Here is a 107,957-nt window from a genome sequence, read left to right on the forward strand (position 1 = left end):
GGCCTTACCGCCCTCGGCAACCCCGGCCCGGCCGCCCTCGAGGAACTGGGCCTTCCACCGCGACACCGACTGCTCCGAGACCTTGTTCCGCCGAGCGGCCTCGGCGATCGTCATCTCCCCGGACAGCACGCTCAGCACGATCCGGATCTTGTCCTCCACCGGGAACACCGGGGGACGGCTCATCGTCATACCTCCTGCTCAGGAACCTACATAACCCCTGAGCCACAAAGTCTGACGCGCGACAGATGGAACACCAGGCCACCCACGTGCAGGCAGGGAGCCAACCGAAACCCAACCCAAAGGATGGCAAACGTCACCAAACAACGGCGCGCCAAACCCGCTCGCGAGCGACATCCATGCAGGTAGCAGCAACAGTCAACAAACATTGCGCGACATCGCAAAAGACCGCCCGCTAATCTCTAGGTCGCAGGTTCGAGTCCTGCCGGGGGCGCTACCAGCGGAAACGCTGTTTTTGGCGGCAGCGCACGGCTTGAAGACCAAGAGACTTTTGATTTGGTACCTTGGTCATCAGGAACGGCCGCCTCCCAGTCGACGACCTCCGCGCGCCGTTGCCGGGCTGGCATCGGCGGCTCAAGGCTTTCAACCGCGCGGCGCCATCGACGGATGTCCGCGGGTGGGCGAGAAGTTCGGGGCCTGTCTGGCGAGCAGGAACAGCCCGCCGGGGCGCCGGAGATTGAGGCCGCAGCCCTGACAGTTACGGTCGATGTCTAGATCTGCTTCCTTGTCAGGTGCGGAATGAAAGAAATCCCCGGCCTCTCTTTGGTGGAGGAGTGGGGGCTTTTTTGCGTTCTCAGCCCTGCCAAGACCGGTAGAACGCGAGGAACTCTTCGTCTTCGTCCGTCGTGAGGTGCCACGCTTCCGGCACGACGCTGCAGCGCTGCTTCTTCAGGCCGCCCCTCGACACCGCGATGAAGGCGTCGGCAGCGCTCTCGGAGAGCACCCGCTTCATCCCGTCGGCGGTGCAGTGTGGTGCTTCGCCTGGGTGCATTCCTCGCATCATCCAATCCCGGTGCCACCACATGCGCTACATGGCTCCTGGTGGGGGTCCCTGCTGCCGGTCTTCCGGTTGACCACGGTACCCCAGACCTTACCGCTGCCGCCGCACACCCTGCACGGCTTGGAGTGCCGCCCGCCCTCGTTGCGGCGGGGGTTGCCGGAGTAGTGCCCGCTCAGCTTCTCGCCCCTCTTCCAGCTCATGCTCCTAGCCTTCCTGAGTCGGCGCCTCGGGTGGACCGCCAACAGAGTGGACCTCGATCGCGGACTCGTTGGCCAGCTGGTCGGCGTAACCGATGATCGCCGCACCCAGCCGACAGATGTGCTGCCCGTAGGCTTGCAGGACCTCCGGCGGGGGCAGCGGGCCGTTACGGAGGTGCCCGTCAAGGACCGACAGGGTGGACACCAACCCCGGGTTCACCCGCGCCACTTCGGCGAACAGGACCGGGTTGTACTCGATCACGACTGGTACAGCCCCCGCTCGACGGGTGGAAAGCCCACACCCTCGTCCAGCGCAACGCGCTCTCGTTCGTCCTGCCGCACCTCGTCGTCGCCAATGCGAACCACCTCAGGGCAGGCGTCGGTGACGATGTAGGCGGCTCCTCCGGTTAAGTACGTGCAAGGTCCCGAGTTCCAGGTCATGGGTTCATCTTGTGTCGAAGCGATTACTCTGAGACGCAGACCACGCCCGCATGGCGGTTGTGTGCGGGTACATGACGAGCTAGTGCGAGTGAGGTGTGAGCCGGGTGTCAGGACTGTTCGCGAGCGAGATGCGGCTAGCCAGAGAGCGGGCCGGGCTCACCCGGGAACAGCTGGCCGAGCGGGTTGCCTTCTCCGTCAGCCTCATCGAGAAGGTCGAGACCGGCAAGAAGGCGCCCAGCCAGGAGTTCGCCGACACTCTCGACGAAGCGCTCCAAACGGGCGGGCTGCTGGCTCGGATCCGTCGGCACGCGCTCACCCACGACGCAACTCCCGAGTGGCTGCGGGACTGGTTCGACGTCGAACAGCAGGCCACCCGCATCATGTGGTTCGAGCTGTCGGTGGTGCCCGGTCTCCTACAGACTAAGGAGTACGCACGCGAGCTTCTCAGTGGCGACGAGGCTCGACTAACCGCGCGGCTGGAGCGCCAATCGGTGCTGGACCGAGGAGTGGTCTATGTCGCCTTGATTGACGAGCGCGCGCTGCGGTACCCGGTGGGCGGCCCAGATGTGATGGCGAAGCAGCTGGAGCACCTGATTGACCTGGCTGACAAACTGGTCATGCAAGTCGTTCCCGCCAACTGTGGTACGTATGTGCACCTCGACGGGTCGTTCATCATCGCCACGGTTGACGGGCGCGAGTACGTGTACGTCGATACCCCGACCAAGGGGATATTGCTGAATGACCAGAATGTAGTCTCGCAGACCAAGGAGCGGTGGGACTTGATCCGAGCCGAGGCGCTGTCGAGGCGGCAGACGGTCGAATTCATGCGGGAGGTAGCGGAGGAATGGAACCGCAGAAGCTGAGCTGGCGTAAGTCGTCCAGGTCGAACACACACGGTGCGTGTGTCGAGGTCGCCTTCCAGGGTGACAACGTCTACGTGCGTGACTCCAAGGACAAGGGTGAAGGCCCGATCCTGCGCTTCACCCAAACCGAGTGGGAGGCTTTCAAGGACGGCGTCGTCAAGGGCGAGTTCTGAACTCACCACAAGCGAAAGACCCCTGGTATCCAGCTCCGGCTGCCAGGGGTCTTTCCTTTTGCCCCGACGGTCACTTCGCGAAGATATCTATCCCGGACTCGATGACTACGTCCGGTTGATGGGCCTGGGCGAACTTGTTGAACTCTTCGATCCGGTGTGGGCAGAAGTGCTTGGTGAACATCCCAGCCATGTTCAAGATGTCCGCCTCATACAGCGTTATCATGGCTTGCTGGTAGCGCGTCGGCTTGTAAGAGCAGATGGTCCGTGCGTCGTCCTCCATCTCTGCCCATCCTGGCAAGTCCGGTGGCGCGTACCCGGCTTTGGTGATGTCGGTACTGGAATTGCTCTTGGTTCACTTCATGCTCGTCGTTGCCCGAGCACCCAGCCAACAAGCCCACCGGGCGGTGAACGCGGCAAGCACGGCGATCTTCCTCATGACCCATCCAGCCCCGTGCGCTGGTCTTCTCGTGTTTGATCTTGTGGTTGTTACTGTGTCCACTGTGGACAGTCTTTATGACTAAGATACTTTGGCCCGGACGCTCCCGGACCAGGCGCGTTTTCGCAGGTGAGCACACCGCTAGCTCGAATCAGCCTTCTAATCTCTAGGTCGCAGGTTCGAGTCCTGCCGGGGGCACCACAAGGATGGGACAGGTCGCGCTCCTGCCCTCCCTTTCTCGTCGGGTTCGCTTCGCCGCTGCTCTCTGCACCGTTGTCGCCGTGGGCTCAGGGCGTCGGCGGTGGTGGTCAGTCCGTCACGGTGATGTCGGCCAGGTTGCCTCTTGGTGTCGTCCGACGTTCTCGTGCTCGACCTTGACACGTGTTCCCGAGCTTGACCTGTTGACAGAGTCAACGGGAAATCATCTGGTTGGTGAAGCTTCTTCTGTGTACTCTGTCATGAACGCCGCTCTTCTACCGATGTACAAGGGTAGGTTGGGCGCAGATCATGGGAGGGCGCAGTGTCGGTGAACCGCGAGGTCGTGGCAAATCGGTTCCGGCTCCTTGGCCCTATCGGCAAGGGAAACATGGGTGAGGTGCACCGGGCGGAGGACCTCGAGGCGGACGAAGGCTCGGCGGATCGGCTGGTCGCGATCAAGGTCATCCTGCGCAGTCGCGCCGGCGTGCTCCTCGGCTCCGCCCCTGAGCCCAAGGCGATCCAGCGATTTGAACGCGAGGTGCGGATCATGCGGCACCTCGACCACCCGAACTTGCCACGCCTGGTCGACGGTGGGGTGGATGAGAGCGGCCTGCCCTACCTGGCGATGGAGCTTCTCGACGGCCGGACCCTGCGCGAGCTGGTCTCGGAGTGTCCGCAGGCGCCGGTCTCCTGGGTGGCGGCCCTCGGAGCGCAGATCGCCGACGGGCTGGCCGCGGCCCACGCCGAAAAAGTGGTTCACCGCGACGTCAAGCCGTCCAATGTGATGGTGACGCGCACCGGCGTGGTCAAGGTTCTCGACTTCGGCATGGGCCGGATTGCAGACGACGTGGTGGGCCCGCAGATCACGAGCTCCGGGGTCACAGTGGGAACGGCCCGCTACATGGCTCCCGAGCAGTTCCAGGACTCGACGGTGGGGCCGGCCGCGGACCTGTACTCCCTCGGTTGCGTGCTGTTCGAGCTTCTCACCGGAGTCCCGCCGTTCTCCAGTCCCTCCGCTCACGAGCTCGGGCAGAAGCACCTCCACGAATCCGTCCCGCCGGTGCGGCAGGTGCGGTCCGATGTGCCTGCCGACCTGGCTCGCCTTATCGAGCGCCTGCTCTGCAAGGACCCGGCTGAGCGCCCGGAGGACGCCGTCGCCGTGCGCGAAGCACTGCTGCCGTTCGCTGTCGGCGAGGAGGGCGTCCCGGGCTGGGACGAGTGGAATCCGTTGCGTGGCCTTTCCTCGACGGCCACCACCAAGCCGGCACTGACGGACGCGCCGCCGAAGCCACCCGCCGACGGGATGGACGTCTTCGACGTGCACCAGCGGCTCATCTCGGACTACCGGGCCTTCACCCAGGGCGGAACGATCATCCGCGACGAGGCGATCGCCGAATACGTCGAGAAGGACCTGACCGCCAAATCCCAGTGGCCGGACCCTTGGCTGTCGCTGAACCCGTTTTTCGCCTCCGGCGGCACGGTCCTGGAGCTGGCGAACACCGGTGTGCTGCACAAGGAGTGCCAACGGATCTTCCAGGCGGGCAAGACCGAGGGTGGCACCGTGTGCGACGGACGGCCGTTGACGCTGCACCGGCACCAGCGCGAAGCGATCGACATCGCGCGGTCGGGGCAGTCCTATGTACTGACCACCGGTACCGGTTCCGGTAAGTCCCTGTCCTACATCGTGCCGATCGTCGACAAGATCCTGCGGGAACGCGAGGCGGAGGGTCCTCAAGCCGCCAAACGGGTCCGCGCAATCATCGTCTATCCGATGAACGCGCTGGCGAACAGCCAGCTCAAAGAGCTCGACAAGTACCTGCTCGACGGTTACGGCAAGGGCAGGGAGCCGGTCACCTACGCGCGCTACACCGGACAGGAGGGCGACGAGCGCCGCAAGGAGATCCGGGACAACCCGCCAGACATCCTGCTGACCAACTACGTGATGCTGGAGCTGATGCTCACCCGACCGGACGATCGGCGCTCGCTCATCAAGATGGCGGGTGGGCTGGAGTTCCTTGTCTTCGACGAACTGCACACCTACCGCGGTCGTCAGGGCGCGGACGTCGCGCTGCTCATCCGCCGGGTCCGGGAAGCGTGCCGGGCCGAGAAGCTGCAGTGTGTAGGGACCTCGGCCACGATGGCCAGCGAGGGCAGTTTCGCCGAGCAGCGCCAGGTCGTCGCGCGGGCGGCCACGACCCTGTTCGGCACCGAGGTGAGGCCAGAGAACGTCATCGGGGAAACCCTGGTGCGGGCCACAGCGGAGGCGCCTGCCACTGTGCCCGCTGAGCGCCTTATGGCGCCGGATGCGCCGCACGCTTATGCGGACTTGGTTTCCGACCCGTTGGCGTGCTGGATCGAGACTCGCTTCGGCCTTCGCTTGGAGCAGGAAACCGACAGCCTGGTCCGGCAGCGACCGGCCCGAATCGAGGATGCCGCTGCCGAGCTGGCTCGGGACAGCGGGCTGAGCAAGGACGTGTGTGCGGAAGCGATCCGCAAGACGCTCCGCGCGGGCTCACAGGCGCGGCATCCGGTTACGGAGCGGCCGCTGTTTGCCTTCCGGCTCCATCAGTTCCTGTCCAAAGGGGACACGGTCTACGTCACGATCGAGGATAAGGGCAGTCGCTACCTGACGCGCGACTACCAGCGGGTGCAGCCGGGGTCGGACGGAAAGATCCTGGTGCCCCTCGCCTTCTGCCGGGAATGCGGACAGGAGTACCTGAGCGTCTGGCGCACGGCGCAGGGTGGCGGGTATGTCTACGAGCCGCGACAGAACACCGCCGCCAGCGGCGGCCGGACCGGCGACGGATATCTCTACATCGACTCCGAGCGTGCCTGGCCGGCGGACGAGAACGAGGCGATCGCAGACCGGCGGCTGCCGGAGTCGTGGCTCGAGATCGACGATCTGGGCACCGAGTCGGTGCGGGAGAGCTATCGCAAGTACTTGCCAAGGGCGGTCACCGTCGACCCCTACGGCAACGAGAGTCAGGGTGAATTGGCGGCGGCGTTCATCCCGGCTCCGTTCCGGTTCTGCCTGCATTGCGGAGTGAGCTATGAGCAGGTGCGTGGTAAGGACTTCGCAAAGCTGGCCACCCTCGACCAGGAGGGCCGCTCGTCGGCGACCTCGCTGGTGTCCGCCTCCATCGTGCGGTCCCTGAAGAACATTCCTGCAGAGGCGCTCGACAAGCGAGCCCGCAAGCTGCTCACGTTCGTCGACAACCGGCAGGATGCCTCGCTGCAGGCGGGACACTTCAATGACTTCGTGCAGATTACGCAGCTGCGGGCGGCCCTGTACCGGGCGACGGTCGAGGCCGGGGAGGGGGGTATCCGCCACGAGGAGCTCGCCTCCCGGGTAGTGGATGCGCTGGGCGTGGGGCCAGCCGACTACGCCGGTTCGGCGGATCTGCCGCCGTCGCTGGCGCGCAATGCCGCGAGAACGCTGCGGGACGTCGTCGCCTTCCGGCTTTACCTGGATCTGCGTCGGGGGTGGCGGGTCACCATGCCGAACCTGGAGCAGACTGGTCTTCTCAGGATCGGTTACGAGGACCTGGACTGGCTTGCGGAGCGGGACGAGCAGTGGCACGGCACGTACCTTGAGGGCGCCGCGTCGGGACGCCGCCTGGAGATTATGCGCACGCTGCTCGACGAGATGCGTCGAAACCTCGCCATCGATGTCCAATACTTCCGGGACGACTTCGATACGCTGCAGCGCGCAAGCGAGGAACGCCTGACCGGTCCATGGGTTCTGTCCAAGGACGACCGTCCAGAGGTCGGCACTGCTTATGCGCAGGGTTCCCGTCCGGGCATCGACCGTGCGGGATTGTTCCTTTCCGGGCGGGCGAAGTTCGGCAAGTACCTGCGCCGCCAGCATTTCCCGGAGTTGTCGGTCGACGACACCCAGCAGGTCATTGTGGACCTGATGCGGGTGCTGACGAGGAACGAACTCCTGCGGGAGGTCGAAGCCCCGGTTCAGCGTGCGGGGCGGTTCCGGCGATCAACGGGAGTGGTCCCGGCCACCGGCTACCGGATCGCCGCCCGCGCGTTGATCTGGCAGGCCGGCACGGGTGAGCAGGGCACGCACGACCCGCTCACCCGCACCTACGCCAGCGGTGACGGGCCGCGGGTCAACACGTTCTTCCGCGACCTCTATCGCGAGACGGCGGGCACGCTGGGCGGCATGGTCGCCAAGGAACACACTGCCCAGGTCGACCCGAAGCAGCGGGAAGAACGTGAAGAGGAGTTCCGCAAGGGCGAGCTGAAGGTGCTCTACTGCTCGCCGACGATGGAGCTCGGGGTCGACATCTCGGAGCTGAACGCCGTGATGATGCGCAACGTGCCACCGACCCCGGCGAACTACGCCCAGCGCAGTGGCCGGGCGGGCCGGTCCGGACAGCCGGCACTCGTGACCACCTACTGCGCCACTGGCAACAGCCATGACCAGTACTACTTCCGGCGCTCCGACCGGATGGTGGCCGGTGCCGTCGCCCGGCCCCGGCTCGACCTGGCGAACGAGGATCTGGTGCGGTCGCACGTGCAGGCCATCTGGTTGGCCGAGTCGGCGCTCAAGCTGGGCAACGCCATCCCAGGGATCATCGACATCAGCTATCCCGAAGACGCCCGTCGCCCCGATCCCAAGCTGCGCCTGCACGAGCACGTCGAATCGGCCGTGCACGACTCCGAGGTGCAGCGGCGCGCCGTCGCGGCGGCCCGCGAGGTGTTCGCCCAGTTGCTGACCGAGTTCGCGGACACGGCCTGGTGGCACGACCAGTGGCTCGAGGACACGGTGCGGCGCGCTCCGGAGGAGTTCGACCGAAGTTTCGACCGGTGGCGGGGTCTGTTCCGCGCCGCATTGGTCGATCAGGCGGAGCAGAACCGGCGGGTCCTGGACCACACGTTGTCCGAACGCGATCGCAACAGCGCCGTGAGCCGGCGCCGGGAAGCCGAGACCCAGCTCAACCTGCTGAAGAACGAAAGCGTGGACAGCAGCTCGGTGCTGGCCGACTTCAACCCCTACCGTTACCTCGCGAGCGAGGGTTTCCTGCCTGGATACTCGTTCCCACGGCTGCCGCTGGCTGCCTACATTCCGATGTCGGGTCGTCGGTTCGCCGACGGCGACTATCTGCAGCGACCACGCTTCCTGGCGATTCGCGAATTCGGTCCGGGGGCGCTCATCTACCATGAGGGCTCTCGCTACCAGGTCACCCGGATCCAGTTACCCCCCGACGCTTCTGGCGACGTCGTCACGACTGAAGCCAAGCGCTGTGCGGCCTGCGGCTACCACCATGACGTTGACGACAGCCGGTGCGAGATGTGTGACGCGCCGTTGACGGAAAAGACGGTCGGCCTGCTGCACCTGCACACCGTCTACACCCGCAGGCGGGAGCGCATTTCCTCCGATGAGGAGGAACGCCGGCGGGCGGGTTTCCGCCTGGTGACCTCGTACCGTTTTCACGAACACGGCGCCCGGCCAGGCCGTCGAGACGCCACCGTGTCCGACGCGGGCGGGGAGATCGCCACTCTCGCTTATGGCGACTCGGCGACGGTGCGGATCAGCAATATCGGCCGGCTGCGGGCCGCCGAAGACGAGCCGCCCGGCTTCTGGCTCGACCCTGTCGACGGTCGGTGGCTGACCGAACGCGAGGCCAAGGAGGCCTCCGGTGATTCCAGTGAGATGCCGGCCGTCGATGCCGACGGCAACGAGAAGCGACCCCGCAAACGCGTGATCCCTTACGTCCAGGACAGCCGTAACATCCTGGTGCTGAAGCTCGCCGTTCCGCTGCCGGAGGCGGTCGCACTGTCGCTGATGTACGCCCTCGAACGAGGCATCGAGGCGGCCTTCGAGCTGGAGGATTCGGAGCTGACCAGCGAGCTGCTGCCGCCGGACGGGGGTGACCGGGACCGGATGCTGTTCACCGAGGCGGCCGAGGGCGGCGCCGGTGTGCTGAGGCGATTGCAGTCCGATCCGGAAGCGTTGCCGACCGCGGTGCGGACCGCGCTGGACATCTGCCACTTCGAGCCGGACGGCACCGACCGCGGCGGCCAGCACCCGGACCGGCCCTGCGCACGTGGTTGCTACGAATGCCTGCTCACTTACGGGAACCAGCTGCACCACGCCGCAATCGACCGGCACAGCATCCGGGACCTGCTGCTTCGCTTGGCCGACGCGCGGGTGCTCGCCACTGGCCGCGGCGAGTCTCGCTCTGAGCAGCTGGCCCGGTTGACGAACCAGACGGAAACCAGCTTGGAGAAAAAGCTCCTGAGCTGGTTGAAGGAGCAGGGCCTGCGCCTGCCCGACGAGACACAGACCTTCATCCCGGAAGCTCTGGCCCGCCCCGACCTCGTCTACCGGATGAAGGGCGCCAACGTAGCCGTCTTCGTCGACGGCCCCGTGCACGATCACGAGTTCGTCGCGCAACGGGACGCCGAGGCAGAGGACAGGTTGCTCGACCGGGGCTGGGACGTGGTGCGGTTCCGGTATGACGAGGACTGGTCGGCCGTCGCCGAGCGGTTCAAGCAGTACTTCGGCCCCGCCGTGGGCGCCTGACCAGACGAAAGACAGGACATGACGAGTACTTTCACGGCCGGCTCATTGGTCTCCGCCCGCGGCCGGGACTGGGTGGTGCTGCCGGAAAGCGCAGACGACATGCTCGTGCTGCGCCCGCTGGGCGGGGCCGACGACGACATCGCGGCCGTCTTCCCCGCGTTCGAGGATGTCCGTCACGCCGAGTTCGAGCGACCGTCGCCGGACGACCTGGGTGACGAGCTCGCCGCCGGGCTGTTGCGGTCGGCGCTGCGGATCGGGTTCCGCTCCGGCGCCGGGCCCTTCCGGTCACTTGCCCGCATCGCGGTCGAACCGCGGGCCTACCAGTTGGTGCCGTTGATGATGGCCCTGCGTCAGCAGACCGTGCGCATGCTGATCTCCGACGATGTCGGCATCGGCAAGACCGTCGAGGCCGGGCTCATCGCGAGCGAGCTGCTGGCGCAGGGCAGCGCCCGAGGACTGGCAGTGTTGTGTTCGCCCGCGTTGGCCGAGCAGTGGCAGGAGGAGCTGCGCACCAAGTTCGGCATCGACGCCGAACTGGTGCTTGCCTCTACGGTGTCCAAACTCGAGCGTGGGCTGGACCTTGGGCAGTCGTTGTTCGACCGGCACCCGCACGTGGTGGTCTCGACGGACTTCATCAAGTCCACCCGGCACCGCGACGACTTCGTCCGGCACTGTCCGGACCTTGTCATCGTGGACGAGGCGCACACCTGTGTGGCCGCGGAGGACACGGCATCGGCGCAGAGTCAGTTGCGGTACGAGCTACTGCAGCGGATCGCCGCCGACGAGCAACGTCACCTGATACTGGTGACCGCTACCCCGCACAGCGGTAAAGAGAGCGCTTTCCGTGCGCTGCTCGGGCTGGTCCGGCCTGACCTGGTATCCGTCGACCTGGACAGTGATGCGGGCCGAGCGTTGCTCGCCGCACATTTCGTGCACCGTAAGCGAGCCGACGTGCGGCAGTTCTTGACCACCGAGGACGGCTTGGCCGACGACAGCCTGCGGGAGGACACGAAGTTCCCGTCGGACCGCTACTTCAAGGACCGGACCTACAAGCTGTCTCCCGCCTACCGGGACCTCCTCGAAGACGCCATCGCCTACGCGAGTGAGCGGGTGAGTGCCGCAGGCAACCAGGGCAAGCGGGAGGCCCGGGTCGCCTGGTGGTCGGCCATCGCGTTGCTGCGGTCCCTGGTGTCCTCGCCGCGAGCCGCCGCCCAGACCTTGCGCACGCGGTCCGCCACAGCGAAGGCCGAGACCGTCGAGGAAGCCGACCGTCTCGGAACCCCGCTGGTGCGGGACACGGGCGATGGCGACGCGCTCGAAGGGTTCGACGTGGCGCCCGGCGCGGAGACCGAGGGGGCGAGCGCGCGGCTGGCCGCCTTGGCCGACCGTGCGGAGCGGCTGGAGGGACCGGAGGAAGACGCCAAGCTTGCGGTGCTGACGAAGGAAGTCAAGGCGCTGCTCGCTGAGGGCTACCACCCGATCATCTTCTGCCGGTACATCCCCACCGCCGAGTACGTGGCTGAGCAGCTGGCCGGCAAGTTGGGCAGAAAGGTCGTGGTCCGGGCGGTGACCGGCACTCTGTCGCCGCAGCAACGCCTGCAGCGGATCGAGGAACTGGCCGAGGAGGCGGGCGACGATCCGGCCGCGCGCCGCGTGCTGGTCGCCACCGATTGCCTGTCAGAGGGCGTCAACCTGCAGCACCACTTCGACGCGGTGATCCACTACGACCTGGCGTGGAACCCGACCCGACACGACCAGCGGGAGGGCCGGGTCGACCGGTACGGGCAGCGGCGGGACACCGTCCGGGTGGTCACGCTTTATGGAAGTGACAACGGGATCGACGGCAAGGTTCTGGAGGTGCTCATCAAGAAGCACCGGCAGATCCAGAAGGACCTGGGCATCTCGGTTTCGGTGCCGGATGCGGCGTCCGCCGCGGTGACCGACGCGATCGTCGAATGGCTGCTGATGCGCGACCAGCAGCCCGAGCAGGCAGAGCTGTTCGAGCTGGAGACCCTGGAACACAAGGCGCAGGTATTGGAGGCGGACTGGAAGTCGGCGGCGGAGCGGGAAAAGACGTCCCGGTCGCGGTTCGCCCAGCGCGCCATTCACCCGCAGGACGTCGCCCGCGAGGTCGCCGCCGTCCGGGAGACATTGGGGCGGGCCGGTGAGGTGCGCGGGTTCGTCCGGCAGGCTTTGCGGTCGCTGGAGGCCGTGCTGCGGGAAGACGGCGAGGGCGGCTTCACCGCCGACCTGAGCGGTACTCATGTCGGCCTGCGTGACGCCGTCGCGCCGGTGCTCGGCGGGGACTCCGTCGAGACGGGACGGCCGGTGCCGTTCCGGTCCACGGCCGCGGTGGCGCGGGGCGAAGTGGCGCTGGTGCGCACCGACCCGGTGGTAGGCGCGCTGGCCGGGTATGTGCTCAACGCGGCGCTCGACCCCAAGGCCGGCGGTCCGCGTCCGGCGCGGCGCTGCGGTGTCATCCGCACTAAGGGGGTGGACATCCGTACGACCCTGCTGTTGGTGCGTTACCGCTTCCACCTCACCCTGCCGTCCCGGACGGGGGAGCGGCAGCTGGTCGCCGAGGACGCGCGCATGCTTGCGTTCCAGGGCTCGCCGACGAATGCGACCTGGCTGCCCGCCGAGGAGGCGCTGCGGCTGGCCGACCTGACCGCCGACGCCAATACCGACCCCGCGTTCGGCGAGCGCACGATGCAGCGGGTGCTGGACCAGTTGTCTGAGACCAACACCCACCTCGAGTCCTATGGGGACGAGCTCGCTGCGGAGCTGCTCGCATCGCACCGCAGGGTGCGTACCGCCTCCGGTGAGATCGTCCGAGGAGTGCGGGTCACCGCCCAGAAACCCGCCGACATCCTTGGCGCCTATGTCTATCTGCCGGTCTCGGGAGGGGCCGCCTGATGTCCGCCATCGCTCGTAACCAGGTTTTCACCGCCGTGCACACCGTCGGCGGTCTGTTGCCCGCAGACATGCTGGTACGGATCTCGGAGGGCAAGGACGTCAGCGGGTGCCTGCCCGGCGACTACCGGGTCGTCGGCTCCCGCTCGGTCCGGGACGACGCGGAACGGCGGTGGGACTACCTACGCTCGGTGTGGGCCGAGCTGCGGGAAAAACTGCCCGTCGCCCCCGAGGCCGATCCGCCGGTCGACCACACCGGCCAGGCGCGGACGCAGTGGCTCGTGCCGTTGTTCGACGAACTCGGTTTCGGCGAGTTGACATCGCTCGGCGCGACGGGCATCACCACCGACGACGGCACCAAGACCTTCCCCGTCAGCCACCGGTGGAACCATGTGCCGATCCACTTGGCTTCCTGGCACCATTCGCTGGACAAGCGGCCTGGCGGGCCGGGCAGCGTGCCGCCGCAATCGCTGGTGCAGGAGTGCCTCAACCGGTCGGAGGCGCACCTGTGGGGCATCATCACCAACGGCAGGCAGCTCCGGCTGCTGCGCGACTCCAGCGCACTGGCCACTGCCGCCTACGTCGAGTTCGACCTGGAAGCCATCTTCGACGGCGAGCTGTTCAGCGAATTCGTCCTGCTGTACCGGCTGCTGCACGTCTCCCGCTTCGCGATCGCCGAAGGCGCGGCGCCGGCTTCGTGCTGGCTGGAGAAGTGGCGCCTGGAAGCGATCAAATCCGGCACCCGAGCCCTGGACCAGTTGCGAGACGGCGTTCGTGACGCGATCACCACGCTTGGCACCGGTTTCCTGCGCCATCCGGACAACACGGAGCTGCGCGAGAACCTGGACGTCCACGAACTGCACGCGGCGCTGTTGCGGCTGGTCTACCGGTTGCTGTTCATCTTCGTCGCCGAAGACCGTGGCGCGCTGCCGCCGCCTCAGGCCGATGAGCTGGCGCGCGAGCGCTATGCCCGGTATTTCTCAACTGCCAGGCTGCGGGAGCATGCCCGGCGGCGCCGTGGCACAGCGCATGACGACCTGTATCAGGCGTTGCGCATCGTTCTCGACGCGCTGGGTGATGAGAACGGGCGGCCGGAGCTCGGCCTGCCGGGCCTCGGCGGCATCTTCGACCGGAAGGACGCCGACAAGCCGCTGGACGGCCTGTCCCTATCGAACGAATACTTGCTAGCGGCCGTGCGGTACCTGTGCCAGGTCCGCGATGCCGGGTCGGGTCGCCTGCGCGCGGTCGACTACCGGCACCTGGACGCCGAAGAACTCGGGTCGATCTACGAGTCGCTGCTGGAACTCGTGCCCAAGCACAGTGCCGTGGAGCGGACGTTCGAGCTGGTCGAACTGGCGGGCAACGCGCGCAAGACCACCGGTTCGTACTACACGCCGTCCTCTCTCATTGAGTGCCTGCTGAACTCCACGCTCGATCCTGTGATCGACGATGCGGTCAAGCGGGGCGAGCAGGCCGCCTCCGCTGCGGGTCGGGCCGACGCGACCGAGTCCATCGTGGATGAGTTGTTGTCGCTGACGGTGTGCGACCCCGCATGTGGATCGGGACACTTCCTGGTCGCCGCCGCACGGCGCATCGCCAAGCGGGTGGCAGCCGTGCGGGAAGGTAACCCGGAACCGACGCGGGATGAGGTGCAGCGTGCGCTGCACGAGGTCATCGCCCGTTGCATCTACGGTGTGGACCTCAACCCGATGGCCGTCGAGCTCGCGAAGGTCTCGCTGTGGCTGGAGGCGCTCGACCCGGGCAAGCCCCTGAGCTTCCTGGATGCCCACGTCAAGTGCGGCAACGCCCTGCTCGGCGCGACGCCGAAACTGCTGCAGAAAGGTATTCCGGACGAGGCATTCAAGCCCATTGAGGGCGACGACAAGAAGATCGCGAAGTCCCTCGCGCAGCGAAACCGGAGTGAACGTGTGGGACAGCAGGAGTTGTTCGACGTCGACATCGAGGTGAAGGTGTCGAACAAGACGTTCGCTGCGGCGGTGCGCAGCATCGCGAGCTTGCCCGCGGACGAGCTTCCCCAGGTACGTCGGCAAGAGTCTGCCTACGCGCAGTTCATGAGGTCAACGGAGTACCAGGTTGCCAAGGGCGTGGCCGACGCCTGGTGCGCCGCGTTCCTGTGGCCCAAGACGGCGGACGCCCCATTGGCGATCACCGACAAGGTCTTCCGCAACCTGCAAGACCCGGAGGCCGATGCCGCCCCGCAGCGGACCCATGAGGAGGTCATCCGGCTTCGCGAGCAGTACCGATTTTTCCACTGGCACCTTGAGTTCCCCGAGGTGTTCACCGTCCCTGAGTCGGATGCCGGTGCGGCCGAGGCAACCGGCTGGGCCGGCGGTTTTGACTGCGTGCTGGGCAACCCGCCGTGGGAACGGATCAAACTGCAGGAGCAGGAGTTCTTCGCGCAACGCGACGCAGAAATCGCGACGGCCAAGAACGCGGCGGCGCGCAAGAAGCTGATCGAGGCGCTCAAGAACGATCCCGACCGGTCCGCGTTGTACCAGGACTTCGGAACGGCGAAGCGGAAGGCAGAAGGGGAGAGCCACTTCCTCCGCATGGGCGGCCGCTACCCGTTGACTGGCCGCGGGGACATCAATACGTATGCTGTCTTCGCGGAGGTCGACCGGATCCTGACCGGCCCGCGTGGCCGGATGGGTGTCATTGTGCCGACCGGTATCGCCACGGACGCCACGACGCAGTACTTCTTCAAAGACCTCGTGACGCATGGTTCCCTCGCAGCCCTCTACGACTTCGAGAACGCATCACCGTTGTTTCCGGGCGTTCATCGATCGTTCAAGTTCTGCATCCTGTCCCTCGTCGGCGGGGCGCTGCGTGAGCCGGCGGCGAGCTTCGCGTTCTTCCTGCATGACCCGACTGAGCTGGACGACGCGAACAAGGCCTTCGCTCTCACCCCGGAGGAGATCACCCTTCTCAACCCCAACACCGGCACCTGCCCGGTCTTCCGCAGTCGGCGCGATGCCGAGATCACGCTCGGCATTTACCGGCGTGTCCCGGTCCTGGTCAAGGAGCCCGATGAGACTGGTCGCGGCGGCAGTAACCCGTGGAACGTGTCGTTCATGCGGATGTTCGACATGTCCAACGACTCGCACCTATTCCACTCGCGAGAGGAGCTCGAAGCCGAAGGCTGGACCCTCTCCGGCAACGTCTTCACCCGCGGCGCGCAACGAATGCTGCCGCTGTACGAGGCGAAGATGCTCCACCACTACGACCACCGTTGGGCTACCTACGACGAGGACGGCTCAACCCACGAGCTCGCCCTGGAGGAAAAGCAGGATCCCAACGTTGTCGTCCTGCCCCGCTACTGGGTGCCCGGACACGACGTACCGAGCGGCCGAGTCGACAAGGACGGCAAGGAGATCATGGAGGCAGGCGTGACAACGCGCCTCGCCGCCAGGGCCTGGGACCGCGACTGGAGTGTCGGGTTCCGAAAGATCTGTCGGGCTACGGACGAGCGCACCGTCATCGGCTTTGCCTTCCCTAAGAGTGGCCTAGGAGATTCGGGAAACCTCATCCTACCGTCCCCGGAGAGCCCGGCTGATCTTCTATATGCTAACATGGTGTCAATTAGCTCGGATTATGTCTTACGGCAGAAGCTTGGCGGAACTAATCTAAACTTTTTTCAATTTGCACAGTTGCCGCTCGTTGAACCTGAAAAATTGCAAATCCACGGTTGTTCTGTCCGCTTGCGCATCCTCGAATTGGTTTACACCGCACACGACATGGCCCCCTTCGCGCAAGACCTTGGTGACTCCGGTGCTCCGTTCATCTGGGACGAGCACCGCCGCGCCGTCATCCGCGCCGAGCTGGATGCGCTCTTCTTCCACCTCTACGGCATCTCCCGCGACGACGCCGACTACATCCTCGACACCTTCCCGATCGTCAAGCGCAAGGATGAGGCTAAATACGGCACCTACCGCACCAAGGAGCTGATCCTCGCCGAGTATGACCGGATGGCCGAGGCCGGCGTGAGCCTGACCACGCCACTCGTCGACGGGGAGAACTACACCTCCACCCTCACCCCGCCACCGGGACACGGGCCCCGCCATCCTGCGGCGGCTAGTAGCGAGGCACGTTGATGGACAGCCCCTACCCGGAGTTCCAGCTCCGGCTTCCCTACAACGGCCCCGTCGCCCGCGGACAGCTGCTCACCGAGAAGGGCACAAACGGCAGCCAGAAGTTCAGGGTCAGTGCGGGGTCTCCGGTGCGTCCGGAGGAGGTGCCGTCGTTCCCCGCGACGATGAAGTCCTCACACAGACTGCGTGAGAGCCTCCGGGCGGACGGCCTGATCAGGGAATCCACAACGTGGCCGGGGTATCTGGAGACGACCGAGGACATCACCTGCAACTCGCCCTCGGCGGGGGCCGAGATTCTGCTCGGCCGGGCCGCCAATGGCTACACCGAGTGGAAGACGGCCGACGGGCGTCCGCTCGCGGACTTCCTCAAGGCCTCCTGGTACGGGCCGAACCGCACCTGGCTGGTCCGCGGCTCCAACGTCGCCGGCCTGGACCTGGTGCAACGGTTGTGGTTGCCGCGCGGCCTCGTCAGCCTCGCCGCCAACCACCTGCGCGAAGGCGTCGAGCAGGGCGTGAGCAAGGACGAGCTGCGCACGCTGGTGGAAGAGGACTATGAATCGGTCCTCACCTACAGTCAGCGCACCCATTTGATCGAGGCGCTGCACACCTTTCTGTCCAGGATGAAGCCGGGAGACACGGTGTGCACGATCTCCAACGGCGACCTTTACGTCGGCGAGATCACCGGCGATGTCGAGCAGGTGGCCTCTGAGGGGGGCCGATCGAACCTGCGGCGACCCGTCGAGTGGCGCAACGTCGGCTACCCCTACTTGGACCTGCCTGAGGCGCTGCAACAGAAACTGTCCATCCAGCACGACGTGGTTGACCTCACCAGCGTAGAGGGCATGGTCGCTGGTCTAGGGCGCAGCGACGAGGAACTGGCCGAAGAAGTCGAGGAGGCCGACGGCGAGTCCAGCGCAGAACTTGCCGCGCTGATGGCTCGGCGCGAGCTGAAACTGCCCGAAGCGACGGACGATCTCGCCAAGGAACTGCTGGTACACGAAGTTGGGTGGTTGCAGGAGCTGCGGGACCTGCTCTGGGAAGACCGGCAGATCATCCTCTACGGACCGCCCGGCACCGGCAAAACCTACTTGGCCCTGCGGCTGGCCGAGTATTTCGGCGGCGGCCCGGAGCAGGTCAAGCTCGTGCAGTTCCACCCGTCCTATTCCTATGAGGACTTCTTCGAGGGCTTCCGGCCCCAGGAGGACCCACGAACCAGGGACGTCGCCTTCCGCATCACCGACGGCCCACTTCGTGAGATCGCCAACGCGGCCGCCCAAGAGGGAAACCGGCACATCCCGCACTTCCTGGTGATCGACGAGATCAACCGAGCCAACCTGGCGAAGGTGTTCGGGGAGCTGTACTTCCTACTGGAGTATCGAAGCAGGTCCGTTCGCCTGACCTACTCCGGAGACGACTTTGCGTTGCCGCCCAACCTGTTCGTCATCGGTACGATGAACACCGCCGACCGGTCCATTGCCCTCGTTGATGCGGCGATGCGCCGACGGTTCTCGTTCCTCGAGCTGTCCCCTCGCACCGAACCGACCCGTGGCCTGCTCCGCCGCTGGTTGGATCGTGAGGGTCACGGCCCCGAATCAGCCGACCTGCTCGATGAGCTGAACTCCCGCATCGGAGACCCGGACTTCCAGGTCGGACCCTCGTACCTGATGAAACCGGGCGTCCACCGTGGGGACGGCCTGGCCCGCGCCTGGCGCACGAAGATCCTCCCGTTGCTGGAGGAACATCACTACGGCGAAGGCATCGACGTCGAGCACCGCTACGGCCTCGCTTCCCTTCGCGCCGCCATATCGTCTGCGGACACGAACGCCCCGGCATGACCACGCTCGCCCTGGTCGAACACGCCGCGCCTCGGTCTGTGCCGCTCGACGACGCGGCCGGCCGTGCCCTGGCGCGCTCAGGGCTGGTCGAGGCTTCGCCGGACCCGGAAACCAGCGGACGATGGCGGGTCCGGGCCAAGGGCGTGGTCGGAGTGGCGACCGTACCGGTGCCCGACGGCCGGGCGGTCACCGTGCGGATCCAGCCCAAGCTGCCCGTGGCCCGGCTGCTGTTCCTGCTCGGCTACACCCGCAGCCCGAAGGGCTGGCGGGACGAGCAGGTGGATGTGGCCGAGGAACACGAGCTGTTGCCGGCCTTTGCGCGACTGTTCACGCGCCAAGCGGAACATGCGCTGCGGCAGGGGCTGCTCAAGGGCTATGTCGCGATCGAGGAGACCGCGCTCGTCATGCGCGGCCGACTGCGCTTCGCAGAGCAAGTCCGTCGGTACCACGGCAGGCTGGTGCCGGTGGAGATCGCCCATGACGAGTACACCACCGACATCGCCGAGAACCGGCTCCTGCGCTCGGCCTGTGAAACGCTTCTCCGCCTGACCGTACCCAATGACGTGCGCGGGCGGCTGCTTCGGCTGCGGGCGGACTTGATCGATGTCAGCCCGATTCCCCGCGGTGCCGTCCTGCCTTCCTGGCGCCCGAGCCGGCTCAACGTCCGCTACCACCACGCGCTGCGCCTGGCCGAACTCGTCCTGCGCAACGCGTCCGTCGAGCATCGCTACGGGGACGTCGCGGTGCAAGGGTTCACGTTCGACATGGCCCGGGTCTTCGAGGACTTCCTCACCGTAGCTCTCCGCGAAGCCTTGACCGACCACACTGGACATTGCGTTCTGCAGGCCGGCCACCATCTCGACGAGGACAGGGCGATCCGGATGATCCCCGACTTCGTCCACTACGCCGACGACGGCACGCCGCTCGCCGTGGCCGACGCCAAGTACAAGACCGAAAAGCCGCAGGGCTTCCCGGATGCCGACCTCTACCAGATGCTGGCCTACTGCACAGCGCTGAACCTGCCGGAGGGGCACCTCGTCTATGCCCAAGGCAAGGTTCCGCACACCCGGCACCGGATTCGCAACGCGGGAGTCGTCATCCACCAGCACGCTCTCGACCTCGACCAGCCACCCGGTGACCTGCTGAGCAGCGTCGCACTCCTGGCCCGCCGACTCATCGGGAAGTGAAGGACCACCATGCCGCAACTCGCCTTCGCCCACAGCTTCTGGGAGACGTACGACCTGCTGGAGAAGCAAATCAAGGCTGGGGTCCGCAAAGCGATGGGCAAATTTCAGCAGCTGTCCATCGCCGAGCTGTACGCGGACAAGGGCCTGCACCTGGAGTCGGTGGACAACGCACGCGACCCGCGCATGCGGACCATCCGCATCACCGATTTCTGGCGCGGCGTCGTCCTCGCCCCGGACGACGGAAGTGACATCTTCCTGCTGCTCAACGTCGTCCCGCACGACGACGCCTACTCCTGGGCGGCCAAGCGGCTCTACACCGTCAACACCGCGACCCGTGGGCTGGAGGTCCGCAACGTGGTCGCGATCGAACAGCTGACGCCCTCTCTGGAGGAGGTGGCCGCGAAGGCACCGGACCTGCTGTTCGCCCGCCACTCCGACACGGTCCTGCGAGAGCTCGGCATCGACGACCAGGTCCTGCGCGCGGCGCGAGCCATCGTCGACGAGGCCCAGCTGGAGGCCTTCGCCGGCGTGTTGCCCGAGGATCAGTTCGAGGTCCTGCAGTTCCTCGCCGAGGGCTTCACCCCCGAGGAGGTCTACCGGGACGTCGTCGCGGAGCGCTTGGCGGCCACCAGCGGTGACGGCACGAGCGACAGTCTGGCGATCGCGATCGTCAACACGCCGAACCGGATCAAGCTCGTCACCGGCCCGGACGAACTTGCCGAGGCGCTGGACAAGCCGTTCGCCGCGTGGCGGGTGTTCCTGCACCGGTCTCAGCGGCGCGTTGCCTACCGCACCTCCTACAGTGGGCCGGCGCAGGTAACCGGTGGGCCGGGGACCGGAAAGACGGTCGTCGCCCTGCACCGAGTCAAGCACCTGCTGTCCCGTGCGTCCGACAGCCGTGTGCTGCTCACCACCTACACCAATGCGCTGGCCGGGATGCTGCGGGAGAACCTGGCGCTGTTGCTGGAGGACGAGGAGCAGTTGGCCCGGGTAGACGTCACGACGGTTGACTCGTTCGCGAACCGGGTGGTGCGGGATATTGCCGGGCGAGTGCCGTCGCCGATCGGGGATGCGGACGAGCGGCAGATCTGGCGGCGCCTTGCCCGTCGCCTCGACTTGCCGTGGACCGAGCAGTTTCTGTTGCAGGAGTTCCGGCACGTGGTGTTGGCTCAAGGTATCGAGGACAAGGCTGGCTACCTCCGGGCCGAGCGACGCGGTCGCGGGTCTGCGCTGCGCACGTCGCAGCGGGAGCGCCTGTGGCAGGCAATGGGTGCGTTCTTCACCGAACTCGCGGGGCGGACCACGCATCTGCTGGTCTGCGCGGAAGCCGCGAAGCTCTTGTCGGGCCGGGAAGTTACTCGACACCGGTACGACCACGTGGTGGTCGACGAAGCGCAGGACCTGCACCCGGCGCAATGGCGGGTGCTGCGGGCGGCCGTTCCCGAAGGACCGGACGACCTGTTCATCACCGGCGATCCTCATCAGCGGATCTACGACTCGCGGGTGTCGCTGCGGACACTGGGAATCACGGTCACTGGACGGAGTAGCAGGCTGCGTGTCAACTACCGTAGCACTGCCGAGATCCTCGGCTGGTCCACCGGCGTGATGGCCGACGTCCGGATCGACCAGCTCAGCGGGGAGGGCGACGACAGCCTGATCGGCTACCGTTCGTTGCTGCACGGCACCCGGCCGCACATCGCGGGATACCCCGACGAGAACTCGGAGATCGACGCGCTCGTCGAATGCGTGCGGGAATGGCTGGGGCAAGGCGTGCTGCCCCACGAGATCGCGGTGTGCACTCGGTTCAACATCCTCCTGGACAAGGTGCGTGACCGGCTGCGGGCCGACGACATCCCGGCGGTTCTGGTCAAGGATCGTCCGGCGGCCGGGACCGAGGGCGTGCGGCTGGCGACCATGCACGCGATGAAGGGGCTCGAGTTCCGCTGTGTCGCGGTCGTGGGCGTCACAGCCCGCGCGGTCCCTTTCGCCAAGGAGGTCACGCCCGTGGAAGTGGACCCGCAGCAGCATGCGAGCGACCTGCTCAAGGAGCGTTGCCTGTTGTTCGTCGCTTGCACCCGGGCCCGCGAACGCCTGTCCGTGTCGTGGAGTGGCGCGCCCAGCCCTTTCCTGCCCGCTTAATTCCCTGGTTCTGGGCGCAGCGCACCGAGGGTGAGACCGTCCCGGCCCAGAGATGTAGCGCGCTGCCCCAGTTTCGCCAGTTCCGCGAGCAACCGATCGAACTCCTCGAACGCGCGGAACGCCGCGCCGTAACGACGTTGTTCGTCGACGCTCAGCTGGGGGATCCGGGAGCCGGTGACGTCGGTGCGGAAACTGCCGCTGCCACTGGTCGCGCGCTTGACGTTCGCGGCGCTGCTCAGAAAGCCGCGCAGGAAGTCGGTGTCCAGCCGGTCACTCGTCGAGGTCGCTCCGTCATCGGTCAGCGAGACCAGTCCGGCGCGCACGAGATCCGCCACCTTGATCGACGGGCCGTCGAGGGTACCCAGGCCCTTGCCGAGTTCGGGGAGCAGCTCACGCAGCTCGTGCAGCGTGGTCGCCACCGCCGCGCAGGCGGCGGCGTACTCGGCCAGGTGGTCGACATGTTGTGCGGCGACGTAGCGAGCCGGTGTGAGGTCGACGTCCTCGTCCAGCAGGTCGATCAGTGGTACGTCCGTGATCTGGCTTGCGATGGGCTCGAGCGTCTCGTCCGGGTCGTTCGCCGAAAGATCCACCATCCGCACCGTGTCGCGCCCTGACTCGGCGTGGACCGGCCTGTCCAGCAGCCACAGCTGCACTGGCTGTGCATGAAGCGCCGCCATCCCCGGTGGCAAGGCGATGACCTCGGAAAGCGCGCCACGGCGTATGAGCTCCGCTCGGATTCGACGGCCGGCCTTGCGATAAGCGACCGAGGGTGGCATCACCACCACTGCCCGGCCGCCTGGGGCAACGTGGGAATAGCAGTGCTGGAGCCAGGCCAGCTCGCCCTCGGCACGGGTGGGAACGCCGAATTCCCAGCGGGCGTCCAGGAGCAGATCTTCGCGGCCCCAGTCCGCAGCGTTGACCGGCGGGTCGCAGACGACCAGTTCGGCGCGCAGCCGATCCCATTGGTCGTGCCGCAGTGAGTCACCGACTCGCACGGCGGCGTCCGGGTCGACGAGCTTCAGGCGCGCTCCGGCCAGGCGTGCTGCGGCCTTGTGGCATTCCTGCCCCGCTAGGGACGTGCCGGGAGTCGCGAACGCCAGGAGGAGCGAACCGATGCCACAGGCCGGATCGTAGACGGTTCCGGTCACCGGGCCGGCGAAGTGGCTGATTGCGCGCACCAGGCGAGGTGTCGAGGTGTACTCGCCCGCGGACATCCGCTCGACGAGGGCTGTGAGGACTTCAGCCGGTGCGCGTTCTTCGAGCAGATCGTGGATGAGCGGGATGAGGTCCGGTTCGAGATCCTGGGCTGATCCGGTGGTCAGCAGTCTCGAAACGTCTGCCAAGCCACGGACCATCTCACTGCCGTACCGGGTGCGCAGCGCGTGCCAGAGCACCACTTCCGGCGAGGGATCGTCGCCCTTCCGGTGCCGGTCCAGCCAGGATCGGACCTCGGCAAGGTCGAACAGGGCGGTGCGGCCGGTACCACGCACAGGAGCCGGGAAGTCCTCGTATCGTTTGCGCCAGTTGGACACCGCAGCCCGCGTCACCTTCGCCAGCCGCGCGATCTCGGCAGGAGTGACCAGCGAAGCGGCGCTGGCCCGGGCGGCACTCATAAGCCGACAGTACACGCTCCAGTTCTTCAATGAGCGAACCTGCATGTTGACGGTGCAAACGAACGCTCAGTCTGCGAAGCAGAACTGATGCGCGGCGCACGCCCGCTCGCGGCGCAAGGGTGCCTACGACGAGTGGCGGGTGGTGACGCCGGCCAGCACAAGATCGATTCCGGCGAGGAACTGTTCCCGGTCGTCGTGGTTGCGCAACTGCCTCGCGACGCGGCGGGTGAACGGGTAGGCCTCCGGGTCGAGGTCCTCCCAACTACTCGCCACCGTGTCGAGGAAGGCCTCTCGCGTCGTGCTGACTTCGGCTGTCGCGGTTTGGCCCGCGGTGCCGAGGATGTAGTGCACCAGCACCGACGTCGCGGTGAACCAGCTGCGCTCGGGCACCCCGAGCGCGCCGATGTGGCGTCCGATGGCCTCGAAGATCCGCGGCGCCACCGGGCCCCCGGGGTTGCGGGTCAGCTGCATCAACAGCTGTGTCGCCAGCCACGGGTGTCGCTCGATCGCGTCGAACAAACCGAGCGCGACGGCGCGGATCTCCTCCTGGGGCGAACCCGCGGACGCGGCGGGGAGCGCCTGGGCGACGACCGCGTCCGTCGCCGTGGTCAGCAGCTCGTCCTTGTTCGCCACGTGCCAGTAGATCGCGCCGGCGCCGGTGGCGAGCCGTTCGGTCAGCGTCCGGAACGTCAGCCCGGCTTCGCCCGCCGCGTCCAGCAGCTCGACGGCCGCTTCGACGATTCGCTCCCGGGAGAGCGCCTCCGTGCGCCGGGTCCGTGGTGGCATGCCCCCATCTTGACACATCTGGAATGCCGTTCCAATATGGAATGGCATTCCACGAAGAAGGAGGGGCAATGCACGTCACGATCATTGGGGCCGGGCTGGGCGGTCTCACGCTCGCTCGCGTCCTGCACGTCCACGGCATCCCGGCGACGGTCTACGAAGCGGAGGCGTCCGCGGGCGCACGCGCCCAGGGCGGGATGCTCGACATCCACGAGCACGACGGCCAGCAGGCCCTCCGTGCGGCGAACCTGTTCGACGAGTTCCGCGGCATCATCCTGGAGGGCCGCGAGGCGACCAGGGTCCTCGCGCCGGACGGTGCGGTCCTGCTCGACCAGCCCGAGGACGGCACGGCCGGGCGCCCGGAGGTCCAGCGCGGCGAGCTGCGGCGGATCCTGCTCGACTCGCTCCCGGAAGGCACCGTCCGGTGGGGGCACAAGGTCACCGGCGTCCGCGCTCTCGGCGACGGCCGCCACGAAGTGGCTTTCGCCAACGGCGGGACCGTCGTCACGAGCCTGCTGGTCGGCGCGGACGGCGCGTGGTCACGCGTGCGGCCGCTGGTCTCCGGCGCGGTGCCGCGGTACGTGGGCCGGTCGTTCGTCGAGACCTACCTGTTCGACGCTGACAGCCGGCACCCCGCCGCCGCGCGAGCCGTCGGCGGTGGGGCGCTGATGGCGCTCGTGCCGGGCAAGGGGATCATGGCGCATCGCGAGAGCGGCGGGACGCTGCACACCTACGTGGCGCTCACCAAACCACTGGAGTGGTTCGCGGAGATCGATTTCAGCGACTCCGCCGCCCTCGCGCGGGTCGCGCGAGAGTTCGACGGCTGGGCGCCGGAACTCACCGCGCTGATCACCGACAGCGACACCGCGCCGGTCCTGCGTCCGCTCAACACCCTGCCGATCGGGCACAAGTGGGACCGGGTGCCGGGCGTGACGCTGCTCGGCGACGCGGCGCACCTGTTCGCCCCGTCCGGCGATGGCGCGAACCTGGCCATGTTCGACGGCGCCGAGCTCGGCAAGGCCATCGCCGCCCATCCCGGCGACCCCGAGGCCGCCCTGGCGGAATACGAGCAGGCCCTGTTCCCGCGCAGCACCGCGGCGGCCGTCGAGGGCAGCCACACGCACGAAATGCTGTTCGACGAGAACGCGCCGCACAGCGTGATCAGCTTCCTGACGGCCTGAGTTCAGGGGCGCTTTTTCTGCTGCGCGTCGTACTCGGCGCGGGCCTGTTCGACCTTCTCCAGGTTCGGCGACCACTCCGCGAGGGTCGCGAACAGCGGGGCGAGGCTGCGGCCGAGGTCGCTGATCTCGTACTCCACCCGCGGCGGCACCTCGGCGTGGTAGGTGCGCACCACGAGCCCGTCGCGCTCCAGTTGGCGCAGCCGCTGCGTCAGGACCTTCGGCGTGATCGTCGTGATGCGGCGGGACAGCTCCACGAAACGTTGCCTGCCGTACTCGTTCAGCGTCCACAGGATTGGCGTGGTCCACCGGCTGAACACGAGATCGACCACGGGCGCGATCGGGCAGGCCAGCTCGGGACTGACTGTGGTTTCGGTCACCGGATCCACGTCGGGCCGGGCGCAGCACGTCCGCAGAGGCACCGGCGAGCGCGAGGTGTCGCGTCCCCAACAAGAGGCCGAGGATCGAAAGATCGACTGCGGGCGCGACAAGCGGCGCAACCCAGACCGGCACGCCCAGACGAAGGGCGAGGTTGAGAACATTGCCGAAGCCGAAGAGGAACGTCAGTCCAACTACCATTCCCATGATCACAGTGATGGTTCGAATGATGACCGAGTGCTCTGTCGGCGTCTGCGGCACGGACGTGTCGTCGTGAGTGCCCATCAGGCATCACCACCAGGGTTGTCGACCTGGAAGCTGCTCTCGATCACCAGCATTCCGCTGGAAAACCGCTGGTCAGGAGCGGGACCGTCTGCGTGTAGCCCCGCCGGGGGCGCAGCTTGACGATCGGACGCCGCGCCGGATGTGTCCCGTGGGCCGCGAGCGTCGGTTGACATTTCTTTGTGTCGTCCGCGGTGTGGTTCGCGCGCAATCGCTGTGTCGGTCGCGCCGGTCCGACGGAGATACCCACTCAGCGGCGCGCCAGGCAGAGACGGGGAGCCTGCCGCAACGGACGGGGCTCCCCGTCTTCGCCCGATTCACCGGGCCGGTTGCTCGGACTGGAGCGCGGCCGCTACGAGTTCCTGCACATCGCCGACGGTTCGGGCGGCGAAGACCTCTTCATCGGTGACCGGGATGCCGAATTCCTTGCGCAGTGCCAGCACGAATTCCAGCCGGGACAACGAGTCGATGTCGAGGCCGGACTCGAGGTCGCTGTCCGGGGTGATGGATTCCGGGGCGGCCGTCGACCACTCGGCCAGGATGGTCACCAGTCGTTCGTGGATGGTGCTCATGCTTCGGTGTGCCTTTCGGAGTGCGGGTTGCTGGATCCCGAGGGTTGAACGGTCACCTGCGGCCACGTCAACATCGCCGATCCCCATGCGAGCCCGCCGCCGAACGCGGTGAGCAGCAGGCGTTGGCCCGCCCGGATCTCGCCCGCCACGGCCGCGTCGACGAGCGCGAGCGGGATCGAGGCCGCCGAGGTGTTCCCGACCCGGTCGACGTTGGTGACCAGACGCTCCTTCGGCAGATCAAGCTGTCGGGCGATGGCGTGCAGGATGCGGACGTTCGCCTGGTGTCCGACGACGCGGTCGACGTCGGTGATCGCATACCCGGTCCGGCCCAACAGCGCCGCGCACGACTCGGACATCCTGGTCACGGCCTCGGTGAACACCTTCTTGCCGTTCATGCGCATGGTCGTCGCGGACGGTTCGAACACGCCACGATATGGCTGCCGGGAGCCGCCGACCTCGACGCGGATCAGCTCGGCCTGCGCGCCGTCGCTGCCGAGGTCGAAGCCTTCCACCCGGCCCGCCTCGTCCGCGCCACCCGCCCGGAGCACCAGGGCGCCCGCGCCGTCCCCGAACAGCGGCCCGGTGTTGGGGTCGTCCGGGTCGACCACGGCGGACATCACCTCGGCGCCCGCGACGAGCACGCTGCCTGCCAATCCGGACTCGATCAGGCTGGCACCCACGGCCAGCGCATAGACGTAGCCCGCGCACACGGCACCGATGTCGAATGCCGGAACCGGCCCGAGGCCGAGTTCTGCGGCAACGGCAGGTGCTGTCGCCGGAATCGGGTGGTCCGGCGTGGCGGTCGCGACGATCAAGGCGTCGACGGTGTTCATGTCTGCGGAGGCGAGAGCGCGTCGTCCGGACTCGACCGCGAGCGCAGTGGTGCCGACCCCGGGCTCGGCGTAATGACGGCGCTCGATGCCGGTTCGGCTCTGGACCCACCCGTCGGCCAGGCCGAGTCGGCGACTGAGGGTGTCGCTGTCGACATGGTCGGCCGGGACGAATCCGCCGACGCCCGCCACGACTGCATGACTCATGCCGATACTCCTTCGAGCCAGTAGCGTTCGGTGCGCCACGGGTAGGAGGGGAGCGGGACATACCGGGCTCCGGGGTCGAGAATCGCCGTCCAGTCCACATCCCTTCCGTCGAGGAAGGCCGCCGCAGCGTCGCCCACGGCGGACTCCCGCGCGACGACGTTGCGGTCCCGAAGCGCGCTCACCAACTCGGCGTGCGTGCGACCGGCGACGGCGAGGCGGTGCTCGAACTGCTGACGACGGCGCGCAGCGCTGAAGCAGATATCACGCAGACTCAGCTCGTGGCCGTCGCCGCCGGGGCCGAGATAGTTGACGTAGGACCCCACGAGATCCTCCAACGCTTCCGGGCTGCGTGCGGACAGCACCAACAAGTGCGTCCGCCCGGTATCGGGTTCCGCTCGCTGGGGCGCTGGTAGCGCCTGGCCCACGACGAGGTGGGTGTTGACGGACGAGATGCCCTGGCCGCTCACGCCCGCGATCACCGGCCGGTCGAGCACGGGCAGCTTCGTCGGGGCAGTGGGCACCACCAGTGGCAGGTCGTCCCATGCGACGTTCGGGTTCGGGGTGTTGAAGTGCAGGCTCGGCACGACCTCGTGGTGCTCGAGACACAGCACGGTCTTGATCAGAGCCGTGACGCCGGCGGCACCTTCGGTGTGCCCGACGTTCGTCTTGACGGACCCCACGAAACACGGCCGCTCGGGCTCTCTGCCCGCGCCGAGCACCTCGCCGAGACCGGCGAACTCCACCGGGTCGATCAGCGGAGTGCCGGTGCCGTGGGCCTCCACGAAATCCACGTCCGCAGGGTCGACACCGGCGTCTTCGTAGGCCCACCGCAACATCTGCGTGTGACCCTCGACGGACGGTGCGAGCAACGATCCGCTGCTGGCACCGTCGTTGCTGATGGCGCTGCCTAGGATCACGGCACGCACGCGGTCGCCGTCGGCCAGGGCTCGGCTCAGTGGCTTGAGGATGACGACGCCGACTCCGTCGGACGGGGCGAACCCGTTGGCGGACGCGTCGCCGAACTTGCAGCGACCGTCGGGTGCGAGCATCCGGACCTGGGACAACAGCACGTCTTCGTCCGGCGTGAGCTTGAGGTTGACGCCCGCGGCGACGGCCAGCTGCGACTCTCCGGCACGCAGACTCTGGCACGCGAGGTGAACGGCCACCAGCGACGACGAGCACGCCGTGTCCAGCGCGATGCTCGGGCCGCGCAGGTCGAACACGTACGACAGCTGTCCGGACAGGACGCAGCGGTAGTTGTAGATGGCGCTCGGGCCGAGGTTTTCCAGGCCCCGGCGGGCCTGCAGGTCCCAGTAGTCCAGATGCATCGACCCGACGTAGACACCGGTGCGACTGCCCGCTACGTCTGCGGGTGGGATGCCGGCGTCCTCGAAGGCCTCCCAGGTCGTCATCAACAGCAGGCGTTGCTGCGGATCGAGGTTCTTGGCCTCGCGAGCCGACATACCGAAGAAGGCGGCGTCGAACTGGCTGGGGTCGTCCAGATAGCCGGACCTGCGGCTGATCACCTTGCCCGGTGTGGGCTCCGGAGCGTACAGCTCGTCGACGTCGTACCGGTCGGAGGGCGTGCGGCTCGTGGCGTCACGTCCGGCGCGCAGCAGCTCCCACAGTGCGGACACGGAGTCTGCTCCCGGAAGCCGGCACGCCATCCCGACGACGGCGATCGGCTCGTGGCGGCCGTCGGCGGGGTAGGTGAAGGGTTGGTGGGATACGGTCTGCATCTTCTCCCTCAGCGGTCGGCGGGGTGAAAGGGTCGCTGGTCCAGGCCCGACACGGCGGCGTAGTCGTCGGCGACGGCCGCGAGCTCGTCGGGAGAGATCACGTCGTGGATGTCGTCGAACCCGGTGGGTGCGCGTTGGTGAGCCAGCGCGATGACGCGTTCGGGACCGTGCGCACGATTGCTGGCTTGTAGCCGCGTTGTCGCTGGTCGTCGTGCGCGTTCGTACTCGGCGAGGGCGGACTCGACGGCGTCGCCTGCGGCCAGCACACGGGCGAGTTCCGCGGCGTCGAGGATCGCCTGGGTAGCTCCGTTGGAGCCCATCGGGTACATCGCGTGCGCGGCATCCCCGAGCAAGGTGGTTCGGCCGAAGCTCCACCGGGGCAGCGGCTCGCGGTCCACCATCGGGTACATCCGGACGTCGTCGGCTGCGTCGAGGATCGCCGGGATGTCCAACCACTCGAAGGTCCAGTCGCCGAAGTACCGCAGAGCGTCCTCGGGAACCGCGGTCTCCAGGTCGGCCGGCCGTGCCGCGACCCAGTTGACGAGCACCTTGCCGTCCGGGAAGCGCCGCACCGGGTATGTCACCACCCGGTGCACGTCATCGCCGGAGACGACCATGGAGCGTCCGGTCAGGAACGGTTCGGCGACACTCGTACCGCGCCACATGACCAGGCCGTTGCCGGACGGCTGCCCCTCGTCCGGGTACAGCTGGGCTCGGACAGCGGAACGGATGCCGTCGGCTCCGACCACGACGTCGGCGTCGGTCTCGGTGGTCCGGCCGCCGCGGTGCGACAGGTGAACGTGTCCGGTGTCCGTGTCGACGTGGACGACGCGCGAATCCAACCGGATGGCCTCGTCGCCCAGCCGCTCCCGCACCGCCTGCGCCAGGACAGCCACCAGGTCGGCGCGGTGAACCGACAGCTGAGGCCAGTCGTGCCCGGCGTATTTGCCGCGAGGCTCCCGCCAGATCAGGTCACCGAACCTGTTGCACAACAGCAGCTCCCGGGTCTGCACGCACGACGCGGTGAGTCGATCGAGCAGGTGCAGTTCACCGAGTACTCCAGCGGCATGCGGAAGGATGTTCAGGCCGACACCGAGTTGCCGCAGGTCTGTCGCCGCCTCTGCCAGCGTGACGTCTCGGATCCCCGCCGCGTGCAGGCCCAGCGCCGTCGTCAGGCCGCCGATGCCGGCGCCCGCGATCACGACTCGCACAGAACCCTCCGCTTCCCCGCTCGGCGCGGCTGGTCGAGCCACCGGCGCACCTGCGTCGCGTTCTGTTTCGTCACGTCGACGATCTCGGCCAGCAGGTCGATGCTGCCGCCGCCGCTGCCCAGCGGATACAAGCGCAGCTCGTGCGCGTAGGACTTGCGGGCCATGGTGAGGTGTTTGCCACGGAATGCCACGAGCGCTCGCAGGCCTCGGGCCACTGCCTCCGCGCCGGCTCGCAAGTGCGGAGGGGTAGCACCGTTCGCCTGCGCGATCGCGGTCTTCAGCCGGGACACCACCGACGGCCCCGCGACCCACTCGTCGAACAGGTCGCGCCAGCCCGGAAGGCCGTACCACGCCGACTCGGCGGCGAACTTCGTGTACTCGGGCGAGCCGTGATCGCTGGCCCACAGGGCCATGTCGACCAGTGCGAGCGGGACATGGGCCGCCGCCGGACCGAGAAATCGTCGATCTCCTACCCGAATGTCTTCGAAGAACGGGCGCATCGTCCGGGCGAAGAATTCGGGTGTGACGTTGGCGACAGCGATGTCGATGGCATCTTCCATCGAGCGCAGGAGGGCAACCAGTTCTTGCGCCACAACCGCGAATGACAAATCGTTGGGCGAGATGTCCCACAATTGGCGGCACAAATCAACCGCAGCGCTCATTCGCGGCAGGCTGACCCGGACCGACGACATGAGCAGGCGCTCCATGCGGTGGCCGGTGTACATGCGTTCCCGCGGCCCGGTGGGATTCCACCGGATGTAATGGTGCACGGTGTCCCGCGGCACCATTCCGGTCCGGTCGCCGAGGATGATCAGCACTTTTTCCAGGTCGGGAACGGCGTCGAGCGGTTCCATACCGTGCCGCTTGACGGAGCCGATGACCATCCCAAGGTCCCGCATCGCCGCCAGACATTCGGCGGTCCCGAGATCGGCGACGTCGGTTGCGGCCGGAGTCACGTCGCGTAGCACCGTGACGAGCCACTTGGCGTCGGCATCGGCGTTCATGCGCCACAGGTCGCCGACGCGTCGGTCGAAGTCGAGAGGGTCGAGTGCGGCGACGTGCTCGTCGCGAAGAACGTGCAGGTCAGCTGACAACATGAAGTAACCCGATGGTGAGAACCGACAGACCGAAGATCCCCGCGGGCACCGCTCTGCCAGGCGGGTCCTGCGCGCGCACGTGCGTAAGGACGGCTCCAGCCATCAGCAGGGCCAGTCCGGCCGCGGCGGCCACGCCGAGGAGCGAGAGCCACGGACCGGCGGCGAGTCCGATACCGCCGGCCACTTCGGCGACGCCGATGAGGCGGTACTTGGAGTACGGGATCTTGAACCGCTCGGCGTCGGCGCGCATGACGCCGACACCGCCCAGTTTTGCCAGTCCGCCGCCGATATAGCAGATACCGAGGAGTAACGACAAGATAGTCAGAGTTGACAAGGTCCAGCCTTTCTTGTGCCGCGGCATTACGGGGTCGCGAGATCAGCGCTTGCTCACACGTCCGGGATCGTGTCAGGAGTTCACAAAACTGCGCATCAACCGGGCCTGATCACTGGGGTGGATCATTGTGCAGTGGAGTTGAAAAAGATTCGAACACGGAGCGTGCTGGGATTCGGCCGACCTGGTGTGACGCGTCTATCAGTGCACAGAAGTGCAAGTCCTGATCGCATTCTTGTCGCGAAATCAACTCGTGGCGTGCAGTTTCAACGCCCTCGTGACACGGATGTCGTGAGGTATTCACCTGGCGCGCCGGTCATCGCCGCTTCCGGCAGGTCGTACAGGTCGACTTTCGCCGATCCGATGGCAGCCGCATGAGTCCACAGTGAGGTGCCCGTGCGTGGCAGCTACCGCGCACGAATGCCGTGTCGCCGATCGGGTCGAAACGCTGCACGACGGGAATACCCCGTGGGGGTATCATGTTGAGGCGAGGGCCGATCGAGGGGAGCTGTCATGGACCACGCGCACCGCGGCCCGCGCCGGCACGACTCGCACCCGGCTGATGCCGAGTCCGCGGATGAGCACGAGGTGGCGGCCCAGCGCGCGGCGCGCGGAGAGCGCACCAGTCATCACCAGCACGCGGGGCGTCATGAGCCCGCGACGCACCGACAGCACGCCGGGCATGCCGAGTCCGCAACGCACCGACAGGACGCCACGCATCCTGAGCACGGCATGCGTGACCAGCACGCCGCGCACACCGAGCACGCCACACACGACCAGCATGCGGCGCACGCCGGGCACGCCACACACGCCGGCCACGACGAGCACGCGGGCCACGACAAGCACGCGGGCCACTCGCCGCAGATGTTCCGCAACCGTTTCTGGCTGTCCCTGGCGCTGACCATCCCGGTCGTGTTCTACGCCGACATGATCCAGATGTGGCTGGGCTACACGGCTCCGGACTTTCCCGGTTCGGCGCTCGTCGCCCCGGTTGTCGGCACGGTCATTTTTCTCTACGGCGGTGAGCCGTTCCTGCGCGGCGCGATCCACGAACTGCGGGACCGCCAACCCGGGATGATGCTGCTGATCGGCATGGCGATCAGCGTCGCGTTCGTGGCGAGCATGGCCGCCAGTCTCGGCCTGTTCCAGGTCGAGGTGTGGTGGGAGCTCTCGCTGTTGATCGTGATCATGCTGCTCGGCCACTGGATGGAGATGCGCGCGATCGGTCAGGCCCGCGGTGCCCTTGCCGCGCTCGCCGAACTCCTCCCGGACGAAGTCGAACGCCTTACACACGACGGGCGCATCGAAACGGTACGGATCACAGACCTTGCCGTCGGTGACGTCGTCCTCGTGCGACCGGGCGGACGGATTCCTGCGGACGGCACGATCGTCAGCGGTCAAGCGGACGTCGACGAGTCGATGATCACCGGCGAATCGCGGCCGGTCGCCCGCGCCGCTGGCGACCGGGTCATCGCAGCCGGCGTGTCCACGGACAGCCCGATTCGCGTGCGGGTCGACGCCGTCGGAGACGACACCGCGCTTGCCGGCATCCAACGGCTCGTGGCGCAGGCGCAAGCGTCGCAATCGCGTACCCAGGTACTCGCCGACCGGGCGGCCGCGCTCCTCTTTTATGTCGCCCTCGCCGTCGCGGTGATCACGGTGGTGGTGTGGGCCCTGCTCGGTGACGCCGACGCCGCCGTCGTGCGCTCGGTGACCGTGCTCATCATCGCCTGCCCGCATGCCCTCGGTCTGGCGATCCCGCTGGTCATCTCGATCTCCACGGCGAAGTCCGCGCGGAACGGCATCCTGGTGAAAGACCGGCTTGCGCTCGAGCGCATGCGTTCGGTGGACGCCGTTCTGTTCGACAAGACCGGCACCCTGACCAAGGGCGAGCACGCAGTCATCGGGGTCGCTGCCGCGGGCGGCGTCACGGACGAGGAGTTGCTGGCCCTGGCAGCCGGGGTCGAAGCGGAAAGCGAACACCCGCTGGCCCGCGCCATCGTCACGGCCGCCCGTGAGCGGGACATCGCACCACGACACGTCGCCGATGCGCGATCGATGACTGGTCGGGGCGTAGTGGCCACAATCGACGGCCGAAGGGTCGTCGTCGGCGGGCCAACCCTGCTGCGGGAACGCGGCTGGGAGATTCCCGGTGACCTCGAGCCTGCGGTCGAGAGTTGGAAACAGCGTGGGGCCGCGGTCCTCTACGTCGTTCGCGACGACGATGTGCTCGGCGCGCTGGCGTTGGAGGACCAGGTTCGGCCCGAGTCCCGCGCGGCGATCGACGCTCTCCACCGGCTCGACGTGAAGGTCGCGCTGATCACCGGTGACGCGCGGCAAGTTGCCGACGCCGTCGCCGACCAGCTGGGCATCGACGAAGTGTTCGCCGAGGTCTTGCCGGAAGAGAAGGATCAAGCCGTCAGCGAGCTGCAACGCCGAGGTCACACGGTCGCCATGGTCGGCGACGGTGTCAACGATGCGCCCGCGCTCGCGCGCGCCGACGTGGGTATCGCCATCGGTGCGGGTACCGATGTCGCCATCGAATCGGCCGACATCGTGCTGGCCGCCAACGACCCGCGTTCTGTCGTGTCCGTCCGGCAGTTGTCCGCGGCCGGCTACCGCAAGATGCTGCAGAACCTCTGGTGGGCGGCCGGCTACAACCTCGCCGCCATCCCACTGGCCGCAGGCGTGCTCGCGTGGGCCGGGTTCGTGCTGCCCATGGCCGTCGGCGCCGTGCTCATGAGCGTGTCCACCATCGTGGTCGCACTCAATGCCCAGCTGTTGCGACGCATCAACCTGCGGCCGGAGGCGATCACGGCGTCGTGACGGACCGTCCTGGAGCTCACGTCGAGCGTCGGGGATGGTGCTCGTTCGTCAAGGCCGATCGCCCGCAAGGGCATCAGCCGCGGGCGAGGCGGACCGGGCGGTTCCGGGCGAGTTGGCTGCCGCCTGCGTGCGGAACGCAGCGCTTGCCCATGCCGCGGTGAGCGCCACCGTTCCCGCCACGGGAATCCACAGCGGGCCAGGGCCGTCGGCGATGAACCCGCCCGCAGCGGCGCCCGCCGCGGTCCCGAGATACAACCCGGCGATGTTCAGCGAGATGGCCGTCATGGCTGCCTCCGGCGCGGCTTCGATGACGCCGGCCTGCATCGGAGGATTGAGGGCCCATGCGAACACGGCCCAGACCCCGATACCGAGCAGAACGACGAAGAACGGCGCCCGGAGCGCGAAAAGCGTGGCGTTGAGGGCAAGCGCAATGGCGTGACCGCCGATCACCGTCAGCCGGCTGACGCGGCTACCGTGACGGTCCGCAAGCGTGCCGCCGAAAAAGACCGAGGGCACGCCGATGATCCCGACGATCAAGAGCACCCAGGGCAGGGCCTTGGTATCGCCTTGGTGCTGGTGGAGCAGCGCGGAGAGGTAGCTGTAGAACATCAATCCGCCCACACCGGACAGGAACACCGCGACCACGAGACGAAGCACCGGCCGGTTACGCAGCGGGGACAACCGTTCCCGCAAGCTGATCGCCGGGGCGCCGGTGAGCTGCGGAAGCCCGACGGCCAGCAACGTCATCGCGCCGGCCGCGACCACCGCGATGAGGACGAACGTCGCGCGCCATCCCAGCAAGCCGCCCAGCCACGTGCCGACAGGCACACCGGTGAACAAGGCAACGGTCAGGCCCGCGGTGACGGCGGAGAGGTAGCGACCTTGCTGATCGCGCGGCGCTGCTTCGGACGCGATGGCAAACGCGAGGGAAGAAACGACCGCAGCGGCCAGACCTGCGACGGCACGGAGCGCGACCAGGACTGCGAACGTCGGCGCCACTGCCGCCAACACGTTGGCAACCGTGAACACGGCCAGCGCAATCAAGATCACGCGACGCCGAGGGTACGGATTCAACAGCATCGCCATCGCAGGCGCGCTCAGCGCGAACACGAGGGCGAACACGGTGACCAGCTGGCCTGCGGTGCCGGTCGAGATGCGCAGATCTGTGGACAGTTCGAAAAGCAGCCCGGCGATCACGAACTCGTCGGTGCCCAGCGCCAGGGAGGCGATGAACAGCCCGATGAGCCAGCCAGGGGGGTGGGGTCGAGTCATGCCGGCATCTTATTCGATGTTCGACGAACATCGAATAAGATGTCCGCGGAACGATGGGATACTGGACTTGTGGCGAAGGACGCGCAGCATCCCGACCTCGAGGACATCGAGCTGACCACGGTGCTGAGCGCCTTGGCCGACCCGGTGCGCCTTGGTCTGGTCCGGCTGCTGTCCGACGGGGTCGAGCGCCAGTGGGGTGAGCTCGACGCCCCGGTTGCGAAGTCCACGCTCAGTCATCATCTGAAAGTGTTGAGGTCGGCGGGGGTCACCCGGACGCGCGAAGAGGGCACGCGATGCTACGTGCGCCTTCGCTCCGACGAGCTCGATGATCGGTTTCCCGGCCTCCTGTCGAGCCTGCTGGCGGTCGACGGTCATGGTGCAACGCCGATAGGCATCAAAGGCGCGTAACGCTCGCCGGCGAACCGTGGCGCCTGCCCGTGCCGGCTCTTGTTCTTGTCCTGCATCCGATCTGCAGCGCGGGTGGTGCGCTGCTCGCGTTGCGCGCAGTATTTCGCTCAGGAACTACCCATGATTCACTTTTCCGCGTAGTCCAGCTTGACAAGCTGGTGCTTACCGTCCATCTTGAGCAGATCATTGACTTTCCGGCATTCACAGAGCGGTGAGGATGGGCGGACGGATGTACCTGACGCAAGGACTGCATCGGTCGGTGCAACAGACTCCTGAGGCACCTTCGACCGTTTTCGGGCAGCGAACTCGCACCTTCGTGGAGACCGCGGACCGGGTAGCCAGGTTCGCGGGTGCGCTGCGGGCCCTGGGCGTCGGCAGCGGGGACCGAGTGGCGATCCTGGGTATGAACTCGGACCGATATTCCGAGGCCCTGCTGGCGATCGCCTGGGCGGATGCGGTCTTCGTGCCTGCGAACATCCGCTGGGCCGCGGCCGAGATCAGCTACTCGCTGGTCGAGTGCGACGCCAAGGTGCTGATCGTCGACGATGCGTTCCAAGGAATGGTTCCCGCGCTACGCGAAGCGCACAGCGGGCTCGCCACGGTGATCTACTTCGGTGAGGGCGAACCGCCGGACGGCATGCTGGGGTTCGAGGACCTCGTTGCGCAGACCGATCCGGTCGACGATGCCCGCCGCGGTGGCGACCAACTAGCCGGCATTTACTACACGGGCGGCACGACGGGTAACCCCAAGGGCGTCATGCTCAGTCACGCCAACCTGTTGACCTCAGCCCTCGGGTCGGCGGCCACCGGCCACTTCTGTGAACCGGGCGGACGGCTGCTGCACGCCGCTCCCATGTTCCATCTCGCCGACGGTGCGGCCTGGGCTGCGCAGACCGCGCTGGGCGGTACGCACGTCATGGTGCCCGCGTTCGACCCGGTCGCCGTGCTCAGCGCGTTCAGCGAACACCAGATCACCACCACACTGCTGGTACCCACGATGATCGGCATGCTCGTCAACCACCCCGACGCGGGCTCGTACGACCTGTCCAGCCTGCGGCACATGATCTACGGTGCCTCGCCGATCTCCGAACCGGTGTTGGAGAAGGCGATGAAGCTGTTCCCCAACGCCGGATTCGTCCAGGCCTACGGGATGACCGAGCTGTCGCCCGTCGCCACGCTGCTGCTGCCGGAGGACCACCACGACCCGGCGCATCGCCGCGCCGCGGGCAAGGCCGCGCCGCACGCCGAGGTGCGCATCGTGGACGAGCACGACAACGAAGTGCCCCGGGGAACCGTCGGCGAAGTCGTCTGCCGCGGCGGGCACGTCATGCTGGGCTACTGGAACCAGCCGGAGGCCACCGCCGCCGCGGTCCGGGACGGCTGGATGCACACCGGCGACGGCGGCTACATGGACGATGACGGCTACGTCTACATCGTCGACCGGATCAAAGACATGATCGTCAGCGGGGGAGAGAACGTCTACAGCGTCGAGGTCGAGAAGGTCGTCGCACAGCACCCGGCCGTCGAGTCCTGCGCGGTCATCGGCGTACCCGACGACGACCTCGGCGAACGCGTTCACGCCGTGGTCGTGCTGCGTCCCGGCGAGCAGACCACGGCGGAAGAACTGCGGGAGTTCTGCAAGCAACACATCGCCGGGTACAAGGCCCCCCGCAGTGCCGAATTCGTCGATGCGCTCCCGCTGTCCGGTGCCGGCAAGATCCTCAAAAGGGAGCTTCGTCGCAGGCACTGGGATCAGCATCACCGTGCCGTGCACTGACCCCAGCTAGCGGCCCGTCGGCGGAGCTGGGCTCCGCTCCCTTCGCGCCGGCCACCTGATGTGGCAGCCGTCCCAGCGGGGACGGCTGCTCGGTGACTCCTGCGCGCATTTTTTTGTCATCCAGTCATCACGAGGAAGCAGCATGCGCAGAAAAGGCAAACTGACCCTTGCCGTCGCGGTCGCGCTGGCCGCGATCGGCGTCGCGGTGCCGGCCGTCGGCGAACCGGCGGCGGCACCGGCGACGCAGTGCAAGAACGTCGAAGTTCCCGTCAAGGTCGGCACGCAGTCCGGCGCGATCTCCGGCACTCTGTGCGTCCCGGACGGCGCCACGACGGTTCAGCTACTGGTACCGGGCTACACCTACGACCGCACCTACTGGCAAATGCCGTACAAGCCGGACACCTACTCCTACGTGCGTGCCGCCAACAAGGCCGGGTACGCCACGCTGGCCATCGACCCGATGGGGTCGGGTGCGTCCATCAAACCCGTCAGCGTCTTCTCCACGTTTCAGGCCAGCGTGAAGACGGTGCACAAGGTCGTGCGGGCGCTGCGCTCCGGACAGCTCGGGCACAAGTTCAGCAAAGTCGTCGGCGTCGGGCACAGCTTGGGTTCGCTCACCATTTCGTCGGCAGCCGGGCAGTTCAAGGACATCGACGCTCTCGTCACCACCGGTTTCACGCACACCATCGAGGTCGCGGGCGGGCCGATCAAGGTGATCGGACGCAACTACTCCGCGATCTTCGATCCCAAGTTCGCCGGCTCCGGACTCGACCCGCTGTACGTCACGAGCATTCCCGGTTCGCGGAAGAACTTCTACAACGCCGCGAACGTCGACCCCGAGATCATCGCGCTGGACGAGAAGCACAAGACCACCAAAACGCTGGTCGACCTGGTCACTGGCGCGTCGATGTACAACACCAACAACGTCGACCGGACCCTCGACATCCCGGTCTTCGTGGTCACCGGCCAACGTGACGACCTCTTCTGCGGATTCGGCAGTACCGACTGCGCGTCCGACGCTCAGCTGGCCGCCTACGAGCGGGGCTGGTACGGTCCGAAGGCCACCGTCGAGGCGTACGCACCCGCGAACACCGGGCACGACATCACCCTGGAGCTGGGTGCGGCCACCACCAACGCGAAGATCATGGAATTCGTCGACCGGCACGTCGGCGGAGCCGGGACGAAGAACACCCGGCCGGGCGTGATCCCCGAGGTGCCTGCGCCGAAGCCGACGCCGCTGGACCCGATCGCGAAGGCGGCCAACGCGGCGTTCGTGCGCGCGGTGTTGCCGGCCAGTGACGCCGCCGTCGGTGTCGCCGACCAGGTGCCGGGGATCGGGACGCAGCAGAATCCCGTCCCGATCACCGCCGAGCTGCTGCGCCGGATCGGCAATGCGAACAACGCCGTGCTCGGCACGCTGCCCAACGAAATCCTCGCCACCTTGTAGCGGCAGGCGGCCCGTGGCGCCACCCGGTGCCACGGGCCGCTGTGTGCCCGGCGCGGGCTGGGTAAGCGGGGCCGCCACGACGCGGGTCGGGCAGGCCGGGGCCGCTGTGTGCGTGGCAGGGCCTGGGTAAGTGGGGCCGCTGTGCGTGTGGCAGGGCCCGGGTAAGCGGGGCCGCTATGCGCGCAGCACGGCCTGGGCAAGCCTGGTCGTGTTGCCGACGTGGCCGGGTTTCGTCCGCAGGTGGGGGATACGGGCCAGGCTGTTGATCAACGTGATGGCGGCCCGGACCAGAACGGCCGCGTCGTCCTCGCTGACCTCGGGGCGGGCACCGCGAAGCAGCGTGACCCACTCGGTGAGGTAGTCACGCTGGGCCCGGCGGAAAACCGACATGCGGTCCTCGGGCAAGTTGATCGTCTGGGCGATCAGGATGGTGACGATGTCGCTGTTGGCCACGGTGAACTCGGTGTAGTGCCGGGCCAGGCCGTCGAGCGCCTCGGCGGGTGTCGATGCCGCGGAGAGAACCTGGTGCAGCCCGAGCCACAGCGTCTCGTTGCCTCGGTTCAGTGCCGCGGACAGCACATCGACCTTCGTGGTGAAGTGGTTGTACACGCTGGGACCGGCGATGCCTGCCGCGGCGCCGATGTCGTCCAAGCCCACCGACGGATAGCCGCGCTCCGCGAACAACTTCACCGCCACGGCCAGCAGATGCTCCCGGCGCGATGCCGGCCGGATGCCGCCGGCACGCTCCACCAGCACGCGCTCGTCCGGCGGAAGCGGGGTCGTCGAAATCGCCGAGACCGCCCGGGTGAGCACGTCCTTGACGTGCGCCAGATCCAGCGGCCCGTGGTAGTAGGACTGGCTTTCCAGAACCGACAGGATCGCCCACGACCGCACGTCGGCGGTGGACCGGTCCTCGATGTCGGCACCCGCCCGCTCCGCGAGGACGCGGATCCGGTGCCGCAATCGGTCCCGTTCGTCGTCCGGGAGGTGGCCGGACTCGCGCTCCCACAGCACGCCGAATTCCCGCTGCCGCAGGCAGACATCGATGAACTCGGCCGCGAAATCATCGGCGCGTGCCGGGTCGACCTCCTCGATGGCGCGCAGCTGCTCGTCCAGCACCGCGAGGAGGAGATCCTGCTTGCCGCGGAAATGCCGGTACAGGGCACTGGCCGTGATGTCCACGTCGGCGGCGATGTCCGCCATGGAGACCTGGTGGTAGCCGAGCGTCCAGAACCGCTGCGCCGCTGCCGCGAGGATGCGGTTCTTCCGATCGCGTGGCCGCTGCCGCGGACGGTTGGTCGCCTTCTCGCCCGTGGTGTCCGTGACGGCTTTCGTCACGTCGATGTCCCCCCTTGGCCGTTCCGGTGCGCACCTACTGTAGGGCGCCCGCCGAAGCGCGGTCGGCGACGCTCGAGAAACGCGGCAACGCCCTCCAGGCAATCGGGTTCGTGAGCGAGGTCGGCGATGGTCGAGCTTTCCGCCGCCGACGCACCGGCGCGCGTGCCAGGTGCGGATCGAAGCAGGGTGCGAGTACGCGCCACCGCGGTCGCGGAAGTGCGTGCAGCGAGTTGCTCGCACCACTCGCGCGCCGCGGGAAGAAGCTCGTCAGCACCTACGACGCGGTTGACCAGTCCGCAGGCGTGCGCTTCTGCGCTGTCGACCGGGCGACCGGACAACAGCCAGTCTGCCGCGACAGCCGGTCCGACGAGGCGAGGCAGGTAGTACGTCGACGCACCCTCCGGGCACACGCCGAGACGCGTGAAGGGAAAGACGAACCGTGCGCCCTCGGCCGCGAACCGGAGATCGGCGGCGAGCGGGATCGTGGCGCCGCCACCTGCCGCATCGCCGTTGATCGCGGCCACCACGGGAACGGGCAGCTGGTCGATCACCGCAGTGACGCGGCCGGCAGGCTCGAGGTAACCCGGGCGATCCCCGCCGTCGTCGTCGACCAACGTGCGAATCGACGCTGCCCCGTCGAGCAGATCGACGCCCGCGCAGAACATGTCGCCCGCCCCGGTGAGGATCACCGCGCGCACCTCGGGGTCGCGCCCGCACTGCCGCAACGCCGCCACGAGCTGATCGATCAACGCCAGGCTGAGCGCGTTGCGCGGCGGACGGTCGAGCGTCACTGTGGCGATTCCGCCGTCAAGCTCGAGCCGCACGAACCGCTCCGCCATCGCTAACCCTCCGGTGACTTATCATCGTTCACGTCATTCGACGTATGCAGTCACCAGAAGGCTACCCGAGGTGCTACTGAATTAGCTGTGACCTAACCGTCATTCACGCAGAGAGGTTCAGGCGCGCGCATTGCCGGCGAGATACCGCGCCAGATAGGGCACCAGGCCGCCGCTGTCGACGACCTCGAGCATGGCCGGAGCGAACGGCTTGACCGCGAACACCGTGCCGTTGACCGTCACCCGCCCGGCGGCCAGATCGACCTCCAGCACGTCGCCCTCGTTCGCCGCGTCCGTGATGCCCGGGCAGGTCACCACCGGTAGCCCCGCGTTCAACGAGCGGCGGATGAACGCGGTGTCGGTCGACTCCACGACGGCCGCCGCGATGCCGGCCGCCCGCAGCGCCATCGGCGCCGGGGGATGGCTGGGAATCCCGAAGCCGCGCCCGGCCACCACGATGTCGCCGGGGGTCACGCGCTCGGCGAAGTTGGGCACCAATCCGGCGAAGCAGTGCCTGGCCAGCTCCGCCGGATCGTGGTCGTCGGCGAAATTGCGCAGTTCGGAGAACCGCACGATCCCGTCGTCGCCGCTGACCCAGTCGCCGAACTTCCACACCCGGCCGCGCAGCACCGTGGAACTAGCTGTGGACATGCGGTTTCCCTTCCCGGGCCAGAAGCGGCCGCGGATCGGTGATCTCCCCGGCCACGGCCGACGCTGCGACCACGTACGGACTGGACAGGTAGATGTCGGCCTTCCTGCTCCCCGCGCGCCCCGGGTAGTGCTCCTGATTGGTCGAGATGGTGACGTCACCGTCGCCCAGCGCGCCCAGGTAGCCCCAGCACGTGGTGCAGCCGGGGGAGAGGACGGTCGCGCCGCGCTCGGTGAACAACTCGATGAGACCCTCCCGCGCCGCCTGCGAGTACACCGCGGGGCTGCCCGGCGTGATGTACATGGTCACGCCGGGGGCGACCGGATGATCACGCAGCACCTCGGCCGCCGCACGCAGGTCGTCGAGCCGATTGCTTGCGCACGACCCGATCGTCGCCTGAGTGATACGGCGACCGCTGACGTCCGACACCGGGACGACGTCGGCGTGCTTCGGCGGCGCGGTGACGAACGGTTCGAGCGCGCTGAGGTCCCACGTCCTGACCTCGTCGTACTCGGCATCCGCGTCGGCCGTGAAGACCTCGTACGGCCGCCCGTCCGCCCGCTCCTGCACGTACGCCAACGCCACGTCGTCCACGTCGGCGAGGGCGGTGTCCGCGCCTGCGTGATACATCCCGGCCAGCAGTCCCTGCCTGCTGTCGAGACTCAACGTCGACAGCGCCGGCCCGCCGAACTCGACGCACCGCTGGATCAGCCCGTCGCCGCCGCCGTAGTCGTGGCAGATCGCCTGCACGAGGTCCCGGACCCACACGCCCGGTGGCAGCGACCCCACCAGCTCGAAGCGGACGCTGGCGGGCACCCGCACCCAGTTGGAGTCGCGCACCATCGACACGATCACCTCGGTGCTGATCGGTACGTTCAGCGCGCCGACCGCCCCGATGCTGGAGATGTTCGGCTCGTCGGAGAACACCAGCAGCCCCGGCCGGGCGAAGCCCTGCTCGACCATGATCAGGTGGCGCAACCCGGCCCGGCCGACGTCGAAGAAGTTGTCGAACCCGGTCCGGCGGGCGAACTCCCGGCTCTCCCGGTTGCGGTCCACGTAGATGGACCCGTGCGCGGCCTGCGGGGTGTGGTCCAGCACCGCGATGACCTTGTCGGGGTAGGCGATCTCGTGGACGCCCAGCTTCTCCAAGATCTTGATGTTCTTGTAGAAGTAGATGTCCTGCATCACCGTGTAGTCGGGCGTGACCGTCACATAGTCGCCGACCTCGACCGTCTCCGTCCCCGCGGCGCGCGCGATGATCTTCTGCGCGACGGTCTGTCTCATGACTTGGCCGCCTTCTTGATCTTCTCCGGGTCGAAGTCGTTGAACTTCTCGACCAGCTCGTTGGTGTAGACCTGGTCCGGCTTGATGCCCGGCCCGACGAGCTTGTGCTCGGTGGCGAAGTCGATCCACTTCTGCACCGATTCCTCCGAGTACTCGCCCCATGTCTGCTCGGCGGGCGGCTCGCCGCCGCCGTACAGCGACTGCTGCCGGATGGTGAACTGCGCCATGGCCGCCTTCATCGCGGCGTCGTCGTCCGCGCCGACCTTGCTGTTCGGGTAGCGCTGGAACATCATCTCGATGCTCGCTTCCGGGTTGGCTTCCGCGTAAACCGACGCCTTGGCCCACGCGCGGCCGAACGCCGCGGCGACGTCGGAGTTCTCGTCGAGCCATTCCTTCTGCGCGGTCAGGCTGGAGGCGAACAGATCCTTGATGTACTCCGGCTGGAACAGGCGAAGCTCCTCGCCGGTGCCGGACGTCATCGCCGCGAACAAGGTGTCGTAGGCGACCAGCACGTCGACCCGGTGCCGCTTCAGCGCATCCAGCGCGGGCGCGCCGGAGCCCACCGCGACGAACTTCAGGTCGCGGTTCGGGTCCAGGCCCGCCTTGACCGCGGCCGCCTTGGCCACTTGGGTCGGGCCGGAGGAGAGATCTTGCACGCCGACGGTCTTGCCCTTCAGGTCGGCGATCGACTTGACCGGGCTGTCCGGCAACACGGCGAACTGGGTGACGTTGGTGAACGTCCAGTTGTAGAACATCCGGATGTCCTGGCCCTTTTCCGTGGCCTGCAGCACCAGGTCCGGCGTTGCCGTGCCGATCTGCACCTTGTCGGACGCCAGTGCCTGCACCACCTTGCCGCCCGCGCCGAGGAAGACCGGCCGGACCGTGATGCCTTCTTCTTCGAAGTAGCCTTGTGCCTGCGCGACGGCGAGCTGCAGCATGTTGCCGCCTGGCGCGGTGGCGGAGACACCGAAGGTCACGGTCTTGCCGTCACCGCCGGGGCCGCTGTCGTCGGCGCACGCGCCGAGAGCGGCTGTTGCCACGCATGTCAGGACCGCCAGCGAGAGTCGGGCGGCGGACCTCATTGTCCGCAGAATGCTCACGACGATTCCTCTCCTTTCACCGGTCACCAGAAGACAAGCCGCTTGCGCAGCTGCACGGCGATTTGGTTGAGCACGACGCCGATGGCGGCCAGCACCATCAAGGTGGCGAACACGCCCGCGGTGTCGTAGTTGGTTTGTTGTTGCAGCAGCAGGACGCCGAGTCCTTCTTGCGCGGAGACGAACTCACCCAGCACCGCACCGAGCAGGGCGAGCACGGTGGCGACCTCGAACCCCGCCAGCACCGACGGCAGGGCGGACGGCAGCAGGAGTTTGGTCCAGGTCTGTCGTCGTGATGCGGACAGCGAACGGAACAGTTGCGCCCGGGCCCGGTCGACGCTGAGCACACCGCTCATCGTGTTGACCAGCAGCGGGAAGAACGTCAGTGTCGCCGCGACCAGCACCTTCGGCGTGGTGCCGAAGCCGAACCAGATCACGAACAGCGGAGCGAGCGCGATCTTGGGCAACGACTGCAACGCGACCAGGTAGGGGTAGAACGTGGCCCTGGCGATCGCCGACTCGCCGAGCACGAGCCCGCCGACGATGCCGACCACCGAGCCGAGCAGCAGGCCGAGCAGGGTCTCCTGCAACGTCACCAAGCCGTTGGTCCACATCTGGTCGAGCAGGAACGCGGAGCCGAACTGGGCGAGCACGTCGGACAACGGCGGCAGGATGAACTTCTCCAGGCCGAGGATCCCCGGCAGGAACTCCCAGCCTGCCGCCACCACGACGGCCAGCAGCACCGGCGGCGCCACCTTGCGCAGCGTGCGCCCGCCCATCACGCACGCCGTCGAGCAGAGCCGCTGCCGCTTCGGTGTCCAGTCGTTCGGTGTGCTCCGGTTCCGTGTCGGGTTTGCGCTGCTCAGACACCTGCATGGCGGTCCTCCCGGATGAAGTAGGAGCGGATGTGTCCACACGTCTGCGCGAATTCCGGCGACTGGATGAGCGACACGTCCCGGTCCTTGGGCAGCGGGACGTCGATGATTTCCAGGATTCGTCCCGGCCGCGGCGAGAGCACCACGACACGTCCGGCCAGGTAAACGGCTTCGGAGATGTCGTGTGTGATCAGGACCGTGGTGACACCGCTGGCGGCCCACATGCGCCGCAGGTCGACGTTCATCTGTTCGCGGGTCATGGCGTCCAGCGCGCCGAACGGTTCGTCGAGCAGCAACACCGACGGGTTGGCCATCAGCGCGCGGCAGATCGCCACCCGCTGCTGCATCCCGCCGGACAGCTCGTGCGGTCTGCGGTCGGTGAAGTCGCCCAGACCTGCCCAGGTGAGCAGTTCTCTGGCTCGCTTGCGGTCGTCCTCGTCGATGCGGTGCTCGAGCTCGCGGGGCAACAAGCAGTTGCCGAGCACGGTCTTCCAGGGCAGCAGGGTCGGCGCCTGGAACATCATCGACACGTCCCGCCGCGGCGACTTGAGCTGCTGCCCGCCGACCCGGATCTCGCCCGCGGTGGGCTTGATCAGGCCGGCGAACGCGTGCAGCAACGTCGTCTTCCCGCACCCGCTCGGCCCGACGATGGCCACCAGCTCCCCGGGCTCGACGTCCAGGGAGAAGTTCTCCAGCGCCACCACGGGTTGCTTGCCGCGGCCGCCGAAGACCTGCGTGACGTTCTGTGCGGTCAGCCGCAGCGGTGACGGCATGGACAGCTGCGGGAAGCCGCCGCCTGGTTCGGATGTCTCGGTGGGTTGGTCGGCAAGGGCGGTGGTCTGACTACGTTTGCGGAACATGGCTTCCCTCCCGAACGAGTGGGCCTGGGTCAGGGAAGGCCCCGACCGGAACCTCGACGAGCGTCGGACGATCAGCGGTCGCCGCCTCTTTCAGCAGCTGGGTGAGGTGGCGCGGCGACGTTGCCGTGAAGCTGTCCAGCCCGAACACCCGACCGAGGTCGGCGAAATTCGGGTTGTGCAAGGTGGTCCCGAGCGTTCGGCCGTCGAACTGCTCGAGCTGGGTGCGCAGCACGTTGCCGTACGCGCCGTCGTTGAAGACCACGAACGTGGCCGGGATGCGGTAGGCGACCGCGGTCAGCAGTTCCGCCATGCCGTAGGCGAAGCCGCCGTCGCCGGAGATCGACACCGCGCGCACGTCGGGGCGAGCCACCTGCGCGCCGATCGCCGTCGCCAGGCCGTAGCCGAGGGCGCCCTGGTAGCCGGCGGAGAGGTAGGTGCGCGGCTGGTACACCGGGAACGCCACCCGGGACAGATAACTGACCTGGGTCAGCTCGCCGACCAGGATGTCGTCGTCGGCCATGCCGTCGCGCAGCGCGCCGACCCACTCGGAGATCTCGCCGAGTTCGGCGATCTGCGCCGCACACCGGGTGCGGATCCGGTTGACGTCCTCGGTGATCCACATCGAGCGGGTCTCGCCGAGCTCCGCCGCCAGCGCCTCCAGGCCGAGACGGGCGTCGCTGTGCAGCGCGACGGTGGGCCGGTGCGGTGCGCCCAAGTACGCCGGGTCGGCGTTGACCAGGATCGTCGGGGTGTCGGTGACCAGCGGTGAACCGTCCATCCGGACACCGCGGCTGCCCACGATCAGCACGAGGTCGGAGGCGGGGATGACTTCGCGCCCGCCGAGACTGGTGAGCGTCCACGGGTGGCGGTCGGACAGCGCGCCACGGCCGTTGGCCGTCGTCACCACGGGTGCGCGAAGCTTCGAAGCGAGTGCGCCGAGTGCGTCGCTGGCGTCCGCTGCGGCGACGCCACCGCCGACGAGGATGACCGGACGCTCCGCGGAGGCCAGCAGCTCGGCGGCGCGAGCCACGGACTTCGGGTCCGGCACGACGCGGCGGGGGCTGCCGGGGACCGCGACGGAGGAACCCGTGAGCTCCTCCTTGAACAGGTTCTCCGGGATGGAGATGGCGACCGGTTGGGGGCGCTCGCTGCGCACCGCGACCAGCCCGTCGCACACGGCCGCGGTCAGATCGCCGACCGAGCGGACCGCCCGGACCGATTTGGTCACCGAACGCAACACGGTCTCCTGCGCGCGGATCTCGTGCAGCAGGCCGCGGCCGCCGTCGATGGCCCAGGTCGGCAAGTTCACCGCGAGGGCGAGCACCGGCGACGAGCAGGAGAACGCCGTGGCCAGGCCGGTCATCGTGTTCAGCACGCCCGGGCCGGGGACGGCCGCGAGCACGCCCGGCCGGCCGCTCGCCCTGGCGTAGCCGTCGGCCATGTGGGCCGCGCCCTGCTCGTGCCGGCACGAGATGAACGTCAGCAGCTCCTGCCGCCTGGCCAGCGCGTCGACGAAGAAGTCGAGCTGGACGCCGGGCACGCCGAACAACGTCGACACTCCGCCCGCGACGAGCTGGTCGGCGACACCGTCCGCGCCGATGTTGCTGGTGACAGCGGACGCGTCGACCGCCTCGCTGCCCACCCCCGAAGCGAGATCAGACACGCTGGGCCACCGCCTTCGTCTCGAGGAAACCGTCGATTCCTTCCAAACCGCCCTCGCGGCCGATGCCGCTGTTCTTCATGCCGCCGAACGGCAACTGCGGTGCCAGCGGGAACGGGTCGTTGATGCCGATGACGCCGAAGTCGAGCCGCTCGGCCAGCGACCACAGGTGGCCGGTGTCGGCGCCGTAGAGGTAGGCGGCCAGCCCGTAGCTGGTGGCATTGGCCTTGGCGATCACGTCCTGCTCGTCGGCGTAGGAGTACACCGGCAGCACCGGACCGAAGATCTCTTGCTGGGCCAGCACGGCCGAGTCGCTGACGTCGGTCAGCACGGTGGGGCTGAAGAACGCGCCGTTGCCCAGTTCGCCGTCGGTGAGCCGCGAGCCCCCGGTCAGCACCTTCGCGCCCAGTCGGACCGCGTCGGCCACCTGCTCCTCGAGTTTGCGCAGGGCGGACTCGTCGATCAGCGGCCCGAGGTCGACGCCGTCGCTGGTGCCCGGGCCGACCCGTAGCCGGGAGACACGCTCGACCAGCGCCGCGCAGAACCTCTCGTAGAGCGATTCGTGGACGTAGAGGCGATTCGTGGCGATGCAGCTCTGACCACTGGTGCGGAACTTGGAGGCCACCACGCCGGCGACGGTCTCGTCGACGTCCGCGTCGGGCAGCACGATCGCCGGCGCGTGGCCGCCGAGTTCGAGCGCCACTCGCTTCAGCAGGCCCTCGCCGTGCCGCTGCAGCATCAACCCGACCTCGGTCGACCCGGTGAAGCTGATCTTCGCCACCCGGGGGTCGGCCAGCAGTGCCTTCACCAGCGGATCGGGCTGCGACGTGGTCAGCAGGTTGAGCACGCCGGCAGGCAGGCCGGCCTCGACGAGGTGGCCGACCAAGGCCTTGGCGATGAGGGGAGTTTGTTCGGCGGGCTTGGCGATCACCGTGCAGCCCGCGGCCAGGGCCAGCGCGATCTTGCGCAGGAACATGCTGGCCGGGAAGTTCCACGGCGAGATCGCCACGGTGATGCCGACCGGCTGCTTGAGCACCGCGCCGCGCCTGCTGCCGCCGAGGTCGATCACCCGGCCGTCGGCCCTGCGGGCTTGCTCGGCCGCCCAGGTCATCGCCCCGGTGGTACTCCCCAGCTCACCCCGCGCTTCTGCGAGCGGCTTGCCGTTTTCCCTGGTCAACAGCAGGCTGAGCCGGTCGGCGTCGGCCGTGATGGCGGCCGCGGCGTCGCGCAGTACTCGGGCGCGCTCGTCCGGTGCGGTCGCTCGCCACGCGGCCGCAGCGGCAGCCGCAGCGTCGACCGCGGCCGCCGCGTCGTCGACTCCCGCGTCGTCGGCCGAACCGATTCGCTCGCCGGTGGCCGGGTCGTGGACGTCGAACCGTGCCGGCGCGCTGCGCCACGCACCGTTGATCAACAATGTCGGCTCGCTCGCCAACGCGGTGTCGCTGGTCATGAATTGTTCTCCGCTTTCGCCGATTCCTGTGCTTTGCGTTGGCGCTGCTGCTCCTCGACGGTGCCGTCGAGCATCTTGATGCGGGCCTGTCGCGCCCGCGCCGTGTGATGCTGCGCCAGTTCTTCGGCGCGCTTCGCGTCGCCGGACTCGATCGCCTGGAGGATCTCGTCGTGCTCCTCGATCGACTTCGCGGCTTCCTCCGGCAATGAGAAGGTCGAGCCGGGGTAGCGGTGGTGCGTGTCGTGGGCCTTCCGCAACATCTCCAGCAGGAACGCGTTGCGGGAGGCGACGCAGATGGCGTCGTGGAAGTCGAAATTGAGGCTGGCCATCCGCGCGATGTCGCCGTCGTCGAATGCCCACTTCATTTCCCGGTGCAGCCTGCGGAGCCGGATCAGGTCGGTGGTCGACGCGTTCTCCGCGGCCAGTCGTGCGGCCAGCCCGTTGAGCACTTCCCGCACGGCGTAGACGTCCAGCACTTCTTCCGGGGTCACGCTGGCCACCACCAGCCTGCGGCCGGTGGTCCGCTCGAGGAAACCCTCGGTTTCCAGGCGCAGCAGCGCTTCGCGGATCGGTGTGCGGCTGATGCCGAACAGCTCACCGAGTACCGGCTCCCGCAGGTACTCGCCGGGCTTGATGGACCCGGCCGCTATCGCGTCGCGCAGCGCGAGATAGACGGCTTCGCTCGCGTTCGCCGCGGTCCGGTGGGACCGCCAGAGCTCGGCGAGCGTGGGGGTGTCGTAGCCGTCGGAAGCGCCGGAATCGTCGCGATCGTCTGCCAAAGTATTCAATGCTGATCCTCCTGTCGACGTAAATATACAGTTGTATTTTCTCCGGTCAAGGGGCCAAAGGGACGCCGGGGGTGACCGGGAGATGTCGGGCACGTTGCGCCGCGTCCGGTTGCGGAAGCTGATGTGCCGCCGTGGTTGCCGCTCGGGGTCGGCTTCGGATTGCCCCGAGAGCGTGTCGAACCGCGAAAAGATCACTTGGTCTGGCTCGCCGTGAACAGCGCGCTTGCCGTCGTAGCAGCTCTTGCATCGATCGCCGGTGCCGTTGCGAGGTGTCAGGGGCTCGCTTCGAACGCCGCCGGCAGCGCGAACAGCGCCAGTGGGAACGGCACGACCGGACCGGCCGGTACAGCGGGTCGTTGCTGACGGCCGCGTCGTCGTTGTCCAGCAGGCTTTGCAACGCCGTCGACACCGACCAGATCGCGGAGTCCACCGGTGGGGACGGGCGGTCCGGCTCGCCGCAGCCGGGCTCCCACCAGGTGCGTGCGGTAGAGCGCGTGGAACTCCAGGCCCTCGACGACGAATCCGCCGAGCAGCCCCCCAGATGCCGGCGACCCACCTGCACTGCGCAAACGTGGCGCTGACGGGCCGCCGTGAGATCAACTTCGGGCGGTTCGTCCGGTCATCGCCCGAGTGGCGCCATGACCGCCGCTCCGTTTCGGACGACGAGTACCCCAACCAAATCCACGCCTCTCCGGTCGCTGCATGTGGACCGAGCCGAGAGAGGACGGGAAGGAATGACGACCATCGACATCACGCCACAACCAGAGCAGGTCGAGCTGACGCGCACCCGGGGCGCCCTCGCCGCGGTGTCCGTCGTGTTCGTGGCGATTCTGAACTTGATCTTGACGCTGACCATGCCCACCGTGTCGGACGAGGTGCTTGCCCAGCTCGACGACCTGGCGGCCGGGCGCGACCCGGACTACACCCCGGATTTCTCCGAACTGCCCGACGACGTCCCGTCGGAGGTCACGGAGGTCTCCGCGCCGGTCGACGTCGCGAACGACTACGCCGCCTGGGAGTTGTTCAACGACCTGACCACGGTGATGTGGTTCGGGGCCGTCGTGGCGTTCCTGGTGTGGCTGTGGCGGGCACGCACGGTTGCCGGCGCCGTCGCCGACTGGCAGTTGGACCACTCACGGCCGAAGGCGATCTGGTCGTGGTTCGTGCCCGGCGTGAACCTGTTGCTGCCCTACCTCGTGGTCGCGGAGATCTGGCAGGCAAGCAAGCCGGACGACGACAACAGTGGTCGTGGTTTGCTGGTCGGCTGGTGGACGTGCTGGATCGTGTCGTTGTTCGCTTCGTTGTTCTCGGTGTACGACCTGGCGACCACGTTGACCTCGCCCCAGCCGAGCGCGACGTTCTCCAACGGGGTGGCGGCGGCGTACGTGTCAGCGTTGGCAGTTGTCGGGGCCGCGGTGTTCCTGGTGCCGATCATCCAGCGCATCGACAGCTGGCAGATGGCTGCCGCCCAGCGTCGGTAAGCACACCTGCGCACGACCGAGCTGACTCACGTTGTCAGCTCGGTCGAGCGCTGTTCGGGGAACGCTTCGGCGGAATCTCGCGTCCAACATTCGCGCAGACGCCCGACAGTGGGCGCGATTGCGGAAAGCCGCCCGCAAGCGTGCACCACGCCATAGACTTCCCAGGCAGACAGCATGCGCCTGCGATGACTGTGGCGAGTGCGGAGAAAGAGGGGACGTTCATGAGCCGCCGTTACGACCCGGAGGCGATTGCCTCGTTGGCCAAGAAGGTTGCTGGGCTGACCGACGGCTACAACAAGACCAGCGACGATCTGGGTGACGGTGATCCTGGCACGGCGTTCGGGCATCTGAACAACGCCGCGTCGGCGGGCTCGACGGTCAAAGGCTTCTACAGCAATGTCAACAGCGAACTGAGGGCCGCGAGCAAGCTGGTGCAGGCGGCCGCGGACGCCCTGTCCGATGCCGCCGAGAGGTTGCGCAACGACGAAGACGAAACCGCACACACCTTCGGTGGCTCCAGGCGGGCGTGACCGGGACGAAGAGGGGAACCAGGGGTAGCCGATGACGACCGCGGAAGAGAGAACGAGCACGCTCGATGACCCGTCGCGCGACCGTCCGCCTGCGATGGATGCCATCGACAAACACGCCAAGCAGTCGGAGAAGCTCGATCCGTCCGCGGTCAACGAGCAGGCCCGCAAGGTCAGCACCGCGGCGACCAGCACCAATGACCTGGGCGACGACCTGAAGGTGTTCCGCGAGGACGTCCTGCGCAACTGGGACGGCAAGGACGCGGAAGCCGTCGCCGAGCACCTGGAGAAGCTGAGCAAGGCCAGCTACAACGTGAGCGACCGCGCCGAGGCGGCGAAGAAGATCCTCGAGCGCGTCGCCGAGATCCTGGAGAACGTCAAGAAGAAGGTCGCCCAGTTGGCCAAGGAGGCCAACGACAACGACGCGGAGAACCGCAAGCTCATCGCCGCCGCCCGCAGCAGGAAGAACAGCTCGGACGACGAGAACGAGATCGCCGCCGCGGCGTCGGAGATCGAGCGGCTGCGCACCCTCAACGAGAAGGACGCCAACGGCAAGAAGGAGGAGATCGAGCGCGCGCTGGACGAGGCGGAGAAGGAGATCGACGACCTGCTCAAGCCGCTCGGTCTGGAGATCGAGGACGGCTTCGTCGAGCTGGTGCCCGCCAAGTCGACCGAGACCAAGACGTCCAGCAGCTCGCAGCCGGTGCACGAACCCACCAGCTCGGGTCCGGTCACCGGCAGCGGCGGCGGTGGTGGCGGCGGTGGTGGTGGCGGCGCCGTCGGAGTGCCCGGGGACGGCCGCCCGGCCAAACCGATCGACGCGCGCGGCGACAACCCGGCCAAGATCGCTGAGCGGTTCCTCGGCCGCAACGCCGGCGACCTGAAGATGAGCGGCGAGCTGCCTGCGATGCAGTCGTGGGTGCCGAACAACGTCAACTGCGCCAACTTCGTCTCCGGCTGTCTGGAAGCCGCCGGTCTCATCGACAAGGAGCAGGCGAGCGCCTCGGTCGCCCAGCTACGCGCCAACCTGAAGGCGGACGGCTGGCGTTCGATTCCGCTGTCCGAGGCCAAGCCGGGCGACGTGGTGATCTCCAACAACGGCGGGCACGTGGTGCTCTACGCGGGCGACGGCCGGTTCATCGGCTCGAACAACGTGAACCCGGACGGCTCGCAGCGCATCAGCTGGGGAGGTGGCGGTGGCCTCGTGGAGGTCCTGACTCCGCCGACGTAAACCGTAGGGACGGAGAAAGCGGCCGCCCCCGCCACGTGGTGGGGGCGGCCGCCTTTCGTCGGGGCTTGCCAGGTGGTCAGACTCCGATGACCGAGCGCGGGGCCTGGTGCTCGTCCGGCCAGGTCAGCCAGGCGACGTCGGTCGGGCCGATGGCGTACTCGAGCAGCCGCCACGACCGCACGTCGGCGTCCGCGACCGCATTCTCGTCCTTCTTCAGCAGCGCCGCGTAGGTGTCGGACAGGGTGCCGTCAGCGGCCGCCGCCTGGTAGGAAGTGCCTGCGTAGTTCGGGCGCCCGCCGTCCGAGCCGCGCATCGTGCCCTGCACGAACACCCACGGTCCGAGCCGGTTCACCCGCTCGACGTCCAGCCGTATCCGCACGCCGAACGCTTCGCGCAACGGTGCGGCTGCCGCCTGGACGATCGCCTCACGTGCCGGCTCGTCTTCACCCAGCACGCGTGGAACGGATTCGGACGGGCTGTGCATCGAGCTTCCTCCCGACAGCAGGGCAGCGATTGATGGTGATGACGTCTCACGGTAGCGCGCCGGTGGCCTCGACGTTGGCGTTTCCGCCGAGTTCACGCCCGTTCGCGAGTCTCGCACCTGGCGTTTTCGCGCCGGGCCGCCGCGGGTAGCCGTGGGCGCGGTATCGGCGGCCGTCGGGAGTGGCTCGGATGCACCAGACGCGGATCCTTCCAGGGCGTTCGACGGGTGTCCTCGCGTTGATCGGCGCCGCGCTGATAGCGGCGATCGACGAGATCGTGTTCCACCAGATCCTGGCCTGGCACCACTTCTACGACCGATCCACCACCGAGCTCGGGTTGGTGTCGGACGGTTTGCTGCACACCGCCGAGGTTGTCGGGCTGGCTGCCGGACTCGTGCTGTACGCGGACCTGCGTCGGCGCAATGCGTTGTCGGTGCCACATGCGTGGGCGGGCTTGTTCCTCGGCCTGGGTGGATTCCAGCTCTTCGACGGGTTGGTCAACCACAAGGTTCTGCGCGTTCACCAGGTGCGCTACGGCGTGGACACGCTTCCGTATGACTTCGTCTGGAGCGGGGTCGGGGTCGCGCTGTCGGCCGTCGGCGTGGGGTTGGCCGTGCGCGCGAAACGGGCGCGGACATGACCGCACCAGGGTTCGTGGACTGGTTGCTCGGCACGACGGTGGTGCTCGCAGCGGCCGCATATCTGCGCGCGGCGGCGTCGTTGCGCAGACGCGGGGACACCTGGCCGCGTCGCCGAGATGTCGCGTTCGCGGCCGGTGGGTTCGCGTTCCTTGCCGCGCTGCTGGTCCCCGTGCCCGGTGGTCCGTTCACCGCGCACATGGCGCAGCACGTTGTTCTCGCGATGGCTGCCCCGTTGCTGCTCGTGCTCGGGCGGCCGGTCACCCTGATGCTGCGGGTTGCGCCGTCGTCGGTGCGTCGAGGCGTGCTGGCGGTCGCTCATTCGCGAGCGGCCGTCGTGCTGCTGTTCCCACCGCTGGCTGCGGTGCTGGACGTCGGTGGGTTGTGGCTGCTGTATCGCACATCGTTGGCTTCGGCGACCCATCACGACGAGTGGCTGCGCTCCGCCGTGCAGCTGCACGTCGTGCTCGCCGGGTTGCTCTTCACGTTCGTGGTGTGCCAGCTCGACCCGGTCCGGCGCCGGTGGAACGTGGTCTGGCGGGGGCTGACCTTGTTGGGTGCAGGCGCGGCACACGCCATCCTGGCCAAAACGCTCCACGCCTGGCCGCCGCCCGGCACGAACTTCACCGCTGCGGACGTGCAGGGTGGCGCGCAGATCATGTACTACGGCGGCGATCTGGTCGAGCTGGCGCTGGCTGCGGCGCTTGCCCGGCAGTGGTACGTCCGTAGCGGCCGCGCGCGAAGGTTCGCTTCCCGAGGCTTCGGGTAGGCCGGAGCATGGCAGGCAAGAACGTACGGACAAGCCGGGACGCCGTCGCTGATCCATGGGGGAGCCGCACCCCCTACGGCCAAGGGGAGACCTGGCCGGTCCGGGTCGACATGCGTCTCGATGACGGCATCTCCGTCGACGACGTCGACGTCTGGGTGCAGACCGCCTCGGTGCTGCACTCCAACGGCGACGCGATGGACATCGCGGTGGCCGGCGGGCGCATGGTCGGGGTGCGCGGGCGCGCGGTCGACCGGATCAACCACGGTCGGCTCGACGTGAAGGACCTGTTCGGTTGGCAGGCCAATGCCTCGACCGATCGCCTGACCCGTCCGCTGGTACGAAAGGACGGACGCCTTGTCGAGACCGATTGGGACACCGCGCTCGACCGCGTCGTGGCGGTCAGCCGCGAACTGCTCGATTCGCACGGCCCGACCGCGCTCGCGTTCTACACCAGCGGCCAGCTGTTCCTCGAGGAGTACTACACGCTCGCGGCGATAGCCCGTGGCGGCATCGGCACCCCACACCTGGACGGCAACACCCGGCTGTGCACGGCGACCGCGGGCGAGGCGCTGAAGGAAAGCTTCGGCTGTGACGGCCAGCCGGGCTCCTACACCGACTTCGACCACGCCGACGTCATCGCCGCGTACGGCCACAACATCGCGGAGACGCAGAGCGTGCTGTGGTCACGGATCCTCGACCGCCGCGCCGGGCCGAATCCGCCGACGCTGCTGTGCGTCGACCCGCGCCCGACCCGGGTCGCCCGCGAAGCGGACATCCACTTGGCGCCGCTGCCGGGAACCAACATGGCGCTGATGAACGGGCTGCTGCACGAAATCGTGGTCAACGGCTGGGTCGACGAGGACTGGATCGACCGCGCCACGGTCGGCTACGACGATCTGGTCTCGGTGGTGGCGGACTACCCGCCGGAGCGCGTCGCCGAGATCACCGGGCTGGATCCCGGCCAACTGCGCGAAGCCGCCCGCGTGCTCGGCACGGCCGAGCGCCTGGTGTCCACCGTCCTGCAAGGCTTCTACCAGTCACATCAGGCCACCGCGGCGTCGGTCGCGGTCAACAACGTGCACCTCGTTCGCGCCATGCTCGGGCGACCGGGATGTGGCGTGTTCCAGATGAACGGCCAGCCCACCGCGCAGAACACCAGGGAATGCGGTGCCGACGGCGACATGCCCGGATTCCGTAACTGGGCGAACGAACGCCACATGGCCGAGCTCGCCGAGCTGTGGAACGTCGACCTGGCGGACATCCCGCACTCGGGCCCGCCGACCCCGGCGATGGACATCATCGCGGGCATCGAGGACGGCTCGATCCGTCAGTTGTGGGTCAGCGGGACGAACCCCGCGGTGTCGCTGCCGGAACTGGACCGGATTCGCCGGCTGCTCGGTGGCGAGGATCTGCACCTTGTCGTGCAGGACCTGTATCTGACCGAAACCGCCGCACTGGCCGACGTCGTCCTCCCGGCAGCGGCGTGGGGCGAGAAGCTGGGCGCGTTCACCAACGCCGACCGCACGGTGCACCTGTCCGACAAGGCCGTCGAGCCTCCCGGCGAGGCGCGACCCGACCTGGAGATCTTCCTCGACTTCGCGCGCAAGATGCGGCTGGTCGACCGCGAAGGCGCGCCGTTCCCACCGTGGCACGACGCCCCGTCCGCGTTTGCCGCGTGGCAGCGGGCCAGCGCCGGCCGTCCGTGCGACTACACCGGACTGTCCTACGAGAAGCTGCGAGGCGGTAGTGGGATTCCCTGGCCGTGCGACGCCGAACATCCCGACGGAGCGGAACGCCTGCACGCCGACGGCTTCCCCGCGCATCCCGACTACTGCGAGCAGTTCGGCAAGGATCTGGTGACGGGTGAGCCGGTCAGTGAGGAGGAGTACCGGCGCTGGAACCCGCAGGGGCGGGCGATGATCAAAGCCGCGCCGTACGTCCCGCTCGAGGAGAGGCCCGACGACGTCTACCCCTTCTACCTGATCACCGGTCGCACGCTGACCCAATTCCACACGCGCACCAAGACCGGCCGAGTACGACAGCTGTCGGATTCCGCGCCGCAGGTGTGGGTGGAGATCAACGTCTCGGACGCCGTCGACCTCGACCTGACCGAGGGTGATCTGGTGCGCGTCGAGACACGCAGGGGAGAGGTACTAGCCCGGGTGCGGCCCACCGACATCCGGCGTGGGGTGCTGTTCCTGCCGTTCCACTACGGCTATTGGGATGCCGAGGCCGACGACCGGCAACGAGCCGCCAACGAGCTGACTCCGACGACGTGGGATCCCGTCTCGAAGCAGCCCTTGTTCAAAACGGGCGCGGCCGCGCTCGCGATCGTCGCGCAGGCGGAGGGATCCGTCGCCCCGGCGCCGACGCACACCGCATCCGCGCCCGCAGCGGGTTCCGTCGCGCCGACCACCGGTGGCGATCAAGCACTCGTGGTGGAGAACCCCGTCGGGTGACTTACTCGCCGGGGGCCAGTTCCTGCGCCTTGGCGCGGATGCCTTCCATGAGCATGCGCCACGCGCCGCGATCGCCCTTGCCGAGAGCCTCCGCGGTCGCCTTGAGCTGATCCAGTCCGACGTGCGGCGGAATCGGCGGCACCTCGGGGTCGCAGACCACGTCGAGCACGACCGGGCGGTCGGCCGCCAGCGCGCGGTCCCACGCGGGTCCGAGGGCTTCCGGGGTTTCCACCCGAATGCCGTCCAACCCCATGGCGGTGGCGACGTCGGCATAGGAGACATCCGGCAGCGCCTGCGACGGCTCGAACCTCGGTTCCGCGCTGAGCGCCCGCTGCTCCCAGGTCACCTGGTTCAAGTCGTTGTTGTGCAGCACGCAGACCGCGAACCGCCGATCCGGCCACAAGTGGTGGTAGTGCCGCACGGTCAGCAGCTCCGCCATGCCGTTCATCTGCATGGCGCCGTCGCCGACCAGCGCGACCACGGGTCGGTGCGGGTCGGCGAACTTCGCGCCGATGGCGTACGGCACGCCGCAACCCATCGAGGCCAGCGTGCCGGACAGCGAACAGCGCACCTGGCCGCGGATCTGCAGCTGCCGGGCGTACCAGTTGGCCACCGATCCGGAATCCGCGGTGACGACGGCATTGTCCGGCAGGCGAACGGACAGCTCCCACACGATCCGCATCGGGTTGACCGGGTTGGCGTCCAGCATCGCCTGCTGCTCGGCCACCGTGTGCCAATCCGCCACGATCTCGCGTACCCACTCGCCCCACGACGGGTCACCGGCGGAATCCAGCAGGGGAAGGAGCGCGCGCAATGTGGCGGTCGCGTCGCCGACCAGGGGCACTTCGACGGGGTACCGCATGCCGATGGAGCCGCCGTCGATGTCGATCTGCACCGCGCGCGCCTGGCCGTACTCCGGCAAGAACTGCGAGTACGGGAAGTTCGAGCCGACGATGAGCAGCGTGTCGCACTCGGTCATCAGCTGCCAGCTGGCGCGCGTGCCGAGCAGGCCGATCGAGCCGGTCACGTACGGCAGGTCGTCCGGAAGCACGTCCTTGCCGAGCAGCGCCTTGCTCACCCCGGCACCCAGCAGCTCGGCCACTCGGCGGATCTCGTCGCCCGCGCCGCGGGCACCCTGCCCGACGAGGATCGCCGGGCGGGATCCGGCGTTGAGAACCTCGGCGGCCGCGGCGAGCTGTGCTCGGTCGGGGATCGACGTCGTCCGGAGCGGTGCGGGCGGACTGGACGGTACGTGCTTGAACTCGTGCGCCGGCGCGCGGTACGGCAGGTCCTGGACGTCCGCGGGAATGATCAACGCGGTGACCGTGCGCCGGGTTTGCGCGGTGCGCATGGCCCGGTCGAGCGCGTTCGGCAGCTGCTCGGCGGCGTTGACCTCGACCAGGTACTCGTGCGCGACGTCCTTGAACAGCGCCTGCAAGTCGATCTCTTGTTGGTAGCTGCCGCCCATCGCGGTCCTGGCCGTCTGGCCGACGATCGCGACGACCGGGACGTGGTCGAGCTTGGCGTCGTACAGGCCGTTGAGCAGGTGCACCGCGCCCGGGCCGGATGTCGCCAGGCACACCGCGGGCTGTCCGCTGAACTTCGCCCGCCCGACCGCTGCCAGTGCGGCGGTCTCCTCGTGGCGGGTCTGCACGAACCGCGGGCGGTTACCCGCGCGACCCAGTGCGGCGAGGATGCCGTTGATGCCGTCGCCGGAATAGCCGAAAAGCTGGGCGACCCCCCATTCCTGCAGGCGCGCTACCAGGTGATCAGCGACCGTGATGCTCATGTCCTGCGACGGACCGGGTTACGCCGGACGCCGGTGGATGGTGTTCTTGCTCAGAATCGCTTCCAGCGTGTGTGGTGTGCACTTGTGGGCCTGCACCGGCCGGAGCTGGGCATCGGGTCGGGACGCCATCAGCGCGGCTTTCTTGGCGCGCGTCCGGATCTTCGCCGCGGTGAGCCGCTGGCTGGCTTTCCGACCAAAGTGCTTGAGCATCACTACCTCCTCGACCCCGACCTGACAAACGGCTACCCAGCCAAGACGCCGAGCTAACCCTGGCTGTGTGAGCGCGGGACGCGCGCGATTCACCGCGGTGGTCTCCGGGTAGACGCCCTCATGTCATCGATCGACGCACGTTGGCGCGCGCTGGGCGGGGACATGGGGCACATCGCGGAGCTGACCGACCTCGTCCGGATTCTCGACCTCGGCGTGCCGGCCTACTTGCGGTATTCGGCCGGCCCTGAGTCCGATGCCGAGCACCCCAGCCAGGACCACGAGAGCGGTCTGCTCATGCGGGGGTGTCCGCGAACTCGCTGCGGCCACCCAAGTGGCGGACGCTGCCACCGATCGACTGGGTGGCCAGGCGGATCTGTCAGTACTTGCGGGAACTGCGAGAAGGAGCGCATCCGTGGATCCTCACCGGGAAACAGATCGACTTCGGGCCGGACGACGACCCGTTGCTGGTCGAGATCCAGCCGATCGCCTGGCTGGACTCCAGCGTGCTGGCGCAAGCCCACGAGCACTGTCGACGCGAACTCGACGCCGGCCGGCAAACGCATCGATGACGCACACCGTCGGAGTGGAGGAAGAATTCCTCGTCGTCGACCCCTTCTCCGGGCACCCGGTTCCGCGCGCCGCGGACCTCATCGGTGACGCCGAGGAGAACCAGGATGGCTCGAGCCTGGAGTACGAACTGTCCACCGCGCAGGTGGAGACCGCCACCGGCGTATGCACGTCACTTGCGGATGTCAGAACGCAGCTGATGAACCTGCGGGGGGATCTGGCGGCTCGGGCAGACGCGGTCGGTGTGGGGTTGCAGTCGGCGGGTGTGCCGGTGGTGGACGCTGCCGCGCCGTTGACGCCAGGGGAGCGGTTCGAGCGCATGGGACTGACCTACGGGCTGGTGCTCGGTGAGTACCGGTGTTGCGCGTGCCAGGTCCATGTCGGCGTGCCGGACAAGCAGGCGGCCGTCGCGGTGGTCGATCGGGTGCGGCGGTGGCTTCCGACGCTGCTGGCGATCTCGGTGAATTCGCCGCTGGCCGACGGCCAGGACACCGGGTACGGCAGCTGGCGCATGGTGCTGCAGAGCAGGCTGCCAGGCAGCGGTGTGCCACCGAAGTTCGGCTCGGTCGACAACTACGACCGGGTGCTGGCCACGCTGGTCGACGCCGGAGTGTTGATCGACGAGCGGATGACCTTCTGGGTGGTGCGCCCGTCACCGACCCAGCCGACCGTCGAGTTCCGGGTGGCCGACGCCGCCCCGGACGTCGAGGGATCCTTGCTGCAAGCCGCGTTGTCGCGAGCGCTGGTCCGCCAGGAGCTGGACGACATGGCCGCAGGCATACCGGCCGCCGACTGTTCCGACACCGTGGCGGCGGCCGCGTTGTGGGCTGCTTCGCGCTACGGCCTGACCGGGCCCGCCATCGACCCGGTCAGCGGCAAGCAGACGCTGGGGATCGTGCTGCTCGCCGACCTGCTCGATCACGTCCGGCCTGCGCTGGCCGCGGCCGGCGATCTCGAACAGGTTCGGCTGCTGGTCGATCGTCTGTTAGCCATGGGCACCGGCGCCGAGCGCCAGCGTCGGGCGGCGGAGCACGGCATGTCGGCGGTGCTGGACACGGTCGCGATTACCGCGGCCGTCCAGCGGGAAGCCCCGGCATGACATCTGCTGGAGGTGCGATGCAACCGACTGTGCCCGCTGCGCGTGGAGAGGTCTCCGCGGCACTCATCGAGGCGCTCACGTCCGACGGTCACCTGCCGGTGGTCCTCGCGGATATGGATCCGTACGGCGAGGACCTGCACCTTGCGCTGCACGTGTGCTACGAGCTGCACTACCGCGGCTTCGCCGGGGTCAGCGACGACTGGGAGTGGGACCCCGGACTGCTGTCCGTTCGGCGTGATCTCGAGCGTCAGTTCCTCGAGGCATTGCGCCGCGACGTGGGCGGCGGAACCGATGTGGCCGGGGAATTCGACGAGCTGCTCGTGCTGCCCGCCGACGGCGAAGGGCTGTCCGGGTACTTGGCTCAGGAAGCGGAGAGATGGCAGCTCGAGGAGTACTTCGCGCTGCGCTCGATCTACCACCTGAAGGAAGCCGACCCGCACGTGTGGGTCATCCCGCGGCTGCAGGGACAGCCGAAGGCCGCACTGGTCGCGGTGGAGTACGACGAGTTCGGCGGGGGCCGGGCGGAGAACCTGCACGCCAAGCTGTACGCGGATCTGCTCGACGGAGCGGGCCTGAGTTCGGAGTATCTGCACTACCAGGACCAAGCGCCCGCGGCCATGCTCGCCGTGGTCAACCTGATGTCGATGTTCGGACTGCATCGCTCGCTGCGGGGAGCGTTGGTGGGCCATTTCGCCGCGGCGGAGATCAGCACGGCGCCCTCGGCGAAGAACATCGTCACCGCTCTGCAGCGTTTCGACGCCGACGAGCGGTGCGTGCGCTTCTACACCGAGCACATCGAGGCTGACGCGGTGCACGAGCAGGTCATGCGCCACGACGTGGTCGATGCGTTGCTGAAGGACGAGCCGGACCTGGCCGCCGACGTCGTGCTCGGTATTCAGGCAACGGAGCTTGTCGAGGCCCGCTTCGGCGAGCACGTCCTGCAAGCCTGGCGAGCGGGCGAGTCCGCGCTGTTGCCGACGTGACTTGCTGATCGGGGCGGCACTGCTGGCCCTCTGTCCAGGATGGTCAGCGGTGCTGCTCGCCGACTTCGGGGCCGGAGCGGCGTTGCTGGACCCGGCGTGGCCTACTGCTTTCGGGTGTGGCGACGTTTGCGCCGGTGGCTGGTGTCGCACAGCGGATAGGTCTTGCTGCGGCCACAGCCACAGATCGCGACGACGAAGCGGTCCGAGCGGACCACCTCGCCCTCGTGATCTTCGATCTCGACCGGCCCCTCGACCAGCATCGGCCCGCCCCTGCTGACTCTGATCCGGCGTCGCAGCTCATCGTTGCGCACGGATGACCACCAATTCTTCGCTCCGCTGACCAGGTTCGATCAAGTCCCGGCGTTCCAGCCATTTGGCCCGGCCACGCAGCACGGGGCCGAACGGCAGGGTGCGTCGCTCCACGATGTCGGCGTCGAGGCCGGCTTCGCGCAGCATCCGGACACTCACTTCGGGGTGGCTCAGCACCGACTGCACCAGGAGCAGAAAGCCTTGCGGGCGGAGCAGTCGATTCACCGACGAACACAACGGGTCCAATATTTCCCGGCCGTCGACGCCCGCATCCCACGCGCGCGCCGCGCCGGAGGCCTGCGCGAGCATGCTCGGTACGTACGGGGGATTGGACAGCACCACGTTGTACTGCTGATTGCGCAGATTCCGGATGTCGCCGCGGCGCACGCGCAGTGGCACGCGGTGCCTGCGGGCGTTCAACCAGGCCGCTGCGATGGCTTTGGCCGAGACGTCGAGCCCGGTCGCGGACCGGGCCCCGGATTGCAGCGCCGCGATGGCCAGCGCTCCGGTGCCGGTGCCGACGTCCAGTACGTCCGCATCCCGCACCCCGGCGGTGGCCACCGCTTCGGCAAGCATCCAGGTGTCGTTCTGTGGTCGATAAACCCCCGGCGGGGCGATGAGCTCCATGCGGCTGAATACCTCGCGGCGACAGATCGAAAACCGTTCACCGGCATTCGGAACCGGCTCGGTGTGGAATTCAGAACTCGCCGGCCAGCTGCTCGGTCCAGAACTCGAAGAATTGCTCCTGGTCAGGACCGATCTGTTGGATGTACAGCTCGTCGACACCCGCGTCCAGGTAGGACCGGACGGTGTCGAAATACCGCTGCTTGTCCGGGCCGCACGCCATCGCGCCGGCCACGGCGTCGACGGTGACCTGTGTGGTCGCCTGCTCGAAATCGCTCGGATTGGGCAGGATCTGGCCGAGCTGTCCGGGAACGAGCTGATTGCCCCACAGACGATGCGCAGTCTTTGCCGCAGCCTCGGCGTCCGGGCCGTAACACACCTTCATTCCGGCCTGTACGGGTTTGTCGCCGCCGCCTTCGGCGCGGAAGAGGTCGATCAGTTCTTTGTTGGGTGTCACCGTGCAGTACCCGTCGCCGAGGCGCGCGGCCAAGCGGGTGGCTTGCGGGCCGAATCCGGAGACGTATACCGGTACGGGTTGGTCGGGAGTGGTGTAAAGCTGGGCTTCTTCGACCGTGTAGTACTTGCCGCGGTGCGTCGTCTGCTCGCCGGTGTGCAGCGCGCGGATGATCGCGACAGCTTCTTCGAGCATCTCCAGCCGCACGCCGATCGGGGGCCAACGGTCACCGAGGACGTGTTCGTTCAACGCCTCGCCGGTGCCGACGCCGAGCCGGAACGTGCCGTGGGTCTGCACCGACGCGGTGGCGGCGGCTTGGGCGATCACCGCGGGGTGAATCCGCATGATCGGACAGGTCACCGCGGTGGTGACGGGAAGATCCGTCGCTTGTGACAAGGCGCCGATCACCGACCAGACGAACGGGCTGTTGCCCTGTTCGGAATTCCACGGGTGGTAGTGATCGGAAATCCACAGCCGTTCGAAACCCGCCTGCTCGGCGAGTTTCGCTTGCCGCACCAGTTCGTCCGGCCCGTATTCCTCGGAGGCCAGGAAGTAGCCGAAAGACACCATGCGCCCGGCTACCCGCAGGGCGTCGGCGGACAAACCGGAGCAATGATGCCGCTGGTGGTCAGGTCAGGCGGATGTTCCCGGGGCCATGGTGCGGTGATCAGCCGCGGCGGATTCCGTCGCGGCGGAGCTTGCGCATGAGCCGCGGTGGTGTCCGTGGCGACGGAGCTTCCGCATCAGCCGCCGTGGTTTTCCAGCGCGACGAAGCTTCCCGCAGCGGTGGTCAGCTGCCGCCGGCCTTGCTGCCTGCAGGGACGCGCTCAGGCCCGTCCGGCGTGCGGTGCTGCTCGATCAAGTCCGCCGCCATGATCTTGGCGCGGCGCGCGGCCTCCCCGTCGCCCTCGTAGGCGGCGATGATCGACCCCTTCATCAGGATGTGCCAGGAAAGGGCGAACTCTTCCGTGCGGTGCAAGCCTGCTTTCTCGGCGCGCTCCTTGACGATGCCGCGCAGCTCTTCCAGGCAGTCGATGGCCGCCCGGCTGACCGGGTGATCCGGACCCATCTCCAACAGCACGTTGATGAATGTGCAGCGGTCGAAGTCATCGCTGTGTATCCACTCGTCGAGCACGTCGAACATGGCGAGCAGCTGTTCGTCCGGGGTGCTGCCGCGACGTTCCGACTCGTCGCGGACCATGTCCCGCGTCCATACCTGTTGCCTGCGCTCGAGGAACGCGATGACGAGATCGTTCTTGGTGCGGAAGTGCCGGTAGAGCGTCGCCTTCGCCACCGACGAGCGTTCGATGACCTCGTCGACGCCGACCGCGCGGATCCCTCTGCGCGAGAACAACTCGTACGCGGTGCGCAGGATCCGTTCCCGCGCGACATAAGGATTGCGGTGGTCCTCGGGATCAGCCGTCATGAGCGTCTACCGTACGCCTTCCTTCGCATCGCTAACGACCACCGGGGGTGGTGTCGTCCTGGCCTGCTGCGTGCCTGCTGCCACTGCGGGTGCGACGAGCATCGGGAGCGCCTTCGTCGGGGAAGCGCCGCAAGAACTCGTGCTCGAGTTCCAGCATGCGTTCTGTGTGGGTCCGCAAGGCTGCGGCCGTGCCGCCGAGCACCGTTCCGTGCCGGGTGTCGTGCAGGTGCCGCATCTCGCGGCGCAGGTCTTCGTCGGTCAGTTGTCCTGGTGGGATCCCATGTGCGGTCATGCTTTCACTGGTACCCCTTGCATTGATGATCATGCCGCGTCATGACCGGCACGGTCGAGCGGCACGGGTTGGCTCAGCACCTCGCGCAACAGGCGCAGCGATTGCGCCAACAGGCGGGAGACGTGCATCTGCGACAGCCCGACCACGCGGGCGATTTCCGACTGGGTCATCTCCCGGTAGAAGCGAAGGATGAGGATGTGGCGCTCGCGGTCCGGCAGCTGGGCCAGAGCGGGTTCGAGGTCGACCACGTCGAGCACGTTGTCGAAGCCGGCATCGGCGCCGCCCAGGAAGTCACCGACCTCGCTGCCCGGGTCGTCCGCGGAGCCGGCCGGGCGGTTCAGCGAACCGGGGTGGTAGGCCGCTGCGGCGGACAGGCCCTCGTGTACCTGCTCGATCGGGATGTTCAGGTGGCCGGCCAGCTCGCTGGGTCGCGGAGCGCGGCCGAGCTTCTCGATCAGCTCGTCGTTGGCTCGCTGCAGCGCGATGTGCAGTTCCTTGAGGCGGCGCGGGACGCGGAGCGCCCACGTGCTGTCCCGGAAGTGGCGTCGCAGCTCGCCCCGGATGGTGGGGATGGCGTACGGCAGGAAGCCACGGCCGACCGACGGCTCGTACCGGTCGACGGCCTTGATCAGGCCGATGATGGCGACCTGGATCAGGTCGGCGGTGGGCTCGCCGCGGTGCTGATAACCGCGGGCGAGCCGGTGTGCCAGCGGGAGGTGGGCGTCGATGATCTGCTCGCGCAGCACGGCCCGCCTGGGGTCGCCCGGTGGCAGCTCGAAGTGCTCGACGAGCAGCGGCTCGAGGCTGTCGAACTCGCCGTGCGACTGTCTGCGGGACGGCGGTGGGGGAGTAGTGGGCCGTTCCGGGGTGAGGACGGCGGCTGTGGTCGAGGTCAAAACAGCTCCCGTGGTGTTGCTGCACGGGGCGGTCAGCCGCGCGCGAAGGGTGATTCAGGTTTTCCGGCTGTCAGCTCAACCGCGAACCTTCACCCTGCCATAGAACAGACAAGTCTGTCTACTCTCGCGGGGTGTGGCGTACGGCGCACGGATCGTGCGGCTGGACGAGGCCGACCTGATACCCGGCTGCGGAACGACGCCGGGACCTCCGGGCGGCCGATCAGCTCGCCGTCGCGTCGGGAGCATCCGGGCGCCGGTACAACAGTGAGTAGCGCCAGAACAGGTGGCGTCGGATCACGACTCCAGGAAGCAGGGTTGCGGCCAATTCCCGGATCTCGGCCAGCGTCATCGACGGTGGGGCAACGGGCGCGCGGACGCGTTCACGGGCTTGGCCGCGTTGGCGCCGGAACGGTGTCTGTGCCAGGCCGGCCACCGCGAATGTGGCGGTGCCCAACCAGTTCAGCGGCACCGCTACCAGGCTGACGGCGTAGTCGGTGGCAGTGCGTTCCCGGTACAGGCCGAGCACCGCGAGTACCCCACCGGGCCGCAGAGCTTCCCGCAGCCGCGGCACGATCGTCGCGAACGGCATGTGATGCACCACCGCCAGACAGCTGATGAAGTCGTAGCGTTCCGTGCCCAGATCCTCGGTGAGCACGTCCGCGACGCGGTAGTGGACGTTGGACGGTTGTGGGTTGCGCGCCTTCGCGGCGGCGATCACTTCGGGTGCCCGGTCGACGCCTTCCACCACCCGGGCTTTCCGCGCCACCGCCCTGGCGAAGGTCCCCGTCCCACACCCCACGTCCAAGGCCCGGTCACAGTGCGGAGGCACGTGACGCAGTAGCTTCCGGTGGTAGAGATCGTTGTGATCCCACGCCCGCATGGATTCTCCTCGCGACACCCGAGGCAACCCTAGCGACACCGCAACTGCCGGCCGAGGAATTGGTGACTCCGCCGCCGCGTGTCCTGGCCCTGTCGGCTTCTGCTCAAGCAACGGTGTCCGAGCGCCACGGCAGGCGCAGAGCGGCCGCGTCGCGGTTGTCAGGAGAACAGTGCGCTGTAGCCGTTGATGGCCGGCTGGCCACCGAGGTGGGCGTAGAGCACGTTCTCGCTGCGGCCGATCTCGCCCCGGTCGATCAGGTCGATCAACCCGGCCATCGACTTCCCCTCGTACACCGGGTCGGTGATCATGCCCTCGGTGCGAGCGGCCAGCCGCATGGCTTCCATCGTGGTGTCGTCGGGAATGCCGTAGACCCCGGCGTGGTAGCGCTCGTCGAGCACGATCTCGTCGTCGCGGAGTTCGCGTTGCACACCGATGAGCTTGGCGGTGTTGCGGGCGATGCGGCTGATTTGCTCGCGCGTCTCCGCAGGCTTGGCCGACGCGTCGATGCCGATGATGCGTCGCTGTGGGCCGCCCGCGTCGGTGAGCTGGGCGAATCCGGCGATCATGCCTGCTTGGGTGCTGCCCGTGACCGAGCAGACGATGATCGTGTCGAAGAAGACGCCGAGTTCGCGTTCCTGGGTGGCCACTTCGTGGGCCCAGTTGGCGAAACCGAGACCGCCGAGCGGGTGGTCGGAGGCGCCCGCCGGAATGGCGTACGGCGTGCCGCCGGATTCCTCGACGTCGCGGATGGCTTGCTCCCAGCTTTCCTTGAAGCCGATGCCGAACTCGGCGCGGACGAGCCGGACGTCCGCGCCGGTCAGTCGGCTGAGCAGGATGTTGCCGACCCGGTCGTAGACGGCATCCGGCCAGTCGACCCAACTTTCCTGGACCAGGACGCATTTCATCCCGGCGCGGGCGGCCACTGCGGCGACCTGGCGCGTGTGATTGGACTGCACGCCGCCGATGGAGACGAGGGTGTCGCAGCCCTGCGCCAGGGCGTCGGCGACCAGGTACTCGAGCTTGCGGGTCTTGTTGCCACCGAAGGCGATGCCGGAGTTGCAGTCTTCCCGCTTGGCCCAGATCGTCGCGCCGCCGAGGTGCTGGGTGAGCCGGTCGAGCCGGTGGACCGGGGAGGGGCCGAACAGCAGGGGATAGCGCTCGAAGGAGGAGATGGACATGGCGGCCTCCACTCAGTTGACGTCGGTAGTAGCGAGGTCTTCCAGCTGGCGCCAGGTACGCGTGGTGACTTCGGTAGCTTTGGCCGCGTCGCGTGCCTGGCAGGCGCGGAGCAGTTCGTCGTGCAGTGCGATGGAGCGTTCGGCGCTGGCCTTGCGGAATTGCAGGCGCTCGAGTCTGCGGATGAGCGGCGTGTAGCGCTCGATCGTGGCAGCCACCGCACGATTGCCGCACACCCGCACGAGCACTCCGTGGAATTCGTCGTCCGCTCGTAGTGCTGCGTCGATGTCTTCCGAACGCGTCGCCGCGGCGAACTGTTCGTTGGCGGCTCGCATCGTGGCGAGGTCGTCGTCGGTCAGCGCCGGGGTGGCAGTGCGGGCTGCGAGTTCGTGCATCGCGCGCACGACGGCAGCCGCGTCCTGGGCGTCGCGCAGCGCCAGGGGAGTGACGCGCGTGAAGCTTTGCGGCTTGGTCTCCACCAGGCCTTCGTCGGCCAGCCGGGCCAGGGCGTCCCGGACCGGTGCGCGAGACAGGCCCAGTCGTTCGGCCAGCTCGGCATTACTGAGTGTGGATCCCGGAGGGAGCTCACCGCGCACGATGGCGTCGCGGATGGCTTGGTAAGCCGTGTCGCGGAGCAGCGTGCGCCGGACCGGACGGAGCGTCTCCATAAACTGACATGTTAGATACCAATCCAGGGAGTCGGTAGGGCCGAAAGTGCTCCGCTCACAGGTTTCAGCTCATGTCGACGATGCAGAACGGGTTGTCGTCCGGATCGGCGAGCACGACGAAATCCGAATCGGGCGGGTAGCGGTCCCAGTCCAGCCTGCGGGCACCGAGCTGCACAAGGCGGTCGATCTCGGCTTCTTGTTCGGCCGCGTCGTCGACGAAGAGATCGATGTGCACGCGGGGATAGGGCTCGACCGGGGACTCGCTGAGCTGCAATCCCACGACTTCGGTGCCGTCGGCGCGTTGCAGACTGCACCAACGTTCGGTGGTCGTACCGGGTTTGGGGTGGAGATCGAGCGCGGCCGACCAGAAGTCGATGGCGCGCTGCATGTCGACCACCCCGATGACGGGATATCCGAGTCTGAGCATGGTCGCGGGTGCCCGACGGGGCGGAAAGCGAACCACCGGCGTGCTCGGCTTCGGTGATCCGGAAGCCGCGTCAGCAGATCACCTGGCTGGGACGCGCCGCACCGTCGGAGTTGCGCCGCGGCGGCGTCGTCCGTCACGTGAGCCAGCGAATCACTCGGCGCGGACCTCGTCCAGCACCCCGCCTGCCAACTCGTCCAGTACCGCGTGATCACCGGCGAACGGCGGCTCCGGACGCGGCCAGTGCACCACCAGGTCGGTGAAACCCAGCTCCTTCGTGCGCTCGGCGGTCTCCCGGAAAGTGGCCACGCTCGTCAAGGAATAGGCAGGGCCGGCATCGGCGTAGAGGTACCGGCGAACGTCCCCAGGGTCGCGCCCCGCCTTGTCCAGCGCGTTGTCGAAGGCCGACGCGAGCTCGGTGACGCCCCGCCACCATTCCTCCGCGTCCGCGCCGCCGCGACCCGTGGTGATCCAGCCGTCACCCAAGCTTGCTGCCAGGCGCATCGTGCGGGGACCGTTGGCCGCGATGAGCAAGGGAATGCCAGGCTGACGCGTCGGACCGGGCAGATTGCGCGCCTCGACGGCGGTGAAGTACTCGCCCTCGTAGCTGAACTTGTCCGTGTGCACCAGCCCGGCGAGCGCTTCGGCGAATTCGATGAAGCGATCGGCCTTCTGTTTCGGCGTCGGTGGATCCTCGCCGCGGACCGCATAGTCGTAGGCGCCCATCGACCCGGCGCCGAGGCCGAGCAGGAGCCGCCCGCCGGAGACGTCATCGACATGGACCACCTCGCGGGCGAACGGGACCGGGTGCCGGAAAGCGGCCGAGGCGACCATCGTGCCGAGTTCGATGCGCTCGGTGACGAGCGCGGCGCCGGTGAGAGTCGGCATCGCGCTGAACCACGGGCTGTCCACGAAGCTACGCCAGCCGATGTGGTCGTAGGTCCAGGCATGATCGAATCCGTACCGCTCGGCGGCACGCCACTGGGGCGCCGCCTGTGCCCAGCGGTGTTCAGGGATGAGCATGATGCCGACTCGCATGCCGGAAGGCTAGCGGTGCCCACCGACAATGTGCGGTGTCCGAACTCCGTGCTCGCTCAGGCGCGGCGGCCGATCACGGAGGCGCGGCCCGATGTTCGGCGCTAGCCGCGGCCGTGCGGAGTCAACCACACCTCCGGGTCCGGTCCCTTCGGCACGATCTGTGTCGGGTTGATCATGGTGTGAACGATGTAGTAGTGCTGCTTGATCTGCTCGAAGTCGACGGTCTCCCCGAAGCCCGGCGTCTGGTACAGGTCGCGCGCGTAGGCCCACAGCGCGGGCATCTCGGTCAGCTTGTTCCGATTGCACTTGAAGTGGCCGTGATACACCGCGTCGAACCGCACGAGCGTGGTGAACAGTCGCACGTCGGCTTCGGTGATCGCATCGCCCATCAGATACCGGCGATCCGTCAACCGCTTCTCCAGCCAATCCATGGTTTCCCACAGCAGGTCGTAGGCCTCGTTGTAGGCCGCCTGCGACCCGGCGAACCCGCAGCGGTACACGCCGTTGTTGACGCCGTGGAAAATGCGCTCCATCACCTCTTCCATTTCTTCCCGAACGTCCGCGGGCCACAAGTTGGGCGCGTCCGACTTGTGGTAGTCGGACCATTCGAAGAAGAAGTCGTGCGTGATCCAGGGAAAGTCGTTGGTGACGACCTGACCCGTCGGAATGTCCACGATGGCGGGCACGGTGATGCCGCGCGGGTAGTTCGGGATGCGTCGGAAATAGGCCTCCTGCAGGCGTTCGATGCCCAGCACCGGATCACGGCCGCCCGGGTCGAGGTCGAACGTCCAGCTGCGCTCGTCGTGCGTCGGCCCCGGCATGCCGACGGAGATGACGTCCTCGAGCCCGAGGAGTTTGCGCACGATCAGGGTGCGGTTCGCCCACGGGCACGCCGCCGCCGCGATGAGCCGGTACCGCCCCGGCTCCACCGGCCACAGCTCACCGTTGACCGGTCCGTGTTCCGGGACGCGGGCGTCTTTGGTGATGCGGTCGGGGATGTAGTTCATGTCGCGCTTGAACTCTTTGTCGGCCATGCACTCAGCCTACGGGCGGAAGGCGACGTAAGGCCTTGATTGCGTCCGACTGCGCGACGGTCCGGCGGGTTGTTCCCACCCTTTTCCGAATTGGCGTCGGTGTGGGACGGCCGGATTGTCGAGGCTCGGTCCCCCGCCGACCGTCCGGTGACCGCTCCTCTTCCGGCCACCCGCCGCCTACCACCGGTGGCCGAGGCGGCGCGCGGCTGAGGCTATTCGCGGTGTTCGACGTTCAGCTCGTACAGCACGACCTCGCCGTAATTGCTCTCGTCGCACGGGTCGGACTTCTCGCAGTTCGCCTGGGTATAGGCGCCGGTCTTGAAGTAGGCCTCCGACGCGTCGGATTCCACCGTCGTCTGCAGTTCGCCGTTGTAGTAGGCCTCGATCTTTCCGTCCGAGGCGACGAACTTGGCCTCGAAGACCGTGCCGAGCTGGTAGTTGTCGGTGATCAAGTGGTGGTGCGGTTCGTCGCCGTCGGTGATCCACAGCTCGGTGCCCTCCAACCGGAACACCGTGACGTCGTCGTCCCCACCGTGCACCTGGGCCCCGACGACGTGCGGCTTGTCATTCGGCGTCGCGGTGAACGCGAGCTTGGCGGTCAGCGTATGCGTGCCTTCGGTGGTCGACCAGCCGGCTTCGTCGCTTCCGTCCGACACCATCTCGCGCAATTCCGACCTCGGGTACGCCGAGTTGCCGGTGGTGGCGCCGTTGACCGCCGAGCGGAATCGGATGCCGTCACAGTTCTCCGTCGCCACGAACCACGGGTCCGCGGCGAAGGTCGCCAGCTCGGGCTGTTTGATCTCCTCGGCGTCGTCACCACCGGTCGGCAGGGTCACCTTCCAGCTCTGCAGGTCGAGCACGTCGGCCGGGCACTGGCACTCTCCGGAATTGCCGGATGTCGGTCGTGACGGCGCCGACGACGAAGCGTCCTCATTGGTCGTGGTGGACGTCGCGAGCGCGCCGGCGGCAAGCAGGGCGACCGCGGCAAGCTGGAACAACTGAGACTTCATCAATACCTCCCGGCGATGAATGAGCGGCACCAGTTTCCGCATGTCTCAGCCGCCAGCCAGGGGAGTTGACCGGTACCTGACATTCCTGGGCAGGGCGACGACAGGCGACTGAATACCGCGCGGACCCGAATCCGAAGTCGGCACCTGGACGGCGAACAAGGTCGGCAGCTCGAGACGCTCCAGGGAAACCGGCGCAATCGGCGAGATCGCTCACTGCGGTGAACGATGGGTATCAGGCATGCGTTCGTGGTATTCACCCGCGACGACCGCGCCAAGGGAGTGACCAGTGAACGAAAGTCCGGAATCGTCAACTCGCGCGGACTCCGTACGAGCTTTCGCGGTGTTGGCCGCGGCCGTGCTGCAAATTGCCGGCGGTATCGTCGGCGGGCCCGGATTGCTGGGCGAGTCGGTGAGTTCTGTGGCGAACGCCTATCCGACTCTGCTGCAACCCGGAGGCGCCGCGTTCTCCATCTGGTCGCTGATCTACGCGGCGTTCTTGATTCTGGCCGTGCGGCAAGTACTTCCCGGACAGCGTGCCCGCGTGGTGCACCGCCGCTCGGGATGGTGGCTGGTCGCCGCCGGGGTGTTGAACGCGACCTGGATCGTGCTGTTCACGCAACGATCGTTCATCCCGGCGCAAGTCGCCATCGTGGCTCTGCTGGTGGTCCTGGCCTGCGCGGCCAACCGCATGCGATCGCCGGGCGGCGGATGGGCGGACCGGTTGCTGTTGCGCCTGCCGATCACCGTCTACCTCGGCTGGGTGGCTATCGCGACCGTGGCGGGTGCAGGCACGACTCTCGCTGCGGTCGCGAGTGCGCCCTCCGCGTGGTTGTCGGTGGCTGCCCTTGTCGTGACCGCAGTGTTGGTCGTCGCCGCGATCTGGTGGCTACCTGCGATAGCGGGCTTCGTCCTGGCGGTCTGCTGGGCGTTCGCGTGGATCGCCGTTGCCACCACCGCGCCCGAGGTTGCCGCTGCCAGCCTTGCCGCCCTCGCCGCCGCAGCCCTTGCTGGTGCGGTTCGCGCGGCACGGTCTCGGCAGAAGTCGACCGTGCTGTTCGGCTGATCCTCAGCGCGTCTTGGCACCGGGCGTGCGGTACGCCAGCAGCACAACGGCCGGCAGCAACAGCAGTGCGATTGCGGCGACGCCCAAACCGTTGCCGTGGAACTCGGCGACCGCACCCCACAGCGCATAAGAACCGAGAGCGCCGATCCCCGCACCAAGACCTGCGACCGATGTGACTGTGGCCCGCGCGGGGCCTTCCACGGACGCTTGGAGCTTGGCGTCGGCAAGGACGATTCCGTACTGCAGCCCGCCGTAGCCGAGCGCGATGGGCACGAAACCCCACACGCTGCCGGCCAACGCCCCGGCCACGATCATGCCCGTCGCCGCCAGCAGGACACCCGCGAGCGGTCGATCGGCCATGCGGCGACCGCCCAGCGCCGAGCCGCCGAGCTGCCCGAGCACGGTCGCCCCGATGACCAACGGGACGAGTGCGGTGGCCACGCCAACTTCCACCGCGAGCAGGGGGAAGGCTTCGTCCAACGCCGTACCGGCCACAAGCACCGCGTAGACCAGGACGCGGCGACGCACCAGCGGTGACCGGCCGGCTTCCACGCTGCCGGACCGCAGCATGGACAGCCAGTGACGCCAGCCGCCGTCGACCTTCTCGACGCGTGGTCGCTCCGGCATCGAGGCCACCAACGCCACGCCGACGAGTCCCGCGCCGACGCTGACGGCGGCGATCAACGGATAGCCGCCCCAGGCGAACAGGGGAGCGGCCGACAAGGTCGCGGTGAGCTGGGCGGCCAGTGCCGCGGTATAGGTACGGGACGCCCAGCGCTGGTAGTTCTGTTCCACGCCGAGGGCGGCGAGTTCGTCATACAGCAGGGCCTCTGACGTCCCGGAATTCAGCGACTCCTCCAGCGCCCACAACACGAACCCGATCGTGAAGCCGAGCATGGTCGGCCACACCACCCACAACGTGAAACCGGTGGCCCGTGCCAGCGTGCCGAACATCAGCAGCTTGCGGCGCGACAGGGTGTCGGCCAACGCGCCGGACGGCACCTCCAGAACCAGTCCGGCCACCATCCACAGGCTCAGCAGCACGGCGATGTCGGCTTCGGACAGGCCACTGTCGGCGAACAGCACCGCGTACAGGGGATAGAACGGCACCAGGTCGTTCGATGCCTGATACGCCACGTACCGCCAGCCGAAGGCAGCTTCCGTCATGTCGTGGAACGCTCCTTCGCCGGTCGGTCCACCGCTGCGACTACCATCGGCGGCTGTGGAATTCATGATCTTCACCGAGCCGCAGCAAGGTGCCACGTACAGCGATCTGCTTCGCGTTGCTCAAGCTACCGAAGCGGCAGGCCTGAACGGGTTTTTCCGCTCGGATCACTACCTGAGCATGGGTGGCTCCGGCCTGCCTGGACCGACGGACGCCTGGACGACGCTGTCCGCGCTGGCGGTGCAGACCAAGGGGATCGCGCTGGGCACGCTGGTCACCTCGGCGACATTCCGGCTGCCCGGGCCGCTTGCGATCGCGGTGGCTCAGGCCGACGTCATGTCCGGTGGTCGCATCGAACTCGGGCTCGGCGCGGGCTGGTTCGAGGCCGAGCACACCGGTTACGGCATCCCATTCCCACCGGTTCGCGAGCGGTTCGAGCGCTTGGCCGAGCAACTGGAGATCATCACCGGCCTCTGGGCGACCCCGGAGGGCGAGACGTTCTCGTTCGACGGCGCCCACTACACCGTGGTGAACTCGCCCGGGCTGCCCAAGCCGACGCGCAAGATCCCGGTCATCATCGGCGGGAACGGGCGACGGCGGACGCCCGCTCTGGCGGCCCGCTACGCCACCGAGTTCAACATGCCGTTCAGTGACCCGGACACCGCTGTCGCCCAGTTCGACCGGGTCGCACGGGCCTGTGACGACATCGGCCGTGACCCGTCGGAGATCAAGCGATCGCTCGTGCACACCTTGGTGATCGGCAGGACGAGTGCGGAGGTGGCTCGTCGTGCCGAGCAGCTGAGCCGCTCACCCGAGGATCTGGCCGACAACCCGTTGGCAGGCACGCCTGCCGAGATCGTCGACCGGCTCGGGCGTTGGCGCGAGAAGACCGGAATCTCCCGTGTCTACCTCCAGGTGCTGGACCTGGACGATCTCGACCAGATCGACCTCGTGGTCAACGAGATCGTGCCGCACCTGGGGTGACCCTGGCGGCTGGTGCTGCACGCCCGGCCCGATGTGTGTCGTGGCGCCGACCGGTACCTGAGTGCTTCGATGTGCTCATGAACCCCGACGCCGACGAGCCACGCATCGTTCGTGTCACCCGGGACGTTGCCGCCAGCGCGGAGACGCTGTTCAGCCTGATCGCCGATCCGGCTCAGCAACCGCGCTGGGACGGCAACGACAACCTCGCCCGCGCCGACGAAGGTCAGCGCGTCACCGCCGTTGGCGATGTCTTTCGCATGCACCTGACCAACGGCGGTGTGCGGGACAACCACGTCGTCGAATTCGAGGAGAATCGCCGCATCGCCTGGCGGCCCGCCGACAGCGGTAAGCAGCCGCCGGGCCACCTCTGGCGGTGGGAGCTCGAGCCGCTCGGAGAGTCACGCACCAGGGTCACGCACACCTACGACTGGACCCAGCTCGATGACCCGACCCGGCTGGAGCGCGCGCGATCCACTACGGAGGACAACCTGCTTGCGTCGGTGAACAACCTGGCCGCAGCCGCGGAAGGGAACTAGGCGGCAAGCGCCCACCCGCCACCGACGAGCCGGGCGGAGCCACGCACGGCACGCGGAGTTCGTTCACCCCTACTCCCACACCTGGATGCCGCGCACGACGAACGGAGCTTGCGGGACGAACGTGCCCCCACCGGGATACGTGGTGAAGTCGCCCTCCGTCGAGCAGTCCCGGCCTTGGTAGACCGTCACATGGCGGTCGGCAGTGCGGTTGGCGAACGAGCGGCCGACGAAGCCCTCCGGAAGCGGAATGCATTCATTCGGGTTGGCGTTGCGCAGGTCCAGCCGAAGAATCTCGCCGCGATAGTCCGCACGCTCCCACAGACAGAATTCACCTGGCTCGCACTCGGCCTCTCCGACGGGTGCCTTGGCTTCGACAGGCGACTCGGCGCTCAGTGCGGCTGTTACCGGGCGCGTCGAGTGCTCGGTCGCGCCGGCCGTTGTCGCACCAGAGCCCAACACCATGCCGATACCTACGGCGAGCAGAACGGTTCGAAGTGCGCGAGAGCGCAAGCTGTCGGTCATTGTTCGTCCTTCCCCCAAGGGCCTGTCTCGCCATCAACCGTCACATGATCAGCAACGCCGTGGGGGTGCTCCGGCGAATCTGTGGATAAGTCCTTGCCGGCGCACCGAGCAGGGCGCGTTATCCACAAATTCCGGTTACGTGCTGCACGCAGCGCTCTGCTGTGGTAAACCCGCGCGTTCGTGATCCCGCGCACCGGCCTAGGCTTCGTGTCGTGGCCACCGAGCAGCTGACGAGGAAGAAGCCCAGGTCTTTCGGCGTCACCGCATTGGTGATGCTGGGCAGCCTCGTCGCCGTCGTCGTCGCGGTGGTGCTGCTCAGGCAAACGGGTGGGACCAACCTGACCGCCATCACGGGTCTGCGCGACCCGGGCCCCCTGACGACCTACGGCGTCTCGGTGGTTCGGCTGTTCGCCGAGGTGTCCGCGGTCGTGGTGATCGGTTCGTTGCTGCTGGCCGCGTTCCTCGTCCCGCCGCAGAAGTCAGGCACGCTTGCCGCCGACGGCTACGGCGCGTTACGCGTAGCGGCGTTCACGTCGTGGCTGTGGTTCGTCTTCGCTGTGGCCAGCGCCTACTTCAGCGCCGCGGAAAGTGCCGGACGCCCCGTCGGGGAAGTCCTCGACCCAGAGGTCTTCGTCGTCATCCTCGACGTCGTCGAAGCGCCGCGGGCATGGCTGGTGACCGCGTGCGTCGCGCTGATCGTCGCGGTGGGCGCGCAGCTGACGCTGACCTGGGGATGGACGGTGACGCTGTTCGGCTTCTCCCTCCTCGGCCTGGTGCCACTTGCCCTCATCGGCCACTCGGCGAGCGGCGGTGCCCACGACGTCGCCACCAACAGCCTGCTGTATCACCTGATCGCTGCGGCGCTGTGGGTCGGCGGCCTGATCGCGCTGCTCGCCCTGGGTAAACGGGGCAGCAAGAACCTTCCGCTCGCAGCCCGGCGGTTCTCGCGCCTGGCCCTGGTCTGCTGGATCGTCATGGCGGTGTCCGGCGTCGTGAACGGCCTGGTGCGCATCACGCCCGATCAGCTGTTCAGCGATGCTTACGGCCTGTTGCTGCTCGCCAAGATCGTGGCCCTCGGCGTTCTCGGTGTGTTCGGGCAACAGCAGCGGGCGCGTGGCGTTCGTGCGCTGCAGGAATCCGGCACCAGGGGGCCGCTGCTGCAGCTGGCCGGCGTCGAGATCCTCCTCATGTGCCTGACGTTCGGCATCGCCGGAGCGCTGTCGCGCACTCCGAGCCCGGACGAAGGAACGGTGCCCGGCCGAGTGGAGCTGTTGATCGGCTACGAGCTGGACGGTCCGCCCACTTTCGGTCGCCTGCTGTTCGACTGGCGGTTCGATTTCGTGTACGGAACGGCGGCGATCACGCTCGCCGTGCTCTATCTGGCCGGCGTCCGACGGTTGCGCAAGCGCGGCGATCACTGGCCGGTCGGCCGCACCGTCGCATGGCTTGGTGGCTGCGCCTCGCTGCTGATCGCCACCTCGTCCGGGATCGGACGGTATTCGCCCGCGATGTTCAGCGTGCACATGGGCACGCACATGTTCCTGTCCATGGTCGCGCCGGTGCTGCTCGTTCTCGGTGGCGCGACGACACTCGCGTTGCGTGCCTTGCCACCCGCGGGCCGCGACGCACCGCCTGGCCCCCGAGAGTGGCTGCTCGCCGCGGTGAACTCACCGGTCGCGCGGTGGCTCACGCAGCCGATCATCGCGCTGCTGCTGTTCGTCGGGTCCTTCTACCTGCTCTACTTCTCCGGACTGTTCGACGTCGCGTTGGAATACCACTGGGCGCATCTGGCCATGAACGCCCACTTCCTGCTGGCGGGCTATGTGTTCTTCTGGCCGCTCATCGGCGTGGACCCGGCGCCGCGGCGGCTGATGCCGCTCGGCCGTGTCGGTGTCATGTTCCTGTCGATGCCGTTCCACGCGTTCTTCGGGGTGATCCTGATGAGCTCGCAGACGGTGATCGGCGAGGAGTTCTACACCCAGCTCAAGCTGCCGTGGGTCGGTGACCTGCTCACCGATCAACGCCTCGGCGGCGGCATCGCCTGGGCGTTCGGTGAGGTTCCCGCGCTGATCGTGCTCGTGGCGCTCATGGTGCAGTGGGCGCAAGCCGACGAGCGAGAAGCCCGCCGGGTCGACCGCAGGGCACGTCGTCTGGGCGACCAGGACGACGAGCTCGCGGCGTACAACGCGATGCTGGCGAAGATGGCGGGCAAGTCCGCCGAATCGGAGCAGTAGCCCGAGAGTTATCCACTACCCGCCAGTTGTCCACACCCGCCTCGTCGAGGCCTTGGGTCTCCCCGTGCTGCGCCTGCACTCTGGGACAAACGAAACGAGGTGAGGAGATACCGATGGCAACTGGTGAAACGGTGGTGACGGTCAGCGGGCGCGTAGCCACTGACGTGGAGCGGCGGGATGTGGGGGAGGGCAATGAAATGGCTGGATTCTTGGTGATCAGTACCGAGCGACGATTCGACAAGACCGTCGGGGACTGGGTCGACGGTCGCAAGTTCTCGGTGTGGGTCACGTGCTGGCGCCGGCTGGCGCGCAACGTCTCGATGTCGTTGGCCAAGGGCGACGACGTGATCGTCTGTGGGCGGTTGCGCACTCGCGAGTACGAAGACGGCGGCAAGACGCGCTATGCCACGGAGCTGGATGCTTTCGCGGTCGGTCCCAACCTGACTCGAGCGGTTGCGGAGGTGCGCAGGCTCAGGGTCGGTGATACGTCCACAAGTGCACAGCCCGTAGCGGCTTGAGCGGTTTCAGGCGGTTTGGGGCAGGCGACGCGGAGCGTCCGACTACGCGGAGTGCTGCCGACGGCCGCCGACAGGGCGCCGTGGCGACGGCTCTACCATCAGACTCCATGACTACAGCGGTACGACGCGCTCGAGCGAGCGGGGCGGGGGCAGTCTGACAGATGGCCGAGTTCATCTACACCATGCGCAAGGTGCGCAAGACGGTCGGCGACAAGGTGATCTTGGACGACGTCAGCACCGCGTTCTATCCGGGCGCCAAGATCGGCGTCGTCGGGCCGAACGGCGCGGGCAAGTCGACCGTGTTGAAGATCATGGCGGGCCTGGAGCAGCCCAGTAACGGCGACGCCCAGCTGCAGCCGGGCGCCAGTGTGGGCATCCTCCTCCAGGAGCCGCCGCTGAACGACGAGAAGACGGTCCGCGGCAACGTCGAGGAGGGCCTCGGCGAGATCAAGGTCAAGCTCGACCGCTTCAACGAGATCGCCGAGAAGATGGCGACCGACTACAGCGACGAGCTGATGGAGGAGATGGGCAAGCTCCAGGAAGAGCTTGACCACGCCGACGCCTGGGAGCTCGACTCCCAGCTCGAGCAGGCGATGGACGCGCTGCGTTGCCCGCCGCCGGACGAGCCGGTCACACATCTGTCGGGTGGTGAACGCCGCCGGGTGGCGTTGTGCAAGCTGCTGCTGTCCAAGCCGGACCTGCTGCTGCTGGACGAGCCCACCAACCACCTGGACGCGGAGAGCGTGCTGTGGCTGGAGCAGCACCTGGCCAACTACCCGGGCGCGGTCCTGGCCGTGACACACGACAGGTACTTCCTGGACAACGTCGCCGAGTGGATCATGGAGCTGGACCGCGGCCGCGTCGTCGGGTACGAGGGCAACTACTCGACGTACCTGGAGAAGAAGCGGGAACGGCTGGAGATCCAGGGCAAGAAGGACGCCAAGCTCGCCAAGCGGCTCAAGAAAGAGCTGGAGTGGGTGCGGTCCAACGCCAAGGCGCGGCAAACCAAGTCCCGTGCTCGTCTGGAGCGGTACGAGGAGATGGCCGCGGAGGCGGAGCGTCACCGCAAGCTGGACTTCGAGGAGATCCAGATCCCGCCGGGGCCCCGCCTGGGCAACGTGGTGGTCGAGGTGGAGAACCTGCGTAAGGGCTTCGACGACCGTGTGCTCATCGACGACCTGTCGTTCAGCCTGCCGCGCAACGGCATCGTCGGCGTGATCGGCCCGAACGGCGTCGGCAAGACCACGCTGTTCAAGACGATCGTCGGCCTGGAGAAGCCGGACGCAGGTACCGTCCGCATCGGCGACACGGTCAAGCTGTCCTACGTCGACCAGACTCGCGAGCGTATCGACCCGGAGAAGACGGTGTGGGAGGTCGTCTCCGACGGTCTCGACTACATCCACGTCGGCCAGACGGAGATGCCGTCGCGGGCCTACGTCAGCGCTTTCGGGTTCAAGGGACCGGATCAGCAGAAGCCCGCGGGCGTGCTGTCCGGTGGTGAGCGCAACCGGCTGAACCTGGCGCTGACTCTGAAGGAAGGCGGGAACCTGATCCTGCTCGACGAGCCGACGAACGACCTCGACGTCGAGACGCTGGGCTCGTTGGAGAACGCGCTCGAGCAGTTCCCCGGCTGTGCGGTGGTCATCTCGCACGACCGGTGGTTCCTGGACCGAGTGGCGACCCACATCCTCGCCTGGGAAGGTACCGAGGAGAACCCGGCGAAGTGGTTCTGGTTCGAGGGCAACTTCGAGGGCTACGAGAAGAACAAGATCGAAAGGCTGGGTGCTGAGGCAGCCCGTCCGCATAGGGTGACGTATCGGAAGCTGACACGCGACTGACCAGCGACCGTCACCGACGACCACCGGAGGCCTTGTGGCTGCAGGCATGCACGACGAGCAGGGGGTTGCTGGTCACGCACGCAACAGCGCTCGCCGGTCGGGCGCCGGCACCCCAGCGCTGTCGGTGATCAGGCCGGACGTCACTCCTGCCGAACGCCTGCTGGCCCAAGGGGCGCAGCTGCGGTTTCGTGCGCCGGAGCTGGCGCTGGTCCTCGGGGAACGGGCGGCCGCGTTGGCGGAAGCCGCGGGCTCCGAGAAGCTCTGGGTCAACGCCGAAGGGCTGTCGGTCTTCGCCCGGATGAGGATGGGGCAGCGGGCCGACGTCGTGCATCGCGCGGTCACCGTGCTGCGCACCGCCGAGGCAGATGGGCACGCCGAATTGGCGGCTCAGATGCGCGTCGAGCTGGCGGTGTGCGCGCGTAGCGCTGGGGTGCCGATGACCGGGTTGGCAGCGCTTCGGCCGATCCTCGGACAGCGCGACTTGCCGGCGGTGTGCCGGGCGATGGCGTTGATGCAACTGGTCGGGTGCCTGGCGCCGGTGGGCAGGCAGACGATCCTGGAAGCAGCCCTGGACGAGGCCGACCGGTTGGTGCGCTCGGATCCGGACCTGTCCGACGTCGATCGCATCCTGCTCCGCGCGATGGTCGCGAGCAGGACGGCCGCGCATCAGCGCAGGCACGGTGATCTCGCCGCGTCGCTGGACACCGCTCAGCGCGCATTGGACCTGCTCGACGGTCTGGAGTCGGCAGCTCAGGACGGCATGCAGCTGCGTGCGCGAATCGTGCTGGAGATGGCGTGCGTGCTGCTGGACCGTGGTGAGATCCGCCGGGCGGTGGAGCTGGCGCACACCGCGTTGGCGGAGCCGGCGCGCGCAGCAGCGGTGGGGCCCCTGGCTTGGCTGCGGCTGGCGCTGGCCACCCGCGTCCACCTGGCGTCCGGCGAGGCGGAGGCGGCAGGTCAGCTCGTCCGCGACGCACTGCACAGCGTGAAGCGCTACGACCTCACCTGGATCGAAGCGCGCCTGTGGCTCGAGCTGTCCCACGTGGAAGAGGCGGCGGGACGGGAGACCTCGGCACTGCACGCCATCCGCGAAGCTCGCCGGTGCGAGCACATCTACGGCCGCGCCAAGCGTCAAGCCATCGGGTCGCTGACCGGTGAATTCGGCCGAGGCGAACAGAGCGTGGTGGATCTGGTGCAGCTGCTGGACTCGGTGGACAGCCGAGCGCAGGGCAGTGGCCGGGCAGCGAACGAGAGTCGGTCGGCGAACGATCGCAGCGCGGGCAAGGACGGGAGCACTCGACCCGCCGAGGAGCCCGCGACACCTCCGGCGACGACCTCGGCTTCGCCGACCGAGAAGCGGTCCGAACCGGTCGGCAGCCCGCGTGAACCCGATTCCGAGTCGACTCAAGTCACGCCCAAGGTCACGCTGCCGATCGTGAACCTGCCGACCATCGCGCTGCCCGGGGTCCTCGACCCGACCATCAACCGAGGCGAGCAGAACGAGCGCCCCCGGCTACGTCCGGCGGATTCCGAATCAACGGGAACGTCCCGACCTGAATCGGCGGGCCCGCGCAACGGTGGGGCGACCGACGAGAAGGGTCGCAGCAGCTCGGACATCCCGAAGCTGTGGTTGGCGGGGTTGGAGCAGTCGGAGCCGAAGCCGACGGAGTCACAGTCTCAGGACCGGCAGGCCGAGACGAGCCCCGGGGAAGCTGAGCGGTCGAATACCGAGTCCAAGCCAGAAGCCACCGGCTCGGCGGAGGCGACACCCCGGCGTCGGCGCGCTGAAGGTGGGACGGCTGCGCGCTCGGTGCTGGAGCGATTGGGCGTGAGCGTCGGCACCGGAGGGCGGCGCCGACGAGTTACGGACGACACGACATCGGACTCACCAGACGTGGTCTCGCGGAGGGCCGAATCGGACGAGCACCCGTCGAACGAGAACGATGGCGCCCATCGCTCGAACAACGGTGACAAGCGGCGCGCGGACTCGGTCGAGGAGAACTCGAACTTGCGGCGCCTTCCGTCAGCCGAGCCGTGGGCAGCGTCGACCGGAAAACACGCTGCCTCGGCACAGGTCGGTGACTCGAAATCCAGTGGCGATTCCGCGGGAACGCGAAGCGTGTCGGAGGGGTCGAACGTTCGCGCCGCCAGCGAGCTTTTCGGCGCAGCGCAGGACGAAGATCGGCCGACGCGAGCGAAGCACGCGCGAGACGGATCGAACGCGCAGGACGCGGCCGAAGCTCCCGAGAAGCAGCCGGGAGCGGAGAGCGCGATCGAGAACGCGAGGGATTCCGCCGCCAAGCTGGAAGAAGTGTCGGCGGGCGAGTCGAAAGGCGCAGCCGAGACGCGCTCGGCGAAAGCCGACGGGGCCGACCGAGGGTCGACATCCAGCGGACGCACCGAGCCGCCACGGCTGGACAGCTTGCTGGCCGTCTTCAGCAACTGGCCGGATGACGACGATGAGCTCGCCGGGTCGTTGTCGTCACGGGCTCGCCATCGGCGCCAGGAGGGCTCGGGGATGGCCGAGTCCGGGCGCACCAACGGACGTCGTTTCAAACGCGATGATCGGCCTTGGGGTCATCGCGGCGACCTGTAGCGCCACATCGCCAGTCAGCAGGGGGCGACGAGGAAACCCCTCGCCAAGCGGGTCATGAGGTCTGAGGACCACAGGGCCTCGGATGCGCGGACATCGTGCGGGACACACAAGCGTTGAGCGCCTCTGGCGAGCCACGGGTCGGCACGTTGACACAGCGCAGTTCAACGCCGCGAAACAGTGGTTCGAACAGGCGATTTGTCCGCGGACCGACATTGGCGGACATCGGCCCACGATGACTGTAGCGCCCGGCCCGGGCGGTCTCCCGTCCACCGCCCGAACCCCGCCGCAGCAGGCTAGGGTGTGAGGCGTTGACTGTGCAGCGTTGCCGCAACGGAGGTTGTTCGCGCCATGACGTCCACCAAGGTCTCCAGCACATCTCCTGGGGGGTCGGCGGATGCCGACGATTTGGAGGCTCAGCGGGATCGGCTGATCGAAGCAGCAACGGAACGGGCGCCGGACATCTCCGACCTGGTGCGGGTCTACTACCGGCACGTGCCACCGGAAGACATCGTCGACGACTCTCCGGAGGACCTGGTCGCCTCGGTGCGTAGCCACCTGGAACTGGCCGGTCAGCGTCCACCGGGGCGGCCCGTGGTCAAGATCAGCAACCCGGCGGGTGGTGACGGCGCAGCAGGCGTCACCGTCGTGCAGGTCGTCACCGACGACATGCCATTCCTGGTCGACAGCGTGGTGGCCAAGTTCGCTCGCTCCGGGATGCCGGTGCAACGCATCATCCACCCCATCCTGCTGGCGAGCCGCGACCTGACCGGCACCCTGCAAAAGTTGCACCCCATGGCGGACCTGGACAATCCGCCCCAAGGCGCGTCCGCCGAATCCTGGATCTCGGTGGAGGTCGACCAGATCTCCGACGCGGAGCGCGCCGCGAAGGTCGAGACCGACCTCATCTCCGTCATCACCGACGTGCGTGAGGTGGTCGAGGACTCGGTCAAAATGGTCGACACCGCGCTCGCACTGGCCAACGACCTGGAGTCCTCACCACCGCCGCTGCCGCGGACCGAGGTCACCGACGGTGCCGCGTTGCTCCGCTGGCTGGTGGACGGCCACTTCCGCTTCCTCGGCTACCGCAAGTACGAAGTGGTGCGGGACCGGCCGGAGCCGGCAGGCAAGGACGAGCCGGTCCTGCGGGCGGTGCTGGCCACCGGCCTCGGCGTGCTCCGCCAGGACAGCCTGGCCGCGCGCAAGCTCACCGCAGGCACCGACCTCGCGGAAACCGCGCTGGCCAAGACGCTGCTGGTCCTGACCCCGGCGAGTGCGCGCTCCACCGTTCACCGGCCGGTGCACCCGTACTACATCGGGGTCAAGACGTTCGACGAGAACGGCGAAGTCACCGGAGAACACCGCTTCCTCGGCATGTTCACCTCGTCGGCGCTGCACGAGGACGTGCTGGACATCCCGGTCATCAATCGCCGGATCCGCGAGGTCATCCACCGGGCAGGCTTCCCGATGGATTCGCACTCCGGGCAGGCGATGCTGGAGGTCATCCAGAGCTGGCCGCGCGCCGAGCTGTTCTCCACCGACGCCGACTCCCTCTACGCCACCGCGAGCGGAGCGATCGCGTTGGCCGATCGCCGACGGATCCGCGCGTTCCTGCGTCGCGACCCGTACCGCCGCTTCTACTCGTGTGTGGTCTTCGTGCCGCGCGACCGCTACAGCACGCGGTCCCGCCAAGCCATGCAGGAAGTGCTGCGCGAGGAGCTCAGCGCGGAGGAGGTCGAGTTCGCCGTCCGGCTCGGCGAGACGCTGTTCGCCCAGGTGCACTTCACCGCCTACACCGACCCGGACAAGCACATCGAGCCGGACATGCGGCGGATCCAGCAGCGGCTCACCGAAGCGGTCCGCGGCTGGGAGGACCAGCTCATCGAGGCCATCCACGAAGAGCGGGTGGCCGCCGGTCGCAAGGAAGGCCACCGCGACGAGCCCGCGACCCAGCTCGGCGAACGGCTCGCCGACGCGCTGCCCGAGTCGTACAAGGAAGACTTCGACGCCGCGACCGGGCTGCGTGACCTGCGTCGTCTGGAGGCCCTGTCCGGCCAGGGCGATGTCGGCATGCAGCTCTACGAATGTCACGACGAGCAGGACGAGGCCAGCCACCGCTTCAAGCTCTACCTGGCGGGCGAAGGCGTCTCGCTGTCCCAGCTGCTGCCGATGCTGCAACAGATGGACGTCGAGGTCCTCGACCAGCGGCCGTACGACATCCGGATGCCCGACGGCAGCCGCGCCTGGATCTACGACTTCGGCCTGCACGTCGACCGGCAAACCCTCGCCAAGATCACCGACCCGGACACCGAAGTGGACCTGGGGACGCGGTTCCAGGACGCGTTCCGGGCCATGTGGGACGGCTCGGCGGAGGTGGACGGCCTCAACGGGCTGGTGCTCCGCAGCGGCTTGACCTGGCGCCAGGCCTCGGTGCTGCGGGCCTACTCGCGTTACCTGCAGCAGGCGGGCACCCCGTACTCGCAGGCGTACATCGAGCGCACGCTGCTGGCGCACCCGCAGGTCGCGGCGGCACTGGTGGAGTTGTTCGAGCTCAAGTTCAGTCTCGCCGAAGGCGAGACGGCGAGCCCGGAGCGCCGCGCACGCGTCGACGAACACGCCGCGGAGATCGAGTCCATGATCGACTCGGTGCAGAGCCTCGACGAGGACCGCATCCTGCGCGGCCTGCTCACGCTGATCAGGGCCACGCTGCGGACCAACTACTACCGCACGGACTCCGACGGCAAGCACCGGTCGTACCTGTCGCTGAAGCTCGACCCCACCGCGGTGCCCGACCTGCCGGAACCCCGGCCGCGGTTCGAGATCTTCGTGTACTCGCCGCGGGTGGAAGGTGTCCACCTGCGATTCGGCCCGGTCGCACGCGGTGGATTGCGCTGGTCGGACCGCCGCGAGGACTACCGCACCGAGATCCTCGGCCTGGTCAAGGCGCAGGCGGTGAAGAACGCGGTGATCGTGCCGGTCGGCGCCAAGGGCGGCTTCGTGGTGAAGAACCCGCCCGCGCCGACGGGTGACCCCGCGGCCGACCGGGAGGCGACGCAGAAGGAAGGCATCGCCTGCTACCGCATGTTCATCTCCGGCCTGCTGGACGTCACCGACAACCGGCGTGACGGCAAGACGGTGCCCGCCCCGCAGGTCGTCCGCTACGACGATGACGACAGCTACCTGGTGGTGGCGGCGGACAAGGGCACGGCGACGTTCTCCGACATCGCCAACGAGGTCAGCCTCGCCTACGGCCACTGGCTCGGTGATGCATTCGCCTCGGGCGGGTCAGCCGGTTACGACCACAAGGAAATGGGCATCACCGCCCGAGGCGCCTGGGAGTCGGTCAAACGGCACTTCCGCGAGCTCGGCATCGACACCCAGAAGCAGGACTTCACGGTGGTCGGCATCGGCGACATGGCCGGCGACGTGTTCGGCAACGGCATGCTGCTGTCCGAGCACATCCGCCTGGTTGCGGCGTTCAACCACATGCACATCTTCGTCGACCCGAACCCGGACGCCGCCACGTCGTTCCAGGAGCGCAAGCGGCTGTTCGAGATGCCTCGGTCGACCTGGGCGGACTACGACCGGAGCCTGATCAGCAAGGGCGGCGGAGTTTTCGAACGCTCGGCCAAGACGATTGCCATCACGCCGGAGATGCGAGCGGCGCTGGGGCTGGCGGACACCGTCACCAAGCTGACGCCGAACGAGCTGATCCGGGCGATCCTGCTGGCGCCGGTCGACCTGCTGTGGAACGGCGGCATCGGCACCTACGTCAAGGCGAGTACGGAAAGCCATGCCGACGCGGGCGACAAGGCCAACGACGCGGTGCGGGTGGACGGCAACCAGCTCCGGGTCAAGGTCGTCGGCGAGGGCGGCAACCTCGGCCTGACCCAGCGCGGCCGGATCGAGTTCGCCCGCAACGGCGGCAAGATCAACACCGACGCGTTGGACAACTCCGCCGGGGTGGACAGTTCCGACCACGAGGTCAACATCAAGATCCTGCTCGAGCAGGCCATCGCCCGCGGCGAGCTGAGCCAGGACGAGCGGGTTCCGCTGCTGGAGTCGATGACTGACGAGGTCGCCGAACTGGTGTTGCGCCACAACTACCGGCAGAACGCCGTGCTCGGGGTGTCCCGCGCGCACAACGCCCCGATGGCGTCTGTGCACCAGCGGTTGGTGTCCTACCTCGAGGAGAAGGCGGGCCTGGACCGGGAGCTCGAGGCGCTGCCGAGCAACAACGAGTTCAAGAAGCTCCTCGCCGCGGGCGAGGGGCTGACCTCGCCCGAGCTGGCCACCATCCTGGCCCACGTCAAGCTGGATCTGAAGGACCAACTGATCGACTCCGACCTGCCCGATCAGGACGTGTTCGCGCGCCGGCTGCCGCTGTACTTCCCGACGCCGCTGCGGGAACGGTTCGCCGACCTGATCCAGCAGCACCCGTTGAACCGGCAGATCATCACCACCCAGGTGGTCAACGAGGTGGTGGACGGCGCCGGCCTGTCGTACGCGTTCCGGCTCGCCGAGGAGATGAACGCGACGGCGACCGACGCTGTTCGGGCGTTCACCGTGGTGACCAACGTGTTCGACCTGCCGACGGTGTGGCAGGAGATCGAGGCGCTGGACAACGTCGTGTCGACCGAGGTCGCCGACCGGATGGTGCTGGAGACCCGCAGGTTGCTGGACCGCGCCGCGCGCTGGTGGTTGTCGTCGCGGCCGCAGCCGCTGGCCGTCGGCGCGGAGATCAGTCGGTTCGCCGGCGTCGTCGAGGATCTGCAGCCGAAGGTGCCGGAGTTGCTGCGTGGGGAGGAGCTGGCCGAGCTGCGTCAGCGCCGCGACGAGCTGATCGCCGACGGTGTGCCGGAGCAGCTCGCCGGCCGGATCGCCGCGCTGCTGTTCACCTACGGCCTGCTGGACATCACCGAGGTGGCCGAGCTGGCCGAGCAGGAGATCGGCATCGATCGCGAGCGCAGCCCGCTGGAGACGGCCGAGCTGTACTACGCGCTGTCCGAGCACCTGGGCATCAACCGGATGCTGACCTCGGTCACCGCGTTGGAGCGAGGCAACCGCTGGCACGCGCTGGCTCGACTGGCGCTGCGCGACGACATCTACCTGTCCCTGCGGGCGATCACGCTGGACGCGTTGCGCATCAGCGACCCGGGCGACCCGGTCGAGGTGAAGATCGGGCAGTGGGAGAAGGCCAACAGCTCTCGGCTCGCCAGGGCCAGGGAGGCGCTGGACGACATCGCCCGGGTCGGCAGGCTCGACTTGGCGGCGCTGTCGGTGGCGACCAGGCAATTGCGCAGCATGGCTCGGTAGCGGCAATTCCCACCGGCCCGATGGGGCGATTTCCGTCATCCCATCGGGTCGTTGCCCCGTCCGGCGGAGCAGGCCGCACTACGGTCGAGCAATCATGCGTATCTCTCGTTCAGCAATTGTTGCCGCGGTGCCGGTGGTCATGCTGGCGGTCGTGGCGCCGATGGCCGTTGCCGAGCCGGATCCGGCCACCGAGCTGCAGGTCGTCGTGGAAGACGACTCGGGCGCGCAGACCGAGGTCACGCTCGAGTGCGACCCGGTCGGGGGCACCCACCCGCACGCCGACAAGGCTTGCCAGATGCTGGCCGACGTCAACGGCGACCCCGCGGAAGTCAGCCATTCCGACGGACCCTGTGTGTTCGTTTACCAGCCGATCACCGGCCGCATTTCCGGGCACTGGGGAGAATCGGATGTCGAGTATTCCGAGACGTTCCCGAACCGGTGCTTCATGATCGCCCGGAAAGGTCCGCTGTTCGATTTCTGATCCGCACTCGCGGATGAGGCGTCGGGCGCCGCGGCGGCGTTGGTAGCTTGAGCATGTGACGGCACTGCGTATCGACGACCCCGCCCAGCGGGAGAACCTGGCGGCGTTCGTGGCCCGCGCCGTCCGGCTGGATGCCCAGGTCCCGGTCCGCATGCGCGTGCGTGACGGCGGGGGAGTGGTCGAGGCTTGGGCCACGACACCGTTCGAAGTGCTGGCGACTCGGGCGGTGCGGGCCGAACTGACCCCGTCGGATGTGACGGTCAGCGGTAACGAGCTGCTCGCCGCGCTGACCGTGGTGCGTTCCGACGAAGTCGATCCGGGTCCGGCTCGTGATCTGCTCTGGCGCGCCGAGCTTCCGCCACAAGGTTCCTGGCCGGTCGTCGACGACGTCCCGGTCTCGGTGGTCAGCGATCTCACCGAGCGTGGCCTGACCGTGGCCAAGGAGAACGCGGGGCCGATGGGCAATCCGCCCGCGTCGCTGTTGGAGCAGCCGGTGCTGACCGTGTCGAACGGGCAGGTCGACCTGAAGGTCCCGATGCGGTGCCTGTTCGCACTGGCCGGTATGGGCTTCACCGGTCAGCCGGAAGAACACAGCGACGACGTCGTGCGAGTGCGGGCCAACGACTCGTGGCTGCGCATCGACGCGCGGTTCGGTGCGGTGGTTCGCCGCAGGCACGCCCTGCTCCCGCTGGTGTTCTAGGGGAGACGAGTCCGGCGGCCAAGCACCGCCTGCCCCGGCCGCTTACACGACCCAGGCGGCGGAGTTCGGCGGCAACTTCCCGCCCTGCAGCTGCGCGCTGGTCAGCAGCACTTCACCGGCGGGCAGGTCCACCAGCTCGTCCGACGTGTTCAGCACACACGCCAAACCGCCCGGCCGTCGCATGATGAAACACCCGGACGGCGCGTCTTCCCAGCTGACCTTGTCGCCGGAGATCGCAGGGTGCGACTTCCGTAGCCGCAGCGCATCCCGGTACAGCCACAGCGTCGACGAGCGGTCGGCCTCCTGGCGCTCGACCGTGCGATCGGCCCAGTCGGCCGGCATGGGCAGCCACGTCTGCGACCCGCTGGTGAAACCGAACGGCGGCTCGTCACCCGACCACGGCAGCGGAATCCGCGCCACGTCGCGCGAGCCCTGCATGTCGGACGTGCCACCGGGGTCGGTGCTCTGCTCCTCGGTCAGCGGGCCGTTCGGCAGACCCAGCTCCTCGCCGTTGTACAGGTAGACCACGCCGGGCAGAGCCAGCTCCACCAGCGCCATCGCGCGCGCCCGCGCCAAGCCCACCTCGCCGTCGCCGTACCGGCTGACCTGTCGCCAGACGTCGTGATTGCTCAGCGTCCATGTGGGCGGGGCGCCGACGCGCAGCGGAACCGCCAGCGAACGGTCGATCGCCGAACGCAGTTGGTCGGCGTCGAAGTCGGTGAGTGCCAGCCGGAAGTTGAACCCCAGGTGCAGCCTGCCCGGCGCGATGTACTGGCCCATCTGCTCGTCGTCGAACGTCCACACCTCGCCGATGGCCGCCGTACCCGGGTACTCGTCGAGCACCCGGCGGATGCCCTCATGCAGCTCGAAGACGCCTTCGTGGTTCAACCGGGGATCGGTGTAGGTGGCGTGCTCGACCACGTTGTACATCGCCCGCGGGTCCATGTCGGGCAGGTCGGCGGGCTTGGACATGCCGTGCGCGACGTCGATACGGAAGCCGTCCACCCCGCGGTCCAGCCAGAACCGCAACGTCTTGTGGAAGTCCGCGACCACTTCGGGGTTGGCCCAGTTCAGATCCGGCTGTTCCGGAGCGAACAGGTGCAGATACCACTGACCGTCCGCCACCCGGGTCCACGCCGGGCCGGTGAAGCAGCTGAGCCAGTTGTTCGGCGGCTGCTCGCCGTCGTCACCCTTGCCGTCCCGGAACCAGTACCTGGCCCGCTCGGGACTGCCCGGCGGGGAGGCCAGGGCGGCCTGGAACCACGGGTGCTGCGAACTGGTGTGATTCGGCACCACGTCCACGGTGACCTTGATGCCGCGCTCGTGCGCATCGGCCAGCAGCCGGTCGAACGCGTCGAGGTCACCGAACAACGGGTCGACGTCACGGGGGTCGGCCACGTCGTAGCCGTTGTCGACCATGGGGGAGCGGTAGAACGGCGTCAGCCATACCGCGTCGACGCCGAGATCACGCAGGTAATCAAGGCGGCTGCGGATGCCTTCGAGATCACCGACGCCGTCGCCGTTGCTGTCGGCGAACGAACGGACGTAGATCTGGTACACGGTGGCGGTGCGCCACCAGTTGAGCGCCTCGGTCACACCCACGAGTTCATCATGCTGTCCGCGGCCATTTCCAGGTATTGCCACAACTGAGTGCGGTACGGCTCGGTGATCCCGCTCTCGTCCACCGCGACCCGCATACAACGCAGCCACGCGTCGCGCTCGATCGGCCCGATCTTGTACGGCGCGTGCCGCATGCGCAGCCGCGGATGGCCCCGCCGGTCGGAGTAGGTGTGCGGCCCGCCCCAGTACTGCATCAGGAACAGCCGCAGCCGCTCCTCCGCGCCCGCCAGGTCCTCCTCCGGGTACAGCGGCCGCAGCACCTCGTCGGAGGCCACTTCCTGGTAGAAGCGGTGGACGAGTTTGTGGAAGGTTTCCTCGCCACCCACCGCTTCGTAGAACGTCAGCTGCTCGGACACGCCGTCCATCCTGTCACTTCTGGTTGTCGTTGTTGCGCGGCACCAGCAGCCGCCACGACGGGGTCTCGAATCCGGCCTCGGTCAGCGCGGTGGCGATGCGCGCGCGCAGAGTGCGCTGCACCGACCACTGGGATCCCGCCTTGACCTTTACCGACAATCGCAGCGTGATGCCCTCCGCCGTGATGGAGTTCACACCGAGCATCTCCGGTGGCTCGAGCACATCGGCCGAGATCGGCTCCTCGCTGGTCACCTCGGTCGCCACGCTCTGCATCAGGCGGGTGGCCCGCTCGATGTCCGAGCCCGGCGCCAGCAGCATGTCCACCACCGCGTTGGCGTGGCCCTGGCTGGAGTTGCCGACCCGCAGGATCTCGCCGTTGCGGACGTACCAGACCGTGCCGTTGATGTCCCGCAGGGTGGTGATCCGCAGTCCGACGGCCTCCACCGTGCCGGTGGCGTCGCCCAGGTCGACGACGTCGCCGACGCCGTACTGGTCCTCGGCCATCATGAAGATGCCGGACAGGAAGTCCTTCACCAGGTTCTGCGCACCGAAACCGAGCGCGACACCGGCGATACCGGCCGACGCCAGAATCGGCGCGAGATTGACCCCAAGCACCGACAGGATCTGCATCACCGCGATGCTCATGATCAAAAACGACGCGACCGATTTGAGCACCGAACCGATCGTTTTGGCGCGCTGCCTGCGCCGTTCCATCAACGTGGAATTCAGCAGGTTGGGCGCCTTTTCCTTCAGCGGACGCAGCAATGTCGGCCGCTTGTCGCCCGAACCGGACGGCAGCTTGGTCAGCCGGTCGATCAGCCGGTGCACCAGCCAGCGCACCAGCAGCGCGACCAGGATGGTCAGCACGATGGCCAGCGGCTTGGCGACCAGCCATTCCGCCGACCCGGCCAGCCAGCGGTTGCCGGTCAGGTGCCACACCTGCTGACACCACGATCCGGCGTCGGCAACGCACTCCGGCGGATCATTGGGATCGAGCTGCATGACGCTCGCGACCGTTCCCTTCATGCCTGGTTCACTGTCCTGTTCATTCCATCGTGCACACTCGATATGCGGCCGCTGTCACGTAACACGTCGCAAAAGAGGCGTGCGTTTCGGCTCGATACGTGGTCGACTAGGCGTGCACAGCACGGACTATGCCTGCGCGGTATGGAGGTAGTCGAGTGCCGAAGTTACAACCGACCCCGATCAGGGCCGCCCGCTCGTTGGGTGGCATGCCATCACGACGCGAGGCGAGGCGCCACAAATCGGGCCACCACAGCCGTGGTGATGCTTCTCCCAAGGACCGAATACGTCAGCACTGGACGCGTTCCCGCGTGCTGTTGCTCAATGCCACGTTCGAACCACTGACCGCGCTGCCGCTGCGCCGCGCTGTGGTGATGCTGGTGTGCGGCAAGGCCGAAGTGGTTCACGGACATCCTTCCGGAATGGTGCTGCACTCGGCTTCGGCTTCGGTGCCGCTGCCGTCGGTCATCCGTTTGAACAACTACGTGCGGGTACCGTACCGGGCCAAGGTTCCGTTGACGCGCGCGGCCCTGATGCACCGTGACGGCTACCGCTGTGCCTACTGCGGCGGCAAGGCGGAGACCATCGACCACGTGGTGCCGAAGAGCCGCGGCGGCGCGCACAGCTGGTTGAACTGCGTGGCCAGCTGCGCCAAGTGCAATCACCGCAAGGCCGACCGGCTGTTGTCCGAGCTCGGCTGGTCGTTGCGGGTCGAGCCGGTGGCGCCGCGCGGACCGCACTGGCGGCTGCTCGCCGAGGTCAACGACGCCCTTCCGGAGTGGCAGTTGTACCTCGGATCAGTCGCGTAGAACACGTCTGGCTCGCCGCGCTCGGTGTGCGGGAACGGGATCGGCTACCCTGCACGCGTGAGCGTGATGGAGACGATCCTGATCTTCGCGGTGATCCCCGGTGCGTTCTGCGCCATTGTCGGATTGCTGACGATGCGGTCGAAGCTGTCCGGCCGGACGCGGTACCGGCCCGGCCAGGACTGGAACTACCCGCCGATGTGGTGGGGTGCCCACCCGGACGTGCTGCCGCCGGTGCCGGAGGACGCCGGCGAGTCGACCGAGCCGGGTCGCATGACCTTGGGAGGTGCCCGTGGCAGCTGGTGAGCTCACGTTCCCGAAGGTGGATCCGGAGACGCTCGAGGAGGGCGCGGCGGTCACGCTCAGCGGCCGGGTGTCCGTCGCCAAGCCGCACGAATTCACCGACGCCGACCAGCCGTTCACGCCTGCGCAGCTGGCTCGCCTGGACGAAGCGCTGACGTTGGCCAGCCGCGACACCGGCCTGTTCTTCAGCATCTACCTCGGCAAGCTGGGGGAGGACAGCCGGGTCGAGGCCGAGAAGCTGTTCGAGCAACTCGGCGAGCAGGCGCCGCGCTCGGTGCTGATCGCCGTGTCGCCCGCGGAGCGGGTCGTCGAACTGGTCACCGGTGAAGCGGCCGGTGCCCGCCTGCCCGCCCGAGCCTGCAAGCTCGCGGTGATGAACATGGTCGCCTCGTTCAAGGAGGGCGACTTGGTCGGCGGGCTGGTCAACGGCCTGCGCATGCTCGACGAGCAGGCGGGCCGCCCGCCGCGCTGACGATGTCTTCTCACGCCTGAGACGCGAAAACGCCGGGCCTGTCCGCACGCAGCGGACAGGCCCGGCGTTCGTTTGTGCTCAGCCGCGGTCGCAGTCGCGGGCGGCCAGACACCGAACCACGGTCGCGCGTCCCTCGGTCACCAGCCGCTTCAGCGCTGCCGGACGCTCCGCGGACAGCCACTCGTCCGCGGCGGCGACGGTCGATTCCTCGACCTCCCACGACGGGAACAGCCCGACGACGACCGCCTGTGCGCGCTCCGAGGTGCGGCGGCTCCACACGTCGTCGACCACCTCGAAGTACTGCTTCACGTAGTCGCCGAGCAGATGCTTCTGGCCAGGGTGGCTGAAGCCCGCGATGATCGCGTCGTTGATGGCGTTGGGCAGCTCGTCGTCGTGCACCGCGCGCTGCCACGCCTCCGCCTTCGCCTCCGCGGTCGGCCGCAGCGCCAAGGCGCGCTCGGCGTGCCGCCGACCGGTCGCGGTGTTGTCCCGCGCCAGCTCCGCCTCGATCTCCGGCTTCTCCGCCCGGCCGTGCGCCACCAGCGCGTGCAGCAGCCGCCAGCGCAGATCGGTGTCCACCGTCAGGCCGTCCAGCGTCGCCGAACCGTCGTAGAGGCCGGCCAGGAAGTCCACCGTGGCGGAGTCCAGCACCGAGCCGGTCAACGCGTTGACGAAAGCCAGCTGGTGGTCCGAGCCCGGCTCCGCAGCACGGGCCATGGCGAGCACCGCAGCGGTGAACGTCGGCCAGCCCTCGCTGGCCGCCCACTCCTGGTCGGCGTACGACGACAGCGCGGTCTGCGCCTGCAGCAGCACCCGCTGCACCACGCCGACCTCGGTCTCCGCGGGCAGACCGCGGCACACCAGGGCGACGAAGTCCCGCGCCTTGAACTCGGCGTCCCTGGTCATCTCCCAGGCCGCCGACCAGCACAGGGTGCGGGGCAGCGGCTCGGTGATGTCGCCGATGCGGTCGACGAGCGTCTGCAGGGACTCCGGGTCCAGCCGCATCGCGCAGTAGGTCAGGTCGTCGTCGTTGACCAGCACCAGCTTGCCGCGCGGCACGCCGACCAGTTCGTCGACCGTGGTGGACTCGCCGTCGACGTCCAGCTCGACCCTGTGCGTCCGCACCAGCTTGCCGTCGACATCGTCGTAGACACCGATCGCCAGCCGGTGGGTCCGCAGCTCACCCTTGCCGGGCTTGGCGCCCGCCTGCTTGACCGCGAACCAGGTGAACTTGCCTTCGTCGTCGACCTCGAACGACGGCCGCAGCTCGTTCAAGCCCGTGGTCTCCAGCCACTGCGCGCTCCACCAGGACAGGTCACGTCCGGAGGCTTCCTCCAGCGCGGCCAGCAGATCCGCCAGGGTGGCGTTCTGCCACGCGTGCCGGTTGAAGTAGACCTTCAGCCCGGACAGGAAGTTCTCCAGGCCCACATAGGCGACCAGCTGCTTGAGCACCGAGGCGCCCTTGGCGTAGGTGATCCCGTCGAAGTTCACCTCGACGGCCTGGATGTCCGGGATGTCGGCCGCCACCGGGTGGGTCGACGGCAACTGATCCTGCCGGTAGGCCCACGACTTCTCGATGTTGGCGAACGAGGTCCACGCGTGCTTGTACTCGGTGGCCTCGGCCTGCGCCAGCACGGAGGCGAATGTGGCGAACGACTCGTTCAGCCACAGGTCGTCCCACCAGCGCATGGTGACCAGGTCGCCGAACCACATGTGGGCCATCTCGTGCAGCAGCGTCTCGCACCGCCGCTCGTACGAGTAGCGGGTGACCCGGCTGCGGAACACGTAGTCCTCGAGGAACGTCACCGCGCCGGCGTTCTCCATCGCGCCCGCGTTGAACTCCGGCACGAACAGCTGGTCGTACTTGGCGAACGGGTACGTGACGCCGAAATTGCGGTGGTAGAAGTCGAATCCCTGCTTGGTCTCGGTGAACAGCCGGTCGGCGTCCATGAACTCGGCCAGCGACGCCCGGCAGTAGATGCCCAGCGGGATCGTCTTGTGTTCGTCGCGGTACTCGTCCCGCCACTCGGCGTACGGCCCGGCGATCAGCGCCACCAGGTAGGTGGAGATCTTCTCGGTCGGCTCGAACTCGTGCCGGATCGCGCCCTCCGGGGTCTCGGAGGTGGCCTTCACCGGGGCGTTCGACACGACCTTCCAGTCGCGCGGAGCGATCACCGTGATCCGGTAGACGCCCTTGATGTCCGGCTGGTCGAAGCAGGCGAACATCCGCTTGGCGTCGGCCGTCTCGAACTGCGAGTACAAGTAGACGTTGCCGTCGACCGGGTCGACGAACCGGTGCAAGCCCTCGCCGGTGTTCATGTAGCGGCAGTCGGCGTCGACGGTGACCGTGTTGGACTCGCCGAGTTCGGGCAGCGCGATGCCGCGCTCCTCGTCGTAGCCTGCGACGTCCAGCTCGGCGCCGTTCAGGCTTGCCGACCGCACGTGCGCCGCCACGATGTCGATGAAGCTCGGGCCCGAGCCCTGTGCCGCGAATGTGACCGTGGTGGTCGAGCGGAACGTCTCCTCGCCGGGTCTGCCTGCTCCGTCGGTCAGGTCCAGCTCGATGTCGTACTGCGCGTCGCCGATGAGTTCGGCGCGGCTTCTGGCTTCGTCACGAGTCAGGTTGGGGGCGACCACAAGCACCTCGGTTGCACAGAGAGAACGATGGAATCTGCTGCATCAAATCATGATCTGGCGCCACAATGACCGCTTGCGTGGCGCAGCTGGGAACAAGTTCGCCATTGTCGTGGTTGGGCATCGTGGAACGAAATTTTCCCCCAACCCCGGCAAGGAGTGTCGATGAGCACAGCACCGGCGAGCACCAAGCGGACCAAGGTCGACTTCTACTTCGACCCGATCTGTCCGTTCGCCTGGATCACCTCACGCTGGATCCTCGAGGTGGAGAAGCACCGCGACATCGATCTGACCTTCGGCGTGATGAGCTTGTCGGTGCTCAACGAGAACCGCGACGACCTGCCGGACAACTACAAGGAGCTGCTGGAGTTCGGCTGGGGCCCGGTTCGGGTGGCCATCGCGGTGGAGCAGAAGCTGGGGCAGAAGGCGCTGCGCGACTACTACACCGCCTACGGCACGCGGGCGCACAACCAGGGGCGCGGCCAGGACCCGAGCATCATCCCCGAGGTGCTCGCGGAGATCGGTGCCCCCGCGGAGCTGGCCGAGGCCGCCACGTCCACCGAGTACGACGAGGCACTGCGGGCCAGCCACCACCGCGGCATGGACCCGGTGGGCGACGACGTCGGCACGCCGACCATCCACGTCGACGGCGTGGCGTTCTTCGGGCCGGTGCTGCAGTCCATCCCGCGCGGCGAGGACGCGCTGAAGATGTTCGACGGCGCGGTGATGCTGGCCGGCTACCCGGACTTCTTCGAGCTCAAGCGCAGCCGCACCGGTGAGCTGAAGTTCGACTGACCCGAGCCGGCTCAGCCCGTCGTCGATTGACTGTCGGAGGATGTCGGCGTGGCCGGCGTGCAGCAGCACGCCGCGGAGGCCCGACCGGGCTCCGTGCCCGAGCCAGGAAGCCTCCGGCGACAGCGGTGTCGATGATCATCGGGGCGCACCGCCGACAGTGCGCGCACCGTGCCGGGCAGGGCAGCTGTGCCAAGGTAGTAAGGGATCGTGCCGTCGATTTGCGAGGAGTTGTCATGGCTGCGCCCGCTCTGACCCGTGTCGGACACTTCATCAACGGAGTCGAACACTCGGAGTCAGCGGAATCGATCGACGTGCTGAACCCGGCGACCGAGGAGGTCATCGGCTCGGTACCGGCAGGAACCGCAGAGGACGCCGACGCCGCCGTCGCCGCCGCGGCGGCCGCGTTCGACAGCTGGGCCGCGCGTACCCCACGCGAACGGGCGGCGGTGGTCCGAGCCATCTCCGCCGGGCTCGCCGAGCGGCGGGACGAACTGGCCGCGATCCTGTCGGCAGAGGTCGGCGCGCCGATCACGTTCGCGACGAAGGTGCAGGCCAGCCTGCCCGCCGCGACCTCCAAGGGCATCGCCGACCTGGTCGACGACGACGGCTTCGCGTTCACCGAGGAGATCGGCAACTCGCTGATCGTGCGTGAGCCGATCGGCGTGGTCGCGGCGATCACGCCGTGGAACTACCCGCTGCACCAGATCATGGCCAAGCTCGGGCCCGCGCTGATCGCGGGCTGCACGGTGGTGCTCAAGCCGAGCGAGGTGGCACCGCTGAACACCGGGCTGCTGGTGGAGATCCTGCGCCGGGCAGGGGTGCCGGACGGCGTGGTCAACGTCGTGCACGGCACCGGGCCGGTGGTCGGCGCGCGACTGGCCGAGCACCCGGACGTGGACATGGTGTCGTTCACCGGCTCGACGCGGGCAGGCAAGGCGGTTGCCGCCGCCGCGGCGCAGATGGTCAAGCGGGTGGCGCTGGAGCTGGGCGGCAAGTCCGCCAACGTGATCCTGGAGGACGCCGACCTGACCAAGGCCGTCAAACTCGGCGTGGCCAACGCGTATCTCAACGGCGGTCAGAGCTGCAACGCCTGGACCCGCATGCTGGTGCCGGAGTCGCTGCACGACCAGGCGGTGGAGCTCGCGGTCGCGGCGGCGGCCAAGTACCAGCCCGGTGACCCGTCCGACCCGGCGACCAGGCTCGGCCCGATGGTCAGCGAAGTGCAGCGCGACCGCGTGGTCGGGTACATCCGCGCCGGAGCCGAAGCCGGTGCGACGCTGGCGTGCGGGGGCCCGGAGCGGCCGGACGACCTGCCGCGCGGCTTCTACGTCCGGCCGACGGTTTTCGCCAACGTGCGCGAGGACATGGTCATCGCCCAGGAGGAGATCTTCGGGCCGGTGCTGTCGGTGATCCCGTACACCGACGAGGACGACGCGGTCCGCATCGCCAACAACTCGATCTACGGGCTGGGCGGTGCGGTCTTCGCAGGCACCGACGAGCGGGCGATCGAGGTCGCCAAGCGCATTCGCACCGGGCAGGTCGACGTCAACGGCGGCTCGTTCAACCCGCTGGCGCCGTTCGGTGGCTACAAGCAGTCCGGCAACGGCCGCGAGTACGGCAAGTTCGGCCTGGAGGAATTCCTCGAGGTCAAGTCGATCCAGCGCTGATCCGGTCGCGCTGCCAGGCGACGAAAGCGCGATCGACGGGCTCTCCGTGCCCGGGCACGATGATCGTCGCGTCCAGCTGGAGCAGCTCGTCGAGCGCGCTCGGCCACTGCTGCGGGAACGAATCCGGACCGATCGACGGATCGGCGCCCTGCTCGACCAGGTCTCCGGCGAAGAGCACCTTCGCATCGGGTACGTACACCGCCAGATCGTGGTCGGTGTGGCCACGACCGGGGTGGACGAGGCGCACCGTTCGGCCGCCCAGGTCGAGCTCGACCATGTCCCGCACGCGATGGGTGGGGGCAACCAGGGGTGGTTCGGGCGCACCCGGGTAGTACTCGGCCCGCTCGACGAAGACGTGCTCGTCGACCTGGCAGCGTTCGTGTGCCCAGACGTCGGCGCCTGGGAAAGCGACCGTGCCCAGGCAGTGGTCGAAGTGTGCGTGGGTGATGACCACGACTGTCGGCAACAAGGTCAGGTCGGCGATCGCTGCCGCGAACTCCGCACCGTGCTCTTCGTCGCGACCGGTGTCCACGACCAGCGCGCGCTCCGAGCCGACGACGAGCCCCAGCGTCTGGTCCAGCTCGGTGTAGCGGCGGGCATGGACCCCGTCGGCCAGGGTCAGCCAGCGGCCGGCGGAGGCAGGAGTAGGCACGTGTCCACCTATACCGTGCGCTGAGCCTCACCAGGGCCAGGCCCGTCAGGCGCGCCGCATCACGGGCTGGCAGACTCCCCACCGTGCGTGTTTACCTTGCCGCCGACCACGCGGGTTTCGAACTGAAGAACCATCTCGTGCAGCACCTGCGCGAGCAGGGGCACGAGGTGACCGACGTCGGGCCGGCGGAGTTCGACCCGGCCGACGACTACCCGCCGTACTGCATCGAGGCCGCCCGGCGGGTCGCCGCTGACGAGGGCAGCCTGGGCATCGTCATCGGCGGCTCGGGCAACGGCGAGCAGATCGCGGCCAACAAGGTCGAGGGCATTCGCGCGGGCCTGGCGTGGAGCATCGAGACCGCCCGTCTGACCCGCGAGCACAACCACGCTCAGGTCATCGGCCTCGGCGCCCGCATGCACAGCGTCCAGGAGGCGACCGCCATCGTGGAGGCGTTCCTGTCCGGCGAGCCGGACACCGACGAGCGGCACGTGCGCCGGATCGGCCAGCTGACCGACTACGAGCGCACCGGCACCCCGCCGGCGCTGCCGGACGCGTCGACGAGCTGAATGCCGGAAGGGCACACGCTGCACCGGCTGGCCCGGCTCCACCAGGCTCGCTACGCCGGGCATCCGGTCGCAGTCAGCAGTCCGCAGGGGCGGTTCGCCGCCGAAGCTGCGTTGCTCGACGGCACGGTGTTGACCGCCGCCGAGGCTTATGGCAAGCACCTGTTCCACCGGTATGACGGCCAGGGCGTCGTGCACATCCACCTCGGCCTGTACGGCGCGTTCACCGAGTTCGAACGGCCGGAACCGGACCCGATCGGCCAAGTGCGCATGCGGATCGTCGGGCCGACGCACGCCACCGACCTGCGTGGCCCGAACCGCTGCGAATTGTTGACCGACGATGAAGTCGAAGAGATCACCGACCGGCTCGGACCGGACCCGCTCCGTGCGGACGCCGACCCCGAGCCCGCGTTGAGACGCATCACGTCTTCCTCGTCACCCATCGCTGCGCTGCTGATGGACCAGAAGGTCCTGGCCGGCGTCGGCAACGTCTACCGGGCTGAAGTGTTGTTCCGGCACAACATCAACCCGATGTTGCCCGGGAAATCGGTCGGCCGGGAGCGGGCCGAGCAGCTGTGGCGCGATCTCGTCGAGCTGATGGCCGACGGGGTCGAACGCGGCCGCATCGACACCGTGCGCCCGGAACACGCACCGGAAGTCACCGGCAGGGCGCCGCGACAGGATCGACACGGCGGAGAGGTGTATGTCTACCGCCGAGTGGGAAGCCCCTGCTTGCTATGTGGCACGACGGTAGCGATGCGGACGTTGCAGGGACGCAAGCTCTACTGGTGCCCGCAGTGCCAGTACTGAGCGGTAACCACGTCCAGTCAAGTGAAGAACCTCCTACCGCGCCGATCGGACGTGTACCGTTCGGTGCGAGGGGTGGCCCGACTGATCTGCAACCACCGCGAGTTTGTGTGCGCACCCCGGTAGGTGCGCTGCTGGGAAAGAGATGAGGAACAACCACGGTGAGCGTCGACGCTTCCCCTTCGAAAACGCATGACGGGGGCTCGGTGACCGAGTCCCGGACCGAGTCCGAACGACCCGCCAAGCGCGGACCCAAGCCGATCGAGAGTGGGCCGCGCCCGATGGCCGCCCACATCACGGTGTACCTGTTCGCCATCATCCCGGCGGTGGCGCTGATCGCGTCGATTCCGCTGCTGTGGGGGTGGGGCGTCACCCTGCTCGACCTGGCACTGCTGGCGGCCTTCTACACGCTGTCGGTGCTGGGGATCACGACCGGATTCCACCGCTACTTCACGCACGGCTCCTTCAAGGCCAAACGGTCGCTGCGCATCGTGCTCGCGGTGATGGGCAGCATGGCCGTGCAGGGCCCGATCCTGCACTGGGTGGCCGACCACCGCAGGCACCACGCCTTCTCCGACCGGGAGGGCGACCCGCACTCGCCGTGGGCGTTCGGCACGTCGCCGTTGGCCATCATGCGCGGTTTCTGGCACGCGCACATGGGCTGGATCTTCAACCGCACGCTGACCAACCAGGAGCGCTTCGCGCCCGACCTGCTCGCCGACAAGGACATGCGGCTGGTGCACAAGCTGTTCGGGCCGTTGACCATCGCCACGATGCTCGCCCCCGCGGTCATCGGTGGCCTGGTGACCTGGTCGTGGTGGGGTGCGCTGACCGCGTTCTTCTGGGGCAGTCTGGTCCGGGTGGCGGTGGTGCACCACGTGACGTGGTCGATCAACTCGATCTGCCACATCATCGGTGACCGGCCGTACAAGGCGCGGGACAAGTCGGCGAACTTCTGGCCGCTGGCGATCCTGTCGATGGGGGAGTCGTGGCACAACCTGCACCACGCCGACCCGACGTCGGCCCGGCACGGTGTCGGCCGCTGGCAGATCGACATCACCGCACGGCTGATCTGGTTCTTCGAGAAGTTCGGCTGGGCCTACGACGTGCGGTGGCCGCGCCCGGAACGGCTGGCGAAGCTGGCCAAGCCTGCGCACTGACAACGCGGCTGCACGCGGGCGTCAGGGGTGGCACCCGCCGCCACTGACGCCCACGCGGCAAGGCCGGTTACAGCAGCCGTCGGCAGGGCGGCGCCGGGGTCGGGGCGGATAGCCGTCGAAGTCGTCGCGGCCTGAGTGGCGCCGCCGACGTCATGGCGGCGTAAGGACGTGGCGCTGGAGAGAATCCCTGAAATCGACACGGCGTGGCGCCGGATGCCGGCGAGATCGTCGCGGCGTGCCGGGCGGGGCTGAAACCCTCGGAATCATCGCGGCGCGAGGTGCGGTCCGCTAGAACCCGCCGAAGTCACCGAAGTCGCCGAAGCCGCCGCCCCAGTCGCCGCCGCCGAAGTCGCCACCCCCGAAGTCGCCTCCGGCATCGCCCATGTCGCCGCCCATGTCGCCGCCGGCATCGCCCATGTCGCCACCGGCCATGTCGGCGTCGCTCATGGCGCCCGCCTCCCACGCGGCCGGGCTGGCGACCCCGGCCATACCGGAGAACATCGCGCTGAACAGCATCATCGAGCCGAAGCCCCAGGCGCCGGCCACCAGCGCGGGCTTCCACCACGGCTCGGAGTACCAGCCCCGAGGGACGGCACGACCGGCGACCCGGCCACCGGGGTAGTAGTACGGAGTCCGGTCGTCGGGCTCGGGCGAGGCCTCGTAATGCTTGCCCTCGACGTCCACACTGCGATGCTCGGTCACCGCACCGGCACGCTCGCGCTCGCGATCCTGCGGCAACTCCGGCCCCGGGTCCAGGCCCATGGCGGTGCGGGCGGCCCGCACGTAGTAGAGGCCTTCCAACGCGGTGTCGATGACCAACCGCGCCTGGTGCGCCGTCTGCGCCTGCTCCAGCTGGGACCCTGCCGCGGTGTAGCGCTCGGACGCATCCGCGATCGCCTGCTTGGACGCCTCGTTCGTGCCGGTCAGGTTGAGCACCTGGCCACCGAGCCGCTCGACCCACCTGCGGGCCTCGGCCTTGGCGTCCTCGATCTCGGTCCTGCGCTGGGTGGAACGCTGATTGGCCAGGTAGAACCCGCCGAGCACCACCACGACCAGCACGATGATCAGCAGACCTGCTTCGCCCATCATTCCCACTCCCAGCCATTCGGCGACGTTGTTCCGTCAACGTAACCGGCGGCCCCATCGTTCCCGGCACCCGGCGTCGCCCGCTACGGCGTGGCGACCGAACACGTTGTCTCGCGGATGGCCGTGCCGGCGGTAACGTTGCCGGCCGGTGGCTCGATAGCCGAGCATGCGGGCACGTTCGGTGAATCCGGCGCCGTGGCGGGTACGTTGGCTCGCGTTGAGCTACGCCGTCTTCGTCTCCGGCGTCTGCAGCTATGTGGTGGTGTGGCACCTCGTCGCGCAACCCAGTGCTTCCTACTGGGCCGAGCCGTTGTGTCTGGTCGCTCGACCGCTCACTCACCTGATCGCGGCCATCGAATCGACGTCCGGCCCACTCGGCAGCGTGTTGTGCATCGTGGCGGGTGCGGTGCAGGCAGGCGTGTTCTTCGCCATCTGCGCGTGGATCGATCGTGCGCTGGCGCGCCGCGGGCGTCTTTCCGCGGCCGGCCCGGACACCGCGGTCCCGGATCTGCGGCGGTTGAGCTCCAGGCGTGCTGACCAAGGAAGAAGAGCGCCTGGTCGAGGCGGCGACGACAACGTTGCGCGAGGCACATCGGTCTGAGGACCAGCCGTGATGGACTCCGCAGGCCACATCTTCACCGGAGTCGACGTTCATCACTTCACCGGTGGCCCGTGCGCCGAGCCGGTGGCGATCGGGCAGGCGGTGGCCGCGCCGCACGCGCAGCTTCCCCTGGTGTGCATCGTGGCGGTGCACGACCGCGGGGTGATCTCGCCGTGCGGCCGCTGCCGTCAGATGTTGTTCACCTGGACCCGGACGTCCGCGCCGCGGTGCGCACGAAGATCGGCCACGAGTCCGTCCCGGTACGCGACCTGCTTCCGTACGTCTTCGACTGGCGGGCCACCGAGCCGGACGTGCCGCAGACGCTCTACATGTGGGAGGGATACCTCGCGTACGTCCGTGCCGGGCGGAAGACCAGCACGATCCGCGTCGCCGACCCGGCGTCACCAGGCGCTGCCAGCTGGTCTTCGACCATGACGCGAACACGCTGCCCGCCGAAAGCACCATCGGCAAGCTGACGGAGGAGGCCGCTCGGCAGGACGGATTCGCCGACCTGGCTGAATTGCACCGGGCACTGCGAACGCACTGCAGGGGACTCGAGGACGACACCCCGACCGACATCGTCCACTTCCGGCTGGCCGACCAACAGAGACCGCGTTGAGCGGGCGACGGGAATCGAACCCGCACCACCAGCTTGGAAGGCTGGGGCTCTACCATTGAGCTACGCCCGCAACCCCCGGTTCACCGACCGGGTGCGCCGCCAGTTTAGCGGGTACCGATATGCTGGCCGAGCACGGCCCGGCGGCTGGGGCGGGGTGTGGCGCAGCTTGGTAGCGCATCCGCTTTGGGAGCGGAGGGTCGCAGGTTCAAATCCTGTCACCCCGACAAATGTGAACAGGCCCGAATCCACGCGGATGGGTTCGGGCCTTGTCGTATTGTCGCTTCCCGAAATGCGGCAAATCCGACCCGATGATCTTGTCGATGTGGCAGTTTCGACCACATGAAGCGCGTGCCGGTGTCCTCGACCGTGTTGCGATCGGTCGGCTACGCCGAGGACGAGGCGGTGCTGGAGGTCGAGTTCACCAACCGCGAGGTGTACCGCTACTTCGTCGTCCCGCGCAGCGTGTACACCGCGTTGATGACTTCGGCCAGCCCCGGCCGGTACTTCAACCAGACGATCCGGGACCGGTATCCGACCCGCCAGGTGCAGTGACCGGTCAGCTGATCGCGGCGCCCCCGCAGACCCGCAGCACTTGCCCGGTCACGTACGCCGCGCCCGGTGACGCCAGGTATGCCACGGCCGCGGCCACTTCCTCCGGCTTGCCCATGCGCTTGATCAATTGATCGTCCAGCGCGTAGGTCACCGACGACGTCAGCGCGGTGGCGATCGGCCCGGGTGCCACCGAGTTGCAGGTGATCCCGTACTCGGCGACCTCTTTGGCGAGCCACTTGGTGAGCGCGATGATGCCGCCCTTCGACGCGGCATAAGCCGGGCCGGAGCGGCCACCCGAGTCGTCGCCCGACCGCGGGCCGCCCATGATCCCGGAGATCGAGCTGATGTTGATGATGCGACCGCTGCGTTGCTCGGCGAAATGCGGATGCACCGCGGCCCGGCAGAACAGGAACGTGCCGCGCAGATTGGTGTCGATGTCACGCTGCCACTCCTCGGCGGACAGCGTGTCCAACCCCGACCTGCTCGCAGTGCCCGCGTTGTTCACCAGCACGTCGAGGCGGCCGAACTCCTCGACCGCGGCTTCCACCGCGGCGCGAACTTGCCGCTCGTCACGCACGTCGACGGTGCGATAGCCGATTCGCCGGTCGGGGTGGCGCCGGCGTAGCGCCATGACGTCGTCCGCCTCCTCGGCGATGTCCACCACCAGGACGTCCGCGCCCTGCCCGGCCAGCGTCTCGGCGGTGGCCAGGCCGATTCCGCGGGCGCCGCCCGTCACGAGCGCCCTACCTTTCAAGTCAACCTCCGGTCGTCCGGAATGATCGGGGGACGCAGGCGGGGCAGGGATGGTTTTCATGCTGGCTGCCCTCGATGGCTCAGGTGGCTGAGCCCCCTGTCCCGCCTCCTTGTTCTGACCGCTGATTAGGCACTGCGATCGATCGCTATGTAGGGCGTTGACGGCGGAGCGGGGACGCGTCATACCGGCACCGAGGGAAGCGAGGGATCGATGAGAGTGGCCGTCGGGATCGACG

Annotated in this window: 93 protein-coding genes, 2 tRNA genes and 1 pseudogene; 44 read left to right on the plus strand and 52 right to left on the minus strand. The window is 67.9% G+C overall.

The window, feature by feature from the left end:
* The 4 genes from YWM_RS23485 to YWM_RS0112865 form a co-directional block, all read right to left on the minus strand.
* The coding region (locus YWM_RS23485) for a helix-turn-helix domain-containing protein (RefSeq protein WP_156914763.1) at positions 1 to 183 on the minus strand (183 nt) is incomplete at its 3' end.
* A 628-nt stretch (positions 184 to 811) separates the two neighbouring features.
* Complete coding sequence (locus YWM_RS0112855; RefSeq protein WP_028851076.1) at positions 812 to 1,009, minus strand: hypothetical protein; 198 nt, start codon at positions 1,007 to 1,009, stop codon at positions 812 to 814.
* 213 nt (positions 1,010 to 1,222) lie between these two features.
* The gene (locus YWM_RS0112860; protein ID WP_028851077.1) at positions 1,223 to 1,477 is read right to left on the minus strand and encodes a hypothetical protein; all 255 of its coding nucleotides are present in this window, start codon (positions 1,475 to 1,477) and stop codon (positions 1,223 to 1,225) included.
* A complete protein-coding gene (locus tag YWM_RS0112865) occupies positions 1,474 to 1,656 on the minus strand; it encodes a hypothetical protein (RefSeq protein ID WP_028851078.1) in 183 nt (60 codons plus the stop codon). The genes YWM_RS0112860 and YWM_RS0112865 overlap by 4 nt, the downstream gene beginning before the upstream one ends.
* A gap of 104 nt (positions 1,657 to 1,760) precedes the next feature.
* On the opposite strand from YWM_RS0112865, the gene YWM_RS0112870 reads away from it, so the two are divergent.
* Both YWM_RS0112870 and YWM_RS0112875 read left to right on the plus strand, forming a co-directional pair.
* On the plus strand, positions 1,761 to 2,519 hold the full coding sequence (locus tag YWM_RS0112870; protein WP_156914765.1) for a helix-turn-helix domain-containing protein: 759 nt from the start codon (positions 1,761 to 1,763) through the stop codon (positions 2,517 to 2,519).
* A complete protein-coding gene (locus tag YWM_RS0112875; protein ID WP_028851080.1) occupies positions 2,501 to 2,692 on the plus strand; it encodes a DUF397 domain-containing protein in 192 nt (63 codons plus the stop codon). Before YWM_RS0112870 ends, YWM_RS0112875 begins: the two co-directional genes overlap by 19 nt.
* A 70-nt stretch (positions 2,693 to 2,762) precedes the next feature.
* Here YWM_RS0112875 and YWM_RS0112880 read toward each other — a convergent pair whose 3' ends face one another.
* The gene (locus YWM_RS0112880) at positions 2,763 to 2,915 is read right to left on the minus strand and encodes a hypothetical protein (RefSeq protein ID WP_156914766.1); all 153 of its coding nucleotides are present in this window, start codon (positions 2,913 to 2,915) and stop codon (positions 2,763 to 2,765) included.
* Positions 2,916 to 3,669: 754 nt separating this feature from the next.
* On the opposite strand from YWM_RS0112880, the gene YWM_RS0112885 reads away from it, so the two are divergent.
* From YWM_RS0112885 to YWM_RS0112910, 6 genes are read left to right on the plus strand one after another with little or no spacing between them, the layout of a single operon-like run.
* Positions 3,670 to 9,867, plus strand: coding sequence for a protein kinase domain-containing protein (locus tag YWM_RS0112885; protein ID WP_281168819.1), 6,198 nt, complete (start codon positions 3,670 to 3,672; stop codon positions 9,865 to 9,867).
* Positions 9,868 to 9,885: 18 nt separating this feature from the next.
* The gene (locus YWM_RS0112890; RefSeq protein WP_028851083.1) at positions 9,886 to 12,783 is read left to right on the plus strand and encodes a DEAD/DEAH box helicase; all 2,898 of its coding nucleotides are present in this window, start codon (positions 9,886 to 9,888) and stop codon (positions 12,781 to 12,783) included.
* Positions 12,783 to 16,892 (plus strand): Eco57I restriction-modification methylase domain-containing protein, encoded by a 4,110-nt coding sequence (locus YWM_RS0112895; protein ID WP_028851084.1) that lies wholly within the window; start codon positions 12,783 to 12,785, stop codon positions 16,890 to 16,892. Before YWM_RS0112890 ends, YWM_RS0112895 begins: the two co-directional genes overlap by 1 nt.
* On the plus strand, positions 16,892 to 18,724 hold the full coding sequence (locus YWM_RS0112900; RefSeq protein WP_028851085.1) for a DUF4357 domain-containing protein: 1,833 nt from the start codon (positions 16,892 to 16,894) through the stop codon (positions 18,722 to 18,724). The genes YWM_RS0112895 and YWM_RS0112900 overlap by 1 nt, the downstream gene beginning before the upstream one ends.
* Positions 18,721 to 19,911, plus strand: coding sequence for an McrC family protein (locus YWM_RS0112905; RefSeq protein ID WP_028851086.1), 1,191 nt, complete (start codon positions 18,721 to 18,723; stop codon positions 19,909 to 19,911). The genes YWM_RS0112900 and YWM_RS0112905 overlap by 4 nt, the downstream gene beginning before the upstream one ends.
* Before the next feature lie 9 nt (positions 19,912 to 19,920).
* On the plus strand, positions 19,921 to 22,050 hold the full coding sequence (locus YWM_RS0112910; RefSeq protein ID WP_028851087.1) for a DEAD/DEAH box helicase: 2,130 nt from the start codon (positions 19,921 to 19,923) through the stop codon (positions 22,048 to 22,050).
* Here YWM_RS0112910 and YWM_RS0112915 read toward each other — a convergent pair.
* Positions 22,047 to 23,663: an N-6 DNA methylase gene (locus YWM_RS0112915; protein ID WP_043660970.1), complete on the minus strand. Its 1,617-nt coding sequence runs from the start codon at positions 23,661 to 23,663 to the stop codon at positions 22,047 to 22,049. The two genes, YWM_RS0112910 and YWM_RS0112915, sit on opposite strands and share 4 nt — an antisense overlap.
* A gap of 123 nt (positions 23,664 to 23,786) precedes the next feature.
* On the minus strand, positions 23,787 to 24,449 hold the full coding sequence (locus tag YWM_RS0112920) for a TetR/AcrR family transcriptional regulator (protein ID WP_028851089.1): 663 nt from the start codon (positions 24,447 to 24,449) through the stop codon (positions 23,787 to 23,789).
* A 68-nt stretch (positions 24,450 to 24,517) separates the two neighbouring features.
* Between YWM_RS0112920 and YWM_RS0112925 the strand changes: the two genes are divergently transcribed.
* Positions 24,518 to 25,627: an FAD-dependent oxidoreductase gene (locus YWM_RS0112925; RefSeq protein ID WP_028851090.1), complete on the plus strand. Its 1,110-nt coding sequence runs from the start codon at positions 24,518 to 24,520 to the stop codon at positions 25,625 to 25,627.
* Between the two features lie 2 nt (positions 25,628 to 25,629).
* On the opposite strand, the gene YWM_RS0112930 is transcribed toward YWM_RS0112925, so the two are convergent.
* The 8 genes from YWM_RS0112930 to YWM_RS26185 all read right to left on the minus strand — a co-directional run bounded on the left by YWM_RS0112930 (position 25,630) and on the right by YWM_RS26185 (position 33,027).
* Positions 25,630 to 26,004, minus strand: coding sequence for a winged helix-turn-helix transcriptional regulator (locus YWM_RS0112930; RefSeq protein ID WP_028851091.1), 375 nt, complete (start codon positions 26,002 to 26,004; stop codon positions 25,630 to 25,632).
* A 597-nt stretch (positions 26,005 to 26,601) separates the two neighbouring features.
* Positions 26,602 to 26,856: an acyl carrier protein gene (locus tag YWM_RS0112935; RefSeq protein ID WP_028851092.1), complete on the minus strand. Its 255-nt coding sequence runs from the start codon at positions 26,854 to 26,856 to the stop codon at positions 26,602 to 26,604.
* A complete protein-coding gene (locus YWM_RS0112940; protein WP_028851093.1) occupies positions 26,853 to 27,893 on the minus strand; it encodes a beta-ketoacyl-ACP synthase III in 1,041 nt (346 codons plus the stop codon). Before YWM_RS0112940 ends, YWM_RS0112935 begins: the two co-directional genes overlap by 4 nt.
* Complete coding sequence (locus YWM_RS23490) at positions 27,890 to 29,632, minus strand: type I polyketide synthase (protein WP_052344855.1); 1,743 nt, start codon at positions 29,630 to 29,632, stop codon at positions 27,890 to 27,892. Before YWM_RS23490 ends, YWM_RS0112940 begins: the two co-directional genes overlap by 4 nt.
* Before the next feature lie 8 nt (positions 29,633 to 29,640).
* A complete protein-coding gene (locus YWM_RS0112950; RefSeq protein WP_028851094.1) occupies positions 29,641 to 30,843 on the minus strand; it encodes an FAD-dependent monooxygenase in 1,203 nt (400 codons plus the stop codon).
* A complete protein-coding gene (locus YWM_RS23495; RefSeq protein ID WP_043660972.1) occupies positions 30,831 to 31,940 on the minus strand; it encodes a monodechloroaminopyrrolnitrin synthase PrnB family protein in 1,110 nt (369 codons plus the stop codon). The genes YWM_RS0112950 and YWM_RS23495 overlap by 13 nt, the downstream gene beginning before the upstream one ends.
* Positions 31,927 to 32,256, minus strand: a complete 330-nt coding sequence (locus YWM_RS0112960) for a DoxX family protein (protein ID WP_245566028.1) — start codon at positions 32,254 to 32,256, stop codon at positions 31,927 to 31,929. Before YWM_RS0112960 ends, YWM_RS23495 begins: the two co-directional genes overlap by 14 nt.
* A gap of 492 nt (positions 32,257 to 32,748) precedes the next feature.
* Positions 32,749 to 33,027 carry a hypothetical protein gene (locus YWM_RS26185; protein WP_156914767.1) on the minus strand — a complete coding sequence of 93 codons (279 nt, stop codon included), beginning with the start codon at positions 33,025 to 33,027 and terminating at the stop codon, positions 32,749 to 32,751.
* Here YWM_RS26185 and YWM_RS23505 point away from each other — a divergent pair.
* A complete protein-coding gene (locus YWM_RS23505; protein WP_043660974.1) occupies positions 33,004 to 35,097 on the plus strand; it encodes a heavy metal translocating P-type ATPase in 2,094 nt (697 codons plus the stop codon). The genes YWM_RS26185 and YWM_RS23505 overlap by 24 nt on opposite strands.
* 48 nt (positions 35,098 to 35,145) lie before the next feature.
* On the opposite strand, the gene YWM_RS0112970 is transcribed toward YWM_RS23505, so the two are convergent.
* A complete protein-coding gene (locus YWM_RS0112970) occupies positions 35,146 to 36,369 on the minus strand; it encodes an MFS transporter (RefSeq protein WP_043660976.1) in 1,224 nt (407 codons plus the stop codon).
* A 69-nt stretch (positions 36,370 to 36,438) separates the two neighbouring features.
* Between YWM_RS0112970 and YWM_RS0112975 the strand changes: the two genes are divergently transcribed.
* The 3 genes from YWM_RS0112975 (at position 36,439) to YWM_RS25250 (ending at position 40,001) form a co-directional block, all read left to right on the plus strand.
* Positions 36,439 to 36,777 (plus strand): ArsR/SmtB family transcription factor, encoded by a 339-nt coding sequence (locus YWM_RS0112975; RefSeq protein ID WP_028851097.1) that lies wholly within the window; start codon positions 36,439 to 36,441, stop codon positions 36,775 to 36,777.
* A 229-nt stretch (positions 36,778 to 37,006) separates the two neighbouring features.
* A complete protein-coding gene (locus YWM_RS0112980; RefSeq protein ID WP_028851098.1) occupies positions 37,007 to 38,554 on the plus strand; it encodes an acyl-CoA synthetase in 1,548 nt (515 codons plus the stop codon).
* A 142-nt stretch (positions 38,555 to 38,696) separates the two neighbouring features.
* On the plus strand, positions 38,697 to 40,001 hold the full coding sequence (locus tag YWM_RS25250; RefSeq protein WP_052344858.1) for an alpha/beta hydrolase: 1,305 nt from the start codon (positions 38,697 to 38,699) through the stop codon (positions 39,999 to 40,001).
* A 174-nt stretch (positions 40,002 to 40,175) separates the two neighbouring features.
* Here the strand turns inward: YWM_RS25250 and YWM_RS23515 are convergent, their stop codons facing one another.
* The 10 genes from YWM_RS23515 to YWM_RS23535 form a co-directional block, all read right to left on the minus strand.
* Complete coding sequence (locus YWM_RS23515; protein WP_052344859.1) at positions 40,176 to 41,339, minus strand: TetR/AcrR family transcriptional regulator; 1,164 nt, start codon at positions 41,337 to 41,339, stop codon at positions 40,176 to 40,178.
* Positions 41,336 to 42,163, minus strand: coding sequence for an enoyl-CoA hydratase/isomerase family protein (locus YWM_RS23520; protein WP_169720989.1), 828 nt, complete (start codon positions 42,161 to 42,163; stop codon positions 41,336 to 41,338). The genes YWM_RS23515 and YWM_RS23520 overlap by 4 nt, the downstream gene beginning before the upstream one ends.
* A 132-nt stretch (positions 42,164 to 42,295) precedes the next feature.
* Positions 42,296 to 42,826: a LeuD/DmdB family oxidoreductase small subunit gene (locus YWM_RS0113000; protein ID WP_038044331.1), complete on the minus strand. Its 531-nt coding sequence runs from the start codon at positions 42,824 to 42,826 to the stop codon at positions 42,296 to 42,298.
* The gene (locus YWM_RS23525) at positions 42,813 to 44,108 is read right to left on the minus strand and encodes a 3-isopropylmalate dehydratase large subunit (protein WP_052344860.1); all 1,296 of its coding nucleotides are present in this window, start codon (positions 44,106 to 44,108) and stop codon (positions 42,813 to 42,815) included. Before YWM_RS23525 ends, YWM_RS0113000 begins: the two co-directional genes overlap by 14 nt.
* On the minus strand, positions 44,105 to 45,148 hold the full coding sequence (locus YWM_RS0113010; protein WP_169720990.1) for an ABC transporter substrate-binding protein: 1,044 nt from the start codon (positions 45,146 to 45,148) through the stop codon (positions 44,105 to 44,107). Before YWM_RS0113010 ends, YWM_RS23525 begins: the two co-directional genes overlap by 4 nt.
* A gap of 83 nt (positions 45,149 to 45,231) precedes the next feature.
* Complete coding sequence (locus YWM_RS0113015) at positions 45,232 to 45,984, minus strand: ABC transporter permease (protein ID WP_043660980.1); 753 nt, start codon at positions 45,982 to 45,984, stop codon at positions 45,232 to 45,234.
* Positions 45,985 to 46,067: 83 nt separating this feature from the next.
* Entirely contained in the window at positions 46,068 to 46,940 is an 873-nt protein-coding gene (locus YWM_RS0113020; protein ID WP_245566029.1) for an ABC transporter ATP-binding protein, read from the minus strand.
* Positions 46,924 to 48,603, minus strand: a complete 1,680-nt coding sequence (locus tag YWM_RS23530) for a thiamine pyrophosphate-dependent enzyme (protein ID WP_084608833.1) — start codon at positions 48,601 to 48,603, stop codon at positions 46,924 to 46,926. Before YWM_RS23530 ends, YWM_RS0113020 begins: the two co-directional genes overlap by 17 nt.
* Positions 48,596 to 50,050: an NAD-dependent succinate-semialdehyde dehydrogenase gene (locus tag YWM_RS0113030; protein WP_043660982.1), complete on the minus strand. Its 1,455-nt coding sequence runs from the start codon at positions 50,048 to 50,050 to the stop codon at positions 48,596 to 48,598. The genes YWM_RS23530 and YWM_RS0113030 overlap by 8 nt, the downstream gene beginning before the upstream one ends.
* Positions 50,047 to 50,829, minus strand: coding sequence for a GntR family transcriptional regulator (locus YWM_RS23535; protein WP_051309560.1), 783 nt, complete (start codon positions 50,827 to 50,829; stop codon positions 50,047 to 50,049). Before YWM_RS23535 ends, YWM_RS0113030 begins: the two co-directional genes overlap by 4 nt.
* 743 nt (positions 50,830 to 51,572) lie before the next feature.
* On the opposite strand from YWM_RS23535, the gene YWM_RS0113045 reads away from it, so the two are divergent.
* From YWM_RS0113045 to YWM_RS0113055, 3 genes are all read left to right on the plus strand, one after another.
* On the plus strand, positions 51,573 to 52,319 hold the full coding sequence (locus tag YWM_RS0113045) for a DUF4328 domain-containing protein (protein WP_028851102.1): 747 nt from the start codon (positions 51,573 to 51,575) through the stop codon (positions 52,317 to 52,319).
* Between the two features lie 185 nt (positions 52,320 to 52,504).
* Positions 52,505 to 52,849, plus strand: coding sequence for a hypothetical protein (locus YWM_RS0113050; protein WP_245566030.1), 345 nt, complete (start codon positions 52,505 to 52,507; stop codon positions 52,847 to 52,849).
* A gap of 31 nt (positions 52,850 to 52,880) precedes the next feature.
* On the plus strand, positions 52,881 to 54,077 hold the full coding sequence (locus YWM_RS0113055; RefSeq protein ID WP_028851104.1) for a peptidoglycan-binding protein: 1,197 nt from the start codon (positions 52,881 to 52,883) through the stop codon (positions 54,075 to 54,077).
* 76 nt (positions 54,078 to 54,153) lie between these two features.
* Here the strand turns inward: YWM_RS0113055 and YWM_RS0113060 are convergent, their stop codons facing one another.
* Positions 54,154 to 54,561, minus strand: coding sequence for a hypothetical protein (locus YWM_RS0113060; protein ID WP_028851105.1), 408 nt, complete (start codon positions 54,559 to 54,561; stop codon positions 54,154 to 54,156).
* Positions 54,562 to 54,749: 188 nt separating this feature from the next.
* Between YWM_RS0113060 and YWM_RS0113065 the strand changes: the two genes are divergently transcribed.
* From YWM_RS0113065 to YWM_RS23540, 3 genes are read left to right on the plus strand one after another with little or no spacing between them, the layout of a single operon-like run.
* Positions 54,750 to 55,199, plus strand: coding sequence for a DUF2243 domain-containing protein (locus tag YWM_RS0113065; protein WP_043660984.1), 450 nt, complete (start codon positions 54,750 to 54,752; stop codon positions 55,197 to 55,199).
* Positions 55,196 to 55,966: a cytochrome c oxidase assembly protein gene (locus tag YWM_RS0113070; protein ID WP_052344861.1), complete on the plus strand. Its 771-nt coding sequence runs from the start codon at positions 55,196 to 55,198 to the stop codon at positions 55,964 to 55,966. The genes YWM_RS0113065 and YWM_RS0113070 overlap by 4 nt, the downstream gene beginning before the upstream one ends.
* An 8-nt stretch (positions 55,967 to 55,974) precedes the next feature.
* The gene (locus YWM_RS23540) at positions 55,975 to 58,425 is read left to right on the plus strand and encodes a molybdopterin oxidoreductase family protein (RefSeq protein WP_043660987.1); all 2,451 of its coding nucleotides are present in this window, start codon (positions 55,975 to 55,977) and stop codon (positions 58,423 to 58,425) included.
* A gap of 1 nt (position 58,426) precedes the next feature.
* Here YWM_RS23540 and YWM_RS0113080 read toward each other — a convergent pair whose 3' ends face one another.
* Together YWM_RS0113080 and YWM_RS0113085 are read right to left on the minus strand one after the other, a co-directional pair.
* A complete protein-coding gene (locus tag YWM_RS0113080) occupies positions 58,427 to 60,214 on the minus strand; it encodes a thiamine pyrophosphate-requiring protein (protein ID WP_028851108.1) in 1,788 nt (595 codons plus the stop codon).
* An 18-nt stretch (positions 60,215 to 60,232) separates the two neighbouring features.
* Positions 60,233 to 60,424, minus strand: a complete 192-nt coding sequence (locus YWM_RS0113085; RefSeq protein WP_043660989.1) for a hypothetical protein — start codon at positions 60,422 to 60,424, stop codon at positions 60,233 to 60,235.
* A 162-nt stretch (positions 60,425 to 60,586) separates the two neighbouring features.
* On the opposite strand from YWM_RS0113085, the pseudogene YWM_RS23545 reads away from it, so the two are divergent.
* The 3 genes and pseudogenes from YWM_RS23545 to YWM_RS0113100 all read left to right on the plus strand — a co-directional run bounded on the left by YWM_RS23545 (position 60,587) and on the right by YWM_RS0113100 (position 63,073).
* Positions 60,587 to 60,993 (plus strand): annotated as a pseudogene (locus YWM_RS23545) (DUF6098 family protein).
* Entirely contained in the window at positions 60,990 to 62,090 is a 1,101-nt protein-coding gene (locus tag YWM_RS23550; protein ID WP_052344862.1) for a carboxylate-amine ligase, read from the plus strand. The pseudogene YWM_RS23545 and the gene YWM_RS23550 overlap by 4 nt, the downstream one beginning before the upstream one ends.
* Positions 62,087 to 63,073: an iron-containing redox enzyme family protein gene (locus tag YWM_RS0113100; protein ID WP_028851110.1), complete on the plus strand. Its 987-nt coding sequence runs from the start codon at positions 62,087 to 62,089 to the stop codon at positions 63,071 to 63,073. Before YWM_RS23550 ends, YWM_RS0113100 begins: the two co-directional genes overlap by 4 nt.
* A 101-nt stretch (positions 63,074 to 63,174) precedes the next feature.
* Here the strand turns inward: YWM_RS0113100 and YWM_RS0113105 are convergent, their stop codons facing one another.
* The 13 genes from YWM_RS0113105 to YWM_RS23565 form a co-directional block, all read right to left on the minus strand.
* Positions 63,175 to 63,333, minus strand: coding sequence for a CDGSH iron-sulfur domain-containing protein (locus tag YWM_RS0113105; RefSeq protein ID WP_084612394.1), 159 nt, complete (start codon positions 63,331 to 63,333; stop codon positions 63,175 to 63,177).
* A 37-nt stretch (positions 63,334 to 63,370) separates the two neighbouring features.
* Positions 63,371 to 64,009 (minus strand): HemK2/MTQ2 family protein methyltransferase, encoded by a 639-nt coding sequence (locus YWM_RS0113110; protein ID WP_028851112.1) that lies wholly within the window; start codon positions 64,007 to 64,009, stop codon positions 63,371 to 63,373.
* A 70-nt stretch (positions 64,010 to 64,079) separates the two neighbouring features.
* Positions 64,080 to 65,063 carry a TIGR03557 family F420-dependent LLM class oxidoreductase gene (locus tag YWM_RS0113115; protein ID WP_245566031.1) on the minus strand — a complete coding sequence of 328 codons (984 nt, stop codon included), beginning with the start codon at positions 65,061 to 65,063 and terminating at the stop codon, positions 64,080 to 64,082.
* Positions 65,064 to 65,250: 187 nt separating this feature from the next.
* Entirely contained in the window at positions 65,251 to 65,886 is a 636-nt protein-coding gene (locus tag YWM_RS23555) for a TetR/AcrR family transcriptional regulator (protein WP_052344863.1), read from the minus strand.
* A gap of 31 nt (positions 65,887 to 65,917) precedes the next feature.
* Positions 65,918 to 66,178, minus strand: a complete 261-nt coding sequence (locus tag YWM_RS0113125; protein WP_028851114.1) for a DUF6158 family protein — start codon at positions 66,176 to 66,178, stop codon at positions 65,918 to 65,920.
* 29 nt (positions 66,179 to 66,207) lie between these two features.
* Entirely contained in the window at positions 66,208 to 67,074 is an 867-nt protein-coding gene (locus YWM_RS23560) for a SigB/SigF/SigG family RNA polymerase sigma factor (RefSeq protein WP_084612389.1), read from the minus strand.
* 220 nt (positions 67,075 to 67,294) lie between these two features.
* Positions 67,295 to 67,954, minus strand: coding sequence for a class I SAM-dependent methyltransferase (locus tag YWM_RS0113135; RefSeq protein WP_043660991.1), 660 nt, complete (start codon positions 67,952 to 67,954; stop codon positions 67,295 to 67,297).
* A 158-nt stretch (positions 67,955 to 68,112) separates the two neighbouring features.
* A complete protein-coding gene (locus YWM_RS0113140) occupies positions 68,113 to 69,132 on the minus strand; it encodes a 1-aminocyclopropane-1-carboxylate deaminase (protein ID WP_028851116.1) in 1,020 nt (339 codons plus the stop codon).
* A 12-nt stretch (positions 69,133 to 69,144) separates the two neighbouring features.
* Positions 69,145 to 69,798 carry a GntR family transcriptional regulator gene (locus tag YWM_RS0113145; protein WP_028851117.1) on the minus strand — a complete coding sequence of 218 codons (654 nt, stop codon included), beginning with the start codon at positions 69,796 to 69,798 and terminating at the stop codon, positions 69,145 to 69,147.
* Between the two features lie 64 nt (positions 69,799 to 69,862).
* Positions 69,863 to 70,225, minus strand: a complete 363-nt coding sequence (locus tag YWM_RS0113150; RefSeq protein WP_028851118.1) for a VOC family protein — start codon at positions 70,223 to 70,225, stop codon at positions 69,863 to 69,865.
* A gap of 150 nt (positions 70,226 to 70,375) precedes the next feature.
* A complete protein-coding gene (locus tag YWM_RS0113155; RefSeq protein WP_028851119.1) occupies positions 70,376 to 71,260 on the minus strand; it encodes an LLM class flavin-dependent oxidoreductase in 885 nt (294 codons plus the stop codon).
* 101 nt (positions 71,261 to 71,361) lie between these two features.
* Positions 71,362 to 72,294, minus strand: a complete 933-nt coding sequence (locus tag YWM_RS0113160; protein WP_028851120.1) for a glutathione S-transferase family protein — start codon at positions 72,292 to 72,294, stop codon at positions 71,362 to 71,364.
* A gap of 212 nt (positions 72,295 to 72,506) precedes the next feature.
* On the minus strand, positions 72,507 to 73,304 hold the full coding sequence (locus tag YWM_RS23565; protein ID WP_084612395.1) for a polysaccharide lyase family 7 protein: 798 nt from the start codon (positions 73,302 to 73,304) through the stop codon (positions 72,507 to 72,509).
* Between the two features lie 286 nt (positions 73,305 to 73,590).
* On the opposite strand from YWM_RS23565, the gene YWM_RS23570 reads away from it, so the two are divergent.
* The gene (locus YWM_RS23570; protein ID WP_043660993.1) at positions 73,591 to 74,367 is read left to right on the plus strand and encodes a tryptophan-rich sensory protein; all 777 of its coding nucleotides are present in this window, start codon (positions 73,591 to 73,593) and stop codon (positions 74,365 to 74,367) included.
* A 3-nt stretch (positions 74,368 to 74,370) separates the two neighbouring features.
* Here YWM_RS23570 and YWM_RS0113175 read toward each other — a convergent pair whose 3' ends face one another.
* Positions 74,371 to 75,534 carry an MFS transporter gene (locus tag YWM_RS0113175; RefSeq protein WP_043660995.1) on the minus strand — a complete coding sequence of 388 codons (1,164 nt, stop codon included), beginning with the start codon at positions 75,532 to 75,534 and terminating at the stop codon, positions 74,371 to 74,373.
* A 55-nt stretch (positions 75,535 to 75,589) separates the two neighbouring features.
* Between YWM_RS0113175 and YWM_RS0113180 the strand changes: the two genes are divergently transcribed.
* Both YWM_RS0113180 and YWM_RS0113185 read left to right on the plus strand, forming a co-directional pair.
* Positions 75,590 to 76,516: an LLM class F420-dependent oxidoreductase gene (locus YWM_RS0113180; RefSeq protein WP_028851122.1), complete on the plus strand. Its 927-nt coding sequence runs from the start codon at positions 75,590 to 75,592 to the stop codon at positions 76,514 to 76,516.
* 77 nt (positions 76,517 to 76,593) lie between these two features.
* Positions 76,594 to 77,052, plus strand: a complete 459-nt coding sequence (locus tag YWM_RS0113185) for an SRPBCC family protein (RefSeq protein WP_028851123.1) — start codon at positions 76,594 to 76,596, stop codon at positions 77,050 to 77,052.
* A 69-nt stretch (positions 77,053 to 77,121) separates the two neighbouring features.
* Here YWM_RS0113185 and YWM_RS0113190 read toward each other — a convergent pair whose 3' ends face one another.
* Positions 77,122 to 77,574 carry a peptidase inhibitor family I36 protein gene (locus tag YWM_RS0113190; RefSeq protein ID WP_052344864.1) on the minus strand — a complete coding sequence of 151 codons (453 nt, stop codon included), beginning with the start codon at positions 77,572 to 77,574 and terminating at the stop codon, positions 77,122 to 77,124.
* Between the two features lie 272 nt (positions 77,575 to 77,846).
* On the opposite strand from YWM_RS0113190, the gene YWM_RS0113195 reads away from it, so the two are divergent.
* The 7 genes from YWM_RS0113195 to YWM_RS0113225 all read left to right on the plus strand — a co-directional run bounded on the left by YWM_RS0113195 (position 77,847) and on the right by YWM_RS0113225 (position 91,254).
* A complete protein-coding gene (locus YWM_RS0113195; RefSeq protein WP_052344872.1) occupies positions 77,847 to 79,808 on the plus strand; it encodes a bifunctional copper resistance protein CopD/cytochrome c oxidase assembly protein in 1,962 nt (653 codons plus the stop codon).
* Positions 79,809 to 79,921: 113 nt separating this feature from the next.
* Positions 79,922 to 80,326, plus strand: a complete 405-nt coding sequence (gene ssb, locus YWM_RS23575; protein WP_084612390.1) for a single-stranded DNA-binding protein — start codon at positions 79,922 to 79,924, stop codon at positions 80,324 to 80,326.
* Between the two features lie 161 nt (positions 80,327 to 80,487).
* A complete protein-coding gene (gene ettA, locus YWM_RS0113205) occupies positions 80,488 to 82,164 on the plus strand; it encodes an energy-dependent translational throttle protein EttA (RefSeq protein WP_028851126.1) in 1,677 nt (558 codons plus the stop codon).
* Positions 82,165 to 82,198: 34 nt separating this feature from the next.
* The gene (locus YWM_RS23580) at positions 82,199 to 84,760 is read left to right on the plus strand and encodes a hypothetical protein (RefSeq protein ID WP_156914768.1); all 2,562 of its coding nucleotides are present in this window, start codon (positions 82,199 to 82,201) and stop codon (positions 84,758 to 84,760) included.
* A gap of 348 nt (positions 84,761 to 85,108) precedes the next feature.
* Positions 85,109 to 90,073: an NAD-glutamate dehydrogenase gene (locus YWM_RS0113215; RefSeq protein WP_028851127.1), complete on the plus strand. Its 4,965-nt coding sequence runs from the start codon at positions 85,109 to 85,111 to the stop codon at positions 90,071 to 90,073.
* A 94-nt stretch (positions 90,074 to 90,167) separates the two neighbouring features.
* Entirely contained in the window at positions 90,168 to 90,554 is a 387-nt protein-coding gene (locus tag YWM_RS23585) for an SSI family serine proteinase inhibitor (RefSeq protein ID WP_084612391.1), read from the plus strand.
* 55 nt (positions 90,555 to 90,609) lie between these two features.
* Positions 90,610 to 91,254, plus strand: coding sequence for a DUF8010 domain-containing protein (locus YWM_RS0113225; RefSeq protein ID WP_028851128.1), 645 nt, complete (start codon positions 90,610 to 90,612; stop codon positions 91,252 to 91,254).
* 42 nt (positions 91,255 to 91,296) lie between these two features.
* On the opposite strand, the gene YWM_RS0113230 is transcribed toward YWM_RS0113225, so the two are convergent.
* The 3 genes from YWM_RS0113230 to YWM_RS0113240 are packed head-to-tail and all read right to left on the minus strand — an operon-like array spanning position 91,297 to position 94,230.
* Positions 91,297 to 92,850, minus strand: a complete 1,554-nt coding sequence (locus YWM_RS0113230) for a glycoside hydrolase family 13 protein (protein ID WP_028851129.1) — start codon at positions 92,848 to 92,850, stop codon at positions 91,297 to 91,299.
* Positions 92,847 to 93,230, minus strand: a complete 384-nt coding sequence (locus YWM_RS0113235; RefSeq protein WP_028851130.1) for a globin — start codon at positions 93,228 to 93,230, stop codon at positions 92,847 to 92,849. Before YWM_RS0113235 ends, YWM_RS0113230 begins: the two co-directional genes overlap by 4 nt.
* A gap of 13 nt (positions 93,231 to 93,243) precedes the next feature.
* Complete coding sequence (locus YWM_RS0113240; RefSeq protein ID WP_028851131.1) at positions 93,244 to 94,230, minus strand: mechanosensitive ion channel family protein; 987 nt, start codon at positions 94,228 to 94,230, stop codon at positions 93,244 to 93,246.
* A gap of 332 nt (positions 94,231 to 94,562) precedes the next feature.
* Between YWM_RS0113240 and YWM_RS0113245 the strand changes: the two genes are divergently transcribed.
* The 3 genes from YWM_RS0113245 (at position 94,563) to YWM_RS0113255 (ending at position 95,832) form a co-directional block, all read left to right on the plus strand.
* Positions 94,563 to 95,060, plus strand: coding sequence for an HNH endonuclease (locus YWM_RS0113245; protein ID WP_028851132.1), 498 nt, complete (start codon positions 94,563 to 94,565; stop codon positions 95,058 to 95,060).
* A gap of 66 nt (positions 95,061 to 95,126) precedes the next feature.
* Positions 95,127 to 95,363 carry an aa3-type cytochrome oxidase subunit CtaJ gene (gene ctaJ, locus YWM_RS0113250; protein ID WP_052344867.1) on the plus strand — a complete coding sequence of 79 codons (237 nt, stop codon included), beginning with the start codon at positions 95,127 to 95,129 and terminating at the stop codon, positions 95,361 to 95,363.
* Complete coding sequence (locus tag YWM_RS0113255) at positions 95,350 to 95,832, plus strand: DUF5130 family protein (protein WP_028851134.1); 483 nt, start codon at positions 95,350 to 95,352, stop codon at positions 95,830 to 95,832. Before ctaJ ends, YWM_RS0113255 begins: the two co-directional genes overlap by 14 nt.
* A 78-nt stretch (positions 95,833 to 95,910) precedes the next feature.
* Here YWM_RS0113255 and pepN read toward each other — a convergent pair whose 3' ends face one another.
* The gene (gene pepN / locus YWM_RS0113260) at positions 95,911 to 98,469 is read right to left on the minus strand and encodes an aminopeptidase N (protein WP_028851135.1); all 2,559 of its coding nucleotides are present in this window, start codon (positions 98,467 to 98,469) and stop codon (positions 95,911 to 95,913) included.
* A 162-nt stretch (positions 98,470 to 98,631) separates the two neighbouring features.
* Here pepN and YWM_RS0113265 point away from each other — a divergent pair, with 162 nt between their 5' ends.
* Both YWM_RS0113265 and YWM_RS0113270 read left to right on the plus strand, forming a co-directional pair.
* On the plus strand, positions 98,632 to 99,261 hold the full coding sequence (locus YWM_RS0113265) for a mycothiol-dependent nitroreductase Rv2466c family protein (protein WP_043661025.1): 630 nt from the start codon (positions 98,632 to 98,634) through the stop codon (positions 99,259 to 99,261).
* 233 nt (positions 99,262 to 99,494) lie between these two features.
* Complete coding sequence (locus YWM_RS0113270; RefSeq protein ID WP_028851137.1) at positions 99,495 to 100,928, plus strand: aldehyde dehydrogenase family protein; 1,434 nt, start codon at positions 99,495 to 99,497, stop codon at positions 100,926 to 100,928.
* Here the strand turns inward: YWM_RS0113270 and YWM_RS0113275 are convergent.
* On the minus strand, positions 100,909 to 101,580 hold the full coding sequence (locus YWM_RS0113275; RefSeq protein ID WP_028851138.1) for an MBL fold metallo-hydrolase: 672 nt from the start codon (positions 101,578 to 101,580) through the stop codon (positions 100,909 to 100,911). The genes YWM_RS0113270 and YWM_RS0113275 overlap by 20 nt on opposite strands.
* Positions 101,581 to 101,663: 83 nt before the next feature.
* Here YWM_RS0113275 and YWM_RS0113280 point away from each other — a divergent pair, with 83 nt between their 5' ends.
* The 3 genes from YWM_RS0113280 to YWM_RS0113290 all read left to right on the plus strand — a co-directional run bounded on the left by YWM_RS0113280 (position 101,664) and on the right by YWM_RS0113290 (position 104,110).
* Positions 101,664 to 102,146 (plus strand): ribose-5-phosphate isomerase, encoded by a 483-nt coding sequence (locus tag YWM_RS0113280; protein ID WP_028851139.1) that lies wholly within the window; start codon positions 101,664 to 101,666, stop codon positions 102,144 to 102,146.
* Complete coding sequence (locus tag YWM_RS0113285) at positions 102,147 to 102,953, plus strand: Fpg/Nei family DNA glycosylase (protein WP_028851140.1); 807 nt, start codon at positions 102,147 to 102,149, stop codon at positions 102,951 to 102,953.
* A gap of 203 nt (positions 102,954 to 103,156) precedes the next feature.
* The gene (locus tag YWM_RS0113290; RefSeq protein WP_028851141.1) at positions 103,157 to 104,110 is read left to right on the plus strand and encodes an acyl-CoA desaturase; all 954 of its coding nucleotides are present in this window, start codon (positions 103,157 to 103,159) and stop codon (positions 104,108 to 104,110) included.
* A gap of 288 nt (positions 104,111 to 104,398) precedes the next feature.
* On the opposite strand, the gene YWM_RS0113295 is transcribed toward YWM_RS0113290, so the two are convergent.
* Positions 104,399 to 105,196, minus strand: a complete 798-nt coding sequence (locus YWM_RS0113295; RefSeq protein ID WP_028851142.1) for a hypothetical protein — start codon at positions 105,194 to 105,196, stop codon at positions 104,399 to 104,401.
* Positions 105,197 to 105,362: 166 nt separating this feature from the next.
* On the opposite strand from YWM_RS0113295, the gene YWM_RS0113300 reads away from it, so the two are divergent.
* Positions 105,363 to 105,797, plus strand: coding sequence for a hypothetical protein (locus tag YWM_RS0113300; protein ID WP_028851143.1), 435 nt, complete (start codon positions 105,363 to 105,365; stop codon positions 105,795 to 105,797).
* Positions 105,798 to 105,970: 173 nt separating this feature from the next.
* A complete protein-coding gene (locus YWM_RS25255) occupies positions 105,971 to 106,273 on the plus strand; it encodes a hypothetical protein (protein ID WP_211232496.1) in 303 nt (100 codons plus the stop codon).
* 142 nt (positions 106,274 to 106,415) lie between these two features.
* Here YWM_RS25255 and YWM_RS0113310 read toward each other — a convergent pair.
* Positions 106,416 to 106,486: transfer RNA gene (locus tag YWM_RS0113310), tRNA-Gly, on the minus strand.
* 80 nt (positions 106,487 to 106,566) lie between these two features.
* On the opposite strand from YWM_RS0113310, the gene YWM_RS0113315 reads away from it, so the two are divergent.
* Positions 106,567 to 106,640: transfer RNA gene (locus tag YWM_RS0113315), tRNA-Pro, on the plus strand.
* A 115-nt stretch (positions 106,641 to 106,755) separates the two neighbouring features.
* Positions 106,756 to 106,968: a KTSC domain-containing protein gene (locus YWM_RS0113320; RefSeq protein ID WP_028851144.1), complete on the plus strand. Its 213-nt coding sequence runs from the start codon at positions 106,756 to 106,758 to the stop codon at positions 106,966 to 106,968.
* Between the two features lie 4 nt (positions 106,969 to 106,972).
* Here the strand turns inward: YWM_RS0113320 and YWM_RS0113325 are convergent, their stop codons facing one another.
* Positions 106,973 to 107,704 (minus strand): SDR family NAD(P)-dependent oxidoreductase, encoded by a 732-nt coding sequence (locus tag YWM_RS0113325; RefSeq protein WP_245566032.1) that lies wholly within the window; start codon positions 107,702 to 107,704, stop codon positions 106,973 to 106,975.
* Between the last annotated feature and the right edge of the window lie 253 nt (positions 107,705 to 107,957).

This window comes from Thermocrispum municipale DSM 44069, assembly GCF_000427825.1.
Taxonomy (GTDB): Bacteria; Actinomycetota; Actinomycetes; order Mycobacteriales; family Pseudonocardiaceae; genus Thermocrispum; species Thermocrispum municipale.

Coding starts and splice junctions, on each gene's coding strand:
- YWM_RS0112855 (WP_028851076.1), bottom strand. CDS start 1,009: ATGCACCCAGGCGAAGCACCACACTGCACCGCCGACGGGATGAAGCGG.
- YWM_RS0112865 (WP_028851078.1), bottom strand. CDS start 1,656: ATGACCTGGAACTCGGGACCTTGCACGTACTTAACCGGAGGAGCCGCC.
- YWM_RS0112875 (WP_028851080.1), top strand. CDS start 2,501: ATGGAACCGCAGAAGCTGAGCTGGCGTAAGTCGTCCAGGTCGAACACA.
- YWM_RS0112880 (WP_156914766.1), bottom strand. CDS start 2,915: ATGATAACGCTGTATGAGGCGGACATCTTGAACATGGCTGGGATGTTC.
- YWM_RS0112890 (WP_028851083.1), top strand. CDS start 9,886: ATGACGAGTACTTTCACGGCCGGCTCATTGGTCTCCGCCCGCGGCCGG.
- YWM_RS0112895 (WP_028851084.1), top strand. CDS start 12,783: ATGTCCGCCATCGCTCGTAACCAGGTTTTCACCGCCGTGCACACCGTC.
- YWM_RS0112900 (WP_028851085.1), top strand. CDS start 16,892: ATGGACAGCCCCTACCCGGAGTTCCAGCTCCGGCTTCCCTACAACGGC.
- YWM_RS0112905 (WP_028851086.1), top strand. CDS start 18,721: ATGACCACGCTCGCCCTGGTCGAACACGCCGCGCCTCGGTCTGTGCCG.
- YWM_RS0112910 (WP_028851087.1), top strand. CDS start 19,921: ATGCCGCAACTCGCCTTCGCCCACAGCTTCTGGGAGACGTACGACCTG.
- YWM_RS0112915 (WP_043660970.1), bottom strand. CDS start 23,663: ATGAGTGCCGCCCGGGCCAGCGCCGCTTCGCTGGTCACTCCTGCCGAG.
- YWM_RS0112920 (WP_028851089.1), bottom strand. CDS start 24,449: ATGCCACCACGGACCCGGCGCACGGAGGCGCTCTCCCGGGAGCGAATC.
- YWM_RS0112925 (WP_028851090.1), top strand. CDS start 24,518: ATGCACGTCACGATCATTGGGGCCGGGCTGGGCGGTCTCACGCTCGCT.
- YWM_RS0112935 (WP_028851092.1), bottom strand. CDS start 26,856: ATGAGCACCATCCACGAACGACTGGTGACCATCCTGGCCGAGTGGTCG.
- YWM_RS0112940 (WP_028851093.1), bottom strand. CDS start 27,893: ATGAGTCATGCAGTCGTGGCGGGCGTCGGCGGATTCGTCCCGGCCGAC.
- YWM_RS23490 (WP_052344855.1), bottom strand. CDS start 29,632: ATGCAGACCGTATCCCACCAACCCTTCACCTACCCCGCCGACGGCCGC.
- YWM_RS23495 (WP_043660972.1), bottom strand. CDS start 31,940: ATGTTGTCAGCTGACCTGCACGTTCTTCGCGACGAGCACGTCGCCGCA.
- YWM_RS23505 (WP_043660974.1), top strand. CDS start 33,004: ATGCGTGACCAGCACGCCGCGCACACCGAGCACGCCACACACGACCAG.
- YWM_RS0112970 (WP_043660976.1), bottom strand. CDS start 36,369: ATGACTCGACCCCACCCCCCTGGCTGGCTCATCGGGCTGTTCATCGCC.
- YWM_RS0112980 (WP_028851098.1), top strand. CDS start 37,007: ATGTACCTGACGCAAGGACTGCATCGGTCGGTGCAACAGACTCCTGAG.
- YWM_RS25250 (WP_052344858.1), top strand. CDS start 38,697: ATGCGCAGAAAAGGCAAACTGACCCTTGCCGTCGCGGTCGCGCTGGCC.
- YWM_RS0113000 (WP_038044331.1), bottom strand. CDS start 42,826: ATGTCCACAGCTAGTTCCACGGTGCTGCGCGGCCGGGTGTGGAAGTTC.
- YWM_RS23525 (WP_052344860.1), bottom strand. CDS start 44,108: ATGAGACAGACCGTCGCGCAGAAGATCATCGCGCGCGCCGCGGGGACG.
- YWM_RS0113015 (WP_043660980.1), bottom strand. CDS start 45,984: ATGGGCGGGCGCACGCTGCGCAAGGTGGCGCCGCCGGTGCTGCTGGCC.
- YWM_RS0113020 (WP_245566029.1), bottom strand. CDS start 46,940: ATGTTCCGCAAACGTAGTCAGACCACCGCCCTTGCCGACCAACCCACC.
- YWM_RS0113030 (WP_043660982.1), bottom strand. CDS start 50,050: ATGACCAGCGACACCGCGTTGGCGAGCGAGCCGACATTGTTGATCAAC.
- YWM_RS0113045 (WP_028851102.1), top strand. CDS start 51,573: ATGACGACCATCGACATCACGCCACAACCAGAGCAGGTCGAGCTGACG.
- YWM_RS0113050 (WP_245566030.1), top strand. CDS start 52,505: ATGACTGTGGCGAGTGCGGAGAAAGAGGGGACGTTCATGAGCCGCCGT.
- YWM_RS0113055 (WP_028851104.1), top strand. CDS start 52,881: ATGACGACCGCGGAAGAGAGAACGAGCACGCTCGATGACCCGTCGCGC.
- YWM_RS0113060 (WP_028851105.1), bottom strand. CDS start 54,561: ATGCACAGCCCGTCCGAATCCGTTCCACGCGTGCTGGGTGAAGACGAG.
- YWM_RS0113065 (WP_043660984.1), top strand. CDS start 54,750: ATGCACCAGACGCGGATCCTTCCAGGGCGTTCGACGGGTGTCCTCGCG.
- YWM_RS0113070 (WP_052344861.1), top strand. CDS start 55,196: ATGACCGCACCAGGGTTCGTGGACTGGTTGCTCGGCACGACGGTGGTG.
- YWM_RS23540 (WP_043660987.1), top strand. CDS start 55,975: ATGGCAGGCAAGAACGTACGGACAAGCCGGGACGCCGTCGCTGATCCA.
- YWM_RS0113080 (WP_028851108.1), bottom strand. CDS start 60,214: ATGAGCATCACGGTCGCTGATCACCTGGTAGCGCGCCTGCAGGAATGG.
- YWM_RS0113085 (WP_043660989.1), bottom strand. CDS start 60,424: ATGCTCAAGCACTTTGGTCGGAAAGCCAGCCAGCGGCTCACCGCGGCG.
- YWM_RS23550 (WP_052344862.1), top strand. CDS start 60,990: ATGACGCACACCGTCGGAGTGGAGGAAGAATTCCTCGTCGTCGACCCC.
- YWM_RS0113100 (WP_028851110.1), top strand. CDS start 62,087: ATGACATCTGCTGGAGGTGCGATGCAACCGACTGTGCCCGCTGCGCGT.
- YWM_RS0113105 (WP_084612394.1), bottom strand. CDS start 63,333: ATGCTGGTCGAGGGGCCGGTCGAGATCGAAGATCACGAGGGCGAGGTG.
- YWM_RS0113110 (WP_028851112.1), bottom strand. CDS start 64,009: ATGGAGCTCATCGCCCCGCCGGGGGTTTATCGACCACAGAACGACACC.
- YWM_RS23555 (WP_052344863.1), bottom strand. CDS start 65,886: ATGACGGCTGATCCCGAGGACCACCGCAATCCTTATGTCGCGCGGGAA.
- YWM_RS0113125 (WP_028851114.1), bottom strand. CDS start 66,178: ATGACCGCACATGGGATCCCACCAGGACAACTGACCGACGAAGACCTG.
- YWM_RS0113135 (WP_043660991.1), bottom strand. CDS start 67,954: ATGCGGGCGTGGGATCACAACGATCTCTACCACCGGAAGCTACTGCGT.
- YWM_RS0113140 (WP_028851116.1), bottom strand. CDS start 69,132: ATGTCCATCTCCTCCTTCGAGCGCTATCCCCTGCTGTTCGGCCCCTCC.
- YWM_RS0113145 (WP_028851117.1), bottom strand. CDS start 69,798: ATGGAGACGCTCCGTCCGGTCCGGCGCACGCTGCTCCGCGACACGGCT.
- YWM_RS0113150 (WP_028851118.1), bottom strand. CDS start 70,225: ATGCTCAGACTCGGATATCCCGTCATCGGGGTGGTCGACATGCAGCGC.
- YWM_RS0113155 (WP_028851119.1), bottom strand. CDS start 71,260: ATGCGAGTCGGCATCATGCTCATCCCTGAACACCGCTGGGCACAGGCG.
- YWM_RS0113160 (WP_028851120.1), bottom strand. CDS start 72,294: ATGGCCGACAAAGAGTTCAAGCGCGACATGAACTACATCCCCGACCGC.
- YWM_RS23565 (WP_084612395.1), bottom strand. CDS start 73,304: ATGAAGTCTCAGTTGTTCCAGCTTGCCGCGGTCGCCCTGCTTGCCGCC.
- YWM_RS0113175 (WP_043660995.1), bottom strand. CDS start 75,534: ATGACGGAAGCTGCCTTCGGCTGGCGGTACGTGGCGTATCAGGCATCG.
- YWM_RS0113185 (WP_028851123.1), top strand. CDS start 76,594: ATGAACCCCGACGCCGACGAGCCACGCATCGTTCGTGTCACCCGGGAC.
- YWM_RS0113190 (WP_052344864.1), bottom strand. CDS start 77,574: ATGACCGACAGCTTGCGCTCTCGCGCACTTCGAACCGTTCTGCTCGCC.
- YWM_RS0113195 (WP_052344872.1), top strand. CDS start 77,847: ATGCTGGGCAGCCTCGTCGCCGTCGTCGTCGCGGTGGTGCTGCTCAGG.
- ssb (WP_084612390.1), top strand. CDS start 79,922: ATGGCAACTGGTGAAACGGTGGTGACGGTCAGCGGGCGCGTAGCCACT.
- ettA (WP_028851126.1), top strand. CDS start 80,488: ATGGCCGAGTTCATCTACACCATGCGCAAGGTGCGCAAGACGGTCGGC.
- YWM_RS0113215 (WP_028851127.1), top strand. CDS start 85,109: ATGACGTCCACCAAGGTCTCCAGCACATCTCCTGGGGGGTCGGCGGAT.
- YWM_RS23585 (WP_084612391.1), top strand. CDS start 90,168: ATGCGTATCTCTCGTTCAGCAATTGTTGCCGCGGTGCCGGTGGTCATG.
- YWM_RS0113240 (WP_028851131.1), bottom strand. CDS start 94,230: ATGCAGCTCGATCCCAATGATCCGCCGGAGTGCGTTGCCGACGCCGGA.
- ctaJ (WP_052344867.1), top strand. CDS start 95,127: ATGGAGACGATCCTGATCTTCGCGGTGATCCCCGGTGCGTTCTGCGCC.
- YWM_RS0113265 (WP_043661025.1), top strand. CDS start 98,632: ATGAGCACAGCACCGGCGAGCACCAAGCGGACCAAGGTCGACTTCTAC.
- YWM_RS0113270 (WP_028851137.1), top strand. CDS start 99,495: ATGGCTGCGCCCGCTCTGACCCGTGTCGGACACTTCATCAACGGAGTC.
- YWM_RS0113285 (WP_028851140.1), top strand. CDS start 102,147: ATGCCGGAAGGGCACACGCTGCACCGGCTGGCCCGGCTCCACCAGGCT.
- YWM_RS0113295 (WP_028851142.1), bottom strand. CDS start 105,196: ATGGGCGAAGCAGGTCTGCTGATCATCGTGCTGGTCGTGGTGGTGCTC.
- YWM_RS0113300 (WP_028851143.1), top strand. CDS start 105,363: ATGCGGGCACGTTCGGTGAATCCGGCGCCGTGGCGGGTACGTTGGCTC.
- YWM_RS0113320 (WP_028851144.1), top strand. CDS start 106,756: ATGAAGCGCGTGCCGGTGTCCTCGACCGTGTTGCGATCGGTCGGCTAC.